At 38.2% G+C, this 115,343-nt stretch carries 119 protein-coding genes, 1 other RNA gene, 1 riboswitch and 1 other annotated feature (2 of these 122 only partly in view); of the genes, 29 read left to right on the top strand and 91 right to left on the bottom strand.

Features of this window, described 5'->3' with window-relative positions:
- The 9 genes from CEF19_RS13970 to CEF19_RS13930 all read right to left on the bottom strand — a co-directional run.
- Nucleotides 1-88 carry the 5' portion of a DUF3918 family protein gene (locus CEF19_RS13970; protein WP_100406611.1) on the bottom strand. The gene continues 38 nt to the left of window position 1, outside the view, so the window shows 88 of its 126 coding nt (coding positions 1-88); it begins with the start codon at nt 86-88; the stop codon falls past the left edge of the window.
- A gap of 25 nt (nt 89-113) precedes the next feature.
- Entirely contained in the window at nt 114-302 is a 189-nt protein-coding gene (locus CEF19_RS13965; protein ID WP_100406610.1) for a hypothetical protein, read from the bottom strand.
- Between the two features lie 15 nt (nt 303-317).
- Complete coding sequence (locus CEF19_RS13960) at nt 318-788, bottom strand: PRC-barrel domain-containing protein (protein ID WP_100406609.1); 471 nt, start codon at nt 786-788, stop codon at nt 318-320.
- 50 nt (nt 789-838) lie between these two features.
- Nucleotides 839-3,181 (bottom strand): SF1B family DNA helicase RecD2, encoded by a 2,343-nt coding sequence (gene recD2, locus CEF19_RS13955; protein WP_100406608.1) that lies wholly within the window; start codon nt 3,179-3,181, stop codon nt 839-841.
- 12 nt (nt 3,182-3,193) lie between these two features.
- Nucleotides 3,194-3,850 carry a tetratricopeptide repeat protein gene (locus CEF19_RS13950; protein WP_100406607.1) on the bottom strand — a complete coding sequence of 219 codons (657 nt, stop codon included), beginning with the start codon at nt 3,848-3,850 and terminating at the stop codon, nt 3,194-3,196.
- 97 nt (nt 3,851-3,947) lie between these two features.
- A complete protein-coding gene (gene mnmA, locus CEF19_RS13945; protein ID WP_100406606.1) occupies nt 3,948-5,054 on the bottom strand; it encodes a tRNA 2-thiouridine(34) synthase MnmA in 1,107 nt (368 codons plus the stop codon).
- 24 nt (nt 5,055-5,078) lie between these two features.
- Entirely contained in the window at nt 5,079-6,239 is a 1,161-nt protein-coding gene (locus tag CEF19_RS13940) for a cysteine desulfurase family protein (protein WP_100406605.1), read from the bottom strand.
- Nucleotides 6,240-6,385: 146 nt separating this feature from the next.
- Complete coding sequence (gene cymR / locus CEF19_RS13935; RefSeq protein ID WP_100406604.1) at nt 6,386-6,805, bottom strand: cysteine metabolism transcriptional regulator CymR; 420 nt, start codon at nt 6,803-6,805, stop codon at nt 6,386-6,388.
- Nucleotides 6,738-7,421, bottom strand: coding sequence for a YczE/YyaS/YitT family protein (locus CEF19_RS13930; protein ID WP_100406603.1), 684 nt, complete (start codon nt 7,419-7,421; stop codon nt 6,738-6,740). The genes cymR and CEF19_RS13930 overlap by 68 nt, the downstream gene beginning before the upstream one ends.
- Nucleotides 7,422-7,569: 148 nt before the next feature.
- Here CEF19_RS13930 and CEF19_RS13925 point away from each other — a divergent pair, with 148 nt between their 5' ends.
- The gene (locus CEF19_RS13925) at nt 7,570-8,841 is read left to right on the top strand and encodes a replication-associated recombination protein A (protein ID WP_100406602.1); all 1,272 of its coding nucleotides are present in this window, start codon (nt 7,570-7,572) and stop codon (nt 8,839-8,841) included.
- Between the two features lie 70 nt (nt 8,842-8,911).
- On the opposite strand, the gene CEF19_RS13920 is transcribed toward CEF19_RS13925, so the two are convergent.
- Complete coding sequence (locus CEF19_RS13920) at nt 8,912-9,616, bottom strand: SDR family NAD(P)-dependent oxidoreductase (protein WP_100406601.1); 705 nt, start codon at nt 9,614-9,616, stop codon at nt 8,912-8,914.
- Nucleotides 9,617-10,016: 400 nt separating this feature from the next.
- Here CEF19_RS13920 and CEF19_RS13915 point away from each other — a divergent pair, with 400 nt between their 5' ends.
- A complete protein-coding gene (locus CEF19_RS13915) occupies nt 10,017-10,655 on the top strand; it encodes an RsfA family transcriptional regulator (RefSeq protein WP_100406600.1) in 639 nt (212 codons plus the stop codon).
- Between the two features lie 57 nt (nt 10,656-10,712).
- Here CEF19_RS13915 and CEF19_RS13910 read toward each other — a convergent pair whose 3' ends face one another.
- The 6 genes from CEF19_RS13910 to ssrS form a co-directional block, all read right to left on the bottom strand.
- Entirely contained in the window at nt 10,713-11,429 is a 717-nt protein-coding gene (locus CEF19_RS13910; protein ID WP_100406599.1) for a LutC/YkgG family protein, read from the bottom strand.
- The gene (locus tag CEF19_RS13905; protein WP_100406598.1) at nt 11,426-12,853 is read right to left on the bottom strand and encodes a LutB/LldF family L-lactate oxidation iron-sulfur protein; all 1,428 of its coding nucleotides are present in this window, start codon (nt 12,851-12,853) and stop codon (nt 11,426-11,428) included. Before CEF19_RS13905 ends, CEF19_RS13910 begins: the two co-directional genes overlap by 4 nt.
- A 19-nt stretch (nt 12,854-12,872) precedes the next feature.
- Complete coding sequence (locus CEF19_RS13900; RefSeq protein WP_100406597.1) at nt 12,873-13,589, bottom strand: (Fe-S)-binding protein; 717 nt, start codon at nt 13,587-13,589, stop codon at nt 12,873-12,875.
- 131 nt (nt 13,590-13,720) lie between these two features.
- Nucleotides 13,721-14,482 (bottom strand): tRNA threonylcarbamoyladenosine dehydratase, encoded by a 762-nt coding sequence (locus CEF19_RS13895; RefSeq protein ID WP_100406596.1) that lies wholly within the window; start codon nt 14,480-14,482, stop codon nt 13,721-13,723.
- 153 nt (nt 14,483-14,635) lie between these two features.
- Nucleotides 14,636-16,039, bottom strand: a complete 1,404-nt coding sequence (gene gndA, locus CEF19_RS13890) for an NADP-dependent phosphogluconate dehydrogenase (protein WP_100406595.1) — start codon at nt 16,037-16,039, stop codon at nt 14,636-14,638.
- A gap of 216 nt (nt 16,040-16,255) precedes the next feature.
- Nucleotides 16,256-16,437, bottom strand: a non-coding RNA gene (ssrS, locus tag CEF19_RS13885) — 6S RNA.
- A 129-nt stretch (nt 16,438-16,566) separates the two neighbouring features.
- On the opposite strand from ssrS, the gene CEF19_RS13880 reads away from it, so the two are divergent.
- Complete coding sequence (locus CEF19_RS13880) at nt 16,567-16,872, top strand: hypothetical protein (protein ID WP_100406594.1); 306 nt, start codon at nt 16,567-16,569, stop codon at nt 16,870-16,872.
- Here CEF19_RS13880 and CEF19_RS13875 read toward each other — a convergent pair.
- The 14 genes from CEF19_RS13875 to CEF19_RS13815 form a co-directional block, all read right to left on the bottom strand.
- Entirely contained in the window at nt 16,849-18,078 is a 1,230-nt protein-coding gene (locus CEF19_RS13875) for a homoserine dehydrogenase (protein WP_100406593.1), read from the bottom strand. The two genes, CEF19_RS13880 and CEF19_RS13875, sit on opposite strands and share 24 nt — an antisense overlap.
- A gap of 165 nt (nt 18,079-18,243) precedes the next feature.
- Nucleotides 18,244-18,354, bottom strand: a riboswitch (SAM riboswitch).
- A 113-nt stretch (nt 18,355-18,467) separates the two neighbouring features.
- Nucleotides 18,468-20,255, bottom strand: coding sequence for an aspartate--tRNA ligase (gene aspS / locus CEF19_RS13870; protein ID WP_100406592.1), 1,788 nt, complete (start codon nt 20,253-20,255; stop codon nt 18,468-18,470).
- On the bottom strand, nt 20,252-21,541 hold the full coding sequence (hisS, locus tag CEF19_RS13865) for a histidine--tRNA ligase (RefSeq protein WP_100406591.1): 1,290 nt from the start codon (nt 21,539-21,541) through the stop codon (nt 20,252-20,254). The genes aspS and hisS overlap by 4 nt, the downstream gene beginning before the upstream one ends.
- Nucleotides 21,542-21,605: 64 nt before the next feature.
- Nucleotides 21,606-21,828, bottom strand: a binding site (T-box leader).
- A gap of 55 nt (nt 21,829-21,883) precedes the next feature.
- Nucleotides 21,884-22,060 carry a hypothetical protein gene (locus CEF19_RS23535; protein ID WP_198510289.1) on the bottom strand — a complete coding sequence of 59 codons (177 nt, stop codon included), beginning with the start codon at nt 22,058-22,060 and terminating at the stop codon, nt 21,884-21,886.
- Between the two features lie 116 nt (nt 22,061-22,176).
- On the bottom strand, nt 22,177-22,620 hold the full coding sequence (gene dtd, locus CEF19_RS13860; RefSeq protein WP_100406590.1) for a D-aminoacyl-tRNA deacylase: 444 nt from the start codon (nt 22,618-22,620) through the stop codon (nt 22,177-22,179).
- Between the two features lie 33 nt (nt 22,621-22,653).
- On the bottom strand, nt 22,654-24,843 hold the full coding sequence (locus CEF19_RS13855) for a RelA/SpoT family protein (protein WP_100406589.1): 2,190 nt from the start codon (nt 24,841-24,843) through the stop codon (nt 22,654-22,656).
- A 342-nt stretch (nt 24,844-25,185) separates the two neighbouring features.
- A complete protein-coding gene (locus CEF19_RS13850) occupies nt 25,186-25,701 on the bottom strand; it encodes an adenine phosphoribosyltransferase (protein ID WP_100406588.1) in 516 nt (171 codons plus the stop codon).
- A complete protein-coding gene (recJ, locus tag CEF19_RS13845; RefSeq protein WP_100406587.1) occupies nt 25,702-28,053 on the bottom strand; it encodes a single-stranded-DNA-specific exonuclease RecJ in 2,352 nt (783 codons plus the stop codon).
- A 65-nt stretch (nt 28,054-28,118) separates the two neighbouring features.
- The gene (locus tag CEF19_RS13840) at nt 28,119-28,448 is read right to left on the bottom strand and encodes a LapA family protein (protein ID WP_100406586.1); all 330 of its coding nucleotides are present in this window, start codon (nt 28,446-28,448) and stop codon (nt 28,119-28,121) included.
- A gap of 19 nt (nt 28,449-28,467) precedes the next feature.
- A complete protein-coding gene (locus CEF19_RS13835; RefSeq protein WP_100406585.1) occupies nt 28,468-29,370 on the bottom strand; it encodes a cation diffusion facilitator family transporter in 903 nt (300 codons plus the stop codon).
- Between the two features lie 126 nt (nt 29,371-29,496).
- A complete protein-coding gene (secF, locus tag CEF19_RS13830; protein ID WP_100406584.1) occupies nt 29,497-30,441 on the bottom strand; it encodes a protein translocase subunit SecF in 945 nt (314 codons plus the stop codon).
- On the bottom strand, nt 30,431-31,735 hold the full coding sequence (gene secD, locus CEF19_RS13825) for a protein translocase subunit SecD (RefSeq protein ID WP_100406583.1): 1,305 nt from the start codon (nt 31,733-31,735) through the stop codon (nt 30,431-30,433). The genes secF and secD overlap by 11 nt, the downstream gene beginning before the upstream one ends.
- Nucleotides 31,736-31,857: 122 nt before the next feature.
- Nucleotides 31,858-32,139 carry a post-transcriptional regulator gene (locus CEF19_RS13820; RefSeq protein WP_100406582.1) on the bottom strand — a complete coding sequence of 94 codons (282 nt, stop codon included), beginning with the start codon at nt 32,137-32,139 and terminating at the stop codon, nt 31,858-31,860.
- Between the two features lie 19 nt (nt 32,140-32,158).
- Nucleotides 32,159-32,644: a COG2426 family protein gene (locus CEF19_RS13815; RefSeq protein ID WP_100406581.1), complete on the bottom strand. Its 486-nt coding sequence runs from the start codon at nt 32,642-32,644 to the stop codon at nt 32,159-32,161.
- Nucleotides 32,645-32,887: 243 nt separating this feature from the next.
- Between CEF19_RS13815 and spoVB the strand changes: the two genes are divergently transcribed.
- Nucleotides 32,888-34,456, top strand: a complete 1,569-nt coding sequence (spoVB, locus tag CEF19_RS13810) for a stage V sporulation protein B (protein WP_100406580.1) — start codon at nt 32,888-32,890, stop codon at nt 34,454-34,456.
- Nucleotides 34,457-34,603: 147 nt separating this feature from the next.
- Here the strand turns inward: spoVB and CEF19_RS13805 are convergent, their stop codons facing one another.
- Together CEF19_RS13805 and CEF19_RS13800 are read right to left on the bottom strand one after the other, a co-directional pair.
- Entirely contained in the window at nt 34,604-35,260 is a 657-nt protein-coding gene (locus CEF19_RS13805; RefSeq protein WP_100406579.1) for a DUF421 domain-containing protein, read from the bottom strand.
- A gap of 90 nt (nt 35,261-35,350) precedes the next feature.
- Complete coding sequence (locus CEF19_RS13800) at nt 35,351-36,637, bottom strand: ArsB/NhaD family transporter (protein WP_100406578.1); 1,287 nt, start codon at nt 36,635-36,637, stop codon at nt 35,351-35,353.
- Between the two features lie 150 nt (nt 36,638-36,787).
- Between CEF19_RS13800 and CEF19_RS13795 the strand changes: the two genes are divergently transcribed.
- A complete protein-coding gene (locus tag CEF19_RS13795) occupies nt 36,788-37,177 on the top strand; it encodes a TIGR04086 family membrane protein (protein WP_100406577.1) in 390 nt (129 codons plus the stop codon).
- A gap of 97 nt (nt 37,178-37,274) precedes the next feature.
- Here CEF19_RS13795 and yajC read toward each other — a convergent pair whose 3' ends face one another.
- The 12 genes from yajC to nadB form a co-directional block, all read right to left on the bottom strand.
- A complete protein-coding gene (yajC, locus tag CEF19_RS13790; RefSeq protein ID WP_100406576.1) occupies nt 37,275-37,538 on the bottom strand; it encodes a preprotein translocase subunit YajC in 264 nt (87 codons plus the stop codon).
- Nucleotides 37,539-37,567: 29 nt separating this feature from the next.
- Complete coding sequence (gene tgt, locus CEF19_RS13785; RefSeq protein ID WP_100406575.1) at nt 37,568-38,707, bottom strand: tRNA guanosine(34) transglycosylase Tgt; 1,140 nt, start codon at nt 38,705-38,707, stop codon at nt 37,568-37,570.
- 23 nt (nt 38,708-38,730) lie between these two features.
- Nucleotides 38,731-39,756: a tRNA preQ1(34) S-adenosylmethionine ribosyltransferase-isomerase QueA gene (gene queA, locus CEF19_RS13780; RefSeq protein WP_100406574.1), complete on the bottom strand. Its 1,026-nt coding sequence runs from the start codon at nt 39,754-39,756 to the stop codon at nt 38,731-38,733.
- Between the two features lie 87 nt (nt 39,757-39,843).
- Nucleotides 39,844-40,062: a DUF2905 domain-containing protein gene (locus CEF19_RS13775; protein ID WP_100406573.1), complete on the bottom strand. Its 219-nt coding sequence runs from the start codon at nt 40,060-40,062 to the stop codon at nt 39,844-39,846.
- Nucleotides 40,059-41,060: a Holliday junction branch migration DNA helicase RuvB gene (gene ruvB / locus CEF19_RS13770; protein ID WP_100406572.1), complete on the bottom strand. Its 1,002-nt coding sequence runs from the start codon at nt 41,058-41,060 to the stop codon at nt 40,059-40,061. The genes CEF19_RS13775 and ruvB overlap by 4 nt, the downstream gene beginning before the upstream one ends.
- A 15-nt stretch (nt 41,061-41,075) precedes the next feature.
- Entirely contained in the window at nt 41,076-41,687 is a 612-nt protein-coding gene (gene ruvA / locus CEF19_RS13765) for a Holliday junction branch migration protein RuvA (protein WP_100406571.1), read from the bottom strand.
- Nucleotides 41,688-41,803: 116 nt separating this feature from the next.
- Nucleotides 41,804-42,352, bottom strand: a complete 549-nt coding sequence (locus CEF19_RS13760; RefSeq protein ID WP_100406570.1) for an intercompartmental signaling factor BofC — start codon at nt 42,350-42,352, stop codon at nt 41,804-41,806.
- Between the two features lie 144 nt (nt 42,353-42,496).
- Nucleotides 42,497-43,774 carry a YhcN/YlaJ family sporulation lipoprotein gene (locus CEF19_RS13755; RefSeq protein ID WP_100406569.1) on the bottom strand — a complete coding sequence of 426 codons (1,278 nt, stop codon included), beginning with the start codon at nt 43,772-43,774 and terminating at the stop codon, nt 42,497-42,499.
- 190 nt (nt 43,775-43,964) lie between these two features.
- Nucleotides 43,965-45,509: a SafA/ExsA family spore coat assembly protein gene (gene safA, locus CEF19_RS13750; protein ID WP_100406568.1), complete on the bottom strand. Its 1,545-nt coding sequence runs from the start codon at nt 45,507-45,509 to the stop codon at nt 43,965-43,967.
- A gap of 289 nt (nt 45,510-45,798) precedes the next feature.
- Nucleotides 45,799-46,902, bottom strand: coding sequence for a quinolinate synthase NadA (gene nadA, locus CEF19_RS13745; protein WP_100406567.1), 1,104 nt, complete (start codon nt 46,900-46,902; stop codon nt 45,799-45,801).
- On the bottom strand, nt 46,899-47,741 hold the full coding sequence (gene nadC, locus CEF19_RS13740; RefSeq protein ID WP_100406566.1) for a carboxylating nicotinate-nucleotide diphosphorylase: 843 nt from the start codon (nt 47,739-47,741) through the stop codon (nt 46,899-46,901). The genes nadA and nadC overlap by 4 nt, the downstream gene beginning before the upstream one ends.
- A gap of 15 nt (nt 47,742-47,756) precedes the next feature.
- Nucleotides 47,757-49,301: an L-aspartate oxidase gene (gene nadB / locus CEF19_RS13735; RefSeq protein ID WP_100406565.1), complete on the bottom strand. Its 1,545-nt coding sequence runs from the start codon at nt 49,299-49,301 to the stop codon at nt 47,757-47,759.
- Nucleotides 49,302-49,443: 142 nt separating this feature from the next.
- On the opposite strand from nadB, the gene CEF19_RS13730 reads away from it, so the two are divergent.
- Both CEF19_RS13730 and CEF19_RS13725 read left to right on the top strand, forming a co-directional pair.
- Nucleotides 49,444-50,571 (top strand): IscS subfamily cysteine desulfurase, encoded by a 1,128-nt coding sequence (locus CEF19_RS13730; RefSeq protein ID WP_100406564.1) that lies wholly within the window; start codon nt 49,444-49,446, stop codon nt 50,569-50,571.
- A 4-nt stretch (nt 50,572-50,575) separates the two neighbouring features.
- Nucleotides 50,576-51,109 carry a transcription repressor NadR gene (locus CEF19_RS13725; RefSeq protein ID WP_406565389.1) on the top strand — a complete coding sequence of 178 codons (534 nt, stop codon included), beginning with the start codon at nt 50,576-50,578 and terminating at the stop codon, nt 51,107-51,109.
- Nucleotides 51,110-51,133: 24 nt separating this feature from the next.
- On the opposite strand, the gene pheA is transcribed toward CEF19_RS13725, so the two are convergent.
- The 6 genes from pheA to hemE all read right to left on the bottom strand — a co-directional run bounded on the left by pheA (nt 51,134) and on the right by hemE (nt 56,754).
- Nucleotides 51,134-52,018 (bottom strand): prephenate dehydratase, encoded by an 885-nt coding sequence (pheA, locus tag CEF19_RS13720; RefSeq protein ID WP_100408317.1) that lies wholly within the window; start codon nt 52,016-52,018, stop codon nt 51,134-51,136.
- 20 nt (nt 52,019-52,038) lie between these two features.
- Nucleotides 52,039-52,482 carry an ACT domain-containing protein gene (locus CEF19_RS13715; protein WP_100406563.1) on the bottom strand — a complete coding sequence of 148 codons (444 nt, stop codon included), beginning with the start codon at nt 52,480-52,482 and terminating at the stop codon, nt 52,039-52,041.
- 153 nt (nt 52,483-52,635) lie between these two features.
- Nucleotides 52,636-53,919 carry a GTPase ObgE gene (gene obgE / locus CEF19_RS13710; RefSeq protein ID WP_100406562.1) on the bottom strand — a complete coding sequence of 428 codons (1,284 nt, stop codon included), beginning with the start codon at nt 53,917-53,919 and terminating at the stop codon, nt 52,636-52,638.
- A 10-nt stretch (nt 53,920-53,929) separates the two neighbouring features.
- Entirely contained in the window at nt 53,930-54,466 is a 537-nt protein-coding gene (locus CEF19_RS13705; RefSeq protein ID WP_198510288.1) for a Spo0B C-terminal domain-containing protein, read from the bottom strand.
- Between the two features lie 304 nt (nt 54,467-54,770).
- Entirely contained in the window at nt 54,771-55,703 is a 933-nt protein-coding gene (gene hemH, locus CEF19_RS13700) for a ferrochelatase (RefSeq protein WP_100406560.1), read from the bottom strand.
- Between the two features lie 22 nt (nt 55,704-55,725).
- The gene (gene hemE, locus CEF19_RS13695; protein WP_100406559.1) at nt 55,726-56,754 is read right to left on the bottom strand and encodes a uroporphyrinogen decarboxylase; all 1,029 of its coding nucleotides are present in this window, start codon (nt 56,752-56,754) and stop codon (nt 55,726-55,728) included.
- A 308-nt stretch (nt 56,755-57,062) separates the two neighbouring features.
- Here hemE and CEF19_RS13690 point away from each other — a divergent pair, with 308 nt between their 5' ends.
- Nucleotides 57,063-57,173: an EAL-associated domain-containing protein gene (locus CEF19_RS13690; protein ID WP_100406558.1), complete on the top strand. Its 111-nt coding sequence runs from the start codon at nt 57,063-57,065 to the stop codon at nt 57,171-57,173.
- A gap of 54 nt (nt 57,174-57,227) precedes the next feature.
- Here CEF19_RS13690 and CEF19_RS13685 read toward each other — a convergent pair whose 3' ends face one another.
- The 7 genes from CEF19_RS13685 to CEF19_RS13655 all read right to left on the bottom strand — a co-directional run bounded on the left by CEF19_RS13685 (nt 57,228) and on the right by CEF19_RS13655 (nt 64,139).
- Nucleotides 57,228-59,378, bottom strand: a complete 2,151-nt coding sequence (locus CEF19_RS13685; protein ID WP_227521992.1) for a transglycosylase domain-containing protein — start codon at nt 59,376-59,378, stop codon at nt 57,228-57,230.
- Nucleotides 59,379-59,553: 175 nt separating this feature from the next.
- Complete coding sequence (locus CEF19_RS13680) at nt 59,554-60,186, bottom strand: response regulator transcription factor (protein ID WP_100406557.1); 633 nt, start codon at nt 60,184-60,186, stop codon at nt 59,554-59,556.
- Entirely contained in the window at nt 60,179-61,240 is a 1,062-nt protein-coding gene (locus CEF19_RS13675; protein WP_100406556.1) for a sensor histidine kinase, read from the bottom strand. Before CEF19_RS13675 ends, CEF19_RS13680 begins: the two co-directional genes overlap by 8 nt.
- Nucleotides 61,237-62,088 carry a cell wall-active antibiotics response protein LiaF gene (gene liaF / locus CEF19_RS13670; protein ID WP_100406555.1) on the bottom strand — a complete coding sequence of 284 codons (852 nt, stop codon included), beginning with the start codon at nt 62,086-62,088 and terminating at the stop codon, nt 61,237-61,239. Before liaF ends, CEF19_RS13675 begins: the two co-directional genes overlap by 4 nt.
- A gap of 22 nt (nt 62,089-62,110) precedes the next feature.
- Complete coding sequence (locus CEF19_RS13665) at nt 62,111-62,983, bottom strand: DUF4097 family beta strand repeat-containing protein (RefSeq protein WP_100406554.1); 873 nt, start codon at nt 62,981-62,983, stop codon at nt 62,111-62,113.
- A 94-nt stretch (nt 62,984-63,077) separates the two neighbouring features.
- The gene (locus CEF19_RS13660; RefSeq protein WP_100406553.1) at nt 63,078-63,725 is read right to left on the bottom strand and encodes a PspA/IM30 family protein; all 648 of its coding nucleotides are present in this window, start codon (nt 63,723-63,725) and stop codon (nt 63,078-63,080) included.
- Between the two features lie 15 nt (nt 63,726-63,740).
- Nucleotides 63,741-64,139, bottom strand: coding sequence for a hypothetical protein (locus CEF19_RS13655; RefSeq protein ID WP_100406552.1), 399 nt, complete (start codon nt 64,137-64,139; stop codon nt 63,741-63,743).
- Between the two features lie 246 nt (nt 64,140-64,385).
- Here CEF19_RS13655 and CEF19_RS13650 point away from each other — a divergent pair, with 246 nt between their 5' ends.
- Entirely contained in the window at nt 64,386-65,102 is a 717-nt protein-coding gene (locus tag CEF19_RS13650) for a cytochrome c biogenesis CcdA family protein (protein ID WP_100406551.1), read from the top strand.
- 72 nt (nt 65,103-65,174) lie between these two features.
- On the opposite strand, the gene CEF19_RS13645 is transcribed toward CEF19_RS13650, so the two are convergent.
- From CEF19_RS13645 to CEF19_RS13635, 3 genes are read right to left on the bottom strand one after another with little or no spacing between them, the layout of a single operon-like run.
- Nucleotides 65,175-65,909, bottom strand: coding sequence for an EcsC family protein (locus tag CEF19_RS13645; RefSeq protein ID WP_100406550.1), 735 nt, complete (start codon nt 65,907-65,909; stop codon nt 65,175-65,177).
- 54 nt (nt 65,910-65,963) lie between these two features.
- Nucleotides 65,964-67,184, bottom strand: a complete 1,221-nt coding sequence (locus CEF19_RS13640; protein WP_100406549.1) for an ABC transporter permease — start codon at nt 67,182-67,184, stop codon at nt 65,964-65,966.
- Nucleotides 67,181-67,924, bottom strand: coding sequence for an ABC transporter ATP-binding protein (locus CEF19_RS13635; protein ID WP_100406548.1), 744 nt, complete (start codon nt 67,922-67,924; stop codon nt 67,181-67,183). The genes CEF19_RS13640 and CEF19_RS13635 overlap by 4 nt, the downstream gene beginning before the upstream one ends.
- Before the next feature lie 154 nt (nt 67,925-68,078).
- On the opposite strand from CEF19_RS13635, the gene CEF19_RS13630 reads away from it, so the two are divergent.
- The 3 genes from CEF19_RS13630 to serC all read left to right on the top strand — a co-directional run bounded on the left by CEF19_RS13630 (nt 68,079) and on the right by serC (nt 70,280).
- On the top strand, nt 68,079-68,438 hold the full coding sequence (locus tag CEF19_RS13630; RefSeq protein ID WP_100406547.1) for a DUF4870 domain-containing protein: 360 nt from the start codon (nt 68,079-68,081) through the stop codon (nt 68,436-68,438).
- A gap of 182 nt (nt 68,439-68,620) precedes the next feature.
- Entirely contained in the window at nt 68,621-69,061 is a 441-nt protein-coding gene (locus tag CEF19_RS13625; protein WP_100406546.1) for an HIT family protein, read from the top strand.
- A gap of 142 nt (nt 69,062-69,203) precedes the next feature.
- Nucleotides 69,204-70,280 (top strand): 3-phosphoserine/phosphohydroxythreonine transaminase, encoded by a 1,077-nt coding sequence (gene serC / locus CEF19_RS13620; protein ID WP_100406545.1) that lies wholly within the window; start codon nt 69,204-69,206, stop codon nt 70,278-70,280.
- A gap of 31 nt (nt 70,281-70,311) precedes the next feature.
- Here the strand turns inward: serC and CEF19_RS13615 are convergent, their stop codons facing one another.
- Nucleotides 70,312-70,518: a hypothetical protein gene (locus tag CEF19_RS13615; protein WP_100406544.1), complete on the bottom strand. Its 207-nt coding sequence runs from the start codon at nt 70,516-70,518 to the stop codon at nt 70,312-70,314.
- A 74-nt stretch (nt 70,519-70,592) separates the two neighbouring features.
- On the opposite strand from CEF19_RS13615, the gene CEF19_RS13610 reads away from it, so the two are divergent.
- From CEF19_RS13610 to CEF19_RS13600, 3 genes are all read left to right on the top strand, one after another.
- Entirely contained in the window at nt 70,593-70,946 is a 354-nt protein-coding gene (locus CEF19_RS13610) for a YtxH domain-containing protein (protein ID WP_157800962.1), read from the top strand.
- A 147-nt stretch (nt 70,947-71,093) separates the two neighbouring features.
- Entirely contained in the window at nt 71,094-71,678 is a 585-nt protein-coding gene (locus CEF19_RS13605) for an HTH-type transcriptional regulator Hpr (RefSeq protein ID WP_100406542.1), read from the top strand.
- A gap of 135 nt (nt 71,679-71,813) precedes the next feature.
- Complete coding sequence (locus tag CEF19_RS13600) at nt 71,814-72,362, top strand: DUF3267 domain-containing protein (protein ID WP_100406541.1); 549 nt, start codon at nt 71,814-71,816, stop codon at nt 72,360-72,362.
- A gap of 36 nt (nt 72,363-72,398) precedes the next feature.
- On the opposite strand, the gene CEF19_RS13595 is transcribed toward CEF19_RS13600, so the two are convergent.
- A complete protein-coding gene (locus CEF19_RS13595) occupies nt 72,399-72,986 on the bottom strand; it encodes a YpmS family protein (protein WP_100406540.1) in 588 nt (195 codons plus the stop codon).
- Nucleotides 72,987-73,158: 172 nt separating this feature from the next.
- Between CEF19_RS13595 and CEF19_RS13590 the strand changes: the two genes are divergently transcribed.
- The gene (locus CEF19_RS13590) at nt 73,159-73,338 is read left to right on the top strand and encodes a hypothetical protein (protein ID WP_100406539.1); all 180 of its coding nucleotides are present in this window, start codon (nt 73,159-73,161) and stop codon (nt 73,336-73,338) included.
- Nucleotides 73,339-73,556: 218 nt separating this feature from the next.
- Here the strand turns inward: CEF19_RS13590 and CEF19_RS13585 are convergent, their stop codons facing one another.
- Entirely contained in the window at nt 73,557-73,643 is an 87-nt protein-coding gene (locus CEF19_RS13585) for a YjcZ family sporulation protein (RefSeq protein WP_100406538.1), read from the bottom strand.
- Nucleotides 73,644-73,686: 43 nt separating this feature from the next.
- On the bottom strand, nt 73,687-73,770 hold the full coding sequence (locus CEF19_RS13580; RefSeq protein WP_081939220.1) for a YjcZ family sporulation protein: 84 nt from the start codon (nt 73,768-73,770) through the stop codon (nt 73,687-73,689).
- A gap of 288 nt (nt 73,771-74,058) precedes the next feature.
- On the opposite strand from CEF19_RS13580, the gene CEF19_RS13575 reads away from it, so the two are divergent.
- Both CEF19_RS13575 and CEF19_RS13570 read left to right on the top strand, forming a co-directional pair.
- Nucleotides 74,059-74,979 carry a peptidylprolyl isomerase gene (locus CEF19_RS13575; RefSeq protein ID WP_100406537.1) on the top strand — a complete coding sequence of 307 codons (921 nt, stop codon included), beginning with the start codon at nt 74,059-74,061 and terminating at the stop codon, nt 74,977-74,979.
- Nucleotides 74,980-75,119: 140 nt separating this feature from the next.
- Nucleotides 75,120-75,215: a YjcZ family sporulation protein gene (locus tag CEF19_RS13570; RefSeq protein WP_227521990.1), complete on the top strand. Its 96-nt coding sequence runs from the start codon at nt 75,120-75,122 to the stop codon at nt 75,213-75,215.
- 34 nt (nt 75,216-75,249) lie between these two features.
- Here CEF19_RS13570 and CEF19_RS13565 read toward each other — a convergent pair whose 3' ends face one another.
- From CEF19_RS13565 to CEF19_RS13530, 8 genes are all read right to left on the bottom strand, one after another.
- A complete protein-coding gene (locus tag CEF19_RS13565) occupies nt 75,250-75,534 on the bottom strand; it encodes a sporulation YhaL family protein (RefSeq protein WP_227521989.1) in 285 nt (94 codons plus the stop codon).
- A 55-nt stretch (nt 75,535-75,589) separates the two neighbouring features.
- Complete coding sequence (gene yhaM, locus CEF19_RS13560; RefSeq protein WP_100406535.1) at nt 75,590-76,549, bottom strand: 3'-5' exoribonuclease YhaM; 960 nt, start codon at nt 76,547-76,549, stop codon at nt 75,590-75,592.
- 204 nt (nt 76,550-76,753) lie between these two features.
- Nucleotides 76,754-78,145 (bottom strand): sensor histidine kinase, encoded by a 1,392-nt coding sequence (locus CEF19_RS13555; RefSeq protein WP_100406534.1) that lies wholly within the window; start codon nt 78,143-78,145, stop codon nt 76,754-76,756.
- Nucleotides 78,142-78,825 (bottom strand): response regulator transcription factor, encoded by a 684-nt coding sequence (locus CEF19_RS13550; protein WP_100406533.1) that lies wholly within the window; start codon nt 78,823-78,825, stop codon nt 78,142-78,144. Before CEF19_RS13550 ends, CEF19_RS13555 begins: the two co-directional genes overlap by 4 nt.
- Nucleotides 78,826-79,072: 247 nt before the next feature.
- On the bottom strand, nt 79,073-79,513 hold the full coding sequence (locus CEF19_RS13545; RefSeq protein WP_100406532.1) for a hypothetical protein: 441 nt from the start codon (nt 79,511-79,513) through the stop codon (nt 79,073-79,075).
- Between the two features lie 172 nt (nt 79,514-79,685).
- Nucleotides 79,686-80,453, bottom strand: a complete 768-nt coding sequence (gene yidC, locus CEF19_RS13540; RefSeq protein ID WP_100406531.1) for a membrane protein insertase YidC — start codon at nt 80,451-80,453, stop codon at nt 79,686-79,688.
- Nucleotides 80,454-80,486: 33 nt separating this feature from the next.
- The gene (locus tag CEF19_RS13535) at nt 80,487-80,756 is read right to left on the bottom strand and encodes a hypothetical protein (protein WP_100406530.1); all 270 of its coding nucleotides are present in this window, start codon (nt 80,754-80,756) and stop codon (nt 80,487-80,489) included.
- Nucleotides 80,757-80,907: 151 nt separating this feature from the next.
- Complete coding sequence (locus CEF19_RS13530; protein ID WP_100406529.1) at nt 80,908-81,750, bottom strand: Cof-type HAD-IIB family hydrolase; 843 nt, start codon at nt 81,748-81,750, stop codon at nt 80,908-80,910.
- A 170-nt stretch (nt 81,751-81,920) separates the two neighbouring features.
- On the opposite strand from CEF19_RS13530, the gene CEF19_RS13525 reads away from it, so the two are divergent.
- Nucleotides 81,921-82,109, top strand: coding sequence for a hypothetical protein (locus tag CEF19_RS13525; protein WP_100406528.1), 189 nt, complete (start codon nt 81,921-81,923; stop codon nt 82,107-82,109).
- 26 nt (nt 82,110-82,135) lie between these two features.
- Here CEF19_RS13525 and CEF19_RS13520 read toward each other — a convergent pair whose 3' ends face one another.
- Both CEF19_RS13520 and CEF19_RS13515 read right to left on the bottom strand, forming a co-directional pair.
- A complete protein-coding gene (locus CEF19_RS13520; RefSeq protein WP_100406527.1) occupies nt 82,136-82,489 on the bottom strand; it encodes a YlbF/YmcA family competence regulator in 354 nt (117 codons plus the stop codon).
- Nucleotides 82,490-82,576: 87 nt separating this feature from the next.
- The gene (locus CEF19_RS13515; RefSeq protein ID WP_227521988.1) at nt 82,577-83,719 is read right to left on the bottom strand and encodes a DUF445 domain-containing protein; all 1,143 of its coding nucleotides are present in this window, start codon (nt 83,717-83,719) and stop codon (nt 82,577-82,579) included.
- Between the two features lie 101 nt (nt 83,720-83,820).
- On the opposite strand from CEF19_RS13515, the gene CEF19_RS13510 reads away from it, so the two are divergent.
- The 4 genes from CEF19_RS13510 to CEF19_RS13500 all read left to right on the top strand — a co-directional run bounded on the left by CEF19_RS13510 (nt 83,821) and on the right by CEF19_RS13500 (nt 86,946).
- A complete protein-coding gene (locus CEF19_RS13510) occupies nt 83,821-84,285 on the top strand; it encodes a hypothetical protein (protein ID WP_100406526.1) in 465 nt (154 codons plus the stop codon).
- 179 nt (nt 84,286-84,464) lie between these two features.
- Complete coding sequence (locus tag CEF19_RS23530) at nt 84,465-84,626, top strand: hypothetical protein (protein ID WP_198510287.1); 162 nt, start codon at nt 84,465-84,467, stop codon at nt 84,624-84,626.
- Nucleotides 84,627-84,829: 203 nt separating this feature from the next.
- On the top strand, nt 84,830-85,717 hold the full coding sequence (locus CEF19_RS13505) for a PucR family transcriptional regulator (protein WP_100406525.1): 888 nt from the start codon (nt 84,830-84,832) through the stop codon (nt 85,715-85,717).
- Between the two features lie 116 nt (nt 85,718-85,833).
- Complete coding sequence (locus CEF19_RS13500; protein WP_100406524.1) at nt 85,834-86,946, top strand: ABC transporter ATP-binding protein; 1,113 nt, start codon at nt 85,834-85,836, stop codon at nt 86,944-86,946.
- A 49-nt stretch (nt 86,947-86,995) separates the two neighbouring features.
- Here the strand turns inward: CEF19_RS13500 and CEF19_RS13495 are convergent, their stop codons facing one another.
- Both CEF19_RS13495 and CEF19_RS13490 read right to left on the bottom strand, forming a co-directional pair.
- Nucleotides 86,996-87,241, bottom strand: coding sequence for a hypothetical protein (locus CEF19_RS13495; protein ID WP_100406523.1), 246 nt, complete (start codon nt 87,239-87,241; stop codon nt 86,996-86,998).
- Nucleotides 87,242-87,316: 75 nt separating this feature from the next.
- Nucleotides 87,317-87,523 carry an alpha/beta-type small acid-soluble spore protein gene (locus CEF19_RS13490; RefSeq protein ID WP_088102703.1) on the bottom strand — a complete coding sequence of 69 codons (207 nt, stop codon included), beginning with the start codon at nt 87,521-87,523 and terminating at the stop codon, nt 87,317-87,319.
- A 279-nt stretch (nt 87,524-87,802) separates the two neighbouring features.
- Between CEF19_RS13490 and CEF19_RS13485 the strand changes: the two genes are divergently transcribed.
- Nucleotides 87,803-89,167: a sodium-dependent transporter gene (locus CEF19_RS13485; protein ID WP_227521987.1), complete on the top strand. Its 1,365-nt coding sequence runs from the start codon at nt 87,803-87,805 to the stop codon at nt 89,165-89,167.
- A gap of 65 nt (nt 89,168-89,232) precedes the next feature.
- Here the strand turns inward: CEF19_RS13485 and CEF19_RS13480 are convergent, their stop codons facing one another.
- The 14 genes from CEF19_RS13480 to CEF19_RS13415 form a co-directional block, all read right to left on the bottom strand.
- The gene (locus CEF19_RS13480; RefSeq protein ID WP_100406522.1) at nt 89,233-90,435 is read right to left on the bottom strand and encodes an aminotransferase-like domain-containing protein; all 1,203 of its coding nucleotides are present in this window, start codon (nt 90,433-90,435) and stop codon (nt 89,233-89,235) included.
- A 308-nt stretch (nt 90,436-90,743) separates the two neighbouring features.
- Entirely contained in the window at nt 90,744-92,183 is a 1,440-nt protein-coding gene (locus CEF19_RS13475) for a sensor histidine kinase (protein ID WP_100406521.1), read from the bottom strand.
- Nucleotides 92,180-93,151: a sugar-binding protein gene (locus tag CEF19_RS13470; protein WP_227522098.1), complete on the bottom strand. Its 972-nt coding sequence runs from the start codon at nt 93,149-93,151 to the stop codon at nt 92,180-92,182. Before CEF19_RS13470 ends, CEF19_RS13475 begins: the two co-directional genes overlap by 4 nt.
- Before the next feature lie 196 nt (nt 93,152-93,347).
- On the bottom strand, nt 93,348-94,757 hold the full coding sequence (locus tag CEF19_RS13465) for a SpoVR family protein (protein ID WP_100406519.1): 1,410 nt from the start codon (nt 94,755-94,757) through the stop codon (nt 93,348-93,350).
- 146 nt (nt 94,758-94,903) lie between these two features.
- On the bottom strand, nt 94,904-96,439 hold the full coding sequence (gene galT / locus CEF19_RS13460) for a UDP-glucose--hexose-1-phosphate uridylyltransferase (RefSeq protein ID WP_100406518.1): 1,536 nt from the start codon (nt 96,437-96,439) through the stop codon (nt 94,904-94,906).
- Between the two features lie 173 nt (nt 96,440-96,612).
- Nucleotides 96,613-98,355 (bottom strand): phospho-sugar mutase, encoded by a 1,743-nt coding sequence (locus tag CEF19_RS13455; protein ID WP_100406517.1) that lies wholly within the window; start codon nt 98,353-98,355, stop codon nt 96,613-96,615.
- Nucleotides 98,356-98,453: 98 nt separating this feature from the next.
- Entirely contained in the window at nt 98,454-100,127 is a 1,674-nt protein-coding gene (locus CEF19_RS13450) for a glycerol-3-phosphate dehydrogenase/oxidase (protein ID WP_406565359.1), read from the bottom strand.
- A 152-nt stretch (nt 100,128-100,279) separates the two neighbouring features.
- The gene (gene galE / locus CEF19_RS13445; protein WP_100406515.1) at nt 100,280-101,269 is read right to left on the bottom strand and encodes a UDP-glucose 4-epimerase GalE; all 990 of its coding nucleotides are present in this window, start codon (nt 101,267-101,269) and stop codon (nt 100,280-100,282) included.
- Complete coding sequence (locus tag CEF19_RS13440; protein WP_100406514.1) at nt 101,269-102,453, bottom strand: galactokinase; 1,185 nt, start codon at nt 102,451-102,453, stop codon at nt 101,269-101,271. The genes galE and CEF19_RS13440 overlap by 1 nt, the downstream gene beginning before the upstream one ends.
- A gap of 97 nt (nt 102,454-102,550) precedes the next feature.
- Nucleotides 102,551-103,771 (bottom strand): ROK family transcriptional regulator, encoded by a 1,221-nt coding sequence (locus CEF19_RS13435; protein ID WP_227521986.1) that lies wholly within the window; start codon nt 103,769-103,771, stop codon nt 102,551-102,553.
- Between the two features lie 97 nt (nt 103,772-103,868).
- Nucleotides 103,869-104,357 (bottom strand): FixH family protein, encoded by a 489-nt coding sequence (locus tag CEF19_RS13430; protein ID WP_100406512.1) that lies wholly within the window; start codon nt 104,355-104,357, stop codon nt 103,869-103,871.
- Nucleotides 104,358-104,624: 267 nt separating this feature from the next.
- Nucleotides 104,625-106,169, bottom strand: a complete 1,545-nt coding sequence (locus CEF19_RS13425; protein WP_100406511.1) for a bifunctional GNAT family N-acetyltransferase/carbon-nitrogen hydrolase family protein — start codon at nt 106,167-106,169, stop codon at nt 104,625-104,627.
- A gap of 172 nt (nt 106,170-106,341) precedes the next feature.
- On the bottom strand, nt 106,342-106,800 hold the full coding sequence (locus CEF19_RS13420) for a chemotaxis protein CheX (RefSeq protein ID WP_100406510.1): 459 nt from the start codon (nt 106,798-106,800) through the stop codon (nt 106,342-106,344).
- A gap of 104 nt (nt 106,801-106,904) precedes the next feature.
- The gene (locus CEF19_RS13415; protein WP_100406509.1) at nt 106,905-107,603 is read right to left on the bottom strand and encodes a DUF2225 domain-containing protein; all 699 of its coding nucleotides are present in this window, start codon (nt 107,601-107,603) and stop codon (nt 106,905-106,907) included.
- 429 nt (nt 107,604-108,032) lie between these two features.
- Between CEF19_RS13415 and CEF19_RS13410 the strand changes: the two genes are divergently transcribed.
- From CEF19_RS13410 to CEF19_RS13395, 4 genes are all read left to right on the top strand, one after another.
- Complete coding sequence (locus CEF19_RS13410) at nt 108,033-109,151, top strand: glucose-1-phosphate adenylyltransferase (RefSeq protein ID WP_319830097.1); 1,119 nt, start codon at nt 108,033-108,035, stop codon at nt 109,149-109,151.
- Between the two features lie 25 nt (nt 109,152-109,176).
- Nucleotides 109,177-110,283: a glucose-1-phosphate adenylyltransferase subunit GlgD gene (gene glgD, locus CEF19_RS13405; RefSeq protein WP_100408312.1), complete on the top strand. Its 1,107-nt coding sequence runs from the start codon at nt 109,177-109,179 to the stop codon at nt 110,281-110,283.
- A 93-nt stretch (nt 110,284-110,376) separates the two neighbouring features.
- Nucleotides 110,377-111,795, top strand: a complete 1,419-nt coding sequence (gene glgA / locus CEF19_RS13400) for a glycogen synthase GlgA (protein WP_319830077.1) — start codon at nt 110,377-110,379, stop codon at nt 111,793-111,795.
- 36 nt (nt 111,796-111,831) lie between these two features.
- Nucleotides 111,832-114,243: a glycogen/starch/alpha-glucan phosphorylase gene (locus tag CEF19_RS13395; RefSeq protein WP_157801081.1), complete on the top strand. Its 2,412-nt coding sequence runs from the start codon at nt 111,832-111,834 to the stop codon at nt 114,241-114,243.
- Between the two features lie 90 nt (nt 114,244-114,333).
- Here the strand turns inward: CEF19_RS13395 and CEF19_RS13390 are convergent, their stop codons facing one another.
- The gene (locus tag CEF19_RS13390) at nt 114,334-115,077 is read right to left on the bottom strand and encodes a glycerophosphodiester phosphodiesterase family protein (protein ID WP_100406506.1); all 744 of its coding nucleotides are present in this window, start codon (nt 115,075-115,077) and stop codon (nt 114,334-114,336) included.
- A 125-nt stretch (nt 115,078-115,202) separates the two neighbouring features.
- On the opposite strand from CEF19_RS13390, the gene CEF19_RS13385 reads away from it, so the two are divergent.
- Nucleotides 115,203-115,343, top strand: the 5' end (the start) of a protein-coding gene (locus CEF19_RS13385; protein ID WP_100406505.1) for an alanine/glycine:cation symporter family protein. 1,233 nt of this gene lie beyond the right edge of the window; only the first 141 of its 1,374 coding nucleotides appear in the window; the start codon lies at nt 115,203-115,205; its stop codon lies beyond the right edge, outside the window.

The following is a 115,343-nucleotide window of genomic DNA, read 5'->3' as shown; positions in this document are numbered from 1 at the left end:
TCACTTTTCGTTTGGTACGCTGACTACTCATTGAATAAGCAGCTGCTCCAATACCAATTGCTACTAGTGAAGTCATAGTTTTCCTCATTGATGTCACCACCTATTAGTTTGGTTTACATCTCAACTTGAAGGTCCTGTTCCTCAAACAAATCATCTAGAGAACTTAACGAACCATCTTCCTCCACTTGGTGCAAAGAGAGTTTTCCTTGTAAAAGACTCATCTCGACAAAGCAATTCCAACAATAGTACTGATTCGTACCAATTTTTCCTATGTCTTTGTTTTGGCAATTTGGGCAACGCATGATAAAGGCCTCCTTCTATATTGACAGGATGGCTCTATCCTCTCCAACCGTCAGTTCACCTTTAGACTTTATAACTTTACGTCCTTCGACGATATCGGCGAGTAATCCATCTGTCACTTCATACCCTATAATCGTCCCCAATTCCTCAGAAAAATATACATCTTCTACCAATCCAATTTTTTCACCCTCCGTTGTTAACAACGGCTTTCCTTGTACTCGTTTCTTCCCGAGCTTTAAGGGATGAACATTTGTACTTTTTTCATACGGTTGTAGCTTTGCATTTGAATCTATCATGAGCCCATCATGACCAAAACTCGACACGGAAGATAGTGGAAGAAACAAGTGATGATTAAACCACCCTTTTTGGTCAATAACGAAACCAGTTACATATCGACCAGTAAACAGCAGATCGAGTACATGGCCGCATTCATTTCCCGACGATAGGTTGATGATAGGAAGACCTTCAATCGTTGAAAATGTCCGCAAAGTGATCGCCACCTCTCCGAACATTTATAGTTTGCATCGTCCCTGTTACTTTATGTTGGTTGACCATTTCCATTTTCATTTTGGTCATGGTTCTCGTCTGGATTTTCACTTAAAAGGGGCAATGTCATCAGCTTTTCTGTTAATTTTGAATGACGGATGATTTCCTCATTTTTAGATACAGCTGTATGGATAGCCTGAACTTCACCACATAGCAAAAGAAATTGTTTGGCGCGGGTAATTCCTGTATAAATTAAATTTCTTCTTAGCATGCGTGCGTAATTTCTAACAATCGGCATCACAACAATCGGAAATTCACTCCCTTGGGATTTATGAATAGAGCAACAATAGGCCAAAGTAATTTGATTTAAGTCTTTTTTATTATAGACCACTTCTGTGCCTTCAAACGAGATAACGACTTGATCTTGGCGTTCTTCATTTTCCTTTGCATAAAAAATAGCAACGATTTCTCCACGATCACCATTATACACATGTTCTTCTGGGTTATTCATTAACTGTAGCACCATATCACCAGTTCGATAGATGGCATCTCCAAATAGAAGCTCACGTCGTTGCTCAGAAGGTGGGTTAAATAAACGCTGAAGCATCGTATTTAACTCCGTAATACCCGCATTCCCTTTATACATTGGTGCCAATACTTGCAGCTCTCTCGCTGTATAACCTTTTTTCATTGCATTTTCACAAATTTGCCAAACAACATCCTGTACCTGCTCCGCCCCGCATGAAAAGAAGCGACGATCAGACTGGGCCTTTGTTAAATCTTCAGGAAGCTTTCCTTCTTTCATTTCATGTGCGAGTTCAATAATCGATGATCCTTCCGCTTGACGGTAAATATCGATAAGTGGCACAACAGGTACGACCTTTGAGTCTAATAAATCTCGAAGGACTTGTCCTGGACCGACGGAAGGAAGTTGATGTTGATCGCCAACAAAAACAACCTGCATTCCTTTCGGGACCGCTTTTAACAGTTGGTTAGCAAGCCAAATATCAACCATCGATACTTCATCTACAATCAACAACTCACCTTGCAACGGCTCATATTCACTTTTTTCAAAGCCACCACTTCCACCTTTCCACCCAAGGAGACGGTGAATGGTCGTTGCCGGAAGACCTGTTGCCTCACTCATACGCTTGGCCGCTCGTCCTGTAGGAGCAACAAGCAAAATTGGAAAAGGCTTGCTTCTCGTATACGCTCTCTGATCAAGGGAGAGGCCGTGTAACCGAGCATATGATTCAACGATTCCTTTAATAACGGTAGTCTTTCCCGTTCCTGGACCTCCAGTTAAAATCATAAAGGGTGATGACAGAGCTGTTTGAATGGCATCCTTTTGCGATGGTGCATATTCAATAGAGAAAGTTTCCTCAAGCTCACCAATCGTTTTTAAGAACTCAGCTTCTGGAAATTCATCCTTCACTTCATCACTTAACAGTCGACAAATGCTTGATACCAAGCCCTTTTCAGCAAAGTATAAGGACTTAATATACACACGTTCTTCCTCGATGACAATCGTCCCTTCTTCATCCATATGATGAATTTGTTCAACGACTTCTTCCCTTTCGATGACTACATCAGGTGAAGATAATAACTGCTGTACATGAGGAATCAACTCCAAATTCTCTATATAAACATGTCCATCTTGCATACATAATTCATTAATTAAAAACAAGCAACCTGCCTTTATTCTCTCTGGATGATTTCCAGTAAGCCCGATAGCTCCCCCTAATTGGTCGGCTCTCCGAAAACCAATTCCCTCTACGTCAACAATAAGCTGATAGGGGTTTGAGTTTAAAATCTCGAGCGCATGTGCCTTATACGTTTGATAAACCTTCATTGATAACTCGAGGCCAAACCCATAGTTTGACAAGACCATTAAGACTTGTTCAACTCCTTGCTGGTCAATCAGTTGCTGATAGAGCATATCTGCTTTTTCCTTAGAAAGCTTTGGCACCAACTTCAAGACTGAACGGTCCTCGACTATCCGGGTAATTGCCCGTTCTCCAAGAGTTTCTACAATGGTTTCGGCCGTCTTTTTTCCGACACCCGGAAAGCGATCACTTGCTAAATATAGAATAATCCCTTGCTTTGTTTGTGGTAAGTCCCGCCGGAATTGCTCAATCTGATATTGTTTTCCAAAGCGTGGGTGATCAATAAATTGCCCAAAGAAGACAAACGTCTCCTCCGGTTCTAACTGAGGTAATACCCCGACAATTGTTACTTTCTTTTCTTTGAAATCCTCATTTGTTTTTCGAATTCGAATAACAGCTACTGTATAATAATTTTCTTCGTTTCTAAAAACAATATGAAGAACTTCACCTTTTATATAACCACGCTCAATAGTAGGACTACCCTCATGCTCTATTTGTTCAACGCTCATTTTATATCACCCTTAGTTCAAGGCTTGTTCAATCGTTTGTTTTCCGTTAGCGGCTAGAGCATGATCAGGCTGAATATGAAGGGCTTGCTTAAATGCCGCTAGGGCTTCAGCCAATTTTTCCTGATAAGCATAGCCAACTCCTAAATTAAAAAAGGCATCTGCATGATTTTCCTCTTCAGCTACGACTCGCTCAAGCTGCAAGACAGCCTCGTCAACTTGCTCGAGCTGAGCTAGGCAAAGCGCATATTGAAATCTTGCGTCAACATCCGCTTCATTTAACTCTATCGCACGCAGGAACGTTGCTTGAGCATGTGGTAGAGCACCGAGTTGGTAATAGCTCATGCCAAGCATAAAATAAACGTCGGCTTCCACTAGGTTTTTCTCCAACGCTTGCTTAAACATTTTTGTCGCTTCCTCAAATTGGTCTTGCTTGTAATAAACCGTACCTGCACCATAATACGCCGTAGCTGCATGTTCATTTAATCCAATCGCTTTATCAAAAAAAGTAAGTGCCTTTTCAAACTCACCGACTATTCCAAGTAAAGTGCCGAAATTAATGTAACCTGTTTCATCTTTTGGATCCTTTTCAATCGCTGCATTAAAAGCCTTGGCAGCTTCTTCATACTTCCCTTCATTCATGTAGGTAATGCCTTGCTCATTATCGTTCAAGTTTCCTGCCTCCTATTAAAAGATTCTTATCTAAAATCATACCACGTTTCGCTTTCAAAGTTATCGTATGATTACAGAAAAAAAACAGGAAAATGCCTCACTCGGCATTTCCCCACTTCTTAATCACATAATCAATTGTGCCACCACCAAGACAAACATCGCCTTCGTAAAGAACAATGGCTTGTCCAGGAGTTACAGCTCTTTGTCTTTCATGAAAGAAAACTCGCATCGTTCCATCTTCTTTAGGATAAACAGTTACTTCCTGGTCAGACTGACGATATCTTAATTTTGCTAGACACCGAAATTCTTCTTCAATAGGTTTTGGCGAAATCCAATTCATTCCAATGGCATCAAGCCCTTCAGAGTAGAGACCTTCATGATGGTACCCTTGTCCAACGATAAGAACATTTCGCTCCAAATCTTTTCCTATTACAAACCAAGGCTCTCCTGCTCCACCAATTCCTAACCCTTGCCGTTGCCCTAAAGTATAATACATTAAGCCATCGTGCGTACCCTTCACTTCGCCTTCTACCGTTTCCATGTTCCCTGGTTGAGCCGGTAAAAACTCGCTCAAAAATTCTTTGAAATTCCTTTCGCCAATAAAACAAATTCCTGTGCTATCCTTTTTCGTGGCTGTGGCCAAATTAGCTTCTACAGCTCTTTCACGTACTTCCTTTTTGGGCAGGTGTCCAATTGGAAACATTGTTTTTGACAACTGCTGCTGAGTTAGAGCATTTAAGAAATACGTTTGGTCCTTATTATCATCGACACCACGCAAAAGTTTAATTTCACCTTCTATCTCTTCCACTCGCGCATAATGTCCTGTTGCTACATAATCTGCACCGAGCGTTAGTGCATGGTTTAAAAATGCTTTAAATTTAATTTCCTTATTACACATCACATCAGGGTTTGGTGTTCTTCCTGCTTTATACTCTTCTAAAAAATACGTAAACACTTTGTCCCAATACTGCTTTTCAAAATTAACTGCGTAGTAGGGAATCCCAATTTGATTGCACACCCGAATAACATCCTCGTAATCTTCTGTCGCAGTGCAAAACCCTGATTCATCGGTATCATCCCAGTTTTTCATAAATATCCCGATCACATCATAGCCTTGCTCTTTTAAAAGCAAAGCTGTAACTGACGAATCAACACCACCTGACATTCCAACGACGACACGTGTTTCTTCAGGACGTTTATTCATGCTTTTCACCATCCTTCACTCTAGCTATTCAATAAACGCTGTATTCTGCTGGAGTCTCTTTACTATCTTTGCCGTTTCTTTGGCGGCACGTTCAATTTGTTCGATTGTATTATTTATCCCAAAACTAAATCGAATTGCTGACTCAACCCGTTCATTTTCATCTCCAAACATCGCCACAAGGACATGGGACGGTTCAATCGCTCCCGCTGTACATGCAGACCCACTAGACGCAGCAATACCTGCTAAATCTAAATTCATAAGCAATGATTCAATATTCACTCCAGGAAAACTAACATTTAAAATGTGGGGAAGCCGTTTATGTTGATGACCATTCACAAAAAAAGTAAGGTTTTCCCTTGAAAATGCATCAAAAAAAAGGCACGAGTACGTTACGTACGCCTCTTCCTTCGCCCCTAGATTTCCTGCTGTAAGGTCTATAGCTTTAGCAAAACCGACTGCAGCCGCAACATTCTCAGTCCCTGCTCTTCTTTTGCGCTCTTGCTCACCACCAAATAGGGTAGGTTTTAATGTGATTCCATCACGCACATAGAGAAGTCCTATTCCTTTAGGCCCATTAATTTTATGGGCTGAAATTGATAGAAGATCGACCGCTAACTCATCCATTTTTAATGGAACCAGTCCATACGCCTGAACAGCGTCAGTGTGAAAAACAGCAGGATGGTTTTTCAAAAGCTCAGCAATTTCTTGAATTGGCTGAATTGTACCTACCTCATTGTTACCATACATAATTGTAACGAGTATGGTTTCATCACGAAGGGCTTGTTCTATGTCATTAATTGATACGCTACCTGTCTCATCTACTGGTAGGTACGTAACCTCAAATCCTTGTTCCTCAAGGTGTTGACATGTATGCAACACAGCATGATGTTCAATAGCTGTGGTAATAATATGGTTGCCCTTATCTTTATGTGCTAATGCATAACCCAAAATCGCTAGGTTGTCTGCTTCAGTCCCACCACTTGTAAAAATAAGCGATTGAGGTTTTGTATGCAGGTGCTTTGCAATTACATCTCTGGCCTGATCCAGTGCTTGCCTTGCCTGTCTTCCGACTTGGTGGATGCTCGAGGGATTCCCGTAAACTTCACCGAAATATGGCATCATTTCAGCAATAACATCAGGATGAGTTGGGGACGTAGCCGCATGATCTACATAAATTATTTCCATGCTTCTCACCTTTTCCATCAATTCATTTACTTCGTATAGCATGAAGACTATTTTAAACGGAACCATTGAAAGAGTCAAAGATAGGGTTCCCTAAATCTTTTATTTCAGCAATGGTTCCGTAAACAATCACAATGAATTACCACTTCTTAGATATAGAACATAAAGAACTCTTGATCACCTTCATCTTCAAAGTTAGCCATATCCTCTAAGGTTGTATTATCGAGTACATCTTTAACTGCGTCCCGAATCTTTATCCATAATGCACGTTTGGCTGGTTCTTCATCTTCCATTACCTCAACGGGACTTATCGGTCCTTCTAATACACGAATAATATCACCAGTTGTAATTTCACTTGCTTCTTTCGCAAGCATATAGCCACCATATGCTCCGCGAACACTTTTGACCAGCATTGCATTTCGAAGTGGTGCAATGAGCTGCTCTAAATAATGCTCAGATAATTTGTATTCTTTAGCAATAGATTTTAAAGAAACTGGTCCTTCACCTGCTCTTTTTGCTAATGCCATCATAATCGTTAACCCGTATCGACCCTTTGTTGAGATTTTCATATATTTCCCTTCTTTCCAAAATAAAATCGACCAATCGCTGACAATGCGGAATGGAAAAGCCAACCACCGTACCAATACCAAAACAGAACATAAGTGTTCCGATAAAAATTGGTCCTCCTAAATACCATCCAATCAAAAGGACAAGAACCTCCATCATACTTCGTACCCACTGCACCTTCCAGCCTGTACGTTTTGTTAGAGCAAGCATTAATATATCTCTTGGTCCTGCCCCACATTTTGGTGCAATATATAAACCGATCCCGTACCCAATGACAAGTATACCGATAATGAGAAATGTCCATCTTCCCATTAAACTATCAGGGGTTGGCATCATCCACAAAAAAATATCAATAAATACTCCTAAAAAAATCATATTTAAAAAAGCCCCGAGCTTTGGCCATTCCCTCGTTAAAAAGAATGTGAGCATAAGGACTAGAAATCCAATTAATATCGACCACGTTCCTACAGTCAATCCAAAGTGTAAGGTTAAGCCAATATGCAGCACATCCCAAGGAGCACTTCCGAGTTCTGCACGAATCATAAACGCGAAACCAAGCGCCATGACCATCAGTCCCATGGTGAAAATCATCCACCTGTATATGTTAAGCCGTTTCATATGTTTAAATTCCTTTCATAATTCCTTGCTATTATAGCATGAATTTCTACCCGAATGGTATGAATTAAACAAAAAATGGGAACCATTGGCTTTTAATCCTCAATCTATTACACTAAGCATACACACACTACGAGATGGAGTTGAGCGTATGCGAAAGCAACCATTAGCATATCGAATGCGACCTACACAAATTGAAGACGTTATCGGTCAAGAGCATTTACTTGGTGAAGGAAAGCTTCTGCGCCGGATGATTGATGTTCGGCAGCTTTCTTCGATGATTTTATACGGCCCACCTGGAATCGGGAAAACTTCAATTGCCAGAGCAATTGCGGGAAGCACGGATACGCCATTTAAAATGCTAAATGCAGTCGTCAATAATAAAAAGGATATGGAAATAGCGGTTGAGGAAGCTAAAATGTATGGACAATTAATTTTAATTCTCGATGAAGTCCATCGATTGGATAAAGGCAAACAAGATTTTCTTCTGCCATATTTAGAAAAAGGACTTTTAATCTTAATAGGAGCAACAACAGCAAACCCTTTTCATTCTATTAATCCGGCAATCCGAAGTCGCAGTCAAATTTTCGAATTAGAACGATTGAATGAAACCGACATTGAAAAAGCCTTACGTCGTGCTTTATTAGATACGAAACATGGGTACGGAAACGAAAACATTTCTATTTCCGATGAAGCTATTCAACATCTTGCATTTGCCTGCGGTGGTGATGTTAGAGCAGCATTAAATGGGTTAGAACTAGCCGTTCTCTCAACCTTTCCTACTAATGGAGTTAAAACAATTACACTAGCATCCGCAGAGTCCTGTATACAAAAGAAGAGCTTTCAGCATGATAAAGACGGGGATGCTCACTACGATGTTCTCTCCGCATTTCAAAAATCAATTCGAGGCAGTGACGTCGATGCGGCTCTTCACTATCTTGCCAGGTTAATTGAAGCCGGAGATTTAGTTAGTATTAACCGCAGACTTCTTGTAATAGCCTATGAAGATATAGGACTAGCAAGCCCTCAGGCAGGTGCTAGAACCCTAGCAGCTATTGAAGCCTCCGAGCGCCTTGGATTTCCAGAAGCACGCATTCCGCTTTCGAATGTCGTTGTAGAACTCTGCTTGTCGCCTAAATCAAACTCTGCCTATAAAGCAATTGATGCAGCTTTAACTGATATTCGAAGTGGAAAAATTGGGGAAGTACCACAGCATTTAAAAGATGCTCATTATCAAGGAGCAAAACAACTTGGCCGTGGTCTTTCATATAAATATCCGCATGATTATGAGCACGGTTGGATAAAGCAGCAATATTTACCGAACAGTTTAAAAGATAAACACTATTTCGAACCTAAGCGCACTGGGAAATTTGAACAGGCATTAGCAGAAGTCTATGAAAAACTTCAAAAAGAAATACATTAACTAATTCTTTAAAAAAAGAAGAGGTGCATTTTTTAGACACCTTCTTCTTTTTTCAAACAAATCTTTAACGTTACCATGGAAAGACATTTCCCTGATAATCAAGAAAAACAGGACCGTCGACATCACCTTGATACGTTTTAATAAGTTTGCTAATTGATTCAGCCGATTGGCTTGGAGCAAGAGGGGCCTTTTCACCTCCCATATCCGTGTGCATCCAACCTGGGTGAATAGCTAGCACTTTAATTCCTTGAGGTTTGACATAGTTTTGCAGTATCACACTTTGCATATTTAATGCAGATTTCGACATGCAATAATCAAATTCATTATCACGCTTACATGTTTCTATGCTGCCTGCTTCTGATGAAATATTTACAAACATTTTATTTTGGCCTTTTTCTACAAAAGGGATAAAATTCTTCGCTACTCTCAACGGACCCAGTGTATTGATATTATAAGATTGGATTGCTACCTCAAGACTTACATCTTCTAAATTATTATTTGTTTCTGGAAAGCGTGAAGCTGCATTATTAATAATAATGTCTAATTTACCAGAATAATTTTTTATTTCAGCAGCTGCATGAATAACAGAGTGATCATCGGAAATATCCATGATTATTGGAAGCAAACTTTCCTGATAACTGTGCTTTAATCTTTCAATATTCTCATTTATCTTTCGTATTCCCGCAAAAACGATGTATCCTTCATTTAGATACCTTTCTGTAAATGCTAAACCGAGCCCCCTGCTTGCTCCGGTAATTAATATGGTTTTATTCATCTTATCCCCTCGCTTCAGGTGGTTTCTACTTCATAACGCTACTTTCACCTAAGATTGAGATCCTTGAGATATATGTATTAATTAAATATCCACATGGAGTTTCCTGAATTTATTATATCATCAGCAGGCCCAGGTCACTAATATCTTTTCAACATTCGTTACTCAAATTTCTATCCCTAAATTAATTATAAGTATGAATGTTTACTCTAAATGCTAATCTACAAATTTCAGGTTTGAGTTTATAACTATATTAGAATTAACTAGATTAAAACATATTTTGCTTTTTAAATTAAATTAGCTTAAAAAACAAAAAATTTCTATCATACTTGTATGCAATCTCCTCATTTTGGAAAGAGTAGTTATAACACAACACTTTTAAAATATGAGGAGATGAATGAAAATGAAAATTAGACAGGATGCATGGTCTCATGAGGATGATGTATTATTAGCAGAAACGGTAATAAAACATATTTGCGAAGGTAGTACACAATTAAGAGCTTTTGATGAAGTTGGTGACGAATTAAATCGTACATCTGCGGCTTGTGGCTTTCGGTGGAATGCCGTCGTGCGTCAACGTTATACAAGACAAATTGCTGAAGCAAAAAAGGAAAGAAAAGAAAGAAAGCGAGCTGCCTCTATTAGCTATTATACGCCAAATAAACCTCTATGGACGACACCAATGATCGCACAACCAAAACGTCCAAGCCTACAGATGGAAGCAGCGTCTGAACTATCAATTGATAATGTGATTCAATATTTGCAGTCCCTTTCTCAAGACGGACAGTCACAAACACGTATCCAAAGAGAGAATGAAACTCTTCTAAAGGAAAACATGGAGCTGTTGACTAGAAATCGTGAACTAGAAAGCGAGTTACAAAAAATAAAGCAAGACAATAGCATCATTGAAGAAGATTACCAGTCTCTTATTCAAATTATGAATCGGGCTAGACGAATGGCGATTTTGGAAGATGAAGAGCCTTTATCTAATGCCGCCTTCAAAATGGACAAAAATGGAAATCTTGAAAAAATTGCAAAATAAAAGAAGGTCAGACTTCGCTAGTAATAGTAAAGTCTGACCTTCTTTCTATAATACTTTTTACTTATCCTCAACAATAATATAACAAGCACGAATCGGTCCATGAACCCCCACAACTAATTTCATTTCAATATCAGCACTATTACTCGGTCCGGAAATGAAATTAACACATGAAGGGAATTGACCCTCCTCTTGTGCAAGTTTATGGAGCATGGTAGTTGCTTGAGTCATTCTTGGAACAACTGTACTCTTGGGGATAATCGCGATATAACTAGTTGGTAAGAGACTCACTGAACGTCCTTTTTCAGATTTACTTAATAACACAACCGTTCCTGACTCTGCAAGTGTCATATCTGAGAATGTAATCCCTATATCAGCTTGTTCCGCAATGCTGATGTTCTCTTTCCCTTTTTCTTTATCCCAGAAATGAATCGACTTCCCAGCATCACCTAGCGTTTGAAAAAGTGGGGTTAAGCCAAACTCTTCGAACCTCGGATCCTCCCAATTTATAATTTTCTCACCTTCATATAAGTCAATTACATCTTGCAAGACACGAGGAAGAGTCTCTGTTGTAGCTTTTTCAAAACGTGTGTGTATTCGTTTGCACTGTTCCTCTAAACGTTTCACTAATTCGTCTTGGTTCTCACCCTTAAACACATCAAACTGAGGCTGCTTTTTCCATACTGGCTTTGTGACTCCCGTACTTCTTCGTTCACGTCCTAAACTTTCAGCAATTTTATTCAAGAAAGCGTCTTTGTTATGCGTTACCCCTGTCATGATTTACCTCCTTTGTCCCGCTTGGAGAACCACTTTCGGAATGATTCTTTACTCGGTTCTGGAAAATCTCGAATGTCTGTCCAAGGTTTCACTGGCCCTGGTCCTTTTGAAATTTTCCCGTCTTTCACTAATGGTCCCATCATTGTTGGTGCAAACTTTGAGCCAGCATTATAAATCTTGGGCGACGTGACAGCCATAGCAAAGCCCTTCATCGCTAACTTTTCACCGAAAGAACCTTTACCTTGGTCCTCAACCATATTGCGACGATGTTTCACTAACAGGTCATGCAATGGAATTTTAACTGGACATGCTTCAGTACAAGCCGCACATAAGCTTGAAGCAAAAGGTAATTCTTTATAATCATCATAGCCACCCAATAGTGGTGAAAGAACTGCTCCAATTGGACCTGGATAGATTGATCCGTACGAATGGCCTCCAATGTGTCGATAAATCGGACAAACATTAATACAGGCTGCACAGCGAATACATTGGAGAGCAGATTGGAATTCTGTTCCTAATATATTTGAGCGTCCGTTATCTACAACTACGAGATGAAATTCCTCAGGGCCATCAATATCTTCCTCTTCTTTTGGACCGGTTAATCCCGTGATATAGCTTGTTAACTTTTGGCCAACAGCACTACGACATAGCATACTTACTAAAACATCAAGCTCTTCCCATGTTGGAACAATCCGCTCCATCCCCATAACCGTAATTTGCGTTTTTGGTAGCGATGTTGCTAGACGCGCATTTCCTTCATTCGTTACAAGTGAAATACTTCCAGACTCCGCAACAGCAAAGTTACACCCTGTTATCCCAAGATCTGCACTTAAAAACTCCTGACGAAGCTGTTCTCTAGCAAAAAGAGCTAATTCTTCTGGCTTTGAAGAGTTCTTATAGCCTTTTTTCTCTTGAAACGTATCACGGATTTGGTCTTTGTTTTTATGAAGCGCCGGAGCAACAATATGCGAAGGCGGATCATGGTCATCAATCTGAAGAATGTATTCTCCTAAATCCGTTTCAATAACCTCACAGCCCATTGCTTCAAGTGCTTCATTCATACTAATCTCTTCGGTAACCATTGATTTTGATTTAATTATTTTCTTAGCCTCTTTTTCTGCTACAACCTTTTTTATATACTCATTTGCTTCCTCAGCGGTTTGCGCAAAAAAGATGTGTCCACCTTTCTTGGTTACATTATCGGCTAATTGCTCCAAATAAAAATCAAGATTTTCCAGTGTATGCTGTCTTATTTCTTCCGATAAATCACGCCAATCTTCCCAATTGCCCAATTCTTCTGCTGCATGTACCCGTCCATTTTTTAAACGTTCCTGCGCCGATACCATTGCATTTCGCATGAAATCATTTTTTATACCTTTATCGACACGTCCAAAAAATTCAATTTCCCCAATCTTCATGGCCATACTTTTTCACCTTCCTTTCTTATTTTTGATTTAATACTTGTGCGATATGCATTACTTTAATTGGCTTTCCTTGTCGGTCAATCCGTCCACCGATATTCATTAAACACCCACAGTCAGCCCCAATAAGTACATCTGAATTAGTTTCTTCGATATGTGTAATTTTTTCATTAACCATTTGCTCTGAAATCGGCACCATTTTTACTGAAAATGTTCCACCGAAACCACAGCAAATTTCTTTATTTGGTAAACTCGTAAATTCTAAACCTTCTACGTTATTTAAAAGCTTCATCGGTGCATCCTTAACACCAAGAAGACGAGTCATATGACAAGACGTATGGTACGTTGCTTTAATAGGTAATTTAGCTCCAACATCTTCAACCTTTAAGACATCGACGAGGAATTGTGTAAACTCGTATGTCTTCTCAGCTAAAGCTTGCGCCTTTGCCTTCCATTCTTTATCTTCATCAAATAGATGTGGGTACTCGCGAATCATCGCCGCACAAGATCCTGATGGCGCTACCACGTATTTTGATTCTTCGAATGCTCGAATCATACTTTTAGCTACATCTCTAGACTCACGATGGTAACCACTATTATAGGCTGGCTGGCCACAGCAGGTTTGTTGTGCCGGAAAGTCAACTTTACATCCTTCACGTTCTAAAACTTCGACTACATCTTTCCCGACACCTGGATAAAAGACATCCGCAAGACACGTGATAAATAATGAAACATTCATATCGTTTCCTCCTCGAGTGGTAAGGTCATCAGATCACTATATTCATACTAATGCCTTCATGTAAGTTAAGTATAGTAGATTTAGGGCAATTTATCTATATAAAAAGAAAAAAGCATCAAAATCTGATGCTTTTATCGAGAGATCTCTATATTTTTTAACAAGTTTGTAATAACGTGGCCAGCCATAATCAAACCCGCTACAGACGGGACAAACGCATTAGATGAAGGTGGCATTTTTGCCTTTCGAATTTTACCCTCTTCTGCTGCTTCTGGAACAATGTCCCTGCGGATATCTTCACGGATTTGAATTGGTTGCTCTTCTGAGAAGACAACCTCAATTCCTTTGTGAATTCCTTCTTTTCTTAAGCGAGTGCGAATAACTTTCGCCATTGGGTCATAGCTTGTCTTTGAAATATCGGCAATCTTCAAGCGAGTTGGGTCCATTTTATTGGCCGCACCCATACTTGAAATAATCGGCATTTTACGTTCCAAACACTGCTTCATTAAATGAATTTTATATGAAATCGTATCACTTGCATCAATGACATAATCTAAATTATAGCTAAAAAATTGTTCATATGTCTCATCAGTGTAAAACATTTTCAAGGCAATGACTTCACACTCCGGGTTAATGTCAGCAATTCGCTCTTTCATCAACTCAACTTTTTGACGCCCCACTGTTGAAAGCAAGGCATGAATTTGTCGATTAACATTCGTTATGTCAACATCGTCTTTATCAACTAATACAAGTCTGCCTACCCCGGAACGAGCAAGGGCTTCCGCAGAGAACGAACCAACCCCTCCAATGCCAAGTACGGCAACCGTACTATTTTTCAGCAAATTAAGACCTTCACGGCCTATTGCTAATTCATTTCGTGAAAATTGGTGCAACATTTGATTTATTCCTCCTTCAATTTTATTGATTTTTTGACTATATCATAGCAACAACGAAAAGTCGAAATCACACGAAAGGAGTAGACGTATCCATAATAAAAGTCCGTTCTAAAGGGTAGAAACGCTCCCTTTTTGAACGGACTGTATTAGATACTAGAACCAGTTTGTATGGAAGACGCCTTCTTTATCAACTCTTTGATACGTATGCGCTCCGAAATAATCTCTTTGAGCTTGTAAAAGGTTTGCAGGCAATGTTTCTGCACGGTAGCTATCAAAATAAGCCAGACCACTTGCAAATCCTGGTACAGGAATTCCACGCTTAACAGCTTCAGCAACCACATCACGCCACGCATCTTGATATTCTTCAACGCTCTTTTGGAAGTATGAATCTAATAAAAGATTTGTTAGACCTGGATCTTTATCATACGCATCCTTAATATTTTGAAGGAAGCGTGCACGAATGATACATCCCCCACGGAAAATCATAGCGATTTCACCGTAATTTAGATTCCAGTCATACTCATCGGAAGCTGCTCTCATTTGAGCAAAGCCTTGCGCATAAGAACAAATTTTACTTGCATAAAGAGCTTTACGAATTTTTTCAATAAATTCTGCTTTGTCGCCATCGAAAGGCTTAACTTTAGGCCCTTTAAGAATTTTACTTGCCTTCACACGCTCTTCCTTCATCGCTGAAAGGAAACGTTGGAAAACAGACTCTGTAATAATTGAGAGTGGTACACCTAAATCAAGTGAACTTTTACTTGTCCACTTTCCTGTACCCTTTTGACCAGCTGTATCTAAAATTAAATCAACAAGCGGCTTTCCAGTCTCTTCGTCAACTTTAGTAAAGATATCTGCAGTAATCTCGATTAAATAAGAATCAAGCTCACCTTTATTCCAGTCAGCAAATGTCTCATGTAGGTCTTGTGCATCAAGTCCAAGAACTTGTTTCATTAAGTAGTATGCTTCTGTAATTAATTGCATATCTCCATACTCAATGCCGTTATGAACCATCTTCACATAATGACCTGCACCGTCTGGACCGATATATGTTGAACAAGCGTCTCCGTCTACTTTTGCAGAAATATCAGTAAATATCGGCTTAACTAATTCATACGCATCCTTTTGGCCACCAGGCATAATTGAAGGTCCTTTTAGTGCGCCTTCTTCTCCGCCTGAAACACCTGTACCAACAAAACGAATACCATCTGCTTCAAGTTCTTTATTACGACGAATCGTATCCTCGAAATAAGCGTTACCTCCATCAATAATAACATCACCTTGATCAAGGAATGGTTTCAACTGACTAATTGTTGCGTCTGTTGGACCACCTGCTTTAACCATAATCATGATGCGACGAGGCTTTTCTAAAGATTGAACAAATTCTTCAATTGAATATGTACCCATGACATTCTTTCCTACTGCTTCCGATAAGAATTCTTCCGTTTTTTGAGCAGAACGGTTAAAAACAGAAACACTATAACCCCTGCTTTCAATATTAAGAGCTAGGTTTTTACCCATGACTGCTAGACCAATAACACCAATTTGTTGCGGCATATAACCTCCACCTTTCTAAACTATAATAACGGGAATCATTATACCATTAAATGACGCTTTATATGTAGCCCTTTCTGACTTTTTTTAATATTTAACGTCATTTTCTATCGAAATATCTCCTTTTGAATGTGCATTCATCACGAAAACCCCAAAAAACAAGCTAACTATAGGTTAACTTGTTTTGAAGTGAAATATACATAATGGAAATTGTGGAACAAGAATCCCGAATATGCCGTGTATCCTTTTGTTTTGAACCTGCTTTCACAGGTGGGTACTTCGTGTTTATTTTCTTACGTCCTCTACGCAATGAAGGCTTGTAATCTAACAAACAACGTAAATTCCCTATCAAAAAATGTTGGCTCAAAACGTACAGTGTGTAACGTACATCTCAGGAATCTTGTTTACTGTTTATATAATAGCATATGTATTTAAAAGTTGCAAGCGCTTTCAGATTTTTTCTTCTTTTCACTTTACTTGGTTTGAAACCTTCCTTATGATAGAGTTTTAAGAAAAGGAGTGGCTTTTTCATGGAAATTATTGCAACACAAACATGTGTGGACGTTCATCAAGAAATAGGATGGGTCGAAAAACGGATTATAGAAACTTCCTACGACATCACGTTATGCAAAGATAAGCTACTTGTCAAAGATGAAAGCTTCCCCATTACCTCTATTTTTGATATCTCGTACCGTAAGAAACCAGAAAAGAATGCAATGGGTTTTCTATATCTTCATACTTCAAGTGGTGTTCGATCGTTCTACATTAAAGAAGAACCTCTCCAATTTATTTCTGCCTACCAACAGCTAAAATTAGAACGTCCCGAGTTGCGCTGAGGAGCTTTCCTCTGCGTAACTACTAGTAATTTCACCATACACATGATAACTAGGAAATTGAGCGTTCACTTCGTATACAGAAGGTACTAACCACGCTTCGCCTTCAGGGTGAGAGTATGTTTCGTTAACTTGAATAAATTGTTCTTTTACCCACTGAAGTGCAGTGTCGCGCTCAGCTTGCTTTATAAAAACAAGCGAATAACGAAACGGTATTTCTTCTATACTTTCTACATTCGCTGAAAGTCTATTTCCTTGATAACGTCTGTGAAAAAGAAAGTCTTCAACCATGCTGTTAGCCGTAGCTTCTTTGCCTGCTCCGGGTCCAATAAACAATAATTGTTTTATGTCCTTCCCTTCAAGAGATACTCCGTTCGTTACACCCGAAACGGAGGCAAGCGCCTCTGTTTTTGTTAAAAATGCAGGAGCGACTGACCCATGTACATGTCCATTTATCGAGTGTGCTTCTCCAATTAATTTTAACTTTAGACCGATTCGTTCACCGACTTCGGCATGCCAATCCTCCAATGCTGTTAGTCCTTGGCAATGAAATAACTCAGTATTCGGCCACTGCCCGAAACATAATCTACTAAGGATTCGAATTTTATACCATGCATCGAATCCACCAACATCATCGGTTGGGTCAGCTTCGGCATAACCAAGTTCTTGTGCTTCTATTAGTACTTCTGCAAAACTACGGTGATTCTCAATCATCTCCGTTAACATATAATTAGTCGTCCCATTTAAAATTCCAGAAACTCGTGAGATTCCTGTGGTAGGTAGAAGTCCTTTTAAAACATTTATAATTGGTATTCCCCCTGCAACGGCAGCTTCATAACCATAATAGGTTTGATTACTTTCTGCTACTTCCTCTAATTTAGCTCCATGTTCAGCAACAAGCTTCTTATTAGCGGTAATAACAGGTATCCCTTTCTCAAGATAAGCTAATGTATAAGTTAATGCTGGCTCTAACCCGCCAATGGCTTCGAAAATGAGATCGAAAGGACCTGCTTGTTGAAATTCAGCCCAATCCACAGTTACTAAGCATTCCTTTTCTAGTAAACGATGCTTTTGCTCGTTTTTAATAAGAATAGCTTCGACGTGGCATTCTTCACCTAATACGGCTGATATCGAAGCTTTTGAAACCTCTAATCTTTCATAAACGCCTCTCCCAACCGTTCCGTACCCTATTAAACCTATTTTCAGCATGTTATCTCTCCCTCTATAAGAAAAGCTGTTTAGAAGCATTTCCCTGAAGTTAATATACGGAACCATTCTTCTTTAAAATTCCTAATCTCCAAGAATTCCTACAAAACTGTGTACACTTTTTAGTTTTTCAAAAAACCCTCTCCATTCGGAAAGGGTTTCATGCCTCTCATATCTCTCAGAATGTCATCATTCTGCTGAACGTAGCACCTTTGTTTACTGGCAAGCAAAACAGGTTGCCGGGCTTCATAGGGTCAGTCCCTCTGCCGCTCTTGATAGTTTCATATACGTTTCTCAACGAAGCTGATTATACGTTTGTTTTTTTCCATTGTCAAATCATAAAATGAAAAATTCCGCACAGAAAAACCCTCTAACTAGAGGGTTTTCAAGGATTAGGAATTAACTTTTTCTGATTTTTTTCCAATAACAGAAAGGTTTAAATCGATTAATTGCTCTACACTAACTTCACTAGGAGCATTTGTTAATAGGTCGCTTGCACTTGCGGTTTTCGGGAATGCAATGGTATCACGCAAATTCGAACGACCAGCTAATAACATGATCATACGGTCAAGACCAAGCGCAATTCCACCATGAGGAGGTGTTCCAAATTCGAACGCTTCCAGTAAGAAGCCAAATTGCTCCCACGCTTCCTCTTCTGAGAATCCAAGTGCCTTGAACATTTGCATTTGAATATCGCGTTGATAAATACGTTGAGAACCTCCACCTAACTCATAACCATTTAAAACAAGGTCATAGGCATCAGCACGGACACTCGCGGGATCAGTTTCGAGAAGTGCCATATCTTCCTTTTTCGGACTTGTAAACGGATGATGTAGAGCGACATAACGCTTCGCATTTTCATCATACTCAACAAGTGGGAAATCAACCACCCAAAGGAAATTAAACGTATCTTTTTTAATTAAATTAAAATCTTTACCAAATTTTAAACGTAAAGCACCTAAACTATCATAGACCACTTGCTTTTTATCTGCACCAAAGAATAATAAATCTCCAGCTTCTGCATCTAAGGCACTCATCAGGTTTTGAGCTTGCTCATCTTCAAAGAATTTAGAAATTGGTCCTTTAAGTCCATCTTCTTCAACTTTTAACCAGGCAAGACCTTTCGCGCCGTATTGTTTTACAAAGTCTGTTAGAGCATCAATTTCTTTACGAGATAATTTGTCTGCCCCACCTTTTAAGTTCAAACCTTTAACGATACCGCCACTCTTTAAAGCACCTTGGAATACTTTGAACTCTGTATCCTTAACGATATCTGATAGCTCAATCAACTCCAAGCCAAAACGTGTATCAGGCTTATCAGAACCAAAACGATTCATTGCTTCATCATACGTTAAGCGTGGTAATGGTAACGACAGTTCCACACCTTTAGTTTCTTTTAACACCTTAGCCATCATACGCTCTGTCATGTTTATTAGACTTTCTTTGTCCATGAAAGAAGTCTCTATATCGACTTGTGTAAATTCAGGCTGCCGGTCTGCACGTAAATCCTCATCACGGAAGCAACGTACAATTTGATAGTAACGCTCAAAACCAGATACCATTAACATTTGTTTAAACAACTGTGGCGACTGTGGTAAGGCATAAAATTCACCATGATGCACCCGACTTGGAACAAGATAGTCACGTGCTCCTTCTGGTGTACTCTTTGTTAACATTGGTGTTTCAATTTCAAGAAAAGTTTCTTCATCAAGGAAGTCACGAATAAGCTTTGTCGTACGATGGCGAAGCTTAAAAATCTCTTGCATATCAGGACGACGAAGGTCTAGGTAGCGATATTTTAAACGAACATCCTCAGATGCATCAGTATCCGCTTCAATAGCAAACGGAACCGGCTTAGAAGCATTTAAAATATTAATTTCATGTACATGTACTTCAATCTTACCTGTTGCTAGCTTATTGTTTACTGTTTTTGGGTCACGCAAGATAACAGTTCCTTCAATTTCAATCACATACTCATTACGAATACGTTCGGCAACTTTTAATGCCTCGTCATTAATCTCTGGACTAAAAACAACTTGGACGATACCAGAACGATCACGAACATCTAAGAAAATAACTTGTCCTAAATCCCGTCGTCTTTGCACCCAGCCCTTTAATTGTACCTTTTCCCCTACAGTCTGTTCTCCAAGTACTCCACATTGATGTGTTCTTCCAATCATAATTCTTTTCCTCCTTCAAGTTGTGTTTTCATGTAGTCGATTAATGAATCAATTGCTACTTCGACCTGCTCCCCAGTTTCCATGTGCTTGACATTAATTTTATTTACTGCAAGCTCATCGTCTCCTAAAATCACGGTATAGGAGGCCTTTAAACGGTCAGCTGCTTTAAATTGTGCTTTCATCTTCTTGTCTAAATAATCTTTGTCAGCACGTATTCCTGCAGCACGCAGCCGATAAAGTAACTCAACAGTCTTTTCCTTTGCCTGTTCTCCAAGCGAGACGAGGTAACAATCAATATTCTGCTCAAATGGCAATTCAAGTTGGTGTGCCTTAAGGGCCATAATTAAGCGTTCAATACTAAAGGCAAAACCGATGCCAGCGGTTGGTGGTCCACCAATTTCCTCAACAAGTCCATTGTAGCGCCCTCCACCACAGAGAGTCGTAATTGCTCCAAAACCTTTACCTACTGCCATCACTTCGAAGGCAGTATGATTATAATAGTCTAGTCCTCTTACGAGCGTTGGATCTACTTCGTATGCAATTCCTATTTTATCTAAATAGTTTTTCACTTTATCAAAATAAGCTTTTGATTCTTCATTTAAATAGGCAAGAATAGATGGAGCCGTCGACATCAGCTGATGCTCGCGATCTTTTTTACAGTCTAGAATCCGTAGCGGATTTTTCTCGAGACGTCCTTGGCAATCCTCACAAAACTCAGTAATGCTCGGTTTGAAATGGTTAATTAACGCTTGTCTGTGATCATCACGGCTTGTTTTATCACCAAGACTATTAATAACAAGCTTAATATCCTTTAAACCAAGTTCTCCGTAAATACTCATAACAAGGGCTAGAACTTCTGCATCGAGAGCGGGATCATCACTTCCTAATGCCTCAACCCCGAATTGAATAAATTGACGCATTCGACCTGATTGTGGACGCTCATAACGAAACATTGGACCAGTATAGTATAGCTTTGTAGGTTGATTTGCATTTCCATAAAGCTTCTTTTCAACGAATGAACGTACAACAGCCGCCGTTCCCTCTGGACGTAAAGTTAAACTTCGCTTGCCACGGTCTTCGAATGTATACATTTCTTTTTGGACAATATCTGTCGTATCGCCAACACCTCGCTGGAACAAATCAGTATGTTCAAAAATAGGTGTGCGAATTTCATGATAATTGTAGCGTCTACATACATCCTTAGCCTTTGTCTCTATGTATTGCCAAAGTTCAACATCCCCTGGCAAAATATCTTGTGTGCCTCGTGGAATCTGGATTTGACTCATACTTTCACCTTCTTTTCTTTAAAATAATTCAATATAAAAAAACTCCCATCCCTGATGAATAATCATCAGGGACGAGAGTTACCCGTGGTGCCACCCTAATTGAAGCAATCGTTGCTTCCACTTTACACAGTTAACGCCTGCTACGTTTCCCCCTACTACTTACACGTTCAGGGAAAATCCTCAAAGGTGTTCTTTCATTAAGTCAGAAATGGAGGGCTTTCAGCCATGACCTCTCCTCTCTATTAAAATCTGGTGTCTTAATTACTTTGCCTTTTCTTTGGAATGCTAAGTTTTCTTTTATCGTTTATAATCATACGGATGAAATCATGCGATGTCAATAGATCAATTACGAGATAACTTATTCTTCAGCAACTTCGCATCTCTTGATGAAATACCAAATTCAGTAGCCAATTCAATATTCGTCTGCTGATTTTCCTTTGCCATATAACTATGTACATCAACATGAAATAAAGGCTGAGAAGATTGTTGATGCGATTTTTGATTCATGCTAGTATTCATTCGTCACCGTTCCTTCCGAAATGTCCTACTACTAGCATGTCCAATTGTTTTTGATTTCTTTCAAATATATTAAAAAGGATATCCCCAAAAGTCAATCATGACTTTTGGGATATCCTTTAAGACTTACTATCAATAATGATGGTAACAGGTCCGTCGTTAACAAGAGAAACGTCCATCATTGCACCGAAAACACCTGTTTCCACACGAATTCCTTTTTGTTTTAGTCGTTCATTAAATTGATTATAACACTCGATCGCAACATCAGGTTTCGCAGCTTCCATGAAGTTAGGACGTCTCCCTTTACGACAATCGCCATAAAGTGTAAATTGTGATACAGATAAAATCTGACCACCTACATCGAGAAGGGACTCATTCATCTTACCCTCGTCATCCTCAAAAATCCGCAAATTAATAATTTTCTCCGACATATACTCAACGTCTTGAATCGTATCTTCATGGGTCACCCCGACAAGAAGAACTAGACCGTGTTCAATTTGACCTACGATCTTTTGCTGTACCGACACTGACGCATGGCTCACTCGTTGAAGAACCACTTTCACATCATTCACCTCTTGCTTACCTATCATTTTACATTAGTGCATAATCCGACGCACTGAATAAATATCTTGAAGATGTTTTATTTTTTCCACAACTTTATGGAGATGGTCGATGTTATGAATCGAAATTGTCAAATGGATTGTCGCAACCTTATTTCGATGATCGGATCGACCTGAAACTGCATTAATCATCGTTTTTGTTTCAGTAACTGTTTGAAGAACTTGGTTTAAAAGTCCATGTCTGTCGTAACCCGTTACTTCAATGTCCACGTTGTAGGATTTATTTTGTTGATGGTCACCTTCCCATTCAACCTCTAATAATCGTCCCTGTGCTTCTTCATTTTTTACATTTTGACAATCAGAGCGATGGATTGAAACACCTCTACCTTTTGTAATGTAACCAATAATATCGTCACCTGGGACCGGTGTACAGCAACGTGAAAGTCGGATAAGTAGATTATCCACACCCTTTACCTTAACACCTGAATTTGTTTTTTTCTTTGGTGCAACGGTCTGAATATCAGTTAATGCCGCAGCAAGAGATTGTTCTTCTTGCTCTTGGTCCAGTTTCTTTCGAAGCTTCTCTGTTAAACGGTTAACAATTTGCTTTGAGCTTATCCCACCGTAACCTGCTGCCGCGAACATATCCTCTTCACCAGCAAAGCTGAATTTGTGAGCGACTTCTGAAATGTTTTCCTGGGTCAAAACCTCTTTTGGATTGAAGTCTAGTAAACGAATTTCCTTTTCAACAATCTCGCGACCCTTTTCGACATTTTCTTCACGACGTTCTTTCTTAAACCATTGCTTAATTTTATTTTTAGCATGTGAAGACTGAGAGATTTTTAGCCAATCTTGACTTGGACCATATGAATGTTTCGATGTCATGACTTCGATAATATCACCAGTCTTTAACTCATGGTCGAGAGTAACCATCTTCCCGTTCACCTTCGCACCAATACAGCGATTACCGATTTCACTATGAATACGATAAGCAAAGTCCAAAGGAACCGAACCGCGAGGAAGCTCAATCACATCCCCTTTTGGTGTGAATACGAAAACCATATCCGAAAATAAATCCGTTTTTAATGACTCCATAAATTCCTGAGCATCATTTGTATCATTTTGCGATTCAATGACATCCCTAAACCAAGTTAGCTTGTCCTCAAATGAATTCTTATTAATCGAGGATACTGACTTCCCTTCTTTATAAGCCCAATGAGCAGCAACCCCGAACTCGGCAACACGATGCATGTCATCAGTACGGATTTGCACTTCCAATGGGTCACCAAGCGGACCAACTACCGTTGTATGAAGAGACTGATACATATTCGCCTTAGGCATCGCGATATAATCTTTGAATCGGCCCGGCATTGGCTTCCAACAGGTATGAATCACTCCAAGGCCTGCGTAGCAATCTTTAATATTTTTAACGATAATCCGAACGGCTAATAAATCATAAATTTCATTAAATTGCTTATTTTGGATAACCATCTTTCGGTAAATGCTATAAATATGCTTCGGTCTTCCAGAAATTTCCGCTTTCACATTGACTTCACTCAAGTGTTCACCAATCGTATTAATAACATCCGATAAGTACTTCTCTCGTTCAGCCCTCTTCCTCTTCATTAAGTTAACGATTCGGTAATATTGCTGCGGATCTAAATAACGTAATGCCGTGTCTTCTAGTTCCCACTTAATAGTCGATATCCCGAGACGATGGGCGAGTGGAGCAAATATTTCTAATGTTTCATTTGAGGTAACCCGCTGCTTTTCAGGAGGCATATACTTTAAGGTCCGCATATTATGCAAACGGTCCGCAAGCTTAATAAGGATCACTCGGATATCCTTTGCCATTGCAACCAGCATTTTCCGATGGTTCTCCGCTTGTTGCTCTTCCTTTGACTTATATTTAAACTTCTTTAGTTTCGTGACGCCATCTACTAATAAAGCGACTTGGTCATTAAATTCACGTTCAATTTCTTCGACAGTCACATCCGTATCTTCTACAACATCATGAAGAAATGCAGCCGCTATTGTGTTAGGGTCAAGATCGAGCCCCACAATAATACCAGCTACTTGGATCGGATGTAGAATATAGGGCTCACCTGATTTTCGGTATTGTCCACTATGTGCTTTCTCCGCAAATTCATATGCCTTTTGCAAAAAAGCGACGTCCTCTTCATTCAAATAGCGACTCGCTTTTTCTATTACCTGATCTATTGTCATGGAATCACCTTATTTTTACGATTCAATATTTCTTTTTATTATCGTTAAGTTTTCCCTAGATGTAAAGGGGAAATGAAGGAAATTGTTCTACTTACCTTATTCTTTGTTCAGTATAACATGATTACTCTAGAATAACTTCTCACGATAAAAGAAAAAGTGCCCATAATGTGAGCACTTACTTTTTTAAAGCTTCTGCGTAAAGGTGGCTTGGGAAGTGTGCTTTATCTTTTCCTAAGACATTGGAATCTCTCCTAAAGCAAGGCTCTCCTCTCTTCCCATTCAAAGACCCATTTCATCCCCTATGGTGTCTAACTAAACTTCCAAGTTTTTAAACATCATTTTTTAATTATATGTCATTAAAGAAAACAGCTCATAGTTATTTAAACGCTCTCGCCCATTTAAATAACCAAGCTCAATCAAAAATGCAATGCCAACCACGATACCACCAAGATCTTCAACCATCTTAATGGTTGCTTCAATCGTACCTCCCGTTGCCAAAAGGTCATCTGTAATTAAAATACGTTGTCCTTTTTTAATGGCGTCACGATGAATCGTTAGAACATCTTTTCCATATTCCAAACCGTAGTCCACAGAAATGACATCACGTGGTAATTTTCCAGCTTTACGCACAGGAACAAATCCCTTTTCGAGCGCATATGAAATCGGACAGCCGATAACAAAACCTCGCGCTTCTGGGCCAACCACTAAATCTATGTCTTTATCGCGAGCAAAAGCAGCCATTTCATCAATGGCAGCCTTGTAAACTTCACCCTCTTGCATAAGTGTTGTAATATCTTTGAAGAGAATACCGTTTTTGGGGTAATCTTCCACAATCGTAATATACTTCTTAAAATCCATTTACACCGTCTCCTTGACTTCTTGTTCTTTCCGCTTTATAAACTGGTCAAACCACATTTTCAACTCATCATAGGATGAATACACAAACTCATTTTCAAGCTGTGCTTGTTCTTTCTTTCGTCTAAATGTATGAGATTCTTCAAGACTTTTCTTTTCTGGGTTATCCAACGCAATAATCAAACCATCATTTATTGTAACAAACCCAAGCTCTAAAAACACATTGGACATAAATTCAACCGTTTGCTCAGACCACCCTTTATATTTCGCTAATTCTTTACCTCTTTTTACATCAAACGTTTTTTGTTTTAGCAAAAAAGCATAAAACCATTTAAATTGTTCACGAGTCGGATCCGTTGTAAAAAAGGAATCCTCTACTTGATGAAAAATTGTATAAACTCGTTCCGGTAAACCATTTCCACAAAAAAACTCTTTGATTTCAGTGCGTTCATATGGTAAATCAAGTAACACTACGTATTTACCAGTAAGGTTCAAATCAGGACCAGTCGCTAAATGAACCGACATCTTCTCTGGTATCGCTAATTTTCTAGCCGTATCAGAACGAAATGCAACCAATACTCTATTATCTTCCGTCAATTGTGCTAGTCTTTCTGCGATTCTTTGCTTTTGAATGCTTCTCCAATCAAAGAGCTGCCATTCCTTAACTGCCATGTCCTCAATCATCATTTGAGGCTTCACGTTTCCATTCCACTCGTTAATTGAAAGAGTTCCTACCGCTGAGATTTTTGCTGATGAAGACATCTCATCATGCAGATGCCCTAAATTAAAACCGATGCCATCTAAGTTTCCCCCATTTTGGGAAAAGCTAATTTTCAAATGGTTAGAGTCACTCCCAATTCGACGCATTTCTGCAAGATTAACACCTTCAAGCATGACTTTTGGCGTTGGGTTACTAACACCAAAAGGAGCAAGCTCTTCCAACTGCGAAATAACATTTAATGACACTTCATCAACACTTGCTACTAAATCAATCTGTGATATCGGAATAAAGTCTTGAGCGGATAACGATTCACTCGCCTGCTTGTTTAAGCGTTCGCGTAATAAATCGACATTTACTAGACTCATTGTAAGTCCTGCAGCCATTGGATGTCCTCCAAAATGTGGCAGAATATCGCGACTCTTTGAGAGTTCTTCAAACATATCAAAACCTGCAATACTTCTAGCCGACCCTTTTGCTTGTCCTTTTTCTTCATCAAAACTAAGAACAATCGTCGGCCTGTAAAACCGTTCCACTAGCCTTGAAGCCACAATTCCAATTACACCAGCATTCCATCCATAGTTACCAATGATTAAGACATTGTTTTCTTTAGCTGGGTATAAGCGCTCTACCATATCAACTGCTTCTTCTGCAATTTCATTTACGATAAATTGTCGTTCTTTATTTAGAGCATCTATCTCTGTTGCCAATTGTCTAGCCTTTTCTTGGTCGTCAGTTACTAAAAGCTCCACCGCAGGGTCAGCAGAAGCAAGTCGACCAGCCGCGTTAATTCTTGGACCAATTCCAAAACCAACATGGTCGGCTCTAATCGCTTCACTTCCAAATCCACATACTTTCTTTAAAGCTATTAATCCAGGTTTCTCAGTTTCTTGTAGAGCAATCAAACCTTCCTTTGCCAAAAGACGATTTTCATCAACTAACGGAACTAAATCTGCTATGGTCCCAATCACAGCGATATCAAATAGCTCTATCGGTATACGATTTAAAAGTGCTTGAGCAACCTTAAAAGCAACGCCAACACCCGCTAATCCCTTGAATGGGTAAGGACAATTGGGCTTTTTAGGGTTAACAATCGCATAGGCAGCCGGTAAGATAGGGGGAGCTTCGTGATGGTCAGTGACAATGAAATCTAAGCCAATTTCTTTTGCAATAGCCGCTTCATGTACGGCAGCAATACCTGTATCTACTGTGACAACAAGGCTGTAGCCATCTTCTTTTGCTTTACGTAAAGCAGGTTCATTCGGACCATAACCTTCAGTAAACCGATTAGGAATGTAATAGTCAAAGTCTGCATTTAAATAGCGAAGCGTATACACCATCACTGCCGTACTACTAACCCCATCTGCATCATAGTCTCCAAATACGAGTATACGCTCCTTTTTTTCAATAGCTTCGCGAATTCGTAGTACCGTTTCTTTCATCCCATCTAACAAATACGGATCATGAAAACTCATCTGTTCCTTATATAAAAATTTTCGTGCTCGTTCTATCGTATCAATTCCTCGATTTAGTAATAATTTTGCAACAAGTGGAGCAATCTTTAATTCCTCAGCAAGCGCATGTACTTTTTCGATTTCTTGACTTTTTATGTTCCATCTAGCCTTAGGTTTTAACATAGATAACACCCCTTGACCATCCCATTATACAGGAGCCGTCAAGAGGTGACAATGCTTAGTGGAAGCTAGTTATTTGTTGTGTTTTTTTCCAATTTTCTATCTTCAGTATGAAGAGTTTTCTCTGTAGCTTTTGTCTCATTCTTTCCTTTAAACTCTTTACTATTTGTTAGCCTCAATCGTTTTACTTCTGATTGCAACTGATAAATTCGAACCATACTTAGAGCCCCTGCTATAATTGCACCCATAAACACCGAACCTAAAATAACTAATATTAATGGCCATTCCGCAACACCGAATAAATAATTGACTCTTACCGCTTCAACATTAATCACTGCAAAGACAGCAATAATTATCGCAGCCAGTATGCCTCCGATTAGTCCCCATTGTCCTTTCATGTCATATCCTCCTCTCTCCTCATTCGGATACTTTTTCATACGGATTTATATGAACGAGGACATCTTGAACAAGCTTATCCTCGAGTAACCGCACTTTGACATTCTTTCCAATCGCATGACCTTCCCGAACCGTTATTTCGGGATTGACTGCAATTTTAATATCTACAATAACATAGTGCCCATGTTCTCTCGCCAAAAACTCGTCAACATTCAATACACCTTCTACATTTGCAGCTGCATTCTTCATCTCAACCGTATCTTCTTCATGTAAGACATGATCAAGCGCATTATGAATGGATTGCTTTCCTAACGTCCAAGCCATCTTTGCAATTAACACGGCAACAAACGCACTGGCTAACGCATCTCCATAAACGAGGAAAGGGATATTTAGGTACCCACCTAAAATAGCAGCACCGATCCCAATTAAAGCCGCAATCGAGGAATAAACATCTGAACGATGGTGCCAAGCATCTACCATTAATGCTTCACTCTTATATTTTTTACCCAAATTATACTTATATCGAAACATTAATTCTTTTACTAGTATCGAAAACAGCACTGCATAAATCGCTAGCATTTTAGGGACTACCACAGGTTCAAAGAACGACTGAAATGCATTTAAAGCGATCTCAAATCCGACAATAACTAATAAAACAGCAACGATAATTGCTGCAACAGATTCAGCTTTGCCATGACCATATGGATGATCTTCATCTGGAGGCATTTTAGCTGCCCTAACTCCAACTAAAACAACAACAGAACCAACAACATCCGAGGCAGAATGAACCGCATCCGCTATTAAAGCACGACTATTTGCCATAATACCAATTATAGCTTTTATAATGGCTAAAACAATATTACCAATAATACCAATCCAGGCTGCAAAACGTACCTTTCGATAACGAATGTCTGATTCTTCCATATAAACACCCTCTTTTTAAATATCTAACCCTCTTTATTTTACCAAGAACTAGTTGATGGTATGCAAAAAATGTTACTTCCCTCCTCAAACACAAAGACCATGGCAAATACCATGGTCTTAGCTGTTTTAAACGGTCGGTTCTTCTTCTGGGTCAGGTGAACTTTTAAATTTTTGTTTACTAAGCTGCTTCGACTTCCAGATCAGCCACAGTTGCGAGGCTAGGAACATCGAAGAATATGTTCCTGCTACAAGACCAACCAATAGTGCAAACGCGAAAGAACGAATAGCTTCTCCACCAAATATCATAATTGCTGCGGCAGCAAATACAACAGTTAGAACTGTATTGATGGACCTTGCCATAGTTTGAACCAAGCTAGTGTTAACGATATTCGCAAGATCATTAAAATCTTTTACTCTCTTAGTGAGCTTCATGTTTTCACGAATTCGGTCAAACGTAACGATGGTATCATTTATTGAGTAACCAACAATAGTCAGAACCGCTGCAATAAATGGAACGTTCACCTCAATCTGAAGTAAACTAAAAATAGCTATAATGAAAAATGCATCATGCAATAGTGCAACAATCGCCGCAATTCCATACAAAAGTTCAAAGCGAATTGTTACATATATAATAATCCCAATGGAAGCAATAAGTACGGAAATTATCGCATTTTGAGCTAATTCTTTTCCTACTGTGGGAGAAACTGTCCCTACGCTCGGCTCAGCACCATATTTTTCTTTAAAATGCGTTTGAATTTCTGAAATGTCATCTGCGTCTAGGATGTCAACAAAACGTGCGACAGCTAACTCATTTTGGTCTCCTGCTAGGGTAATATCACTCGGCTCATATCCTTCACCAATCTGAGCAAATTCATTAGACACTTGGTCCGCAGTTAAAGGTTCTTGACTAAGAACTTCTACGCGCGAACCACTTTCAAAATCAATCCCTAAATTTAAGCCCATTGTTAGTAATAAAATGATTCCAAGCAAAGCAAAGGCAGAAGAAAAAATAAAGTACTTTTTCCGGTGTTTTACGAAATCAATTTCTCTTTTTTGAAAATTAAAGCTCACTGATTTCACCTTCCTTTACTCCAAAAAAGCCTGGCTTTTTATTTAATGCGCGACTATTAATCCAAAGCCCAAGTAGAAGTCTTGATCCATAGACGGCTGTAACAAAGCTTGTTAATATACTGACAATCAACATAACCGCAAACCCTTGAACAGAGCTTGTCCCGTAAGAAAATAACACAGTAGCCGCTAAAATAGTTGTAATATTTGCATCTAATATCGTAGATAAAGAGCGGCGACTTCCCGCTTTAAAGGATGACATCATAGATTTCCCTGAACGAATTTCTTCCTTAATCCGTTCATATGTAATGATGTTGGCATCAACAGCCATTCCGACTCCTAATATGAGAGCAGCGATACCAGGCAACGTAAGAACAGCATTCATCAAATTAAAGACTAAGAGAACCAAATAAATATACGCACTTAATGTAATAACAGCAATTCCACCCATAAAACGATAATAAAAAAGCATATAGGCAAAAATTAAAATGATTCCAATAAATCCTGCGTACACTGTTTTTTGCATCGCTTGTTCTCCAAGTGACGCCCCAACAGAACTCGAGAAAATTTCCTCTAATTGAACAGGTAGTGAACCAGCGTTAAGAACTTCTGAGATAAATTTTGTTTCCTCAAGTGTGAAACTACCACTAATCATTACATCACGAGAAGGAATCGTATGTTCTACACTTGCTGCAGAAAGAAATTTAGGCTCTGGCTTTAACATCTCTTCTTTATATGAGTCAACGCCTTCCTCAAAATCTAACCAAATTACTAATAAGTTTTCACCTGGAGGCCGTTGAGAAATTTCTCGTGTAACGTCCTCGAATCGTTTTGCATCTTTCAAAGTTAGTGTCACAATCGGGTCATTTGTTTGGTCTTTAAACGAAGCACTTGCTCCATTTTCTTTCAAATCACTTCCATCTAATAATACCTTATCATCTACATCACGAAATGTTAAGTTCGCCTCTGTTGATAATAATTCACGAGCTGTTTGTTGGTCTTCAACACCAGCAAGTTGAACGCGAATCCTGTCATCCCCTTCGATTTGGATGTTAGGCTCTGAGACACCGATTACATTTACACGCTGATTAAGTGCGCTTACTGTGGCATTCAACGTGTCGTCATTAATGTCTTCACCATCATTCGCTTGATGGACTTGGTACAGAATTTCAAATCCACCTTGAAGATCTAATCCGAGCTTTATTTCTTTCGTAATCCCCATCACCGTCTGACTCATGATTCCACCGAGGATAAGTACGATGAGAAAAAAAGCATAAATCCGTCCTTTTTTCACCATGTCCCTAAAAAGCCTCCTTCAATTAACGCAATAATGCTTGTCGGAAATGACAAGCATTCATATCTACACAATAGTCCTATTATATCGGTCAATGAAAATCCCTGTCAATTGCCTAGCGATGCTTATGATTTATTCTTTAACTCAAAAAACCAATCTTCTGGTTCTTTATAAGAGTTGACCGTTAACCATGTCATATAATCCTGTGGCTTTAACGTCAACAATACGTTGACAAATTCATGAAGATGCATAAAATCTTTTCTTTTTCTAAGACGGTGAATGACACATTTCCATATATCCTCCGATGTTGCCCGGCCATAGCCAAGAAAATGAAACTCATCAAGTTTTGATTGTAAACAAGGACTTACATCTTCTCTCCAACTATCAAATTGCTGTTTCTCCTCCATAGATAAAACACCTCGCAAGTTAAAAAATAGAATAAATAGCGATAGTAACCCCTAAACCGGCAATGACCACCCCAATAGCTATCGATAGTAAAGCTGATCTAAACGGAATAAAGAAGAGTATCGCTGCAAGACTTGCAGACCAAGCACCTGTTGTTGGCAAAGGAACAGCTGTAAATAAAATAAGACCAAGTGCACCAAATTTCTCAACATTATTACTTTTCTTCATTGTTCGATTATACAGCCAATCGTAAAAACGTCTATATAACGAAAAACGGAGCATCCATTTACTAATCGGCCGAAATAAAACTAAAATCGGAATGATTGGGAGTAAATTACCAATCATTGAATAAATAAAAGCTTCCGTAGCTGATAAACCTTGGAGAAAGGCAAGCGGAATTCCTGCACGCAACTCCAAAATTGGTAAAGCGGAAACAAATACAACCAACAACTCAGGTGGCAAAAATCCAAAATTCTCTAAAATAAAATGTTCAATGGTTTCCTTCAACGACCGTTCCTCTCCTTCGAAGCTTACTAAAATGTACGCCTAATTTAATAATTAACAAAACCAAAGTTAATTCAGTTTGCGATGAAAGTTTCCTCAAAATTTGACGGAAAAAGAGATTGATAGAAAAACAAGTTCTTTTTCTTAATGTCATCATTGAAACTACTTGTCATGCTTGACCTATTACTAAGCATATAAATAATAACGGAAAATATCCATCATTTTTTAGGAAAGTAGGGCAGTTAAATGACAAAACAGACCTTCCTGAAGGGAACGTTCATCCTAATAATTGCAGGTCTAATTACGAGGCTACTTGGATTTGTAAATAGAATTGTTGTTGCAAGAATCATGGGAGCTGAAGGTGTTGGTCTATATATGATGGCAGTGCCAACTTTGTTACTAGTCATAACTTTAACACAGTTAGGACTCCCTGTAGCTATTTCTAAACTTGTAGCTGAAGCAGAGGCAAGCGGTGACCGATTACGCATTAAACGAATTCTTGTTATTGCTCTTTCTGTGACAGGTACTTTAAGCATTATTTTCACAATTGCCATGATCGCCTTTGCACCGCTCGTTTCAAATCACCTTTTGACCGATTCAAGAGCCTATTACCCCCTCATTGCGATTGCACCCATCGTACCAATCGTTGCACTTTCTTCGGTCATGCGAGGGTACTTTCAAGGGCGTCAGAATATGAAACCTACCGCTATTTCTCAAGTTATTGAACAGGTGGTTAGAATTACGTTAGTCGCAGTTATGACCACAGCGTTTCTTCCAATGGGTGTAGAGTATGCCGCTGCTGGGGCCATGCTTTCTGTTGTTATCGGTGAATTCGCTTCACTTCTATACATGATTTTCATGTTTAAACAGAATAAGCGTTTTAAGGTAAGGCGTGATTTTTTTGATTTTGTTAAAACAGGTAAGCAAACATTTGGTGACTTAATGAGAATTGCATTACCAACAACAGGTAGTCGACTAATTGGCTCCTTGTCTCTCTTTTTTGAACCGATTGTCGTTGCACAAAGCCTTGCTTTAGCAGGTGTTGCTACTGTTATTGCAACTAAACAATATGGTGAGCTTGCGGGCTTTGTCATTCCTGTTATTTTGTTACCCACATTCATTACGTATTCGTTATCGGTTTCACTTGTACCTGCTGTTAGTGAAGCTTCTGCTAATAATCAACCGAAGTTAATACACCACCGACTAAGTCAGGCTTTACGAATTGCTTTGATTTCCGGGGGAATATCAGCTGTTGTCCTCTATACGTTCGCCGAACCTATTATGACACTTATGTACGATGCGCCAACCGTTGCTTCCTATGTTAAAATCATGGCGCCATTTACCATTTTTTTGTACTTCCAGGGACCACTACAGGCTACCCTTCAGGCTCTTGATCTTGCTAAAGCTGCAATGATGAATAGTTTATTTGGAGCAGCTATAAAAACAGCAGCGATATTCGTTCTTGCTTCGAGGCCAGAATTTGGGATTATGGGGGCTGCCCTAGCTATTGTAATTGGGTTTATCCTAGTCACCATGCTTCATTTTGCATCCGTCGTAAAAATGATAAGCTTCACGATTGACGTCAAAATAATCATCAAAGCAATTCTACTCATTGGTTCAACGGCATGGCTTGGCTTTCTTTTATATACGTATGCGTTTGTTGACTCGTCACTTTTAATAAAAACTGTCCTATGTATAGCATTAATCACCACTTTTTATAGTGTGGTCATGATTTTGCTTGGGCTTGTACTTCGTGAAGAATTAATCCGGGTCCCGGTAATCGGCAAATGGCTATGTGCGTTTGCTCCTCGTTGATTTCTTAACGAAATATACAAAAAGCAGCAGTTGAGACTATCCTCAACTGCTTTTTGTGAAACGAACATGACACTATCGCCTGTCCCGAATACAAAAGCGCTAAGCGCAAACAAAAAACTCCCTTGTCACAATAAACGAAGGAGTTTGTTACTTTTCATCCATCAAATCAACATAAAATGAATGGTCACCTTTTAACGAACAATACGAAATTTTTTTAATGTCTCGGTAACCTAATTTTCTCATTTCCTGTCTTAACCACAGCGGTGTTTGGTCAATTCTCTTCAAATGATCATGCTGGACTCTTCCATCTAATATTAATGGTAGCGGCATTTTAGGTACATTCTGTTGTAAATGGTCTTTTTTCTCAATTACAGAGAGTTTTCCAGAAGGCTCTAAAATAGCAAATTCAACATCTGATAAATTACTGATGTTTTTCTGCCTCAATTGAACAAGCAAATCATCAAAATTATAGCGCTGTTTTCTCATTTCTCCTTCATCGATTTTCCCCTCATTAATAAGTACAGAAGGCTCCCCATCAACTAAATCCCGTACCTTTTCACTCTTCAAAGACACGTACGCAAAAACAATTTGAATAAGGGATAACATTAAAATGGGAACAATTGTGTTCATCATCGGTACATTTACATCCTCAATCGAAATAACCGCTAACTCGGCTATCATAATAGAGACAACAAAATCTAAAAGAGATAATTGTCCGATTTCACGTTTCCCCATAAACCGAAGAATAAATAAAATAATAAAATAAATAAAAACTGTTCGCACTATAATTGTTATGTAGTCCATACCGCTCTCCCCTTTCCCCTACATTCTCCTTAAGTGTAGTATGACCGAGTGGAGAGCACACATGAATTGTAGCTTTTGGTAACAAACCAATTAAAAATAAATTAAATAACGGAAATACAGATAAACAGTGGAGATGATAAAAGATACGAGTGCTATCGGCATCCCAACTTTTAGAAATTCCCAATAACTAAAGCCTTGCTTTTGTTTCAACGCCATCCCTGCAACAATTACATTTGCTGTTGCTCCAATAATTGTCGCATTCCCTCCTAAACAGGCTCCAAGTGCAAGTGCCCACCAAAGAGGATCTAAATTTGTCATCCCATATTGCTGAAATTCAAGAATAACAGGAATCATCGCAGCAACAAACGGGATGTTATCTACAAAACCAGATAAAATTCCTGATCCCCATAAAATAAATAAAGCCATTTTTGGCAAATCGCCATCAGTGTAATAAATAATTGATTTAGCAATTTCATCAATAATTCCCACTTCTTTTAATCCACCTACTAACATAAATAAACCGACAAAGAAGAACAAGGTTACCCATTCCACAGAACGAAATACTTCCTCCATATCTTGTTCTTGGTGAGTAATGAGCATAAGTAGCAATGCTCCAACCATTGCAATACTTGTTAAGTCAATTTCGATTAAGGGTTGAATCATAAAACCAAACGTTGTTGCAGTAAGAACCGATACCGATTTTATCAATAAAACCCGGTCTTTAATAAAGTCATTTGGATTAATCGCCAGCAACCTTGCCTGATCCTGTTTGCGCACCTTCAACTGTCTTCGGTAATAAAGAACAAGTCCGACCATTATGACAGCATAAATGAAAAAAACAACGGGACTTAAATGGATGAGAAAATCGTTGAACGTTAAATGCCCTACTGCTTGACCAATCATTAAATTAGGAGGATCTCCGATTAACGTTGCAGTTCCTCCTATATTCGATGCCATGACAATTGATAATAAAAATGGTACTGCATTTAATTTCAATAAAGAGGTTAGGGTAAAGATAATTGGAACAATAAGTAGCACTGTCGTTACATTATTAAGAAAAGCAGAACCAAAAGCAGTTAACGTTGAAATCATAATCAATAATGGAATTGGACGTCCATCAACCCTCTTGGCAAGAGTAATCGCTACATATTCAAAAAAACCGCTTTGACTCGTAATCGAGACTAAAATCATCATCGAAAGCAATAACGTAATCGTATGCCAATCAATATGATGTAAAAAAGCAGCATCAACCCCATAAATGCCCGTAACAAGCATAAGAACGCCACCAAGGCATGAGATTACAGCGCGATTAAATTTTTCAGTTATGATAAAGAAGTAACTAATGATAAAAATGATTAAGGCCAAGGTCACTCCCATTTTTGTTCTCCTCTCCTGCACATTTCTACCATCCTATGACAAGCTTCCATGAAACATGTCCAAAACCATTTACAATTAATACGTCTATTTTGAACAAGCCTGAATAAGCTGTAGTATGGTTATTTTATTATTTAGAAAGGAGAGGAGTTCTTGGCATATCGAGGCTTTCTACCAGCAGTTTTCTTTGGAGTGGCAACTATCTTAGTGGTTGCCTTATCATTTAGTTTTGTTGTTTCCATTGTTTTGAAATTTACATCATTTACTGAACAATCCTTTTATTGGGTTATTTTAGTCACTGCATTTCTTGCAATGTTCATCGGTGGACTTGTATCAGGGGCAAAAGCTCGTGAGAAAGGATGGATGGCAGGCGCGGTTACAGCCCTGTTATTTTCTGTCTTAACGTTTCTCATTCAATATTTAGGTTATAACAACGGATTTTCAATAGAGCAGTACATGTTCCATGGGGGATATTTATTCGCAGCAGCATGCGGTGGCATTATTGGGGTTAATATATCAGGTTCAAGTTCAAATAAAAAATAAAGAAAACTCGGTCTCATAACCGAGTTTTCTTTTTTATTGAAGTAAGAGAAGCAGACAATGGTGTTGCTACTTATCTTATGTACGTAAGAGTGCATAATCAGTCTGGATTTACAACTTCTCTTACTGCTGACTTATCAAATGTCAGTTTTCGATTATCATTTACAAGGATAACCATAGTATCCTCATCAATGGCATCGATTGTTCCGTGTAGACCACCAATTGTAACAATCTTGTCTCCACGCTTAAGTGACGAGTGCATATCACGAACAGCCTTTTGTTTCTTTTGCTGTGGGCGGATTAACAAAAAGTAAAAAATCGCAAACATTAAAATTAGCGGTAATAAAGTACCAAGAATCTCCATTAAATTTCCCCTCCTTTCTAATCATAACTTTAGAAGTTTTTCGCATTGGGTTTATTAAAACCATATTGCTCAAAAAACTCTTCTTTGAAGTCAAGCAAACGATCATCACGTATCGCCTGTCGCACTTGCTCCATTAATTTTAACAGGAAATATAGATTATGGTAAGATGTTAACCTAAATCCGAACGTTTCTTCACATTTTACGAGGTGACGAATGTACGCTCTTGTGTAATTTTGGCAAACATGACAATCACAATTTTCATCTAAAGGTCTAAAGTCTCGTGCATATTTTGCATTTCTTACAACAAGCCGACCTTCACTTGTCATACATGTCCCATTTCTAGCAATTCTTGTTGGAAGAACACAATCGAACATATCGATTCCACGAATCGCTCCATCTATAAGCGAGTCAGGAGATCCGACACCCATTAAGTACCTTGGCTTATTCGCAGGAAGTAACGGGGTGGTGAATTCTAATACTCGATTCATAATATCTTTAGGCTCTCCAACCGACAAACCCCCGATGGCATACCCAGGGAAATCAAGAGAAACAAGATCCTGCGCACTTTGTTTACGAAGTTCCTCGTATTCTCCTCCTTGAACAATACCAAACAAACCTTGGTCTTCTGGTCTTTGATGGGCTGAGAGGCAACGCTCCGCCCACCGACTTGTCCGTTCCACTGACTTCTTCATATAGTCAAACTCTGCTGGAAACGGCGGACACTCGTCAAATGCCATCATAATATCGGACCCAAGCGCATTCTGAATGTCCATTGCACCTTCAGGGCTTAAGAAGAGCTTTTCCCCACTCATATGATTTCGGAAATGAACACCCTCTTCTTCTATCTTGCGCAAGTCACTTAAGCTAAAGACCTGAAATCCACCAGAGTCTGTTAAAATGGGGCGTTTCCAGTTCATAAACTTGTGCAGACCGCCAGCTTCCTTCACAATCTCATGGCCTGGACGAAGCCAGAGGTGATAGGTGTTACTCAAAATAATTTGAGCATTCATATCATATAAATCTTCGGGGCTCATTGTCTTTACCGTAGCTAATGTTCCAACCGGCATGAAAATAGGTGTTTCGATGGAACCGTGAGGCGTGTGGACGCGTCCAAGTCTAGCTCCTGATTGTTTGCATGTTTTTATTAATTCATATGTGACAGCAGCCATCTTACTTCCTCCTTGTACATGCTTTAACGAATAAACATTGCATCGCCAAAGCTAAAAAAGCGATATTTCCTATCTATTGCATGCTGATAGGCTTGGAGAATATTCTCTCGACCAGCCAATGCACTAACAAGCATGACAAGTGTGGACTTTGGCAAATGGAAATTTGTTAATAATCCATCTACTCCTTTATAAGTATATCCAGGGTAAATAAAAATCGATGTCCACCCTGAAGCTTCACAAAAAGCCCCATTCTCGTTCATGATTGTCTCTAAGGTTCGTGCAGATGTGGTACCAACTGCAATAATCTTTCCACCATTACCACGAACTTCATTTAATAATCGACTGGTTCCTTCACTCATCTGATAAAATTCGGAGTGCATCTCATGTTCTTCAATTGACTCCACATTTACTGGACGAAACGTTCCAAGTCCAACATGTAAAGTAATAAAGGCAACATGAACACCTTTTTGTTGGATTTGCTCAAGTAAATCTGTCGTAAAATGAAGTCCCGCAGTTGGTGCAGCAGCAGATCCACGATTTTTTGCAAAAACAGTTTGATAACGTTCTTGATCATCTAACTGCTCTTTAATATATGGAGGTAGAGGCATTTCACCTAATTCATCCAACACTTCATGAAATATTCCTTCGTAAGTCATTTTCAGGATTCTTCCGCCGTGCTCTGCTTCTCCTACGCACGTAGCAGTTAAGAGTCCGTCTCCAAAAAAAATAGTCGTCCCAACCTTTACACGCTTTCCTGGCTTAACAAGTGTCTCCCATTTGTCGTCATCCAGCTGTTTCAGGAGGAGAACTTCAATTTTTGCTTTTGTGTCTTCCTTCACCCCGTATAACCTCGCTGGCATGACCCTTGTATCATTTAGAACAAGACAGTCACCAGACCTTAGTTCATTGATTATTTCGGTAAACGCACTATCCTGCATTGCACCTGTCTCTTTATCAAGGATTAGTAAACGAGACGCTGTTCGGTCTAGAAGTGGAGTTTGTGCAATTAACTCCTCCGGCAAATTAAAGTCAAAATCATTCACATCCATTTTCATTTCACCTTTCATGATGTCCGTACCTTTACATCTTTTAAAGCATACAGAACCTCACTTTAATAATCAAGTCTTTGCTAACTGTTAGCGGAATTTCCCGACAATAAAGAGGATGACAGAAAGAATTACACTAATTATAATCGATGTCACAATTGGAAAATAAATCGTCGTGTTTTCGCGTTTAATTAGAATATCGCCTGGCAGTTTTCCAAATGGAAGTAATCTACCACCTACTTGCCAAATTAATCCGATGACAATTAATGTAATCCCTAATCCAATTAGAAGTTTAGGAATTGAACTCATGACTTAGGAACCTCCAGTTGAAAATGCTGATAACATAATGGCGTCACCAATCGACCACGTGGTGTACGCTGCAAAAAGCCAATTTGTAACAAATAGGGTTCATATACATCCTCAATTGTGTCAGCTTCTTCACCTATAGTTGCTGAGATTGTCTCCAGTCCAACCGGGCCCCCTCGAAACTTTTCAATCATTCCTTTTAATAATTTATGGTCAATATGATCAAGTCCTAGACGGTCAACTTGCAATTTCCCTAATGCTGATTGAGCCAAATCAGGGGTTATTGTTCCATCGCCTTGCACTTGAGCGAAATCTCGAACTCTTCGTAATAAACGATTTGCTATACGAGGCGTCCCCCTTGAACGTCTAGCAATTTCTTCAGCTGCTAGCGGATGAAGTTCCACAGCAAAAATTTCTGCAGTACGTTCAACAATTACAGCTAAATCCTGTTCTGTATAATACTCTAAACGAGCAAGAACGCCAAAACGATCACGCAAAGGAGCCGATAACATCCCCGCTCTAGTCGTCGCTCCAACTAATGTAAAAGGGGGTAACTCCAGCCTTACAGAACGGGCCGTTGGACCTTTTCCAATGACAATATCTAAACAAAAATCCTCCATTGCTGGGTAAAGAACCTCTTCAACCATGCGGTTCAGGCGATGAATTTCATCAATAAACAACACATCTCCAGGCTCTAACGCAGTTAATATTGCAGCCAGATCTCCCGGACGTTCAATTGCCGGGCCAGAAGTTGTTCTCATTTGCACACCCATCTCTGTGGCAATAATTGCAGAGAGCGTAGTTTTCCCTAGTCCAGGCGGACCATAAAGTAAGACATGATCCAGGCTTTCCTCCCTTAGTTTTGCAGCCTCAATAAATACTTCAAGATTTCTTTTCACCTTTTCTTGACCTATGTATTGACTTAAATTGTGTGGGCGGATGCTTTGTTCAATTGAATGATCAATCTCTTGGATCTCTGCAGATACCATTCGTTCTTCCATCTTACTCCCTCCTATTTACCTTTTTAAAAGAAGGTGCAATGCCTTCTTTATGTAGGCATCCGTTGCAAGCTTTTCTTCCTCTAACTGTGGACGAATCTTTTTTAACTCTTTTTCAACATATCCAAGCGCCTGTAAAGCTTCTAATGCCTCTTCAAGTTCATTATTTTCGGAAATAGCTCTTTCATTTCCTAAACTTTCCTTGTGAGGCCGTAGTAAATTCGCTTGAAACTCATCCAGTTTTCCTTTTAAGTCTAAGATGATTTGTCTCGCTGTCTTTTTGCCCACTCCAGGGAATTTAACGAGATACGTTTCATCTTCAGATTCAATTGCAGCCACAACATCTTCAGGTTGGCCTGATGCTAAAATTGCTAAAGCCCCTTTTGGACCTATTCCAGAAACATTAAGTAATTTCTCAAACAAAGAACGTTCATCCTTTGTTCTAAATCCGTATAATCGGAGGACATCTTCACGGACGTATTGGTATGTATAGATTCGAACTACCTCATCAATATCTTTTTGAAAGACATAAGGATTCGAACAATATAGTTGATAGCCAATTCCCTGATTTTCGATAACAGTATACTGTGTTTCAACTTCAATAAGCTTTCCTTGTATAAAATCAATCACCTGTTTACTTCCTCTCCACATGCGAACATTTATTTCTATTTTATCACATTTACGTTTAGGTCTAACATAAGAGTAACGAAAAAGCTGATTCAATTTAGAATCAGCTTTTTTGGCTTTTACATTTCTTTAGTTTTGTATTGACTAAAGACATGGAGAACTTCGTTATAGTGTTCACGACTTTCAACAGGAATTCCATTTTTCAAATCAAGATGTTGTCTGCTTTTTAATTTAGTCGTATCTACTTGAAAAAATGATTGAATAATTTGAGCATTGTTTGGATTACCTTCATAAATATTTAAAGTACCATCTTCTGAAATCCCAAAATAACCATTTACTTTTAAAAGGGGGGAAATGTCATTTACACGTTGCCTAAAGATTATTCTTTCCTCACTTTGATCAATTAACATCCAATCTTGATAATACGCCCAAAAATCTTCCATTGACCAAATCGTCTCTTGAACGCGTTCCTCGGATAATTCACCATCCAAATATTCTCGCTCAAGTATCACTTCAATCGTTGCAGCTTCATTCGTAATTTGTTTGACTTCTTGAGCTTGCGTCTTTTGAACCATTGGATAAATTAAAGTTAACATTCCAATGATAATCACTATTGTGATGAACGGGTATTCTTTAACTCGAGAAAAACATTGTAATCCCTTCACCATTTTCACCACCATTTGTAAATTTCTTATAATCTCTAGTATGCACGCTTATTTCGTTATCCATAACCACTTTTATTTTTTTGTTTTATTAAGTGCTATCTATGTAAAAAAACAGAGGGGAAAATTCCCTCTGTCTAACATTCATTATTAACGCGAACGCTCAAAAGGACGTTGAGCCGCACGGCCTAAATCACCGAGCATTTGCTCGAATGTTGAACCAATTTCATCAAATGCAGCACCTGTTCTTAATTCGTTATCCATCGTACGAATACGGCCCACTGCATCATTATCTGTTACAACATGTACCTCTTTGTCTTTAACAAGACTTTTTACTTTTCGTTCAACTTTTTGTTTTACTTGTTCTACATCATTATCAGCTTGAATCCCAATTACAATCTCGTCATCATGCACAATGGCTCGAGCATCTTCTACGCCATTCATGTTTTGAACACGACTAACAATACGCTGTGCAGTACGACTATCGTAATCTTTATGGTAATTTAATGCACCTTGGTTAGTCTGTTGACCCGTGGTACCTTGGTTAGTCTGACCAGTTGTACCCGTATGACCAGTACGGACATTCGGACCAGCACCTTGATTTACCATGCTTTGCCCTTGGTGACGTGGACCTTGTCGTTGTAAGTTCATTTCACCATGTCCACGTCTCTGATTAAGCATGCCAGCACGATCCCGCGCAGTTCCTCTTAATAATCCATCCTCATCGACCATGCCCGGACGATTATTACCTGTTATACCGGAATGTCCGGTACCAGCTCTTTGCTGACTACCTTGTATACCCGTTGTGCCTGTACCTCGCTGATTTTGTCCAAACAACCCTGTTCCTTGATTTCCTCGTTGATTTCCCTGTACACCAAACAACCCTGTTCCTTGATTTCCTTGTTGGTTTCCTTGTCCACCAAACAACCCTGTTCCTTGATTTCCTTGTTGGTTTCCTTGTCCACCAAATAATCCTGTTCCTTGATTTCCTTGTTGGTTTCCTTGTCCACCAAATAATCCTGTTCCCGTTCGATTTGCATCAGTAATTTGCTGTTGAGTCCCTCGAGGTCTACCTTGTTCACCTGTAACGGTATCATTTGTTACGCCAGTACGGTCTAACCCAGTGTTTCCTTGATAATTACCTTGGGGTAAATAACCTGATTGGCGTCCTTCCCCTAATCCACGTGTTTGATAATTATTTAACTGAGTACGGCTTGTTCCAAATTGACCACCGCGACCTCTAGTATCAGGAGTCATCATTTCAGTAAGTGGACCTTGACCGCGATGCCCTGTGTTCGTTCCCTGCATTTGTTGTGCATTAGCACCATTGTTGTTTCCACCCATACCTGTTTGGTTGTCTGTTCCACATCCAGTTAAACCACCCATAATCATAGTTGCTGCGGCTACCGACATTGCGATTTTTTTCATTAGAAAGCCCCCTTTCAATCATTATGTTGTCTAGAGGAGACCTTCTTTACACTGTTACTTACTGGACATGATGGAAACGAAAGCGCGTCAAAGGTTTAATATTTGAATGATTATTTTAAAAAGACTTATGCTTTAGATTAATCTAAAAAGCCTCACTTCACCCCAAGTTTGAGGTGAGGTGAGGCTTTTTTTAGTCATCATAATCTGTTTCAGGATACGATTGAAGAGGGCCTTGATGAGGCGCTTCTTGATACGTTGTTAAGTGACCATTTTGCCCGTACATAATAGGTTGACTCGGTCCACACTCTTGACAATTGTTTAAACTTGTTGGCTGAGCATTAGGGTATCCCATTCCGTAGCCTCCCATTGCTGGGCCTTGGGTTCCTGCTCCGTAGCTTCCCATTGCTGGACCTGGGTTCCCTGCTCCGTAGCCTCCCATTGATGAGCCTGGGTCTCCTGCTTCGTAGCCTCCCATTGCTGGGCCTTGGGTTCCTGCTCCGTAGCTTCCCATTGCCGGAACTTGGTTTCCTGCTCCGTAGCCTCCCATTGGTGATCCTGGGCTTCCTGCTTCGTAGCCTCCCATTGCCGGAACTTGGTTTCCTGCTCCGTAGCTTCCCATTGCCGGAACTTGGTTTCCTGCTTCGTAGCCTCCCATTGCCGGAACTTGGTTTCCTGCTCCGTAGCTTCCCATTGCCGGAACTTGATTTCCTGCTCCGTAGCCTTTCATTGGTGAGCCTGGGCTTCCTGCTCCGTAGCCTCCCATTGCCGGAACTTGGTTTCCTGCTCCGTAGCCTCCCATTGCCGGAACTTGGTTTCCTGCTCCGTAGCCTCCCATTGGTGATCCTGGGCTTCCTGCTCCGTAGCCTCCCATTGCCGGAACTTGGTTTCCTACTCCGTAGCCTCCCATTGGTGATCCTGGGCTTCCTGCTCCGTAGCCTCCCATTGGTGATCCTGGGCTTCCTGCTCCGTAGCCTCCCATTGCCGGAACTTGGTTTCCTACTCCGTAGCCTCCCATTGGTGATCCTGGGCTTCCTGCTCCGTAGCCTCCCATTGGTGATCCTGGAATTTGGTTGAAATAAGGAGATCCAAATGGAGAGCAACCAGCCATGACGGGACTAACTGGTTGGATGCAATCATAAAACGGTTGTTGTGGTGGCACACAAGGCTGTTCATAATATGGGACATTTAAAGGTACTTGTTGTTGCGGTAGTTGTTTCGGTACTTGTGGTGCTTGAGAAGCTACTTGCGGCTTTGGTTGCATTTGCTTTACTGGAGCTTTGGGAACTTCTTTTTTAATATATTCCTTTTTAGTAGGCTCCTTGGCTTGAATTGGTGGCTTCGGGACTGATGGTATAGGTTTTTGTTGCTTTTCCTGTTGAGGTTTATAAAAGTAGACATTGGTATTCGATTCATACATATTCTTATTTATTTCGTATGGTGGTGGCTGTACTGGTTGTTGTGGCTGTGGCATTTTAGGTATATCCATTTTTGGCACTTGCGGTTGAATTGGTGCTTCTTTCTTGGAAACCTTTGGTTGTTCCTTGACACTTGGAGCAATTTGTTGTTCTTTTTTTACCGGTACACTGTTAGTTGGAATTTTAATTTTCATGCCGGGCATAACCATGTCTGGATTAGATAGTTGAGTGTTAGCAGCTTTTAATTGTTCAAAATCCACACCATATTTTTGTGCTAACTTCCATAATGTATCCCCTTTTTGAACGATATGAATTTTCACGTTTTAAATCCCCCTCCTCTTCCATTCTTAAACATTCTATGATGAATTAGGCGAATTGACACACTCATGATATATAAAGAAATATGAACTATAAAAAAATCCTAATTCTCACAGGTTCTCCGTATACTGTATGATTTAAAAATGGGTTTATGACTATTATGACCACGGAGCAATTAAGCTTACTTTTCAATTTCCTGGAGAAGATTTAAAAATTATCTTTTTAGACATCCTTAAATATTAAAGAGGCTACCAAAAGAAGGTAAAAATACCTTTTTTGGTAGCCTTCTATTTAGGGGCGATTCAGCATGCGTTCAAGTGCTAATCTTGCTTCTTTTGTCGTCTTTTCGTCTACACGAATCGGATGATGAAGGGTTCCTTCTTCCAACAATTCCAATGACCAAACTAAGTGATCCAAATCAATCCGGTTCATTGTTAAACAGGGACACATATTTGGATTTAATGATTTAATCGTTTGCTCCGGATATTGGGTGGCTAATCTTTTTACTAAATTCATCTCGGTTCCAACAGCCCACACTGTCCCTGGCACTGATTTTTTTATCGTTTCAATAATATAATGAGTTGAACCATTTAAATCAGCACGTTCGACAACCTCATGCGGACATTCTGGATGTACAATTACTTTTGTATCTGGTTCTTCTTCTCGTAACTGGTTAATTTGCTCAACCGTAAATTTCTCATGTACAGAACAATGACCTTTCCAAAGAATAACCTTAATATCTTCAATAGGTTTATCAGTTTCTAACTTGTGAGCAATAGGGTCCCATACAGCCATTTCCTCTAATTTGACTCCTAAATCAAACGCTGTATTTCGACCTAAATGTTGATCGGGTAAAAACAATAAACGTTCCTTTTGAGTAAATGCCCATTCAACCATTTTCATTGCATTCGATGATGTTACCGTAGCGCCTCCATACCTTCCGCAAAAAGCTTTAATTGCAGCGGTACTATTTACGTATGTTAATGGTAGAATTGAATCCCCATATAGCTCTTGAAGTACAACCCAAGCACGTTCTGTCTGCTCAATGGTTGCCATATCTGCCATTGAACACCCTGCCTTTAAATCAGGAAGAATAACATGTTGATTATCCTTTGTTAACATATCCGCTGTCTCTGCCATAAAATGGACACCGCAAAATACGATGAACTCTGCATCCGTATTATCTTGAGAAAGTTGCGCAAGCTGTAATGAATCCCCTGTTGAATCCGCAAATTGAATGACTTCGTCACGTTGATAATGATGACCAGGAATATAAAGTCGTTTTCCGAATTTCTCTTTTATCTCGAGAATCCGACTCTCTTTTTCTTCCTTAGTCATGCTTGCATACTTTTCAGGAATTCGCTCTACTTGATTTAATTGGTCTAATAATTTCATGTGTTTTTCCCCTCTCGTATCAGTAGACTCAAATCAACTGATTTAACAGAATGTGTAAGGAAGCCAAGTGAAATATAGTCTACTCCACACCCTCTAAATGTGGAAAGGGTATCCACATTGATTCCTCCAGATGCTTCCGTAATAATGGTTTCTGGTACATGCTGAATTAAAGACCTGATTTCCTCTGGTGGGCAATTATCGAACATAATAACATCTGCTTTTGCATTTACGGCTTCTATTACCTCTCGTTCATTCGTTGTTTCTACTTCGAGCTTCACCATGTGACCAATTTGAGAGCGGACTTTAAACACAGCTTCCCCAATCCCTCCACATGCGGCAATATGATTTTCTTTTAGCATGACAGCATGCTCAAGACCTTTACGATGATTAAAGCCTCCACCACATCGAACCGCGTACTTTTCAAACATCCTAAGTCCCGGAGTCGTTTTACGTGTATCGCAAATTCGAATAGAATCATCATCTAAGCTATTTACTGCTTGAGCCGTTGTTGTTGCAATTCCGCTCATTCTTTGCAAGAGATTTAACACAACTCGTTCGCCCGCTAAGATGCTTTTCACTGAGCCACGAATAACTGCAATCGTATCCCCTTTTTGAAAAATTTCTCCGTCGATAACGTTAACATCAACCAGGATGTTTGGATCAAGCAACTTATAACCAGTTTCAATTAGAGAATGGCCCGCTAATACACCTGATTCCTTTGCAATAATAACCGCTTCAGCTTCTTCATTTGTAAACACCATTTCAGATGTTACATCGCCTTCTCCAATATCTTCTATAAGAAAATGTTGAAGTTTTTCTTTAACTAATAAAGGATTCATCTCTTTTCTCCTTTGCTATGATTGGGCACCCAGCACTACATTTTTACTATTTGCCTTATTATCTAAAGATGTGGTGATATACTTTTTTAACCAATTATCATCATTTGCTACCGGATAATCCGATCGAAAATGCCCACCACGACTTTCTGTTCTAGTAAATGCCGCATCTGTCATAATAGAAGCAACAAGAAGCATATTAGCCATTTCAACGTGCTCTTTATCTTGGAATACGGATTTTTTCACAAATGACAAATATGGTTGAAGCCACTGCTTCATTTTCATTAAAGAACTGGCGTCACGCTCAATTCCAACCCACTCTGTCATTCTTTCCTGCAAAGATTCTTTTGAAGGAAGTTGTATGTGACCCACAACCTTTGATGTTTCAATTACTTCAAAAACTGGAGAGCTTTCTTGTGTAAGGAGATCCTTTGAAACAGCTTCTGCAAAAACTAGACCTTCAAGCAAAGAGTTACTAGCTAATCGGTTAGCTCCATGGACACCTGTACAAGCAACCTCCCCAATAGCATAAAGCTGTTCAACACTAGAACGACCACATTGATCTGTCCAAACCCCACCACTCATAAAATGAGCACCCGGGGCCACAGGTAACATTCGTTCATCTAAATCTATGCTCGCTTTTTCACAAATACGTGAAATCCCCGGGAATCGTGTTGGAAAATCTCGAATCATTCGACAATCTAAATAGACTTCTCTGCCTTCTAAATAAGCGTGATGGATCGCACGACTAACAATATCTCGCGAGGCAAGGTCCTTTTGTGGGTGATCCTCCATAATTTTCTTTCCGTAATTGTCTACTAGTACTGCACCCTCTCCACGTACTGCTTCACTAATTAACCCCATTGCTTTATTTTTTGTAAACAGAATGGTTGGATGAAACTGAACAAATTCCATATCTGCTAACATCGCCCCCGCGCGATATGCAAGTGCAAATCCGTCACCAGTTGCTTCTCGTACATTTGATGTTCGTTTAAAAAGTTGACCTGCACCACCTGTAGCTAGGATTGTAGCATTTGCTAAGAATTTTCCTTTATTTGTTCTTACACCAATCACTTTATTATTTTGCTTCAATAATTCTAAAGCCATTGTTTCTTCAACAAAGGTTACTCGACCTTGTAATTTATTTATTAAAGTGTCTGTAAATGCTCTTCCTGTTTGATCTCCATGTGCATGAACAATACGTCTTCTACTATGCGCACCTTCCATACCTAGTGAAAACTCGCCCTCACTAGTCGTATCAAATGGTACACCTAACTCCTTCATGGCTTTTATTAAGTCTGGAGCACGCTGTACAAGCATTGCCACATGATCTTGTACATGGTGATCTTGGCCAGCAAGTAATGTATCTTTAAAATGATATTTCCAATGATCATCGGGACCTATGGCAGCAGCAATACCTCCTTGAGCCCAACTTGAATTACTAACTTCCACTTTAGATTTTGTGATTAAAATCACATTCTTTTTGTCAGCTAAAAGATGAGCCGCCATTAACCCAGCAATCCCACTCCCAATAATAAGAACATCCGCACCCTTTGATGCCATGATTATTCCCCCAAACACTTTACAGTTGTCTTGACACCTATATTTACATAAAATAATACATGTGACAAGTGCTTTTTTATGTTATTATTCAAAACAGACTATTTTCACGTATACTCAATATTCTAGAAAGTCGGTCGATATCATGATTTATCTTGATTATAGTGCAACCACTCCGATGTCAGATGAGGCTCTCCAAGCCTATCAAAAAGCTGCCAATAATTTCTTTGGTAACAGTAATAGTCTCCACCAATTTGGACAAGAGGCTGAACAAGTTCTTTATTTAAGTCGAAAATCATTGTCTGCAAGCTTAGATATGCAGCCAAGTGAATGTTATTTTACCGGTTCAGGATCAGAAGCTAATTTCCTAGCTTTAATAAGCCTTGCGCTAGCATATCAGCACAAAGGTAAACACATTTTAACAACACGGTGCGAGCATCATTCTGTTCTTCAGGCCATTTATTATTTACAAACACAAGGTTTTTCTGTCACATACGTTCCCGTTGATAAATTTGGTCTTATTACAAAGAAGGCACTGCTTGAATCAATTCAAGAAGAGACCATTCTTGCCACTTTTGCTCATGCAAACAGTGAACTCGGAACTGTGCAAAATTTAGCTATGCTTGGTAAAATACTAGCTATGAAAAAGATTCTTTTTCATAGCGATTGCGTGCAAACATACGGGAAGCTTAAGATTCCGGTAGAATATTTATCAAGCTTAAGCATCTCAGCACATAAAATTTATGGCCCTAAGGGAATTGGGGCTGCCTTTATTCGGTCCACTTTACATTGGCAATCTTTTTTAAAGGGGACCACCCATGAATATGGATTTCGACCAGGTACAGTCGATGTCCCAAGTGTCGTGTCCTTCGCAACAGCTGCAGAAACATATCTGCAGGAGTCAGAAGCAGATATGAAACGCTTATTGAATTTACGAATTCGTACTATAGAAGCCTTATCGATGAATCCCTCTGTTGTTTTTGAAGGTCATCCTACTCAACGCCTCCCTTTTCACATTGGAATGAGGCTGAAGGGAATTGAGGGCCAACTTGTTATGCTTGAATGTAATCGGAAAGGAATTGCAATTTCTACTGGTTCAGCATGTCGAGCAGGACAAACCGCACCACCTCAATCCCTACTCGCAATAGGACGGACGACCGAGGAAGCACATGAATTCATTCGTATTACATTTGGTAAGATGACGAAAGATGAAGATGTGGAAGCCCTCACCAAATGCATATCTGAAATTACTACCAATTACGGAAATGGGTGAAATTGTGACTGAAGGTAAAAAAATATTAGGTGATGAACGCAGAAGAATGATTATAGAATGGTTAAATCAAAGCTCAAACCCCTTAACTGGTAGTGAGCTCGCAAAAAGAGCAAATGTAAGTAGACAAGTGATTGTCCAAGACATTTCAATTTTAAAAGCCAAAAATGAACCGATTTTGGCTACCGCCCAAGGATATATGTATTTTCAAAGCGCTCCCCCAAAAAGGGTACAAAGAATCATAGCCTGCAAACATGATAGCTCCAAAGCCCGTGAAGAACTAATTACCATCGTTGATCATGGAGTAACAGTAGTTAACGTAATGGTTGAGCATGCAATGTATGGTGATTTGACCGCTTCGTTAATGATTTCGACTCGAAAGGAAGTTGAGCAATTTTGTAACAATCTTTTAGAAACAAAAGCATCATTATTATCCGAATTAACAGAAGGCGTTCATTTGCATAAACTTGAGGCGAATACGCCCCACCAGCTTGACGCGGTCGAACTAGAACTAACAAAAAAAGGTATTATTTTAAGTTAAGATTGATTATAAAAAGCCAGTCTCCTATGCGGTAGGAGAGCTGGCTTTTGTGCGTAAATCCGTCAGTGAATAACAAGTATAACTTCCAAGTACATCAACACCACAGCCTAATGCCTTCAACTCCGAAATGACCCCCGGAATTAAAACATCATCCATCAACTGTTCCACATCAATGACAAAAAAGTAATTACCTAAACCTGTCTTTGTTGGCCTTGATTCAATTTTCGATAAATTTAACTTTCTCCAAGAAAATGCAGACAATACTTGATGAAGCGCTCCTGAATAATCTGAAGGCAAAGTGACCATTAATGAAGTTTTGTCTCCAATGACATGCGGGCCCTTAACTTTATAGGTGTCGCCATCACGGCTCAATACGAGAAATCGTGTCCGATTATTATCATAATCATGTACATTTTCATGCACAATTGTTAAACCGTACTCCTTTGCCGCAAGTTCGTTGGCAATAGCTGCTACCGGCTCTTCTGGATGTTCTGCCACCCACTGTGCTGCAGTACCTGTTGAATTCATATAATCAAGTTTAATCGACGGATAGGTTCTTTGTAGAAAGTCATGACACTGAGCAATCGCATGAGGATGAGAAATAACCTTTTCCGCATGAAAACCCTGTTCTATTTGCTTTGGATGAGCTAGAAAATGTTGCTCAATAGGTATGGTGACTCCACCAATAATTGGAAGCCTCTGTTTATGAATTAAATAATCTAATGTTAAATTTACCGATCCTTCAATTGCGTTTTCAATTGGAACAACAGCGATATCAACATCACCTGATGCAACACGATCCATACAAAATGGGATTGTCTGATATGGAATATGCTTCTCGTTAGGAAATAGTGCTCTTGCTGCCATTTCGGTAAACGTTCCTTTTGGTCCCAAGTAACCGACCTTAATCATTTTATCTCTTCCTTCCTTTAAAAACCCGATCCTACTAGCTCTACTTTTTCGACTGCTTCTACCTGTTCAATGCTAACTATTAAATCATCCAGTTCAATTAACATTGGTGCTGTATCAATCGATAATGTAATATGAGCTCTTCCTTGCAATGGAATTGTTTGATTAATCGTTAACACATTAGCACCTGTCTCAGCAACTTTTGTTAAAAGCTGAGATAATGTTCCTGAACGATCAACCAAATTTATTGATAAAGTAATAATTTTTTCTTTAACCATCGTATGAAAGGGAAAAATCCCGTCTTTGTATTTATAAAAAGCACTTCTACTAAGACCAACAAGGTGTGCGGCTTCATAAATCTTCTTTACTTTTCCAGAGCTTAATAATGCCTTTGCTTCTAGTGTTTTTTGCATTGCGTCCGTCAGCATATCTTCTCGTACCAAATAAAATTGTTTTCGTGACAAATTTATCACCACTTTCATTTAAGCAACGCACATAATCTTGCGAATTATATAACATACCGTCAACTTATTATAAATATCACATCCTCTTTTGACAACCTTAAATAATGTTTTTGTACGCACACACAAAAAAACTGTCCTTAGGAGAAGGACAGTTTATTCAACAAATTCAAATTCAAATTTCAGAAGGCGGACTAAATCGCCATCTTTTGCTCCACGTTCTCGCAACGCATCATCGACACCCATACCACGGAGTTGACGAGCAAAACGACGAACCGATTCATCATGAGTAAAATCTGTCATTTTAAATAGTTTTTCTACATCTGCACCAGAAATCACATAAGCCCCATCATCATCTCGTGTAACAATAAAAGGTACCTCTTCTTTTTCATGGCGATAAACCACTCGAGTTGATTGGTCTGTTTCCTCATGTAATGGAAATTCTGGTGTTTGCTCAATTTTATCAGCAATCATTAGCAACAGTTCTCTTAGTCCTTTTCTGGTAATCGCTGAAATCGGAAAGATAAGACTATCTTCAGCAATTTTATCTTTAAATGCAGCTAAGTTATCTTCTGCGCCAGGCATGTCCATTTTATTTGCTACAATGAGCTGCGGACGCTCCATCAACCTTAAATTATACTGTCTTAATTCTTCATTAATTTTTAAATAATCCTCATAGGGATCGCGACCCTCGAGTGCAGACATATCAATAACATGAACAATGACCCTTGTCCGTTCAATATGGCGAAGGAACTGATGACCAAGCCCAATACCTTGATGCGCGCCTTCAATAAGTCCTGGTAAGTCAGCCATGACAAAGCTTCGGTTGTCCTCAGCTTCCACCACTCCTAAATTCGGAGTAATTGTTGTAAAGTGGTAATCAGCTATCTTAGGCTTAGCAGCTGATACGACCGACAATAACGTTGATTTACCTACACTTGGAAAGCCAACTAATCCAACATCGGCTAAGACCTTTAATTCCAATGTCACATCTCGTTCAATACCTGGTTCGCCATTTTCAGCAATTTCTGGAGCAGGGTTTACTGGCGTAGCAAACCTTGTATTCCCTCTACCACCACGACCACCTTTTGCAATGACCGCCTTTTGCCCATGCTCTGTCAGGTCGGCAATTACTTCACCAGTTTTCTCATCAATTACCGTTGTTCCTGGTGGTACCTTTACGATCATATCATCTGCATTTTTTCCATGCTGATTTTTTGTGCGACCGTGTTCTCCGCGTGGTGCTTTGAAATGTCGGTTATAACGAAAGTCCATTAACGTGCGTAAACCTTCCTCAACCTCGAATACTACACTAGAGCCACGCCCACCATCACCACCGGCAGGGCCTCCGTCTGGAACATACTTCTCTCTGCGATAAGCGACCATTCCATTTCCTCCGTCGCCACCTTTAACATAAACCTTTACCTTATCAACAAACATGATTTTCACCTCAATTTAGTGTGAAACTAGTACATAGAACACATTCATGTTCGTCCCATTCTACAAGATTCACTTCTGTCTCCAAATTTTGCAAAATTGGAGACCAATCACTTTCCTTCATTTCTAGTTTTCCATGATAATCAAATGTTATTTCACATGTTTCTTCTTTGAACAAAAAAATTAGCAGCAAAGAATTCTCCGTATCCTTTGCACTAAACTTTGATAAGCTTTCTATAATCGCTTTACAAAGCAGCTTTAATTGTTGCTCTTTTGCGGAGAAAGAACGGACTTCTCCTCCCACCACATCAATATCCAATTTTAAAGAATGACAGTACCAATTAAACGTGAGCAAATATAAGGCTAATTCAGGTACTCCCATACTTGACATTTTACTCTCATTTACTGATTTCTGGGTGACGGTCTCGATGATGTTCTCAATTCGATCATACCGTTTAAGCGCCAAATTACCTTTTATTAATTGCATTACATTTAGCCAATCATGACGAGTATGACGAAGTGCTTGTAAGACATCTTTTTTGTTAGTCATCATGAATCTCCTCGTCTAAAATCAAAATTCCAATTTAGATTACATGGGCTTATCTTACCATAACTTGGACAAATCAGGATACTATTATTCGAGTATCACCAAAAGACATTAATATGTCATTATAACCATCTTCTTATTAAAAATCAAAAAAAGCCGAGAAATTCTCCCGGCTCCCTGCATTTCACTTAAAATTTGTTGAACGCTTCTTCGACTTTCATGAACAATTAGCTAAGTCAAATTCGTTCCACCAGGCACCTGGCAAGTTACTTGATAACAGCATCATGTATGTATAATTTACAACATATCACTCTTTCTCAGCTAACTTTTTCTTAACTACATTTCCTAAAATATCGAGAAATTCAGGTTTGGCATTGGGCATTTCAGGTCGATAGTAATCAATTCCTAACTCGTCCGTCACCGCTTTACACTCAACATCATTATCATACAAAACCTCGAGATGGTCTGCGACAAAACCAACTGGACAATAAACCATTGCTGTATATCCAGCTTCCTTAAAAAGGTCTCTCGTTAAATCTTGAACATCTGGCCCAATCCAAGGATCTGGTGTATTCCCTTCACTTTGCCAGCCAATTGTATAGTTTGTAATACCTGCCTCTTTTGCAATTAAATCTGCCGTTTCTTGAAGCTGTTCGGGATAAGGATCTCCAGCTGCAATAATACGCTCTGGCAAGCTATGTGCTGAAAATATCACACACGCTTTCTCTTTATCCTCGATCTTCTCTATTGTTTGTTTAACTTGTTTCGCCCAATATTGAATAAATGAAGGCTCATCATACCAACTATCGATGCTGTGTATAGTTGGCCCATCAATTTTCTCAGACTCTTCATGTGCTCGTCCGTTATAAGACTTAACACTAAATGTAGAATAATGTGGGGCAAGGACGATGCTAATCGCATCTTCAATACCGTCATTTTTCATTTGCAAAACGGCCTCTTCGACAAACGGGTCAATATGTTTTAATCCTAGATAGGATTTAAATTCATATTCCTCAAATTGTTCATTTAAATGTTTTTCAAGACCGAATGCTTGCTCTTCCGTAATTCTCGCTAAAGGGCTTATTCCTCCAATCGCTTCATAACGCTCCGTTAGCTCCGCTAATGCTTCAAAAGAAGGTTTTCTTCCTCTCCGTATATGAGTATAGTAAGGCTCTATTTCTTCTTTACTTCTTGGAGTACCGTAAGCCATTACTAATAAGCCGTAACGTTTTTTAGTCATTCATACACATCCTCTAAAGGTATTATTTTTTACTTGAATATTCATGAACAAATGCGGTTAAACGTTTTAATGTATCGGGATTCACTTCAGGGAAAACACCGTGTCCTAAGTTAAAAATAAAATTAGGTGTTTTCATTCCTTGATCCAAAATAGCTTTAGCTCGTTCTTCAATAACATGCCAAGGTGAGAGCAAAATAGCAGGATCTAAATTTCCTTGCACTGTTTTACGGATACCTAAATCACGGGCCTCATTTACGGATAAACGCCAATCTAATCCGACAACATCGAGTGGTAAGTCATTCCACTCCTTTGCTAAGTGACTTGCACCTACACCAAACATAATTAATGGTACATTTTCTTGTTTTAATGCAATAAAAATCTTATTCATAACCGGTTTTACGTAAGTGCGATAGTCTGCAACATTCAATGCACCGACCCAGGAATCAAATATTTGTATTGCTTGAGCTCCTGCACGTATTTGTGATTTTACATATGTAATTGTCATCTCGCCAAGCTTCTCCATTAGTAAATGCCATGCTGCTGGCTCAGCGTACATAAACGCTTTCGTTTGGTTATAATTCTTCGAAGGCCCACCTTCAATCATATAGCTTGCTAAGGTAAACGGTGCACCACCAAAACTTATGAGGGGAACAGTTAATTGTTCACGGAGTAACTTAATCGTATCCAAAACATAAGGCACATCTTCTTCAGGCGATATTGTTCCAAGCTTTTCGACATCCACTAAGGACCGAATAGGATTATCAATAACAGGCCCAATACCTGATTTAATCTCTACATCTACTCCGATAGCTGGAAGTGGAGTCATAATATCCTTATATAAAATCGCTGCATCGTTGTTATACTGATCAACAGGGAGCTTTGTTACATAGGCACATAGCTCAGGTTGATGAGTAATTTCAAACAACGAATATTTTTCTTTTATCTTTCTATATTCAGGCTGTGACCGACCCGCCTGACGCATATACCAAACAGGAACATGAGAATGCTCCTCTCCTCTACATGCTTTTAAAAATTGATCATTAAATAACATAACGCCACACCTTTCTATACGACTCTTTTCCTATTTTAATCCAAGCTGAACAAAAAATCATTTTTTCATATTATTTTATGTCTCTCTATCTTACCTTAACTATAAAGACCAACCAAATAACTGTATAGCTTTCAGCTTAAACTGTCATAAATTCTATGAAATTTTTGGTCAAATTCGTTTCAAACTTTGTGAAGATTATCACACAAACCGATAGAATTTTAAATTTCCCAATGTTAGCATAGGTAACATCTAATGATATCCCTACGTACAACAAGATAACACTTCCTCTGCGCCCATATGGTAGAAAAATGGAGGCAACCCAAAGGGGCTACCTCTCTGACGGATACTTTGATATTGAGACAAACGAACTTATACAGACGTTCTCTTTTCCATTTAAAAAAACTTATTTATTGATTTAACCATAAACGAACAACAAACTAATATAATAGGTTCCATCATTAGTTAAAGCTTAATTAATGAAAACCGAATTCAAAAGTAATCCCTGTCCGATTAGAGGGTTCACCTAACCTTTTTGTAGTAGAGTCATACGGGACGATTTCATACTCTTTAGAGGAAAATGGATTATACCGTGTGACAAGATATTCCTCACTCCCAACAACCGTAGCAAGTTTTGTACGCTCTCCCTTTGATATCTCATATATTTGATAATGAACTCTCTCATCAGGAACGCCAGTCCAATTCAATTTCACACTCATAAAACCACTCCCTCCCATCGCCAAGGTTGCCGATAAATCATTAATCTGCGTTAAACGAACAGGCGGTGCAAGGTCATCAACACCCTCTGGCTTCTCAAATGCCAGCCTTTTTAAATGATGTGGACCCTTATTTATCAGCTCTTTAAAGAGAGCGGTCGGATAAGAGCTTCCTCCTTGTAGGTACGTTTCAGACGTCGTCGTATCATACCCCATCCAAATTGCTCCGACGACAGAAGGAGTATAACCAACAAACCAAGCATCTTTTGCTCCGCCATCTACCCCGGTAAATGACGTGGTTCCTGTTTTACCTGCCAATGGGAGACTTGTTTGTCCATTTTTTCCGGTTCCGACCTTTACAACAGATTCCAACATTCTTGTCATATACCAAGCAGTTTGCGGAGAAATTACTTCTTTTTCTATTTGTTCAGCCCCACCTATCCAGTCTCCGTTCTGGTCATAAATGTCTTTGATAAAATAGGGCTCGATGATTTGACCTTGATGGGCGAGCACTCGGTACGCTTTTGTCATTTGCAGAGGGGTGACTCCTTGTTCAAGACCGCCAAGAGCAAGAGCAAGTCCTCTATCAGGAATAGATAAATCAAATCGCTCCAACATTTCAAGCGATGTTTCAATTCCTATTTCATTTAATAACCAAACAGCAGGTGCATTGATAGAATGAGTAATCGAATCATACATCGTTACCTCACCCGAGTACTGATGGTTATAATTCCTTGGACTATACCCATTATAATCTACTAATTCATCACGTAATAAGGAGTAAGGATGATAATCGCCTTGTTCTAGGGCTGGAGCGAATACCGCTAGTGGCTTGAATGATGAACCAGGTTGCCGCTGTACCTCTACTCGGTTTAAGCCACGTCTCACATAGTCTCTTCCACCCTGGACCGCAAGCATACCCCCTGACTTTACATCCATCAAAGAAACCGTTGCTTCGGCATCTTGGTTTTGTTTCGGATAATACTGTCCGTCCTTTATTAAAGAATAGGCTGTTTCTTGTAATTGCCTATTCATAGGGACGACAATCGTATATCCTCCCCTTAACACCTCATCACTTGATAAAGAATAACGTTCCTCAGCCTCTTTTAAAACCATATCAATGTATGTTAAATATGCCTCATTTTCAGAAAGACGGTTCACATTAAGATTCACAGTCTTCCCTTTGTATCTTACCGACTCACTAGCGTGTAAAAATCCATTCCTCTCCATCACAGTGAGCACAAGATCACGTCTTTGTTTACTTCTTTCAGGATTTGAAATGGGTGAGTAACTATTAGGTGCCTTTGCCAAACCTGCAAGTAAGGCACCCTGGTCGATGGTTAGTTCGCTAACATCCACGTTGAAATATAATTTCGAAGCAGCTTGAATTCCATATGCACCATGGCCAAAATAAATTCGGTTTAAATAAAGCTCAAGAAGCTCGCGTTTGCTGTAGCGTCGCTCTAAATTCATTGCAATCAATACTTCTTTTGTTTTCCGGAACCAAGACTTTTCGTTAGTCAAAAATACATTTTTTGCGAGCTGTTGCGTAATCGTACTTCCACCTTCAACTTTCGCCCCTGCTATAATATCCCGATATAATGCTCTGGTAATCGCCCGTGGATCTACTCCGTGATGATTATAGAACCGGTTGTCCTCAATCGCAATAAAAGCATCTTGTACATGCCGAGGAACATCCTGAATAGAAACAGTCTCGCGGTTTTCACTATATAGCTTTGTGACAAGCTCTCCTTCTTCATCTAGCAAGGTAGTCGCCACATCCGATATCAGTTTCTCATTATCTATCACATAATTACCAGCAAGGATGATAGCCACATAAATTAACGTGCTAAACAAAATAACACTTAAACATGCACCAGAAATAATCAGTATTTTAACTTTTGTTTTCAAGAATTTGCCCCCTTTTAGGTGACTCTTGTCATTATACCCTGACAAACTACGAAAAAAACAATGTTTAGCTGAGCCCTCACTTTTCTCTACGTACTATTCAAAATAATGGTTTCAGACGTTATCTATAAAAAAAGCTGCCTACATAATGAATAAGCAAGCAGCTACTAATTAGATACTATTTAGCCAAACCATGTCGATGAGCATAAATGGCAATTTGTGTTCTATCCTCTAAATCAAGTTTGTTTAAAATGTTACTAACATGTGTTTTAACCGTCTTTATACCTATAAAAAGAACCTCAGCAATTTCCAAGTTGCTCCTTCCATCACCAATAAGCTGAAGAACATCCAGTTCGCGTGGCGTTAATTCTTCATGAAGCGCCTTTTCTTTAGATGTCCTCATTCGCTGCATCATCTTATTGGTAACCTTTGCTTCAACAACTGGTTCACCTACAGCTGCTGACCGTATAGCTGTTGCAATCTCGGAAGCCGGTGAGGTTTTTAATAAATAGCTAAATGCGCCAGCCTCGATAACGGGGTAGACTTTTTCATCATCAATAAAGCTAGTAAGAACAATGATTTTCACATTGGACATTTGACGTGTAATCTCAGAAGTGGCTGCAATCCCATCCATCTTCTCCATAACCAAATCCATTAAAATAATTTCTGGCTTTAACTCAAGCGCTAGCTTTACCCCTTCTTCTCCATTTGATGCCTGACCAACTACATGCATATCGGCCTGGGTAGCTAAAAAAGCACTGAGACCCATCCTTACCATTTCATGATCATCAACGAGCAACACTTTAATCACGCGAATCCTCCCCATGCCAGGCAATCGGAACTTTTGCCTCTATTTGCGTACCTTTACTTGGTACAGACACCACTTGCAACACACCCCCAATTTCGTTCATTCTCTCACGCATCGTTTGCATCCCATACGAACCCTGTTTTACTTTCTCCGCATGAAAACCGACCCCATTATCAATAATTTTAACTTTTAACTCATAGCTCGTTTGCTTTAATTGAAATTCAACATGGGTTGCTTTCGCATGCCTTAGAATATTCGAAATGGCTTCTTGAATTAAACGAAAGATTTGGTCCTCAATTCCTTTTGGTATAGACGTATCTGTATCCATTTCACAAATAATCTCCATATCTTGCTTTTGTTCAAGATCCTCAAACAGGCCTCTAATCCCTTCTCTTAGACTTTTTCCCTCTAAATGAGCAGGACGTAAATGTAGGAGGAGTGCTCTCATTTCAGCTTGAGCTGTATTAGCCATTTGTTCAACGAGTTCCATTTGTTGCCTTGTCGTTTCTCCTGCATTCTGAAAGCCTTGTTTAATGGCAGCGGTCATCATTGAAATGGCAAATAGCTGCTGACTTACTGCGTCATGCAACTCTCGTGCTAAACGCTGTCTCTCTTCAGTCACAGCCGCTTTTTTTACCGTTTCCTGCATTTGGGCACGTTCCGATGATAGCCTTTGTAAAGAAGCCACTTGTTCCTCGATATGAACAGCCATTTGATTCAGCCTTTCAGCTAACTCTGCTAATTCATCTTCTCCCTCTAAGTCCATGCGGTGCGAAAAAGTCCCACGCCCATAACGGGCAGCCCCGTGCAGCAGAAGGTCAATTCGTTTTTTTATTGGGTCGGCTTGAATGTAACCACTTGAAAACCCTGTAATAATAATCATTAAAACAACCCACATCAAGACAGGTATACCTACTAGTTGCCTGTCGAAAACTAGTAACAGTCCTCTTGGATCTTCGTACGTAATCATAAATAATAATAGCAGCGAAGTTATAAAAGTGACTAGAACGCTTTGGCGAATAAATTGCCATTGTAACCGGGCCATTCTTTTTCTCATACAGCCCTCACCTTCACTTCCCCGATGACAGTCGAAAGAATAAACTTTACCCGTCTAGGAGCTTGCTTATAGGATTGGGTTGAGACATACAGTTGCTGATTTACTCCTCCATGCTTCTCATGAAAAAGAGAGACATCACCAATAATCGCACTTGCTTGTACGGTTATCGCTAAATCATCAGGAACATACACATCGATTTGACCAATTAACCCTTGAATAATAACAACAGATTCACCTTCTGGAATAATCGCCTTTGAAAGGTCAAGCCTCACATCCCCAAACCCATTCCAAATTGTCATATCACGAAGTTCAAACTGCTCTTTCGTATAATGAATATCCCCGATGAGACTTTTTCTAATAGTAGGAGTTGAATAGAATCTTTGATCAAATCGGTTAGTAGCTTGCTCTTTCTTAGAACTAACTGTCTCATTTTGAGCCATTACTTCCGACTTTTTGTCTTCCTCTATTACATTGTTAGCTGCCACATGTGCCTTATAATCCTTCGTCTGTTCTTCTTGTTTCACTATCGATTTCTCTAGCTGTTTAGACTTTCTCTCTTCTTTATCTTCCTTTTTCTCTCGAACCATTTTTAGTCCATAATAAAGAAAAGCCACAGCAATTAATAAAGAAATCAAATTAATACTAAACAACTGATCGAAAAAAATACTCGCACTTAATATATAAAAAATAGTTGCTACTACCTTTCTATCTCTTTTATAAAAGAAGAGACCAAGAACGAAAAAGATGATTGGGGCAAGTAATGAACCAGAATGAGAAAAAATTGAATTCCAGAAAATATTCACACCAATAATAACAATGATGATACCAAGCAATGATTTTTTGGACATCCTCCCCGTTCTCCTTTCTATCTTATTCTTCGAGAATGATATCCCCTGAAACAGTTGACATATTTACAGGAAATTCACCTTCACCTATTTTACCAAAAATTTCACGGCTTTGGACTGTTTGTTCAGTAAGAGGCAAATTAACTAAAAGATCCCCTGAAGTACTTTTTAATGAGATGTTGGCATTTCCATTTGGAATACTTACCAGAATATAACCAGAAATCGTTTTAAGATTTGCTGTTCGATTTTCGTCAGTATAACTTATTATCACATCTCCAGAGGTCGTTTTCCCTTCAAGTTTTCCTAGAAGAGACGTAATCCTAACATCACCAGAAACTGTGTGAAATTTTGTCTTTTCACTTTGGACTTCTTCAACAAGCAAATCTCCCGAGGTTGAATTTAATTGTAAATCAGTTACATTTAAATTCTTTCCTGCAACATCACCTGACACTGTATTGACATATAATAAATCTGCATCCATATCATCATAAAATACCACGTCACCTGACACTGTACTTAGCTCTACACTCCCTTTAAAATGGTAAGGTATCTGTAATTTAACACTTGAAGATTTTGATGTGAAGGTAAATGCAAATAAATTAAAGCCTTTTTGCTCCTTCACTTGTACATCTAGTGCACGACCCTTCCTCTTTAACGAAAGATCACGTTTTCCACTTGAATCATAAAGAACAGCAATCACATCGCTTCCTTCGTATCTTTCAACTTCCCAGTCTACAGCGGTACTTGATAATAATAGCGCATTTACACCCTCAATTTCTTCAGCAACTTCATTTGTCACTACTGCTTGTTTTGAAGTTCCTTGAAACAATGATGGGACAGTCGCTAATAAGAGCATACTGCCGACTACAATTAATATGATCCCAGCAAGTTTTTTCACTATTCTCTCTCCTTCATCCCGTCTCCCTTACTATATAGAAAAATCTTCCTATCGCCAAAAAGCTCTTTCTATATAGTAAGAGGAAAGCGAGGCATTATGCCTCGCTCTTATCTTTCATTAATTTTTCTTTCATTTCTTGCAATTCTTCCTCAATTGTGGCGTCTGCCTCTGGAGATAGATAGTTTTCGATTGGTTGCTTTGTTCGTATCTCCATATCGAAGACTCGATCCTCTATTCGTTCAAAGCCTTCTTCAATTGCCCGTGTACTGTCCTTCTTCTTAAATTGTTTTAACTGTTCCTCAGCCTTTACAGCCTGAACACGTAGTGTTAATTCTATTTTTTTGTCACGAAATGCCAAATACTTCTTTCTAACTTGCTCTAGTTGTATATTTCGTTCTTCTAGTTGCTTCTCACTTGTTTTGAGGAGGCCCTCATACTTCTGTATTTGTTCAAAAGCCTGCTTCTTGCTAAGTAATGCACGTCTAGCCAAATCTTCCTCCCCTGCTTCAATAGCTAATGTTGCTTGCGCATCTCGACGATTCATTAGCTCCCTCGCTACCTGCAAATCATGTGTTAACAGATGGTGAAGTCGTTTCTGCTTCTCAATTGCTTCCTCTACTTTGGACATTTCTGCCTTCAAATCACGCATATATTGCTTCACCATCATCACAGGCTCTTCTAAATGGTCAAGCCCTTCATGAATTGTTGCTTCTACTAATCGTCTAATTCTTGTTAATGGCATCTTACTAACCTCCAGTTATTTATTATTTTTCATCAAACGTGCAAATTCTTCATCAATTGAATCATAGGTTGAAACGGGTTTAGCCCATTCTGTATCATCACTTAAATCCAACTCTTCCTCCTGTCTTGGCTTAATTAATCGATACCCCCCATAAACAAGCCCTGCTCCAATCACTAGACTAATGATGCCTCCTAAACCTCCGAAGAGTATCATTGCTCCAATGACAATTAACACAATACTAGAAAATGACCATCTCCCCCTTTCCCGGTAAATGGAGAACCCCCAGTATAAGCCCCCAACTCCAAGTGCTATCCCAATGAGTCCACCGAGATGTACCCCAATCAGACTAAAAATAAGACTGATTCCAATTAAAATGAGAATAAAACCACCCACTGCTTTTCCTGAACGTTTCATGTTTGCTGCCTCCTTGTTTATTTAACTACTCTTATTGTAGGAGAAACATGAAGGTTTGCCTTCTCACTCTAGAATGGTTTTATCTCAGTCCTAAGGCTGAGATTTCTGTAAGACCTATGTCCTTTCGATGACTTTTTGGATTGATTCCTTTATTTGTCGTAACAATTCGTTATAATAAAATCAACATGCTAGAATAAAATAAACTATTTAATACAATTTATGATAGAAGCATTGGGGGGAATCAAATTGACAGAAGTCACTATATGGCTTGCGTTCCTAGCTGGCGTCGTTTCTTTTTTATCACCGTGTATCTTTCCACTTGTTCCAGCTTACTTAGCGCAGCTAACAGGTTCGTCGATAGAAAATAATAGGGTTGCAGCCCAAAGAAGAATTATCCTGTCTAGAAGCATAGGATTCATTTCTGGGTTTACAATCATATTTCTTTTACTCGGGGCATCATCCACCTTTATTGGTCAAGCTTTTTGGAATAACCGTCAACTTTTTGAACAAATAGGTGGAATTTTCATTACAGTTTTTGGTCTCCAAATGATGGGAGTTATCTCAATTCGTATGCTGCTTAGAGAAAAAAAGATACCAGCCAAACCGAAAAAAACAGCAAGCTTTGTGAATTCTGTATTATTAGGATTTTTATTTGGAACAGGTTGGTCCCCGTGTATCGGTTTAGTTCTAACTTCGATTCTTATTCTTGCAGGGCAGTCCGAAACGATGTGGACTGGTATGTTTATGCTACTAATCTACTCATTCGGGCTTGGTCTTCCTTTTATTGGCGTTGCCTTGTTATGGTCGCGTTCATTAGATAAGATGCGCCGACTAAATAAATGGCTTCCTAAAATACAACAAGTAAGTGGAGGAGTAATGGTTGCCCTGGGCATCTTATTGTTCACGGGAAAATTCAGCGTATTGTCAGCGTATTTAGCTCGATTTATTCCATTTAACTTATAAAAAAACGCGCAATCCTAATTAGGACTGCGCGTTTTTTATAAGTTAATGCTAATTTTTCAAAAACTAAAACCTTTAATGGTAGTTCCTACCTTCTAACCAACGGGTACGGTAGCCATTCTTTGCTGTGTTTCCTAATATATCAAGAAAATGATAATTTGCTGTCGCCCCAATTATCGCACCAAATCCAGGAATTAATTGAAGCATTTTTGGTAAATCGATGTAATCGCGGTATTCGATCTGAAAACTCCTCCAATCTACGTCCTCTAAATACTCGTCTTTTTCAGGAAGCGTGTTTCGTTCACTCTCCCATTTTTCCAAGCGTGCGAGCAAACTCCTACGCTTTTCTTCACTTGAAAAGGCTAGTTGGAACAGGAGTAGCACAAATAAACGCTCTCGATAATCACGAACATCATACCCATAGATTGAGGCCGTATCAAAAAGAAATTTCATTTTAATTCCGAGTAAGAGAGGGAAATCGGCCATACCAAGTAATAAACCTCCTGCTCCTGTCCCTGCCCCTTCAATAGCCGCTGTGCGCTTGTATCGTTTTAAAAGAATGTCTACCTGGTTCTCACGTTCTTCAAAAGAGAACCCGGTAAGTGGTTCCTTCTTTGACGTATATTCAGAACCTATTAATGTTGCTTGCACCATGTTTTTTATACTTGTGGAAACGACTGTATGGATTTTCTCGGGAACAAAATTGTTCATTTTCATCTGTAAACTTTTGGCATAACGCCCCGTCATAGATTGTCTCTTCCTCATCTTTCTCTTCCATCGCTCAAGCTCTTCAATTACATCTGAGTCCATCCCATAGTCCCTCCATTTAACGCCTCTTCAATCATTACATGTGTGCAAGAGACCTTACATGACACCTTTTTTCCGTTTATGAAGAAGTCGTGTACTCCCATAGTAGCTAAAGACCGATCCGAAAACGAGAACCATCAAAGCAATTATTACATCGGAAGTAATGAGTAACATAATCACATGAGCCGTTGTCATTAAGAGAAGTAACCTTAAAGACAATGAGGTTAACGCGTCTTTTTTTGACTCTGGTTTAACAGGGTATAAATCGACCCATATAACTGTATCGTAATGATACCAAAGTGTAGAGAGTTGCATAATCACCATATGTAAAAATAATAAACCGACAATTAATTGTAACCAACCATTCGGTAGAAACATAACCAAGATGACCGAAACGATAACTAAGCGAACATAAATGCCAAAGTAATCATTTGCTCTAATAAACGAACGAGCAAACAAATAATGATAAATCGATTGACGACTTGCTGATAACGATGACAATACCCAGTTCAAATATCTACGCTCTCTTATTTGTTTTCGCAATTGTGGTACATCAGTAAACAGATTAGCAATTCGATAGAAAAACATCAACATTTGCTGTTCTACATTGATAAGATGATCCCATTTAAGGGAACGTTTATTAGAAACAGGCTGGTAATACAACACCAGCAAGCCCACCATAATCACGAGAAGAGTCCCAACCAAGGCAATATGAGCCCCCGAGAAGAGCAAGTAAGCAAAAAACCCATTTAGAACTCCTCTTAATACAAAATGTAACGAGAGCTCCTGTTGACTAGAAAATCGCATTTCGCTCCAATTCGCCGAGATATTCCAAGCCTTTACGAGCAATAACCCCAACATTGAAAACCAAAAGGCACTTGGATCTTCCCCAATTCTCAAGAAAAATAATGGCCCTAAAATAATCATAACAAAGAAGAGTACAAAGCTTTGAAGAACATAAGAGTAAATTCGTGATGCTCTAAAATAGTTATCAAGCCTTGATTCAAGTGGTAAAAGAAAAACAATATCTGCAGGCTTCACAAACGTCCTCACCCGGCTTCTAGTCAATAACCAAGTAAATATGACTGTAAAAAGCCCAACTGCTGGAAATGTTTCTGGAAGCCATTCAAGCAACTGACTGTAGTAATAACTTCCTAAAATAAATAAGATGTACACCGTAAATAAAAATCCACTGTTGAAAATGAGTTTCAGGTAACGACTTGCCTCATTCCAGTAGGTTGATAGTCGCTCCCTCCAAAGCATCATGCCCTCTTTCATAAAACATCTTCCTTTGTCATCTCAATGTAAATCTCATCAAGAGTTGCATGTGGTAATTGAAGTGTCTTCCTCATTTCCTCAAGCGTCCCCATTAAGACTACCTGCCCTTGATGCAAAATCACAAACCTATCACAATAGCGCTCCGCAGTCGCTAATATATGTGTAGACATCAGGACCGCTGATCCTTTTTCCTTCATGTTCGAAATAAACGTTAAAAATGATTGTATTCCTAAAGGATCGAGACCAACAATTGGTTCATCTACGATATAAACAGGAGGCTCTACGAGAAAAGCACTCATGATCATGACCTTTTGGCGCATTCCCTTAGAAAAATGACTAGGGAACCATTTTTTCATTTTCTGCATTTTAAATTCCTTCATTAGATTTTCAGCCCGTTCCTCAAATACTCGCTGATCAAGTCCATACGCAAGTGCCGTCAGTTCCAAGTGCTCCCATAATGTTAGTTCATCGTATAAAATTGGGGTTTCAGGGATGTATGTATAAGATTGACGATATGTAATCGCGTCATCTTTAAAGGTCTTCCCGTTTATCGTAATTTCTCCTTTCTGTGGATCAAGGAGACCAAGTATATGCTTAATTGTCGTACTTTTCCCGGCACCATTCAATCCAATTAATGCAACAATTTCAGCTCGATTCACAGTGAAATTCACGCCATGTAATATTGGTTTTTGGGGATGGTACCCACCTGTGACATTTTTTATTTTTAAAATTTCAGTCATGAAAGCTCTCCCTTTTCTATACTATTTACATAGGTATTCAATCAGCCTTATCCTTATATATTAGAAAGACCACATTACTAAGCTTCGACACGGACTCTTTTTTTCCTAGTGTTATTAAATAGGATCATGTAAAATCTATATCAATTACATTTACATGATACAGGAAAAACAATCACAAGGGGGTGAGTTTTTGGAACAAAAAGACGAGAGAATGTTCGCCATGCTTATCTATTTACTTAGCTTCTTTACAGCAATTATTGGACCATTGATTATTTGGTTACTAAAGAAAGATGAATCAGAACTTGTTGATTTCCACGGCAAAGAGTATATTAATTTCTTCATCTCTTATTCAGTATATAGTATTATCTCAGGCATTCTAGTCATTATCTTGATAGGGTTTATTCTTCTTCCAATCATTGGTATAGCAGCTTTAGTCTTCACAATCCTTGCAGCAATTAAAGCTTATGAAGGGGAGCATTATAAAATTCCGTTTATTTTTCGGGTTTTAAAGTAGGATAGAGTGAAAAGGTCAGTAGTAGGGTCTCCTATTACTGACCTTTTCACTCTAGCTCCTCATGTATACTTCTCAAGTACCAATTCAATTTGAACACCTTCTGTCGCCATATAATCCTTGTCGACTTGCATCCGCTTGCCCCACTCGTTTATAGTTAAGAAAAGTTGAGAAAGGGTGTTTTTATGTCACATGAATCCAGTTGTATCTTTTGTAAAATCATAGATGGAGAAATTCCATCATCAAAGGTATATGAAGATGAACACGTTATCGCCTTTTTAGATATTACCCAAGTAACAAAAGGTCATACCCTTGTCATTCCTAAAGAGCATAAAGCTGACCTTTTTGAATTAAGCCCCACTATCGCCGGGCACATCTTCTCCGCACTCCCAAAAATTGCTAATGGTTTAAAAGCAGCATACAAACCTATTGGGCTAAACTTGGTTAATAATAACGGGGAAGCAGCAGGACAATCGGTCTTTCACTTCCATGCTCACCTAATTCCACGTTATGGAAAAGGAGATGGCTATGGGGCTGTTTGGAAAGAACATGGCTCCGAATATTCAAGCGATGACCTAAACCAAATAGCAGAGGCTATCTCAACATTTATACCAACTGAACGATAAGTCACTCTTTTAACAAATTAATTAGTTATACAAGGAACAGAAATTTACTGAAATAGCTGATCTTTTTGTTCCTGAATTATGATACGATAATCGTATTCTGAACATTCAATATGTATTGAAGAGATAAAGGAGTGTAGGAGAAATGGAACGTGTGTACAATTTTAATGCTGGCCCCTCTGCTTTACCGAAAGAGGTTCTAGAGAGAGCTCAAAAAGAATTAGTCAATTTTCAAAATACCGGAATGTCTATAATGGAATTAAGTCATCGTAGTCAAGCCTATGAAGACGTACATAATGAAGCAATTCAACTTTTAAAAGAATTACTTTCCATTCCTGAAAACTATGAGGTTCTTTTCTTGCAAGGCGGAGCAAGTCTCCAGTTTTCGATGCTTGCGATGAATTTTTTACAAGAAGGTAAAATTGGAAATTATGTATTGACAGGATCTTGGTCAGAAAAAGCAATAAAAGAAGGAAAATTAATTGGTCAAACTGCAATCGCGGCATCAACAAAAGAAACAAAGTATACAAGCATACCGAGTCTAGATAAACTAACATACCAAGAAAACGATGCGTATGTTCATATCACTTCAAACAATACGATTTACGGAACACAGTGGCAGTCATTCCCAACAGTAAATCATGCCCCGTTAATTGCTGACATGTCCAGTGATATCTTATCACGTCCTCTTGACGTTGAGAAGTTTGGATTGATTTACGCAGGAGCACAGAAAAACCTTGGACCATCTGGAGTAACTGTGGCGATTATTCGTAAAGACTTATTAGAATCCAACGTTGACCATGTTCCAACAATGTTGCAGTATAAAACACATTCAGAAACAAATTCTCTCTACCACACCCCCCCTACATTTGCGATATATATGCTTAGAAATGTATTAAACTGGGTAAAGGAACAAGGTGGCACAAATACTATCGCAGCAAAAAATGCAGAAAAGGCAAAGATTATCTATGATGCAATTGATGAAAGCAATGGATTTTACTCGGGCCATGCAGAAAAAGGTAGTCGCTCTCTGATGAATATAACCTTCAATCTTCCAACAGAAGAGGACAGTAAACGTTTTTTAGCTAATGCGAAGGATTTAGGTTTTGTTGGACTAAATGGACATCGCTCCGTTGGAGGATGCCGCGCTTCTATTTATAATGCAGTACCACTTGAGGCTTGTGTAGCACTCAGAGATTATATGATTTCTTTCAAAAAATAATTGTTAATACAGAATAGGAGCCACTTAACTCCTATTCTGTAAAACAACCAATCCCTATAGTTAAATATGCAGTACCAACCCCACTTATAATCACAATTACTAGCATTATAAGAAATTTATGTTTCCAATATTTTTTTTCTACACTGCCTGTCCCTTTGCACATTCTGAATGTAATATACACCAAACCATAAGTAGTGAGTGAGAAAATTGCAATTAGCAAAAGAATCAATGCATCCATGTGACTCCTCCTTTTCATAACAATATGAAGGATTTACCCATGTCATGACAATATTTTATAAAGGTGGTTTTGCAATGAACTCAAAATCTATTCTCTTAGGTATTACTGTAGGGACAACACTTGCAAGTATTGCAACACTATTAACAACACCGAAGTCAGGAAAAGAAGTGCAAATCAGGTGTAAAAACACATTAAAATCGATGAGTGACTCGGTAGGACAGATTTCAAATAATAGTATTGAATTGAAGCAACAGGTGAAAGAGACCGCAAAAGTAAGCTTAGACAGTGCAAAATTCATTAGTCTCGAAATGAAGGATTCTATTAATGATTGGAAAAAAGATATTGAACCATCCATCCAGCTACTTAAACAAGATATTGATGGGCTAAGAAAAAATCTTGAAAATGTTAAGAAGCTAACCAGCAACTAGCTGGTTGGTTTTTTTCTGATGAAATTATTCAAAAAGTTTTAAAATTTATTTTTTTCTTCCTTTTTTTGAAATTTATTGTCATAATATAAGAAGAATTGATATCGAGGTATACTTTTGCTACTAATTCTTTCCACTAGGAGGAGAACAATGAACCAAGACGCACCTTATTCTTTAAAACAATCGGTTATTTTCAGTCATAAGGTCGCACAGTTAAGTAAAGCTCTGTGGAAAACCGTCGAAAAGGATTGGCAAACATGGATAAAACCTTTTGATTTAAATATTAATGAACACCACATTCTATGGATTGCTTATCATTTAGACGGGGCTTCTATTTCAGATATTGCTAAATTTGGAGTTATGCATGTTTCAACAGCCTTTAATTTCTCAAAGAAACTTGAGGATCGAGGATATCTCACGTTCTCAAAGAAAGAGGAAGATAAACGGAACACGTATGTTTGCTTAACTTTAGAAGGGCAAGAACTATTATTAAAAACACTAGAAACGTATGAACCTATGACACACAGCGTGCATGGGGGGGCCTTACCTATTAAAGACTTGTATGGAAAATTCCCTGAATTCTCAGAAATCATTAGCATCTTACGACATATTTATGGCCCTGACTTTATTGATATCTTTGAGCAATCCTTATTAAAGTTTGATGAAGATTTCATTGAACTTGATGGTCGAATTCAACTAAAACAAGCAGTAGCTCTCGACACACCTTCTAAATAAATAAAGCCTAGCGCTGCTAGGTTTTTTTTATTTTGGAGAACATTGTTTTTTTTGAATCATTCGACTATTTAAATACCTATTGATTTATATAAGAAAAGGGAGTAGATTATTCAAGTAGATTGAGGAGGTGCAACAATGAATTGCTGGAAAACAATTAATATTGCTCGTGATTATGGGACGTTGCGCCTAATCATGTTTTCCGCTTGTAACATGCTCGTTTCTTTTTTACTTTATTATTTACTAATTAGTTCATTTATACAATCAGACCATACAGTACAATTAGACTTTGGTTTATTTATTATAGGGCTGATTGCCGTTATCGTGTTTCATAAATTATTACATTGCCTACCAATTTGGATTTGCCGAAAAAAGTCCATTATCTCATGGAGATGGGTTTTAGGGTTTCCTATTATGACTTTGAAATTATGTACACCGATCTCAAAAAAAGTTTATCTCATTTCCTTATTAATGCCCGTCTTTGTCTTAACACTAGCATCCGGAATAGCGTCTATTGTTTACCCTTCTTACTTACCTTTGTTTTCTGTTTTAGCTTCAATTAACTTCGGCCTTTGCTTTTATGATTTCATCTATGTCTCCTACGTGCTAAAGGCACCAAAGCAATGCTTTGTTGAAGATTACTCAGAAGGCGTTCATATTTTAGTTAAACAACAAATAATTCATTAAGAAAAGGCTGTCCAGACTGAAACTGGCAGCCTTTATCTAATGGATCGTCATATCTAGCTCAATCTTATCTCTCCTTAAATCAAATGAGGAAAAATGAAATGAGATTCTCTCATCGATTCTCAATTGAGTAACCTTTACAAAAACCATTTTTTCTTTTGGATAGATTTCTATCCAAGAAGGCGCGTCGACGAATTCTTTTACTAACTGCATCACTCTGTCTGCTGGCAACGACAGTCCCCCTATTGAAAACATCCGTACATGTAGAAGTAAATCTCCTTGTGCAGAAACTTCTGGATGAAAGTTAATTGTGACAGGCACATCTCGTCTAAGTATTGTAAACATAGTTCTAAAATGAACATAATCTTCTTGTAATTCAACCATATAACGAAACTCACTATTTTGCTCTTCAATTTGCTGTTTTATAAAGTAATTTAATCGTTTTCTGTCTGTATGAATCGTGAATGTTGACTCCTTCTCCCCTACAACTTGATTATCAATCCAATGGTTTGAGTTAACTTCAGGTAAGTAACGTTGAACGAAAATAAATAAGCATATTAAGATAAGTATACAAAGACTGACTAAAAAGAAAAAGCCATTTTTCCAAGTGAATATTTGTCTATTCATTATGTTCACTCCATTGTCATTCTTCTTTAATTGTAAATCTTCCCTTAGTAGAAAACAAATGATTGACAGTTATTAGTTATAATTCCTTTAGAAAATCATGCATTTTTCTATCTTTTTGTGATAACTTTTGATAAAGTTTAGAGTAAGACATCGTAAGACTGGAGGCAATTAGATGGTCTTCTTTATTGTATTATTTGCTGTTTTTATTTTATTCGTCATTAATTCCATGACAGATGCACTTTGTGATCGCCGAGAAATCCCGTCTGAAAAACAGCCTAAGCTCTTTCGGACAATTAATATCTTAATGACGATTTTATTAACGTCAACTTATGTAAAAATTCTCTTTACATAATACAATGATTTTCTCTCACTACTATAAGAAGCTGCGTAGCAGACTTTTCTTATAAGCAATGGGGAGAACACTGTCAGACTTTACGTCCTCTACAAGTGCTCTTCGTGTAGAGGCGTGCAGTGTGTGAGCCACTGCTCTTCTTTGACTCACTAAAAAGCACTTTCTTATTTTCAAAAAAGAGTGAAGCATATCATGCCTCACTCTTTTTTTTGTTAATTTTAGTACATCCAAGATGCACCAATGATTACTAATAGAATAAACAACACAACAATTAACGCGAAGCTGCTTCCGTATGCGTGACTCATTAATAAAAGCCTCCTTTTTTTAGTCAGAGATGTTTGTGCGGTTTTACAACCAAGCTGCACCTACAATTACTAATAAGATGAACAACACAACAATTAACGCAAATCCACCTTGGTATGCGTGAGACATAATAACACCTCCTCTGTACTTTGTTAATGTATCCTATGCAATACGACATTCTTCGTACTGGGCATTTTCACTAATTTCAGAATTTTTATTTGCTAATGTTTGAAAAGCTTTCTCTTCAAATGTCATTTATGGTATAGTAAACTTTGTGAAAAGTTTTTGGTTTGCTCTGATGGATAGTAATTCAGTCACTTGTCTGATTTAAGACAAGTTATACAATTGTTACTTTTACAAATCAGCAGGATGATTTTTTTCACACATATATTAAGCTAAGATTAAGGAGTGTTCGTCATGAAAAAACGTTCGTTTATTGCTGTAGGTCTTGCTTGTGTACTTGCCCTATCAGCCTGTAACAATGAAGAAACCGCTTCCGATAATTCTCCAGTTGTAGTTATCGATGGCACGGAAATCACAGAATCAGAGTTTGTCGAACTACTGAAAGAACGCTACGGGGAGCCCACGTTAAAAGAGCTTATTCAGCGCCAATTAGTATTGGAAGCTAAAGAATCTGTTGAATTACCTCAAGAAGAAATTGACAAAGAGCTTGAGGCATTACGAACTCAGTTTAGTCTGGAAACTGACGAGGAGCTTCTTAATATATTGGAAACCGAGTATAATATTCAGGTTGACTCTATTGAACAATTTGCAAACGAGTATATTATCCCTCCAATGATTATTGAAAAGCTTACTATGCAAGGTATTGAAGTAACAGAGGAAGATAAACAAGCTCATTTTAAAGAAAATGAAGAGGTTTATAGTACGCAGGTTGAAGCAAGTCACATTTTAGTTGAAGATGAGGAAACTGCACGTGATATTCTTGAACAAATAAATGCAGGTGAAGATTTTGCAAAACTTGCTGAGGAACACTCAACCGATCCTGGTTCAGCAATGAATGGTGGAAGCCTAGGATTTTTCGGTAAAGGGAAAATGCTTCCTGAGTTTGAGGAAGTAGCCTTCTCACTTGAAGTTGGGAAAGTAAGTGATCTAGTTGAAACATCGTATGGCTACCATATTATTAAAGTAACAGACACACGCGTGCAAACATATGAAGATGTAGAAGCAGAAATTGAAGAAACGTTAATTCAAGAAAAGAAGAAGACACAAGAGACCGTGCTTAATGAATTGATTGAGAATGCTGATATCGAGTTCAAAGACTCACGTTTCGAATCAATTCTTGACAGTCCTGACGCTACATTACCTATTGAACAATAATATTACAAAAGAAACGGAAAAGGCTTAGACCTTTTCCGTTTCTTTGTTTCTATAATAATCAGCAAATACTTATCGCAACATCTAGACAATTGCATAACGTAAGTAAGAGGATTTAACTTAAGTATGAAAGGATGATTTACATGTTAGAACCTGTACCGAGTACACCACTAAATAATTTCATATTAATCGTCGTACTTTTCATATTACTCATTATCGTAGGTTCTGCTTACTGTTAACATTTCAATTCATAGTCAAAAAACCTAAGTGTACTTAGGTTTTTTGACTTGCCCTTTTTTCTTTCTCTTCCATAAGTCTTTCCATGAAAACATGCCCTTCTTTTTCTATCCATTTTTCCTCAAGTTCTCTCTCTTCTCGCGAATATTTATAACATAGATATCCACTTCCTACAATCCCCATGAGTACAAGATAAACCCACCAAGGACTCCCAAAAAGAATTACACCTAGTGGAGTTTGGGTCATTAGGAAAACAGCAGCAATAACCAGCAATAGAACCAGTGCAAATCGTTTATTCGTCTTTTGATTATTCAATTTCATTCCTCCTTAACCGCTTCTTACTAGACTATATGTACAAGCAGTTAAGATTAGAACTTTATATATCCAGTGGGGCCTCATGAAACGTTGGTTTATAGAAACTCCTATTCTCCAAAGCCATTACCCGTTCTGAAAATTCTCCAGGTTGAACACGATCTAATGCTCTATCCATCATATTGATTTTTGCATCAATATTATCAATCATATGTAGTACTTCTGCTTCCCTGACCACAGGAGCCTTTGGGCTTCCCCATTCTCCTTTACTATGATGACTCAGTACTAAATGTTGCAATATCAATACTTCTTCTTCGTCAATACCTAATTCTTTAGCCGCTTCAGCAATTTCATTAACCATAATTGAAATATGTCCAAGTAGTTTACCTTCAAGTGTATAGGCTGTATCAATCGGACCTGAAAGCTCTCTTACTTTACCTAAATCATGGAGAATGACACCTGCATACAGCAAATCAGCATCCAAAGATGGGTAAAGAGTAGCTAAACTTTTTGCAATGTTCAACATTGATACAACATGATATGCTAATCCAGAAACAAACTCATGATGATTTTTGGTAGCAGCTGGTGATTCTAGAAATGCTTGCTGATGCTTTTTAATGAGATGTCTAGTAATCCTTTGTATATTAGGATTGTTCATCTCAAAAATAAACTGAGTGACCTGATCAAGCATGTCTTCTGGTGAAAGTGGAGCCGAACGTACAAAGTCAGCAACCCTAACATTATCCATAGCAGTTGTTGGTCGAATGCTACCAATCTTTAATTGATTTCGACCACGATATTCAATAAAGTCTCCTTGAATAAAAACGATTTCTTTGCTTACAAAAGCTGCCTCATCTTCGGGAGAACACCCCCATAATTTGGCTTCAATTTCTCCAGTTTGATCACCCAAAACAAGCGTTAAAAAAGGCTTTCCATTACTAGCTATTGCTTTAGTTGATGTTTTCACTAGAAAATAACTTTGCACCGCGTCACCAACCTGATGGTATCGAATACCCTTACTCATTTTCACACCCCATTTTACAAAATAGCCTCATTCTTTAATTATAGCATAATTTTAATAGGTAAATAGTCAAGGAGAAAGAGAAGTACTCCTTGCTTTCTTTAAAGCCAACTATGAGTGGGTTTCTCATAGTTGGCCGCAACGCACCGGAAAATTGCAGCTTTTAAGTGTCTTTTAAGGGTTGATTTTTTACCTTTTTAAGTGGACTCATTGTTTCTTCTCTCTTTTTTTTCCTTTAGTAGTTTGCGTGGGAATAATGGGGAATATAATGGTGAATTTAACTCCTTTTTCAGTATTTTCAACTTTGGGACATGCTTGGTGAAGTTCAGCAATTCGTTTCACTATCGCTAATCCTAGGCCAAACTTACCTTTGTTCCCTTTATAAAAAGGATTAAAAAGTTGTGGAAGGTCGTATTCCGGAATGTGCTCACCGTTATTTTCTACGGTGACTTCTACTTTATCCTCATAGGTAGTAGCCTGAACCCAAATCGTACTCTCTGCATAACGAAGCGCATTCTCAACAAGGTTCTCTAACAATACTTCAAGTTGTTCATGATCAGCTTGCATACGGACCTCAGCACCAAGGATGACAATCTTCACATCCTCCCGTTGTACACGGAATCGTTCTTCAATTTGAAACGCAATCGACCCAAAAATAACCTCATCATGCTTAGGACTCTCTTCTTTAAGAGAATCGAGCTTTGTATAATAAATCATATCAATGACTCGACGTTCCATTCGATTTGCTTCTTCTACAATAACATCCATCGTTTGTTCAATATTTCCCTTTGGAAGAATGCCATCTTTTACAGATTGAGCATAGCTTTTTATGACCATTATTGGTGTTTTTAGTTCATGTGAGGCATGTTGAATAAATGTTTTTTGCGCACGGTCATAACTATGTAAATTTTGCCGCATCTTCTCAAATTGGTCTGATAACCGTTGGAAATCCTCATCCCCCTGCCATTTCAATGGTTCTTTCCAATCTCGATTGGCTATTTGATCTAGATGATTTCCTAAAACAATCAACGGCTGTCTCAAGTAATGTTTCAACCAAATTGCAGGCAATAAGCTAAGCCCACTAGTTAATAACAACAAATACATGAGACGTTCCCAAAGACGATTAACCATTTGGTCACGATATGTATCCCACATGTATGATATATGAAACGCTGAGGAACCAGAAATTTGTGCTTTTGTAATTACATAAAATACAGTTGCCCCCCGATATTGAATTTCATAACGCCCTCGATCCATTTCTTGGCGATACGCATTTTGAGCCATTTCTTGCAACACTTCTACCGGTGGCAGGGCAGATCCTTCCGGTGTTTGTCCTAATGTCGCATATATAAAAAAGTGTCCAACAGACCGTTCTGCTTCTCGCCGTTCAATAAAATCCAATTCATTTCTTGGTGGGTTTATTAAATCAAGAAGTGGATATGCTAACCTCGTCTGTTCAAGCTCGATAATTCGATAGGTTTCTTCTGTCAATGTCCCTTTAATCGAAATAGGATAAATAATTATCATAGACAATCCAACTAGAACAATTAATGAAATAAACGCAAGCCAAATCCTTTGCGTTAAATTTACTTTAATCATGAAGATAAAACCCTATACCCATAGCCGTACAATGTTTCCAAGTGAATTCTTGGCATTTTTTTTCTTACTCGTCTAACGACATCGTCCACTGCTCGTTCAGATCCAAAGTAGTTTTCACCCCAAACATGCTCTATAATTTTTTCTCGTGATAGGGCTTTTCCGACTTCCGCTGTTAGCAGTAAAATTAAATCCATTTCCTTTGTCGTCAAATCAATACCATCTTTATCATCTAACTCAGAATCAATGACCGTTCGTCCTATTGGATCGATAATGTAACTATTTAATTCAATTTTTTTCTGTTCTTGGTTACTTGTCCCATAAATACGATTTAAAAGTTTTTTTGCACGGATTATTAGTTCTTGGGGTAGAAATGGCTTTGCTAAATAATCATCGCTTCCCATTTCAAGTCCGAGCACCCGATCTAAATCTTGATCTCTAGCTGAGATGAAAATAACTGGGGTATCTTCATTTTCTTTTATCGCTTTTAATAATTGATAACCATCGGTACCAGGAAGCATAATATCTAAAATCCATAAATGGGGTTTTTCTTCAATTACTTCTTTCGCTTCATCCCCATCATGGAATACCCTGACAACCCAACCCTCTTTTTCAAGGTACGCTTTTAAAACCTCCGAAAGGTTCTTTTCATCTTCTACTAGATAAACGAGATACTCACTCATCTTATGCCCTCCTGCATCTTCTACTTCTTACTATTTAAAATACACTTATTTTATTAGGTTTTCCACCAATTACTCTAAATGAAACATAACTTTCAAAATGGTCATCTAATTGTTACATTATAATGCTTGTCCTTAACAAATAACCTACCTTTTTCGACTTAATTATTTCCCGGGGAACAAACTTCTCTTAAAACCGTTAATAATCTTACAAGTGGAGGTTGCCTTATCGACAACCTCTACTAATTCATCAATATAATGCTGCGATAGCGGTTAGAGCAGCTAGTGGTAAAATTACTCTTCCCCAACCTCTAAATCTCGGTCTGGGATAAGGATAAAATGGTCCGTAGCCTGGATAGCCATAGCCCGGATAAAAACCGTAACCTGGATAACCGTAGCCTCCATAGCCCCCAGGAAAGAACCTCGCATCTTCGTTCCCACGCATCTGCTGCTCAGAGAATTCTCCAGGTATATGCTCAGACTCAGTCGTATCAAATGCTCCAGGTGTAGCTATTAATTCTTTTAAATCCATGTGTTGACCCTGATCATCAATTGGTACCATTACATAGACGTTTTCATCGTCAACGTATTCAACAACTCCATTATATAAGTGTTGCCCATGCACTTGCATATTAACAGGTTGGTTTAAGTATTGCTGACAAAGTGATTTCATTTGTTGATATTGATTCATGGTGTCACCCTCCTCCTTTACCTACGTAGCCTATGCAGGAAGGTGTGGATAGGTGAATGCGGAGATTAAAAAGGAGATTATAGTCCTACCTAACTAACATTAAATAAAGGCCCTTGAAAAAAGTGAAAATTGTACCTTTTTCAGTGACCTTCCTTAAATCCCCTTTTTGTTACTATTTTGAGATGTCAGTTACATTACTCGGAATACTACGAACTACTGTAAAATACGTCTGGATGATCATAAAAACATTTCCTACTACCCAGTACAATGATAAGGCAGAAGGTAAGGTAACTCCAGCTACGATAATCATAATTGGCATAATATACATAATGATTTTCATTTGTCCTTGAAGCTGAAATGCCGTCATTCTTACTTGTAAGAATGTCGTTAATCCTGCTATGAGCGGCAGAATAAACATCGGATCTGGATTGCCCAAATCAACCCATAGGAATGAGTGGAGTGCAATTTCTTCTGTTCTCATAATCGCGAAGTAAAACGCCATCATAACCGGCATTTGAACAAAAATAGGTAAGCAACCTGCCATAGGGTTGACACCATTTTCCTGATATAGCGCCATAAGCTCTTTCTGCATGTTTTGAACGTTTTTTGGGTCCTTCTTCTTTTCTTCGGTTTTGTACTTATTCTGCAGTTCCTCCATTTGCGGTTTGAGTGCCTGCATTGAACGAGAACTTTTTTGTTGCTTCAACATTAAAGGTAGCAATACAAAACGAATAAGAACCGTTACGATAACAATCGACAAACCGAAACTCCCATTAAAAAGTCCAGCAAAAAATATTAGTAACCAAGACATTGGATACACAAAAAAGTGATTCCAAATCCCTTGAGTTTCAGCAGTAATAGGTTGTTGATTAACTCCACATCCTGACAGAAAAACTATACATAAAAATAGTACGACAATGAACCAGTATGTTCTTTTCATTTAACTTCCTCCTAGTTGGTTGGTTTTGCTAAGTTAAACAACTAGAGGTTGTTCCTCTTCATCATCGGGATTAACTTTATCAGAAATCGCTGGGATTTTTGGTCGATAAACAACTGATGAAGGACGAGTATGCGTTGTTTCCAAACATTTTTGTACATCGAACTGGTTAAAGTGGTTTTTTCTAATCGTTCTAATCTTCCATTCAAATCCAGACAGACTTGACCTTGCAAAAGCAGCTATGAGAAGCACTGTTATGACAACACTAAACCAAAGCATAGTCATGTCTGTAATCACTTCCAACATCCGTTTCGACCCCCCTTCTCTATATTTACTTCATCATATCACACCCACTTCTTGAAATAAAACGGATTTAATTGGTTGAAGGACTAGCTGGTGTTCCTTCTAATCAAAAATAGATTCTACTACCAGAAAAAAACAGCCTCATTTGAGACTGTTAGTGTTGAACGCGAAGCTGCTTTCTAAATACCTCACGAACCATATAGGAAACCCCATGTTGATTGTTTGATCGAGTTACCCAATCAGCTGCTTCTTTCACTTCAGCAGATGAATTACCCATTGCCACTCCTAAACCAGCTTGTGAAATCATCTCGATATCGTTTTTGTACGATCCAATCGCAACCATCTCGTCTAATGAAATCCCTAAATGTTGTCCGACTGCCTGAAGACCTCTTACTTTTGAGACGCCTGTTGAAACAATTTCCAAACGACCCGAGGAGGATTCAAATATTCTTATCCCATTCACCAACTCTTCTATTTCAGAACGGGCAGTTTGCTGTTCCTTTATGTCTAAAAATTGTACTTGTAGCTTTTGTGGAGACATTGGTTCATTTAATAAATAATCATAAACCGAATCAACAAATGTAATTGGATAAAAGAACGGTTCGCCAACATTAATCGTCATCTTTGCAATGAGATGATTAATTTGTCTAACCTTATTTCCAATAGAAAATTTGTTATTTAGTAATCGAATATGACAATCATACTGTTCAAGAACTTCAACAACCTGTAAAGCCGTTTCTTCATGTATTTGACGATTTAATAAAGGATCTTGGATTGTTTCTGCCACAAATGCGCCGTCACTTGTAACTAACACACCCTCTATCTTTAAAGATTTTGCAATTTTTTTTGCGGAAGGAAATGGCCTTGCTGTTGCCAGTGTTACATAGACTCCTTTGCTTTTCACATACTCGATTGCATCTTTCGTCTGTCTAGTAATACGCGAATTCGATCGTAAAATGGTTCCATCAATGTTTAGGGCTAATAATCGATAAGTCACTATACATACATCCCCCTCTTCTCGTTGTCAGCCACGGCTTCTGTTCAAAAGCAGCCTGTTATATAAAGGCTATGTGAATCTGTTCTTAATTAGAACACGCTGCTAAATAGACGAATTATTGGGGAACGATTATACTGAGCATAAACGTTCATACGTTCAAGGAGATAAACATGAAAACATTCATTAATTTTTACCTCTTACCTTCTTTATTCTTTCTATTATTAACCCTTTCTCAATTAACAGACCACTCTGTTAAAATTACAAGTTTAGCTGCAGGTGGTAGCATATCACTTGGCTTATTTGCAGGGTTTATCCTTCACCTAGGAACCTTAGTTGCTAAAAAAGTAAAGAACCGCTAATTTCTTAGCGGTTCTTTACTTTTTTGTTATTCACTATCTGATTGTCCATAAATCTCTTCAAGCGGTTCTGTAATAATTTTGTTAATATCACCTATGATGACACTTAGACGCTGTTCAGCTTCCATTAACTTTGAAACAAGCTCATGTTGTTGAACCAATTCAAATTGTTGTTGTGCTTTTGTTGCTTCTTCTTCTGTAATTTGTTGTCCTTGCATTTGCTTTTGTTGTAATTCAAGTTGAAGCTGACGGAAGTTGTCCAACATTTTCTTTGCAATTTCATCAGCTTCAATTTGCTCATGCAACGATTTCAGATCTGAAAATTCATTACTTTCTCCTATTGCTGCCTTTAATTCATGTGCCTTATCATATACATTTGCCATTTTAAACCCTCTCCTTAAAACATAGTCTTTTCGACTATAACACGTCTTTGCCAACAATTCATCTCATACACATCGTCATAGTCATCCTTACCCTATCAGAAGCACTATAAACCCCTGAATCAATCCAATCACTCCACCAAGAACAGCACCTAGATATGTAATCATTTTAAATTCTTTTTTCGATATTGATAAGACCAGCTCCTCTAGTCTTTCAACAGAAAACGCTTGAACTTGATCACGAACAATTTCTTCAAGGTGCAGACGTTGCAATAAAGATTCTAAATGAAGTAATAACAAATCACTCACTAACTGCACACCTGTTGGTACCCACTTTTCAATAATCATTTCTTCAAAATCCGGTGTCCATTCTTTCAAAGATTGCTCTAACCATTGAAAAGGTGGAAGATGTTTATCAATAATTTGTACAAAACCCGCAACCAATTCTTCTTTATTCACATGCTTTTCGAAATCCGCTACTTGCTTTTCTTTTAGCTTCTTCCACTCAGTGGTTAACATTTGTTCTAATATAACTTTTGTTCCCTTATCTCTCAAAAACTTTTGCAATTCTGGTTGAACCTTATCTACAAGGCGTTCATTACCTAGGAACATCGAAATCATCTGCACTAGTGCCCCTTTATCAATAAAAAAACGATCAATCATTTGACTAAGCTGACGTTTACCTTCTGGACCTGCTATAAAGGCTTGTCCCCGCTGCAAAATAAACTCAGTCAGTTTGGGAATAGTCTGTTCAATTTGTGACTGAAATGCTGTGGGTAAGGTTGTCGCTATAGTTTGTTCACGATTGTACTCAAAGAAGCGATCAATTCCTGTATTAATTATGTTTTCAGTTTTACTCAGTAACTCTTTTTTAGGTTCAGGAATAGATAACTTCTCTTTCATAAAATCTGCAACGCTCTTCTCACTATGAAGCATCGTCTTAACTTCTGCTTGGAGCCAATTCGTTAGTCCTTCCACAAAACCTGAACTCTTCATTTTCTTTTCAAGTCCTTCGGCTGTTAATAGATATTGGACTACCATACGACCAAGCTGTTTTGATAACTCATCATGTCGTTTTGGAATTAAGCCAGGTGTAAAAGGAACTCTCCAATTACCAATTTTCATTTCTTTATAAGGACGAAAGAGCATTTTTATTGCTAAAGAATTGGTCATGCCACCAATCGCGGATCCAATTGCGACCATGAAACCAATAAACAAAACATTGTTCACCATTTTCACCTCTCTTGTCATTCACCTATTAGGCATTTAACACATAGTATACGATAGAATACATTTTCATAGCTAGTTGAAGAAACGAAAAAGGAGGTTTCATTATGAAAATTGTTACGATTTCATACGAAAATTGGGAAAAATATCGTCGACCCATCCTAAATTTTGTCAAACGCTATGATAAGTCAGCTAGTCAATATGTATACAAAAAGTTATTCAAGATGAAGAAACATCACTTACATGAGCCTGGAACATGTATTAAACTGACCTTTTGGGAAGGAAAAATTATTGCATTCGCAGCAGTCATTAACTATGGGACAACATTTTCCTCTGTTCTATTATCCCCTCGATTCAAAAATACCCACTTAAAAACAACTTTATTTGCTTCTCTAATTGATGAACTTGGAGTTTGCTATCAAAAAATAAGCTATAACGATAAGGAAACAATAAAAATGGCCTTACAAGCCCACCTCGTTTGCTTTTCATATACTAAAACTCAAGATGACCAGATTTACCTATGGTTTGGAGGAGGTCACTGGCACTCAGACGACATTACTCAAGAAGCCTAGACCTATATTTATGAATAAGTTTATGCCTAGAGTGTTACACTAAGAAACAGTTAAATTGTCCGTTTAAATGGACACGAAGCAACAGGGAAGTCGTAGCAATTGGTAGGAGTACCCCTAAAATCTTTCTATGAGCAGCGACGAAGCCTTTGCACAACGATTAAAAAATAGGAGGGACCTTCATGACAAAAAAAGATGAACAATATGAGGGACGTGAAGATTATTTCGTTGATGTTGACCGAATGATTAGTGAGGGCCTTGGCCGTGGAACGGTTAATGGAACACAGGCAGGCAAAATTGAAGAAGCACGTCCTTTTGAAAAGGAAACACCACCCAATAAGTAATAATAGAAGCTGAATTATACCTTTACCTTCATTGCTATCCAACAGCCTCACCCGAAATCATTCTTGCTACAGATTAATTATTACAAAGTAATGTACTTTTTAACCTACAAAAAATAGAACCTTCTCTTGCTTTTGTCGAGAGGTGGTTCTATTTCTGCTATAATTCTAAGAAAGAGTGGAAAGTGAAGAAGGAGTGCAAGCTTATGATACAACAAACGTTAAAACAACATTTTTCCGATGCGTTAGTAACAAATCATCCTCCGCACCCACATCCAGATATCCTTTGGCTTCAAGATGATAAAAAACAACCAATTGGGTTTTGGAAAGACAAGATAACTGTAAAAGAACGCACACTTTTATCAATGTTACTTGATGATTATCAACATGTACCTCAACCACAGTCAAAATCAGAAAAACTTTGGATGAAGTGGTTGTTTGATGAAGAATCAACAATACCCCAAACAGACCTTATCCGCTTTATTCATTTTCATTTGGATCGAGAAATTGAAGATTATGACTCATTCCAAGAAGTATGGACAAACGTAGCACTCAACGAAACTACTTTACTTTGGTTAGATAAACTGCATGGTATTATTGTGACTGAAGAACAAGTTCATGCTGAGACGCCTGATTATCTTGGCTTTGTAGAAGCGATCGCTTCTGACTTTTACGTTGACTTAACTCTATTAATTGGATCGACTGTTAAAACAGCATTCAGTCGTGAGCAATTTTCTTGGGAGAATGATTGCTTCCGTGCAGTGCTCAAAGCAAATCCAAATAAACAAGTGTTTCTAGAGCATGAAGCAATAGTCTATTACATATTAAGTACGCTCGAAACGAAAAAAAAACATTACATTTTAGAACATATTTTATCGAAAGATCTTGCTGAAGATCATGAACTCTTGAAAACAGTTAGTGTTTATTTTCAACATAACTTAAATGCTTCTGCAGCTGCAAAGTCTCTTTTTATGCATCGAAATAGTCTCCAATACCGTATTGATAAGTTTGTTGAACGAACGAATATTGATATTAAACAGTTTCCTCAAGCTGCCCTCATGCATTTTCTTCTTCTATTAAATGAACGTGGATGATAGCCCCTTCCGACAGCTTGCACAAAAAGTCGCCTAGAGTTTTGTGCAGGCTACCCATAGATTGATAGAATGAAAAGGGTTACAATTTGTTTAATAACTCGAGGAGGTAACAAAACATGGCTAATATTGAATTGAAAAATATTTATAAAATTTATGATGGTGACGTTACAGCGGTTACAGATTTTAATCTTCATATCGAAGACAAAGAGTTTATCGTATTCGTAGGTCCATCTGGTTGTGGTAAATCAACAACTCTACGTATGATTGCAGGTCTTGAAGATATTTCAAAGGGTGACCTTGTTATTGGGAACACGCGTATGAACGATGTTGCTCCTAAAGACCGTGATATCGCGATGGTTTTCCAAAACTATGCATTATATCCCCATATGAATGTATATGATAACATGGCATTTGGTCTTAAGCTTCGTAAATTTCCAAAAGCTGAAATTGATGAGCGTGTACGTGATGCAGCAAAAATCTTGGGATTAACTGAAATGCTTGACCGTAAGCCTAAAGCAATGTCAGGTGGTCAGCGTCAGCGTGTGGCTCTTGGACGTGCAATCGTTCGTGACCCTCAAGTATTCTTAATGGATGAGCCATTATCAAACCTTGATGCAAAGCTCCGTGTACAAATGCGTGCAGAAATCACAAAGCTTCATAAGCGTCTTCAAACGACAACAATTTATGTAACTCATGACCAAACTGAAGCGATGACAATGGCAACACGTATCGTCATTATGAAGGATGGTTTCATTCAACAAGTAGGTTCACCTAAAGATGTATACGATAACCCAGAAAACGTATTCGTTGGTGGATTTATTGGTTCACCTTCTATGAACTTCCTTGCCGGGAAATTAGAAGGAGATACATTCAAAATTGGCGGCGCTGACTCACCAGCGGTTTCTGTTAATGTTCCTGCTGGTAAAGTTAAGCTTCTTAAAGAAAATGGATATGACGGCAAAGAATTAATCCTTGGTATTCGTCCTGAAGATATCCATGATGAGCTAGTATTTATTGAATCTTCACCTGGTTCAAAAATTAAGGCAGATATCGATGTAGCAGAATTATTAGGTGCTGAAACTATTCTTTACTCAACGGTGTTGGGTCAAGATTTCGTAGCACGTGTTGATTCTAGAACAGATATTACTAGTGGACAGTCAATTGATCTTGCATTTGACATGAATAAGTGTCACTTCTTTGATAAAGACTCTGAACTACGTATCCGTTAATAAACAAATAATAAAAAGCGCTTTTATCATAACTGATGAAAAGCGCTTTTTACTGTTCTTGAACTAAAAAAATAGATGATTGCTGACAACCGACACAAGTTAGGTAATGAGCACATTGACTTTCTTTTGCATCATTCGGAATTTCATCACATTCTTTTTTTATCTCAATTTCTTCATAAGCACTATATTTACCCTCATAGTCTAAAATTCGACCATAATCAATAAGTTCATTTTCACAATAACTACATGTTTGTTTAATTTTCTCAAACCCATTACAAATTGGACACATAGACATAAAGCACCTCATATTCACTTTAAGAAAGAGGTGAGGAACGACCTCACCTCTTTTTAAAGCCATCATATATAATAATTATTGTTGTTGGAAACCACCCATTTGTTGCTCAGCCATCTGAACTAGACGCTTTGTGATTTCTCCACCTACAGATCCGTTTGCACGAGATGTTGCATCTGCGCCTAATTGAACACCAAATTCTTGAGCAATTTCAATTTTCATTTGGTCAAGAGCTTGTTGGACACCAGGTACGAGAAGTTGGTTTGAACTATTGTTGTTTGCCATGTATCTCACCTCCTTGTGTACTTATAGTGTGGTTAAAATGTAAGATGATATGTATTTTTTATTTTGAGAATTTATGGAATTCCCCAGTAGTCTATAAAGCTTTATAAAATAAAACCAAATCCTGAAGAAAGAATTTCACGTTTAAAAATGGTGGAAAAAGCCAATATATAAGTAATTGACTTTTTTATGTGAAATTGCGGAATTTCTTACTCAACTTTTTTTATTTTTATGGTATAGTATATCAGAATTATTATTTTAACTTCTAAAGGGGGAATACTTGTGCCAGAACAAGGACGCGAACAATGGACTTCTAGATTAGGTTTTATTTTAGCAGCAATGGGTTCGGCAGTTGGTTTAGGAAATGTATGGCGCTTTTCCTATGTCACAGGAGAAAATGGGGGAGCAGCATTTCTACTAATTTATCTCATTTGCATTCTTTTAATCGGAATTCCTATTATTATGGCGGAGTTTACAATTGGGCGAAAAGCACAAAGTGATGCTGTAGGCTCATTCGAAAAACTTGCACCAGGTAAGCCGTGGAAAGTCGCAGGGATTATGGGTGTAGCGGCAGCGTTTATGATTTTATCATTTTATGGTGTGATTGCTGGATGGATTTCGTACTACTTCGTTAATTATCTAACAGGTAATTTATGGACAATGCCAGCTGAAGGATACGATGGATTCTTCGTTAACTTCATCACGAACACATGGCATCCGTTAATATGGCAGTTTATCTTTATGGTGTTAACAATTGGAATCGTTTTCGTAGGTGTTAAAAAAGGGATTGAAAGAGCGAATAAAATTTTAATGCCACTACTCGGTATCCTGCTCATTGTTCTTTCTATCTACAGTTTAACGCTTGGTGGAGCCTCTGAAGGCCTTGCCTTTTTATTTACTCCTGATTGGAGTGCTCTTGCAGACCCCAAAATTTATATTGCTGCGCTTGGTCAAGCGTTTTTCTCATTAAGCCTAGGAATGGGCGCGTTAATTACCTATGGTGGATATTTATCTCAAAAGGAAAATCTACCAGGAGCAGCTTATAGCGTAGCCGGATTAGACACGCTATTTGCAATTATTTCCGGTATTATGATTTTCCCAGCAGTTTTTGCATTTGGAATTGCCCCAGACTCTGGTCCTGGACTCGTGTTTATGATTATGCCAGATGTATTTGATAGTATTGGTTTTGGGGGTGGAATCTTCGGTTTAGCTTTCTTCTTCCTACTAGCAGCGGCTGCATTAACATCTGCCGTTTCGTTACTTGAAGTTGCCGTCGCTTATTTCATTCGTAAATTTTCTTGGACTCGCCAAAAGGGAGTTCTAATTATTGGGGGAATTATTTTCTTAATAGGAATTCCGTCATCATTAGGTCAAGGTGTATTATCGAATATTTCCATTATTGGAGATAGAGATATCCTTGATTCTTTTGACTTTATTGCTTCAAATATCTTCTTACCTCTTGGTGGTTTAATTATTGCTCTATTTATGGGCTGGGGTTGGAAGAAAGCCGATGCATTACGTGATTCAGATTATGGCGATTCTGCTATCGGTCAACTTTGGCTTTTCCTTCTACGCTATTTAGCACCAATTGCAATTTTCCTCATTTTCTTAAGTTCAATTGGTTTTTTTAGTACTGGTGTAGAGTAAAAGTTAGTAAAAGGGTGTCAACATGGTTACATAACCTTGTTGACACCCTTTTTTTCTATATCATTTTACGTATAGAGATGTTGCTGTTCAGCTGTATCAGCAAGTAGATTCACTAATAACTCCATTCCCTTTTCAATCTTCTCTGGAGTTGAATGAGTGAAATTTAATCGCATCGTGTTCTTTTTCGGTATGCCTGCGTAGAATGGTTCTCCTGGTACAAACGCAACACCACGTTTTACTGCCTCATTTAATAGTTCAGCTGTATTAATTCTTTCATCTAATTCAATCCAAAGAAACATGCCACCTTTCGGCTTTACAAAATGCATATTCGAGAGATTTGCTTCCTCTAGACACCGCACCATTACTTCCATTCTTTTTTGATAGACATTAATTAAATTCTGAATATGACCATCTAAATCAAAGTGGCAGCAAAGTTGGTAAAGAGCTTGCTGAGCCAATGAATTTGAATGTAAGTCATTTGCTTGCTTTGCTTGTGACATCATTCGGATAACTTGATATGGCCCAGCAATCCATCCTGTCCGCAAAGCAGGTACAGCAGTCTTTGAGAACGTACTTGTGTAAAGAACATGCGTACCATCATCAAGTGCAGCCAGTGGCGTATACGTTTCATTTTTCAGAAATTGTATTTCCCCATAAGGGTCATCTTCAAAAATAACGATATGATGCTTGTGCGCAAGATTAACTAATTGTTTTCTACGTTCGAGTGACCATACTCTGCCAGCGGGATTTGAAAACGTTGGTACCACATAAACACATTTTGGTTTATGTTCCTTTATTTTCGCTTCTAAATCTTCTGGTAACATCCCATCATTATCGGAATCAACAGCGATAACTGTAGCTTCGTAGGACTTAAACACCTGCAGAGCAGCTAAATATGTTGGGTCCTCAGTTAAGATAATATCTCCCGGTGTAATCATTATTCGTGAGAACAAATCTATTGCTTGTTGTGAACCTGTGGTTAGAAGTACTTCGTCAGGAGAATAACTATCAATCCCTTTACGTGCCATTCTATCTAAGATAACTTCTCTTAACGGGCGATATCCAGCTGTTTCTGCATATTGCAATGAACTTTTTCCGGTTGCAAAAACACGTTGAAATGCATCCTCTAACCCTTCCATTGGGAATAACTCATCATCTGGTAATCCGCCAGCAAATGAGATGACGTTTCCTTGACCGACTACTTTTAAAATATCGCGAACGGCCGAAGATTGAAGATGACGAACGCGCTCTGCAAACCCATATTTCATGATAGACACCTCTATTTGTAAGTTTTTAAACAACTTCTCATTTCTATCTCTATATTATAGTAGAAATATTCGAACAAGTGAACACCCGCTCAACGATTTTTTGAATTTTGTATCGGTTTAAACTTAAATACGCTCTTTTTGCCAAATAAATTATTCACATTGATGACTCCAGACTTTACGTTTACCAAAAAAAGAAAAGTGCATACCGAGGTAATCCCTTTCTTTAGGTTCTCTATTAAGTGATCGCAAAATATAAAACCAACGACAATATAGTTAGAACTATTATTAAAGAAGGCATGCGATTAAATTCAAAAAGTAAACGGAAGTCTTAAGGTAATCTTTGTTCCTAGATTAATCTCAGACTCAATCGAAACCGAACATTTTTTCTTGTAAAAGATTTCAAGTCGACTTATGACATTTTTCATCCCTATTCCTGTGGAGTGTCCCTGCCCACTCTTCTTTAGGTCCTCCTCATCGCCACCATCTCCTGTAGCAAGAAGCTTTCTTTGTGTTTCTTTATCCATACCAACTCCATTATCAGACACTTCAATAATAACTTCCTCATTGTCACGGTAAATATTTAACCCGATTTTAGCGCCTGCTGTAAGCTCTTCTATTCCATGAATAAATGAGTTTTCAACAATTGGTTGTAAGGTTAAACACGGAATGGAAAGAGATAAACAGGTCTCTTCGACATTTAAATCAAATTCTACTCGATCACCAAAACGTGTTTTTTGAATAAAAAAATAATCCTGAACCGTTTTCACTTCATCTTTTAGGACAATTGGTTTATCGAGGTTTCCAAGATTATACCTAAGCAATGAGGACGTTGAATAAATCAACTTATTTGTTCGTTCAGCACCTTCTAAGTAAGCCGTTTTTGAAATCGTATTTAACGTATTGAAAAGAAAGTGTGGATTAATTTGATTTTGTAGGCTACGTAGCTCCATTTCCTTTAATAGTTGGGCAAGTCGTGACTTTTCTTCCATTTCTTGAATAAGGTGATGAATATTCTGACGCATATAGTTAAATGTTTTTGTTAAAAACCAAAGTTCGTCCTTTGTTGACACATTTACATCCTTACCTGTAAAAACCCCTTTAGAGATTTCTCTTGCAGCTTCTGTTAAACTATTAATCGTTTTCGTTATACCATTTGAAAACCAAAATGCAAACAATGCGCTAAATATAATAATCACAGAAAAAATGACTAACCCAATTTGTTGGATACTATCTATGCTTTCATTTACTTCAGGAAACACATCCTGATAATGATTTAGTTCCCCATTGATTAATGAAAGTGTCGTTTCATGGATATAATTGGCAATGGTTTCCGCCTCACTAATATGGTAAGAGTAACGTTCGATTTGACCTAACTGAACTCCTTCTATGGCCCGGTCGGACTGTCTTATAAAACTAGAAATCATTTTTTCGTAATTTTCAATCGAAATACGTTGATTTTCACGTTGAACAAGATTATCAACTTGACCTTGTAAACTGGTAAGACTTGACTTATTTCTCTCAAATTCTTCAAGGTTGTTAGGCACTGGTTCAAGTGCATAAATAGACAATGATTGAACCACCAAATTAGTTGACTGAGTTACTTCATTTAAAAGTAAGAACCTTTCTAAGCTCTCGTCATATAAATCAAAAACCTTTTGATTACCTTCGAATAGTAATAATGATATCGTAATAATTAAACAAATTATAACCGAAAAATAAATCAGTAATTTTGAGCGTATTTTTGTCATGGTCGTTGACTCTTCACCTCAATCGTATTACGGAGTATGTTCGTACTTGTATAGTTTAAGTCTTCTACAAATTCTCCCTCTAAGACAGATATTAATAGCTCAACTCCCTTAATTCCCATTTCATAAGGTTCTTGAGCAACGACTGCATGTATCTTATTTTCCTTAAGTAATTTCATGGTTTCCGGCAATGCATCAAAAGCAATAACATACACCTGATCTTCTTTGCCTAAACGCTTAATTGCAGCATGTATCCCTAGACCATCAAGAGCACTCGTTCCCAAAAAAGCTGTAATATTCTCAAACTCAGTAAGAATTTTATTTGCCTTTTCTTCTGCTTCTATTCTCATAATATTTGATTCTTCAATCGCTATAATCTCTATCCCCTTTAAGTGACTCACTGCATCTTTAAAGCCCTGAACTCGTTGCTGCATATGTGAAGAAGTAAGACTTCCAGTGATAATACCAACAACTGCTTGTCCCTTCATATCCTCAGCAAGAGCTTTACCAGCTTTCCAGCCTGATAGGTAATTATCAGTTCCTACATATGCAAAACGCTTACTATTTGGCGCATCGGCATCAATAGTAATAACTGGTATTCCATTTTCCACTGCTTTATTAATTATAGGTGTGAATAATTCCTCATTTGAGGCTTGAACAATAATCCCATCAGCCTTAGAGGCTATCGCCATATCCATAACTTTCATCTGTTCCTCAACATTAGATCGATTTGGACCTTTGTACTCAAGTATAATATTTCTTTCCTCTTCAACTTCTCTTGCTCCCTTTTCTAAAAGCCTCCAATAATTATTGTCCACTTCCTCTGCTATTAAAACGACATGATACTCATTTTCATTATTTAATCCCTCTGAAAAAGAGGTAGGTAAATAAAGCGTTTTCACCAATAACTGAACTAATAAAACGATGACAATTAAGCATATGACACTAGTTAAAAAATAATAAAAAGTCATTCGGTTCAATTTGCTACCTCCTTACAGTTGCAAGACCACTTTGTTAACTTACATTTATATATTGTATTATACTGTGGAACGTATATCCAGAAGAACTCTACTGACCAGAAGGTTTATCCCCCTTCATCATTAAGAGGGCACTGAAAAAGGGTGCTTTTCCTTTTTCAGTGCCCTCATTTTGAATGTGGTTTTTTCTTTATATATACTTTCGGTGTACTTTACTTCCATCATAAATGAAATCAACCAGCTTTTCATTTATTGTTGTTTCAATATGAACTGTCCTCCCCCATAGCTGATGAAGGTACGGAAGAACTTTCTCTAAATAGCTAATATCCAGTTCGGTGTCCTCAAATGAATGTGTAATGTATAGCTCTCCATTTTTCAAATAATCGCCATCTGTTACTACAAGATAAGGAAAACCACCGTTCACCCTCGATTGGGCTAGTTGATCACGAATGCTTTGCCATTCCTTATCAATAACTTTATAATCAGGACCTTGTTTCTGAAATAAATACATATCTTCACGCATAACGAGGTCCTTCGTCAAATAATTTCGAATAAAGGATATATCTGATTCAATTTCTCGAACTTCAAACATTTTTTCTCTACCACTTCCAGGCTTTACACCTTGTCTTTCCATCATATCCTCCGTCGGATTATTGTATCTCTCTTCAATGTCCTCAAATATTTTTATCCCAAGGTAATACGGGTTTATTGACGTTTTTGATGGTTGAACAACACCAGCATTTAATTTCGCATATTCGATTGTTTCTTCTCCTGTTAAATCCATTTCACGTAAAATACGCGCGTGCCAAAACGATGCCCAGCCTTCATTCATAATTTTTGTTTCTAATTGCGGCCAAAAGTATAGCATTTCCTCACGCATCATTGTTAAAATATCCCGTTGCCATGGTTCCAATTCTCGACTATATTCTTCAATAAACAGCAAAAGATCTTTCTCTGGACTTGGTGGAAATTTACGCTTTTTTTGTTTTGGCTCAATACTTTTCTTCTCACCATCTAATGACCATAAATCCTCATATTCACTTGCACGCTTACGAGTTTCCTCAACCTCATCATCCATGCTCCAAGCCAATTTTGGTCTAACCATACTTGGATCGATATGTTCCTGTAGCGCTAGAACCGCATCTAGAAATTTCTCGACTTCTTCCTTTCCATAAACATGCTCGTAATTAGCAATACGTTCAGCTGTTGCGCTCATGCTCTCAACCATGTCTCGTCGCGTATTTGAGAAGCGAACATTATTTTTAAAGAAATCACAATGCGCCAATACGTGTGCGACAATTAACTTATTTTGTATTAAAGAGTTACTATCTAATAGGAAGGCATAACAGGGATCTGAGTTAATAACAAGTTCATAGATTTTACTTAATCCTAAATCATATTGTAATTTCATCTTATGGAATTGTTTTCCGAACGACCAATGGCTATATCTTGTCGGCATTCCATATGCCCCAAATGTATAAATAATTTCTGCTGGGCATATTTCGTATCGCATTTCATAAAAATCAAGACCAAACCCTTCAGCTATCTCTGTTATCTCAGCAATTGACCGCTCCAATTGCCTCCATTGTTCAGTTGTCATCATTACCCCTCCTTCATCCTGCTTATAACACTTTATGTGTCTACCAGCAATATCATGAAAAAGAAAAAAGATGTACAAAAAGTTTTCCTCTTTTTTGTACATCCTTGTATAATGACGGGATATTCTTTTTCTAACCTTATCGATACTTATTTTTCACTGTTTAAAGAGTGCATAAATTTCTCGAAAGCAGCTTGACCTTCTAAATCCCGCTTGAAAACACCTGCATGTTCAAGAATTTTAGCAAAGACTTGACCAACTTCATCATGTAATATGTTTAGAACATTTGATCCAGATAACTCTGGATGGCTTTCTCGTACTCGTAAAGCCCAACCGGCATGCTTGGATATAATCTCATTCTGTTCAATTTTTTGCTTAGCCTTCTCATCAAGGAGTACATCCGCAAGTTCACTTAGTTCTTCCTGTAAGCGCCCAGGTAAGACAGCTAAGCCCATCACTTCAATAAGCCCGATGTTTTCCTTTTTAATATGATGAACCTCTGCATGAGGATGGAATAAACCATCCGGATGTTCTTCTGTCGTACGGTTATTTCGTAAAACCAAATCAATCTCAAAAAGCTCTACACGACGTCTTGCAATTGGAGTAATTGTATTATGAGGTATCTCACCAGTAAATGCATATATATCAACAGAGCGGTCTTCATATTGCTTCCAACTCTCTAGAATATACTCTGCTGCATGAATAAGTTGTTCCTGTGAATCTCCTTGTAAACGAACAACGGACATTGGCCATTTTACAATACCTGCACTAACACCAGGATAAGCATTCACGGTAAAGCTTTTCTCAATGGGTGCCTTTGCCATTGGGAAATCATGACTACCACCCTGGAAATGATCATGACTTAAAATTGAACCGCCCACAATCGGTAAGTCTGCATTTGAACCAAGGAAATAATGTGGAAACTGTTCAATAAATTCGAGCAATCTTGCAAATGTTTTCTTAGAGATTTTCATTGGCTCATGCTCACCTAAGAAGACAATTGCATGCTCATTGTAATATACGTAAGGCGAGAACTGTAAATACCATTGTTCCTTTGTTAAAGTGAGTGGAATAATTCGTAAGTTTTGACGAGCAGGATGATTCACTCTGCCTTCAAACCCTACATTTTCCTTACATAACAAGCACTTAGGATAAGAGCTTGATTTTAAATTCTTTGCTGCAGCAATTGCTTTTGGGTCTTTTTCTGGTTTTGATAAATTAATAGTAATTTCTAAATCCCCGTACTCAGTCGGTGCGTACCAATGTTCATTTTTTGCAATTCGATCCGTACGAATATAATGAACATTTTTCGAAAAATCATAAAATAACTTTGTTGCTTCTTCAGGACTTTCATGATATTTCTTGTAAAAGTCCTTAATTACTTCAGATGGTCTCGCCGTTAGGCAGCCCATAATTTGTGTATCTAAAAGGTCGTGATAAGTAACTGTATTTTCTTCAAGACGATGATGTTCTACTGCCCATTTTAAAATTTCTCCTAATATATCTACAGGCGTTTCTAAATTCTCATTTTGTATAGTTACTGGTTCAGCTTCATCAAGATCGAGAATTTTAAGTAGTTGATTTCGACTATATTCGATATCCCAATTCGTTATGAGGTCTTTTTTTAACCCATACTGTAGGAGTCGTTCTATTTGTTTATGAATGTTTACACTCACCGTTGACATCCTCTCTTACTTATCTCCTCCACTTTTAAAGAGGAAAGCTTTTTCTTAGTTTTATCTTACATCAATCATTTTAGTTAGTAAATTAATTTAACAAAGATTTTATAAGAATGGGTATCCAAAAGGTTCTGTTGAACCCTTAGGATACCCTCCCTCATCACACTACTCTTTAAACATCATTTCACCAAACTATTAGAGATGTCATAAACCTGGTCCATCACTGACTGCTTTAATGATTCAAGTGCAGCCTGACTTGCTTCGTATGTATCTTTGTTAACACCGAAATAAAACTTAACCTTGGGCTCAGTTCCTGATGGACGTATACAGAACCAAGATCCATCTTCTAATTTATACTTTAGGACATTTGACTTAGGTAAGTGAATCGTAGCGGTTTCACCAGATATAACAGCTGTTTCTTTACTTTCTAGATAATCTTCAATATATGCAATACGTGTACCATTTAATTCAGTAGGAGGCGTTTCACGGAATGATGTTAATATTTGATTGATTTTTTCAATTCCTGCTTTCCCTTTTAGCGTTAACGACTCTAATCCTTCAAGATAATAACCATACTTTTCAAAAACCTCGAGTAACCCATCATACAAATTCATGTTTCTAGATTTATAGTAGGCTGCCATTTCAGCAGCTAGCAAGCACGCTTGAACAGCATCCTTATCTCGAACAAAATCTCCAATTAAATAGCCATAGCTTTCTTCATAGCCAAATAGAAATGTTTGGTCACCACTGCGTTCATATTGTCCCATTTTTTCACCAATAAACTTAAATCCTGTTAAGGTATCTTCTGCCTTTAAATTAAATTGCTCAGCGATAGCCCGCCCAATCTCTGAAGTAACAATTGTCTTTAAAACAATTCCATTTTCAGGGATTAATTGTTTATGGGTTAGTAAATAATTAAGCATTAATGCACCTGTTTGATTACCTGTCAGCACCGTATATTGATTATCATGATTTTTAACAGCGAGACCTACTCTATCAGCATCAGGATCTGTAGCGAGCAGTATATCGGCGTTTTCTTTCTCCCCATACTCTATCGCAAGTTTAAAGGCAGCGTGTTCCTCAGGATTTGGGGAAGAAACAGTTGAAAAATTTGGGTCCGGTAATTCCTGTTCCGCAACTATCGTAACGTCTTTAAAGCCCGCCGTCTCTAAAGCCCGTCTTACAGGTATATTTGCAGTCCCATGTAAAGGGGTAAATACAATCTTTACTTCCTCGCTTTGTTCTTTTATAAGTTCAGGCCTTACTAGAATCGTTTGTAGCTTTTCATTATAAGCATTGTCAATTTCTTCAGAAACAATTTCAAGTAATCGTTGTCCTTTTAAATCCAACTCGTCCCCAACTTCAATAAGTAGCTCGTCTTCAATGCTGTCAACATAGCTAACGAGTTCTTCTGCAGGTCCAGGAGGAAGCTGGCCGCCATCAGGACCATATACTTTAAACCCGTTATATTCTGGAGGATTATGACTTGCTGTAATAACAATTCCGGAATAAGCATTTAAATGTCTTACAGCATAAGAAAGCACTGGAGTTGGTCGTAAATCATGAAAAACATAGGTCTTAATTCCATGTTTCCCAAGTGTAAGAGCTGACTGTAAAGCAAACTCCGGTGATTTATGGCGCGAGTCGAAAGCAATAACTACCCCTCTATCCTTCGCTTCTTGACCCCGTGCCTCTATATAGCGAGCCAACCCCTCAGCAGCCCTACGAATAGTATAGGTATTCATACGATTAACACCTGGGCCTATTTCGCCACGCATCCCACCCGTACCAAATTCTAAGTTTTTGTAAAAGCAATCCTCTAATTGTACCTCTTGTCCACTTAGTAACTCTAACTCATTCATTAATTCAGCCTCTAACGCACTAAATGATGACCATTTTTTGTAAAGTTCTTTCCAACCCATCCAATCTCCTCCTAACAGCCTAGTAACAACCTATACGTTTAACAATTCCACGTATTCTAATAAAATCCTTTATAAAACGTAGAATAAAGTCAAGACTATTAATGTTTATGTTCAACTTCGTCAGGTATAGCTGTTTTTGCAAAAAAGATTTCTTTTGCAAGTTCAGCTTCATTTTTTGCTAATTCTTCCTCGTTCCACTCAAATAAATCCCTAAAATAACGGAGGATCGAGACTTTCCATTTTTCAACCCAGTCTAATTGAAAAAAAACAGCACCTGTTCGTCGCAGAAAAAAGTCTAAAGGAGTAATAACCATTTCTTCCTCAATTCCATACCTTAGTTCAGCTAAAAGCGATGATGGAAGGTGAAATGCTTCCGACTGTTTCTTGTTTGTTTTCATTCTTGCATATATTTTTGAGACATTAGATCCATATCTCTGAACTAACTCTTCTGCTCTTCCTGTCTCTAAGCCTAGCATCTGCCCCTCAGCTATTTTAGTCTTCCTAAAACTCTCAAATCCTGTAGCTCCACCAACATGACCACCAGAAAGCGTAATTGAATCCGTTTCACAGACAAAGTTTCCTCTTAAATCCTTTACAATCAAATCTACAACTCGCTCAGCCATTTTCCGATAGCCTGTTAACTTTCCTGCTACAATCGAGACAAGCCCTGACTCAGAAACAAAGAGTTCATCCTTTTTTGAGAGTTCAGATTCTTTTTTCCCCGGTTCAAAGATGAGTGGGCGTAAACCTGCCCAACTCGATACAATATCCTGTGAGCATAGTTTCACCATTGGAAACATTTCGTTAATAGATGATAGTACATAATCTCGATCCGATTCAGTCATCCGCGGTTCTGCAATATGATTTTCATACAACGTCTCGGTGGTCCCAACATATGTTTTCCCGTCTCTAGGGATAGCAAACATCATCTGGCCTTCTTTATCCGCATCAAAGTAAATTGCTTGTTGGATTGGAAATCTAGTGTGATTAAAGACAAGATGAACACCCTTTGATAGCTTTAATTGTTTCTTTTCTTTTGAACGATCTTGCTCTCGCAACGTATCTACCCATGGTCCAGAAGCATTTACTATCTTTTTGGCATAAACTTTAAAAGCTTCCCCAGAGCGTTGATCAACGATAACGACTCCAACCGCTCGACCTTCCTTATACAAGAACGATTCAACCTTTGCATAATTCACGGCTTTTACGCCATGCCGAACTGCTTCCTTAAGGACTTCGATTGTTAGTCGCGCGTCATCTGTACGGTACTCAACATATAGACCAGATCCTTTTAACTTTTCTTGTTTTAAAAGAGGTTCTTTTTCGGTCGTTTTTTTCTTATTTAGTATAAATCTTCGTTCTTCTTTTCGAACCTCAACTAAATTATCATACATTTTCAACCCTAGCGAAGTTGATAACTTGCCAAAATTACCATTTTTATAAAATGGTAAAAGCACCCACATGGGTGTTGTGACATGAGGCGCATTTTCGTGAATAATTGCACGTTCTTTCCCTACCTCTGAGATCAGCTTTACATCAAACTGCTTCAAGTAGTGTAATCCACTGTGATTAAGTTTCGTTGTTCGGCTTGATGTACCCGCTGCAAAATCCTGCATTTCGATGAGAACTGTTTTCAAGCCACGAGCTTGTGCATCTAATGCCACTCCCGCCCCCGTAATCCCTCCACCTATAATGAGTACGTCAAATTCATTATCTTTTAATTCATATATGTAATGATTTCTCATTTCCCCAGAAAATGTATGGGCCATCATAATCCCCCTAACTTTAGACAAAGAAAGACTACAACAGCTCAACAGGACTAGAAGTATAATCTGTTGGCTACTGCAGTCTTTTTTTTCGAACGAATTAACTACATAGTCATTATAATCGAGTCAGAGGATATTGGAAAGGAGTCACCAACAAGTTAGAAATTTCCATACCCAAGCGGCCTAGATTTATGCCAATTCCAAGCATGCTCCACGATGGCATCTAATTTATTATACCTCGGAGTCCATCCAAGCTCATCTTGAGCTAAATCAGCTGAGGCAATTAAGGTTGCAGGATCTCCTGGTCTACGCTCAGAAACAACTGCTGGAATTGAATGACCGGTCACGCTTCGGCATGTTTCAATCACCTCTTTAACGGAAAAGCCGGTTCCATTTCCTAGGTTATAAACCGCCGTTTTTTTATCCCGACGTAGTTTTTGTAGTGCTAAATAATGTGCTTCTGCTAAGTCCATTACATGGATATAATCCCTTACACAGCTGCCATCTTCTGTTTGATAGTCTTCGCCAAAGATATGGACACTATCTCTTTGACCAAGTGCCACTTGAAGAACAATCGGAATCAAATGTGACTCTGGAGTATGGTCCTCCCCGATTCGTCCTTTAGGATCTGCTCCTGCTGCATTAAAGTATCGTAAGCTAACAGATTTTAATCCGTAGGCCCCGTCGCACCAACGGAAAAGCTTTTCAATAGCGAGCTTAGTTTCACCATAAGGACTTGTTGGATTAGTAGGGTCACTTTCCTTAATTGGGATAGAGGTTGGCTCTCCATATGTCGCTGCTGTTGATGAAAAGACAATATTTTTTACTTGATGCTTCACCATTTGCTTAACAAGTGAGTGCGTAGCAATGACATTATTTTCATAATACTCAAGCGGTTTCACGACGCTCTCACCAACTAAAGAGGACGCAGCAAAGTGAACGACTGCTTCAATATCATGCTTAGAAAATAAATTGTCTAACAAGGCTTCATCTTGAAGAGATCCCTGATAAAACGTTGCTCCTAGAATGGCTTGCTGATGTCCTTTATCTAGATTATCAAGAACGATAACATCCTCTCCTTGATCGAGAAAATAAAGGACGGTATGACTTCCAATATAGCCTGCTCCACCAGTTATTAATATTGCCATTAGCCTTGCACCTCCATCTGAATCTCATGAACACCATTTCCAGCTTCACAAATATAAAAAGTCGGTACGAGCCCAGTTTCGACTTCATACTTGTGCTTTACCTCATCCTGAAAAGCTAAAACAGCTTCCTCTTTAACCAAACTTACTGTACAACCACCAAAACCCGCTCCCGTCATTCTGGTTCCTACACAGCCATTTACTTGACGTTGCGCATCAAATAATGAATCTAATTCCTTACCTGTTACTTCGTAATCATCTCTTAAAGAAACATGAGATCCAATCATTTGTTGACCAAATAATTGAAGGTCTCCAGCTTCAAGTGCCTCTTTTGCATCATTTGTACGCTTATTTTCAGTTATAACATGCTTTGCACGGCGAAATAAACATTCATCAGCTATTAAATTTTCGATGGTAGGGAGCTCTAATTCCGTTAAATCACTGAGGGTTTGAACAGAAGGCATTTCTTTTTGAATTCTTGCTAATGCTTCTTCACATTCCGCTCTACGCTCATTATATTTTGAATCCGCTAAACCTCTACGTTTATTTGTGTTCGTAATAACGATTTTATGACCGTGCAACTCTAATGGTACATCTTCCGCATGCATTGTCATTGTGTTTAGATAAATCGCATGCTTTTCTTTACAAAGTCCTACTGCATACTGGTCCATAATCCCACTATTGACTCCGATAAAATGATTTTCCATTCGTTGGCACAGCTTTGCCAGTTCAACTCGAGAAATTGATGCATTAGCTAACGCTGCTAATCCAAAAGCTGTTACCATTCCAATTGAAGCTGATGATGAAAGACCTGCTCCGTTCGGAATTGTCCCTTCAAATAAAATATCTGCTCCTTTTATAGATACATGCGCATCCACTAATTCCCGAATAATTCCCTTCGGATAATTACCCCAATCATCCTCTGTTTTATAGGAGAGTTCTTCTATTGAAAACGAAATTTTTTGTTCGAAATTTGTACTTGCTAAATGGAACATCCCATCTTCACGCTCGCGAATCACCATATACGTACCAATTGTTAAAGCTGCTGGAAATACATAACCACCATTATAATCAGTATGCTCGCCAATAAGATTCACTCGACCGGGAGCAAAGAATAGTCTAGTTTTCTTATCATTTGGAGAGAAAGTCACCTGAAATTGTTCTAGTAATGCCTGTTGATTTGACATCTCTAACACCTCGCCCTTAACTTAATTAAATTAATTTATTAAGATTATAACATAAAAAAACCACTTATGCGCAGTGGTTTTTCTATAGCCTCCGTTTTCATGAAACATGCGGAGAAAAAATATTTTTAAGGACAAGCGTTATTGCCCCTATTACAGTTCCGTACTCACCTAGCTTAGATATAACGATCTCAGTTTCTCTTGCTTTTGGAGTAAGAGCACGATGTTTGACTACTTCTCGAATCGGTTCAAGAATAAAGTCCCCTGCTTTTGAAACACCTCCACCAATAATAATTCTATTAGGGTTCATAAGATTAATTAAGTTCGTCACTCCTACCCCCAAATACCTGCCTGTTTCTTCCAAAACTTGGATTGAGAGATTATCCCCTTCTAACGCACATTGATGGATGAGTGAGCCAGTAATTAAATCCGTTTGTGCCCCAACCTTTTCAATAATTTTCGTTTTTCTCCCTAAAGCAATTTCCTTTAACGCATGCTCTCGTAACATCCCACCACTTGCGATCGTTTGTAAGCAACCATAGCTCCCGCATGTACACTTTTTCCCATTTAAATCAACAATCATATGTCCAAACTCACCAGCGATTCCATTTTCCCCGTGAAAAAGCTCATGATTTAAGATAATCCCAGCTCCAATTCCGGTCCCCACGTTAATACAAATTACATTATCTATATCACGTCCATTTCCAAACCAAGCTTCACCTAATGCTAATGCTCTTGCATCGTTTTCAACATAGGTCGGTAAAGAAAAATGGTCTTCTAAGTGCTCTTTTATCGGGATATCTGTTAAATTAAAATTAGGTGCAAATACAGAGACCCCTTTTTGATAATTAACAATCCCATGCATGCCAACACCAATTCCAAGTAGCTTTTCTTTTGGAATTGATGTTTCAGCCAGCAACTTTCCAATAATAGATACTAAATTTTGAAGTAATATTTCTTTATCCAAACGAGATGGTAGCTCAACTGTTTGCTGTATTTCAATCTCTGCATTTAAATCTGTTAAAATTGCACGTACATGATGACCCCCAACATCTAGGCCGATGATAAAAGAGTGCTTTGAAGCTATGGTTAGTAATATGGGCTTTCTACCACCTTTTGATTCCCCGACTTCACTCTCTCTCACAAGACCTGCTTCTAATAATTCCCCGACAATATTAGTTACAGTTGGAGGGGTTAGTTTCGTCTTTTTAGCAATATCAGCCCTTGAAATCTGTCCATATTGACGAATTGTATTTAAGATGACCGAACGATTTAAAGATTTCATAAGTTGAAAGCTTCCTGTTACGTGCGAGCTTGACAATTGACTTCTCTCCCTTTTTAAATCACTACTATATATCATATCGCAATTTAAACGGAGAATGAAGAAAAAGCTAGGTAAGTCTACCTTCTCCTCTCTATCATTTGAAGAATTTCTCTGCTTCTGGTTGGTTTGAATTAAAATTATCCGCTGGATCTCGTTTCTCTTCCGAAATAATTGGTCCCTCCACTTTAAGTAGAAATTGATTTAAGTAAATCTTTCTTCCTCTATTCACTTCAACCATTCCTATCCAGAGTCCCGGTAGAGAGAAAATTACTTCTCTCTCATACAGGCCCCCCTCGACGTGGTGCATTACTTTATCTAGGTTATGTACAGTATCAGGTCTGTCGAGCGTAAGATGAACCGTTGCATCTTCAATAGGCATTCCTACTTCATCCTCAAGAAACATTTGAAGGTTAACTACCTCGCCCGTGCCGTAAGTCTCGTCAGATCCAACAAGCTCAATACGCCACATCGTCACTTCTTCTTTTATAAAAAAACTCTGATATATCAATATTATCGTTAAACAAAGCAGCAGCGCACCAGCTAAATATAAAGGAGGTACTGTTTTTTCTTTTTCCATTCTCATGACATATCTCTCCTTCTAGAGGCTGTTCAAAAAGGATGGACTCCCTCTTACATTAAACTAATCTGTAGGTAAGAGAAAATTGTTTAACACCACTAAACAAGGTACATACCATTTTTCATTTATCGTGATGTTAGACTAAGACATAGTAGTTTTGAACAGCCTGTTCTATTCTAGATGTATTATCATCGTTTCCATCCAAGAAGAGAGGTAAACCTCGTAAACGCAAAAGGCTGTAACCTTTTAATCCTTAAGGTTACAGCCTTTTTGCTAGTCTTGCTTATAAAGAATACTGTAAATATCATGTCGGCGATCCCGTAATTGATTGACACTGCCTGCACGACGATGACGTCTTAAACTTTCTAAATCAACATCTCCTACGACAACCGTTTCGATATTAGGATTACACTCACCAACAATACCATCTCTTGCAAACGTAAAATCAGATGGGCTAAATATCCCTGATTGGGCGTATTGGATATCCATGTTTTCAACTTCAGATAAATTCCCTACAGTTCCCGAAAGAACTGTGAATACTTGATTTTCAATAGCTCTAGCCTGTGAACAATAACGAACACGTAAATAACCTTGGCGATCATCTGTACAGAAAGGGGTAAAGATTATATTTGCTCCTTTATCAACAGCTATACGCGCAAGTTCTGGAAATTCAATATCGTAGCAGATTTGAATAGCGATTTTTCCGCAATCCGTATCAAAGACATTGACATTATCTCCACCTGTAATCCCCCAAAATTTACGTTCATTTGGTGTTATATGAAGCTTATATTGCTTCTCAATTGTTCCATTTCGACGGAATAGATAAGCAATGTTATAAATCTTCCCTTCTTCTTCAACGAAATGAGACCCACCGATAATATTGACATTATATTTAACTGCTAGAGTCGTAAATAATTCAATATAATCCTCTGTAAATTCTGTTAAACGACGAATCGCTTGGCTTGGGCTTTTTTCCGGTAAAAATGATAATAGCTGCAAAGTAAAGATTTCCGGAAAAACAGCGAAATCAGAATTATAACTTGCAGCAACATCCGTATAATACTCACATTGCCCAGCAAAGTCTTCAAATGAGTAAATCTTTTTCATTTCATATTGAATCGTCGTAATTCTAACTGGAAATGCTGTTTTAAATTGGCGCTTTGGCGTCGTTGGACGGTAATCAATGTTATTCCATTCCATTAAGGTGGCATAACGCATTGATGCTTTGTCATCCTCCAAATAATTTTGATTAATCCGCTTTAACGTAAAACCGTTCATCACTTGAAACGTCAAAACAGGGTCAAAAATATTATGAAAGGAAACTTCTTCTACATATTGACGTGGGGTTAATTTATCAGCATGCTTATAATAATTCGGAATTCTTCCTCCGATAATTATACTTTTTAAATTGAGTTCCCGCGCAAGATCCTTTCTTGCTTCATATAACCGGCGACCAATTTTCATACGGCGATACTTTGGATGAACCATTACTTCAATTCCGTAGAGATTGAATCCTTCTGGGTCATGGTTTGTAATATAACCATTGTCTGTTATCTCATCCCATGTATGCTGATCGTCATACTCATCAAAATTAATTATTAAACTTGAGCATGAACCAATAATCTCCCCATCATATTCAACACAAAATTGACCTTCTTTAAATATATTTATATGGCTTTGTAAGTGCTCTCGCTCCCATGGATCCATATTTGGAAAACATAGTTTTTGCATCTCTAAAAGCGCATCAAAATCTTTTTCCTCAGTGTTTCGAATAATCATCTTTTTTTCAAATCTAGAAACATCTACAATATCAGACATGTTCTCATCTCCCTTGCCTGCTAAACTTTAACCAAAATTCCTAAAAGACTATTTTACACGTTGATGAAGTCTTTGTATAGAAATGTTTACTACTAATTGTTATATACCTAACCAGCCTTTTTTTAGAATAATAAAAAGCGAATCGATGATTAGCACCACCGAATTCGCTTTTTTATTGCTCTTTTACTGAAATATGAACATCAATTCCACCAATTGAACTATCTAATGGTACTGTAACAAATGGACTTCCAGCATGAAATTTCGATTCACCCTCGTTCACAATTGGAGTCGTGACATCAATAATACATTCTTCCTTGGAGAGCTCTGTAGCTGTCGTACCTGCCACCCAGTTTCCGAATTCCTGTACAGCACTCCAGCCCATTTCGTCCAAATTCTCTATTATCATTCCACCCATCATTGCTCCTACAATCTTTTTCGCTGTATCTTCTGAGAAGGAACAAATGATTTGACCTGTTAATTGACCTTTCACACCAAGTATAACGGATATGTCATTTGACGGTACACTCCCAGTACCCGCCTTAGGCGCAAGCAGGGTTACATCTATACCAAAATGACTTGATAGTATTCCTCTCGTAGCTTGGCAAATAGCGTTCACATGTTTCACATTCACTTCTATTCCTCCAAAGCTTCTCGCTCAGTAAAAACCTGTCGAAATGCATAGTTGTTTTGTTGTTTATTTTATCATAGCTCTATTATTCAATGTGATTTTTCTCTCTAAATTGTCGCTCGCTGCTCACTTTGATGACGAATGCTATACCACTGTTCTCTCGCCATATCGACAATTTTCGTTTCAAATGCTTTGTTTTTATGTTGGATGACTTTAGAAAAATAATTAATTGCATCAGCATCCCTTCCAAGACGCCGACTCAACTCTCCTATTAAATATATCAACTTTATATCTGACATTTGAGTCTCAAGATAATCTGATTTTTGATACGACTCTTTATAATGATCAAGAGCTTTCTTTAAAAACCGGATTTCTTGGTCTTCGTCTTCTGAAGACCGGTAAAGCCAAGCCAAACGTAGGCAGAGTCCACCGACAACGACTTCTTTTTCTTTTTTTAAAATGCCTGATAAGACACCCAATTTCAAGGCCCGAATCGCCACTTCTAATTCTCTTTCTTGTCCAAAATCCTGTACTTTCCAGTTTTTAAACTGTTCTGCTATTACTTGAGTTGTACCAGATGGAAAATGCGAGGAAAACATCTCCGAAGAAGCAAACCCACACTGCGGACAAACATCAACTTCGTAATAAACGGGATTAAATTTAGGGTCTTTATATTCAGTATGGAAATCACTATCAATTTTCTCAATTCTTATAAATCTTGTACGTAAACGTTTAGTACTAAAGGTTTTTTTACAATATAAACAGGTTTTTTCTTTGTCATAAAACGGCTTTATCTGAACGGACACAAGCCTCACCCTAGTCTTATAGATTTGTATCTATCTTATTATAAATACCATCATTTTAGCTATACTTTTTTGTTATTCTCGCTATTTTCCCGATTATTTAGGTAAAAACAAGGAATAAACAGAGACTTTACTACTAATTGCAATAACCAACTTGAAATATTTACAAAATAATATCCGTTTCTAGCGAAAATTTAAAATAATTATTTGAACAGGTAAAAAGTCTTACTTTAGTTCTGATAAAAGGTTAAGTGATTTTAGAGAAAATAAAAATAAAAAATAAAGAACAAACTGGTATTGTGAGCGCTCTCCAAAACATATACATAGATAGATTCGTTTGACTATGCTTGTTTGCATAACTGTCGAATTATCCGTTGTTCATTTTAGCTTTTAGGAGGAGTCTGTGTGAATAAAAAGAAAGAATGCGTTGCGATGCTACTTGCGGGAGGCGAAGGAAAGCGTTTAGGAAGTCTTACAAGCAAAATTGCAAAACCTGCCGTACACTTTGGGGGAAAATACCGCATTATTGATTTCCCATTAAGCAATTGTACTAATTCAGGAATTGATACCGTCGGGGTACTTACTCAGTACGAGCATCTCATTTTGCATCGACATTTGGGGAATGGAGCGCCTTGGGATCTGGATTTAGGTCAAGGCGGCTTAACCTGCCTTCCACCATTTATCGAGAAAAAAGGTGCTTCTTGGTATAAAGGGACCGCTGATGCTATTTATCAAAATTGTAGTTTCATTGAACAATTCCAACCAGAATATATTATCATTTTATCAGGTGACCATATTTATAAAATGGATTACAGTTTAATGATAGATTTCCATAAAAGCCGTAATGCTGACGCAACAATCTCAGTGATTGAAGTTCCTTGGGAGGAGGCATCTCGGTTTGGAATTATGAACACTGATGTGAACATGGAGATTACTGAATTTGAAGAAAAACCTCCCTACCCTAAAAGTAACCTTGCATCAATGGGTGTGTATATTTTTAACTGGGAAACACTAAAGTCATATTTAAATGTTGATGCTCTACTTGAATATTCAAGTCATGATTTCGGCAAGGACATCATCCCTGCTATGCTAGCGGATCAACGAAATTTAGTTGCATATCCTTTTAACGGATATTGGAAAGATGTCGGTACCGTTCAAAGCTTTTGGGAAGCTAATATGGATTTATTAAACTCTACTTCTCTTCAACTTCTTGATGAAAAGTGGCGAATTTATTCCGTTAATCCTAATCTCCCCCCTCAATTCATATCTCAAGAAGCAAGTATAACCAATTCATTAGTCCATGAAGGTTGTATGATTGATGGCACAATAAACCACTCCATTCTTTTCCACAATGTTGAAGTCTCTATTAATAGTACAATTGAGGATTCAATCATTATGCCAGGCGTTAAAATAGGAGAAAATGTTAACTTAAAAAAAGTAATTGTAACTGAGGACACTATAATCCCCGACGGAACCACTCTACTGAGTGAGGATGTTGTAGTAATTGACAAAGGAACATCTTTTGAAAAAATCTCAGTCATGCAAAGATAAATCAGGAGAGGATGGCGTTTATTTAATGAAACAATTAATGGGGGTTATTAATTTAGATGGAGAACAAGATTTACTACGTGAACTCACTTATTTTCGATGCGGAGCCTCCGTCCCTTTTGCCGGGAGATACCGCCTCATTGATTTTGTCCTTTCAAATATGGTAAATGAACGAATTCACGATGTAGCCGTTTTCACACGTCAAAAATACCGTTCCCTTATGGATCATTTAGGAACAGGAAAACCGTGGGAACTTGACCGCAAAAGAGGAGGACTCTTCATTTTGCCTCCAGATTGGCACGATCCTACCGATTTATCCCAGGGAGAACTACAACATTTTCATAATAATCGTGATTTCTTTTTACGGGGTTCTGCAGAACATGTACTTATTACCGGAAGTCAATTTATTTGTAATATCAACTATAAAGAAGTCTTTAATCAGCACCTCTCTACTAATTCAGATGTTACAATCATTTACCACAATACCCGTAAAATGGAACCTGAGTTTCATTCTGAACAAAAACTGGAATTTAACAAGGGCGGAAGGTTAGAACGGATAACAACAGATGTAAGTAATCCTAATCTTTATATGAAGATGTATATTATTCGAAAAGACGTTCTATTAAAACTGGTTGACTATTGCATTGCAAGAAACAACCAACATCTTTTACTAGATGGTGTCCTTGCCAATCTCTCAAAGTTGAAAGTAAGTTGTTATGCATATGAAGGTTACCTTGCTGTTATAAACTCTATCGATAGCTACTACAAGCATAGTATGTCGATTTTAGATAAAAGTGTTTACAAAAAGCTATTTTTAAACAGAAATCCGATTTATACTAAAATTAAAGATGAACCCCCGACTCATTTCTCGAAAGAGGCCATAGTTCATCAATCAATAATAGCAAATGGTTGCTTAATTGAAGGCACAGTTGAAAATAGTATTCTGTTTAGAGGCGTTCATGTTCATAAGGATGCAGTTATTCGAAATTCAATCGTGATGCAACGATGTGATATTCATCAAGGAACGATTTTAGAAAACATGATTCTAGATAAAGATATTCTCCTCTCACCAAAAAGAACATTTATAGGTGCAAAGGAACAGCCTTATATTATCGCCAAACGGAAAGTCATTTAGAACAATAAAACGCAAGGTCTTACATCAAGATTCTCTTCTAATTGACTTAGTTAAATTCATTTTTCTAACTCTATTTAAGGAAGGAGCAAATATATGTTGAATATTGTGATGGTTGCATCAGAATGTACGCCATTTTTTAAAACCGGAGGCCTTGCTGACGTAATTGGATCTCTTCCTCAAGAGTTAGCTAGAAATAAAAAAATTGAAACAACTGTTATTCTTCCCAAACATTCAAAGCTACCCGAAGAATATGAGAAAGAGCTTGAATTCGTTGGCTCTTTCTCAGTCAATGTTACCTGGAGAAATCAACATTGTGGACTCTTTAAAATAAAACAAAGTGATGTTACGTATTATTTTATTGATAACGAGTACTATTTCAAACGTGATTCCCTTTATGGACATTTTGATGACGCCGAGCGCTATGTGTTTTTTACTCATGCTGTTTTAGCGAGTATTGACTATTTGAATTTAGACCCCTCCATTCTTCATTGCCATGATTGGCAAACAGGTCTTATTCCAGCTTATATTAAAGCGGGTCGTCATTCTAAGCTTGTCAAAACTCTTTTCACCATTCATAACCTACGTTACCAAGGGATATTTTCTTTTTCTATTTTTCATGAATTGCTACATCTTGATGAGACCCATATTGGTGGTCTCATGATGGGCGATTCTGTTAACTTCTTGAAGGCTGCTCTTATCCACGCTGATTGGGTATCAACAGTTAGCCCGACGTATGCAATGGAAATTAAAACTCCTCATTTCGGTGAAGGGTTACATACTATTTTAAATGAACGTTCCTCTACATTAACCGGTATCATCAACGGAATTGATACTAATGACTTTAATCCAGCAACCGATAAAGCTCTTCCTTTCAACTATTCTCATGACTTAGATAAAAAACGAAAAAACAAGAGATATATCCAAGAGAAATACAATCTCAACATCTCAGATTCAACACCGATGGTAACAATTATTTCTCGTCTAGTTTCTGAAAAAGGCTTACCACTTATCCTTCATATCCTCGAAGAATTACTTCAAACTGAAGATGTTCAATTAACGATTCTTGGCACGGGGGATCTTGAATTTGAACAGGCCTTTAAATATTTCAAAAATAAATTTCCCGATAAAATGCATGTAGAATTAGCCTTTGATGAGAGCTTAGCTCGTACATTCTATGCCGCTTCTGATATGTTTTTAATGCCATCACAATTTGAGCCATGCGGCTTAAGCCAACTTATTGCCCTTCGTTACGAAAGTGTCCCAATTGTTCGTGAAACGGGTGGGTTAAACGATACAATTCTTTCATACAATGAAGAAACAGGGGAAGGAAATGGTTTTAGTTTCACAAATTTTAATGCAGATGACCTCCTTTATACTATCCGACGTGCATTATCACTTTACCAAGATAAAAAGATGTGGGTTGAAATTTGTCATAATGTGTATCAATCTGATTTTAGCTGGACCGAGTCAGCAAAAACTTACATGAATCTCTATGAAAAGCTAATTGAATGAAAAGGAGCGTGAAGAACGTTGACCGTAACTAAGGAAATGTTCCTAACTGAATTTCGCGAGAAGCTAACAACCTCATTCGGTAAAAGTATGAAGGATGCAACAGATAAAGAAGTGTTTCAAGCAATTAGCTTAATGATTAAAGATGAAATTTACCGAAAATGGCAGCACACGCAAAAATCCTATCAAGAAGGTCAATATAAACAAGTTTACTATTTATCGATGGAATTCTTATTAGGTCGCCTCATTGAAAATAACTTGTTAAACGTAGGCTGGTTTGATGTTTGTAAGGAAGTTCTAATGGAGAGTGGGTTAAATACAGATAAAGTCTTCTCACAAGAGCATGATGCTGGACTTGGAAATGGTGGACTCGGAAGACTAGCTGCTTGCTTTCTCGATTCATTAGCCTCCTTAAAACTCCCAGGGCATGGGGTTGGCATTCGCTACAAATATGGACTATTTCAACAAAAGATGGTGAATGGATACCAGGTTGAGCTTCCCGATTACTGGTTAAAAGATGAGTATATGTGGGAAACAAAAAGAGAAGAAGAAGCGGTTGAAGTTCGTTTTGGAGGAACAGTAGAGGTTTATTATGAGGAAGACAATCTTCGTTTTAAGCATGTCGATTATGAACGTGTAAGAGCAGTTCCGTATGATGTGCCTATCGTTGGTTATCAGAATGAGGTTGTTAATACTCTTCGATTATGGAGTGCAGAATCAATGAACAATCATTTCCACTTCCAATCCCCTAACGGACATGACTATTATCATTATTTAGATTACAAACGTTCAGTCGAGCAAATCTCTGAATTCCTATATCCTGATGATTCTTTTTATGAAGGAAAAATACTTCGTTTAAAACAACAATATTTTCTTGTTTCAGCAGGACTACAAAATATTATAAAAAAACATAAACAAACTCATCATCACATTAAAAATCTTCCTAATAAAATAGCAATCCAAATAAATGATACACACCCAAGCTTAGTCGTACCAGAGCTTATGCGTTTACTGTTGGATGATGAAGGTTTGGGATGGGACGAGGCTTGGGCTATTACAACCTCCACAGTAGCATACACAAACCATACAACCTTAAATGAAGCACTTGAAAAGTGGCCAGAGAACATGATTCGCGACCTCTTTCCACGTATTTATATGATCATCGAAGAAATCAACGAGCGCTTTTGTAAACAAATTTGGTACGAACATCCAAGCCTTCGTGATTCAATTGCGCAGATGGCCATCATATCATACGGTACTGTTCATATGGCCCATTTAGCAATGGTCGGTAGCTTTAGTATTAATGGCGTTGCAAAGCTCCATACAACGATATTAAAAAAACAAGTGATGAAACCTTTTTATCAGATTTTCCCTGAACGCTTCAATAATAAAACAAATGGAATTACTCATCGACGTTGGCTCCTTAATGTCAATCCAGAATTAGCTTCACTTATCTCTTCAACGATAGGAAATGGTTGGATTCAAGAACCTAAAAAACTGATACAGCTTCTTCCTTTTGCAAATGATTCCTCTTTTCAAAATGCTATCGCTAACGTAAAACAAAAGAAAAAAGAGGACTTTGCTGCTTACATCCATGGGAAATACGGAATCGTGATTGATACAACTTCCATCTTTGATGTACATATCAAGCGACTACATGGATATAAAAGACAATTATTAAACATTTTTCATATTTTACATCTTTACCAATTATGCCGTGAAAATCCAAATTTACCAATGACCCCGCGAACGTTTATTTTTGGTGCAAAAGCAGCACCAGGGTATCATTTCGCCAAAAATGTTATTAAATTAATTACTGCTGCAGCTGAGAAAATTAACTCAGACCCTGCGTCTAGAGATAAAATAAAAATTGTTTTCCTTGAAAATTATAATGTTTCCCTTGCTGAGCGTATCATACCGGCAGCTGATGTAAGCGAACAGATTTCAACAGCTAGTAAAGAAGCTTCAGGTACAGGTAATATGAAATTAATGATGAACGGGGCTCTTACACTCGGAACACATGATGGTGCAAATGTAGAAATTAAAGAAATGGTAGGCCCAGAAAATATTTTCACTTTTGGTTTAACCTCTGAGGAAGTTTTCGACTATCAAGAAAAGGGGACCTATCGCGCTCGAGATGTCTACAACAGTGACCAACGAATTCGAACGGTGATGGATCAACTTGTTACTCGCTTTTTCTCAAAAGACGACGTCGAGTTTAAACATATCTACTATTCTCTTCTAAAACGAAATGATGAATTTTTCGTATTAAAGGATTTTGATGGATATGTAGAAGCTCAGCAACTTGTTGACCAAACATATCGCCAACAATCGATATGGTTAAAGAAAAGCATTACGAATATTGCTCATTCAGGAAAGTTTTCAAGTGACCGTACAGTATCTCAGTATGCAAATGAGATTTGGGGTATTCACCCTGTGACAATGAGCTAGAAACTTTTTGAATTACATTCTTTTGCTTTCAATATTAGTGTATTGGAGCAACCAGAGTCGTCCCTCCTCTAAGTTAAGACAGCCGCTTTCTTAAAAGTCGGCTGCTTTTCTTTTGAACTCATTTCTTACCTCAAGAGCAAGTTTAGGATCATCAGTAATAAAAGCATGACAACCAAGTTTCATGTATTGTTTCATAACTAGTTTATCGTTAATAGTATAAGGCCTAAGTTTAATTTTTTTCGTGAGAAGATATTTGATTTCCTCTTCATCCAGTGATAAATAATGAAAATGGTAACCCTCTGCTCCAGCGAAAGCTATATCTTCTTCAGGATGCTTCAGTGTAGCTAGCGTAATAATAGCTACTTCTAAATGAGATGCTTTTTCTTTGACTCGACGAATAAGTCTATGATCAAATGAAGAAATAATCACTCTTTGTTCCATTTTGTACTTTTCTATCAGCTTTAAAATTCGTTTCCATAACGTTCTCTTTTTTGCTACGTTTGATTTTATCTCGATATTCACCTTAAGTGTGTTACCCTCTGCCCAAATAAAGACATCCTCTAGGGTAGGAATTTTCTCATTCTTCCACTTCCCAGTTCCTGCCTCAAATTGTTTTAGTTTTTCAACGGTATAAGAGCTTACACGTCCGCTTCCATTCGTAGTTCTCTCGAGCATATGGTCATGAATAACAATAGGAACACGGTCTTTACTTAATTGTACATCGAGCTCAATTCCATCAGCACCAACCTCGGTAGCCGCTTGAAAGGCGGCTATTGTATTCTCCGGATATTGACTAGAAAACCCTCGATGCGCAAAAATAGCTGTTTGAATCATCACTCACTCCTTCTCTCTAATAATAAAAATCTTTAGAGTTCTTTTTTGGAAAAAACTATACATTGACAAAGTAGGTATTTTTCCAGAGTATAGTTTATATTATTAGAAAAAGGAGGATGAGTGCTATGGAAGAAAAAAGTACACTCATGCAGACCATCGATTCGATTAATAGCTTTATTTGGGGGCCACCTCTGCTTATCCTATTAGTCGGTACCGGTATTTATTTAACGCTACGTCTATCATTCTTACAATTTTCTACTCTGCCA

The organism is Bacillus solitudinis (assembly GCF_002797395.1).
In the GTDB taxonomy this organism is placed as follows: Bacteria; Bacillota; Bacilli; order Bacillales; family Bacillaceae_D; genus Halalkalibacter_A; species Halalkalibacter_A solitudinis.
The sequence above is the reverse complement of the archived record's forward strand: the minus strand, read 5'-3'. Positions and strand labels throughout refer to the sequence as shown.

Excerpts from the sequence above, each read along its gene's own strand:
- CEF19_RS13835 (WP_100406585.1), bottom strand. The coding sequence starts at position 29,370 with ATGGAAGAATCAGACATTCGTTATCGAAAGGTACGTTTTGCAGCCTGG.
- CEF19_RS13775 (WP_100406573.1), bottom strand. The coding sequence starts at position 40,062 with ATGAGTTCAATTCCTAAACTTCTAATTGGATTAGGGATTACATTAATT.
- CEF19_RS13675 (WP_100406556.1), bottom strand. The coding sequence starts at position 61,240 with ATGAGAAAAAGAATGGCCCGGTTACAATGGCAATTTATTCGCCAAAGC.
- mnmA (WP_100406606.1), bottom strand. The coding sequence starts at position 5,054 with ATGAATAAACGTCCTGAAGAAACACGTGTCGTCGTTGGAATGTCAGGT.
- CEF19_RS13925 (WP_100406602.1), top strand. The coding sequence starts at position 7,570 with ATGCGAAAGCAACCATTAGCATATCGAATGCGACCTACACAAATTGAA.
- yidC (WP_100406531.1), bottom strand. The coding sequence starts at position 80,453 with ATGAAAAGAACATACTGGTTCATTGTCGTACTATTTTTATGTATAGTT.
- CEF19_RS13875 (WP_100406593.1), bottom strand. The coding sequence starts at position 18,078 with ATGCTGAAAATAGGTTTAATAGGGTACGGAACGGTTGGGAGAGGCGTT.
- CEF19_RS13480 (WP_100406522.1), bottom strand. The coding sequence starts at position 90,435 with ATGAAATATGGGTTTGCAGAGCGCGTTCGTCATCTTCAATCTTCGGCC.
- tgt (WP_100406575.1), bottom strand. The coding sequence starts at position 38,707 with ATGGCTGCTGTCACATATGAATTAATAAAAACATGCAAACAATCAGGA.
- CEF19_RS13495 (WP_100406523.1), bottom strand. The coding sequence starts at position 87,241 with ATGTCTATGTGTCCAATTTGTAATGGGTTTGAGAAAATTAAACAAACA.
- hemH (WP_100406560.1), bottom strand. The coding sequence starts at position 55,703 with ATGACTAAAAAACGTTACGGCTTATTAGTAATGGCTTACGGTACTCCA.
- CEF19_RS23530 (WP_198510287.1), top strand. The coding sequence starts at position 84,465 with ATGACAAAAAAAGATGAACAATATGAGGGACGTGAAGATTATTTCGTT.
- CEF19_RS23535 (WP_198510289.1), bottom strand. The coding sequence starts at position 22,060 with ATGAATACTAGCATGAATCAAAAATCGCATCAACAATCTTCTCAGCCT.
- cymR (WP_100406604.1), bottom strand. The coding sequence starts at position 6,805 with ATGAAAATCTCAACAAAGGGTCGATACGGGTTAACGATTATGATGGCA.
- CEF19_RS13585 (WP_100406538.1), bottom strand. The coding sequence starts at position 73,643 with ATGAGTCACGCATACGGAAGCAGCTTCGCGTTAATTGTTGTGTTGTTT.
- CEF19_RS13390 (WP_100406506.1), bottom strand. The coding sequence starts at position 115,077 with ATGATTCAAACAGCTATTTTTGCGCATCGAGGGTTTTCTAGTCAATAT.
- CEF19_RS13965 (WP_100406610.1), bottom strand. The coding sequence starts at position 302 with ATGCGTTGCCCAAATTGCCAAAACAAAGACATAGGAAAAATTGGTACG.
- nadC (WP_100406566.1), bottom strand. The coding sequence starts at position 47,741 with ATGAATCCTTTATTAGTTAAAGAAAAACTTCAACATTTTCTTATAGAA.
- CEF19_RS13425 (WP_100406511.1), bottom strand. The coding sequence starts at position 106,169 with ATGTCTGATATTGTAGATGTTTCTAGATTTGAAAAAAAGATGATTATT.
- CEF19_RS13475 (WP_100406521.1), bottom strand. The coding sequence starts at position 92,183 with ATGACAAAAATACGCTCAAAATTACTGATTTATTTTTCGGTTATAATT.
- CEF19_RS13940 (WP_100406605.1), bottom strand. The coding sequence starts at position 6,239 with ATGGAAATAATTTATGTAGATCATGCGGCTACGTCCCCAACTCATCCT.
- CEF19_RS13455 (WP_100406517.1), bottom strand. The coding sequence starts at position 98,355 with ATGGGTTGGAAAGAACTTTACAAAAAATGGTCATCATTTAGTGCGTTA.
- CEF19_RS13820 (WP_100406582.1), bottom strand. The coding sequence starts at position 32,139 with ATGGAGGAGAAACAGCAATTTGATAGTTGGAGAGAAGATGTAAGTCCT.
- CEF19_RS13705 (WP_198510288.1), bottom strand. The coding sequence starts at position 54,466 with ATGACTAACAAAAAAGATGTCTTACAAGCACTTCGTCATACTCGTCAT.
- nadB (WP_100406565.1), bottom strand. The coding sequence starts at position 49,301 with ATGGCATCAAAGGGTGCGGATGTTCTTATTATTGGGAGTGGGATTGCT.
- CEF19_RS13600 (WP_100406541.1), top strand. The coding sequence starts at position 71,814 with ATGAATTGCTGGAAAACAATTAATATTGCTCGTGATTATGGGACGTTG.
- CEF19_RS13930 (WP_100406603.1), bottom strand. The coding sequence starts at position 7,421 with ATGAAACGGCTTAACATATACAGGTGGATGATTTTCACCATGGGACTG.
- CEF19_RS13595 (WP_100406540.1), bottom strand. The coding sequence starts at position 72,986 with ATGAATAGACAAATATTCACTTGGAAAAATGGCTTTTTCTTTTTAGTC.
- obgE (WP_100406562.1), bottom strand. The coding sequence starts at position 53,919 with ATGTTTGTTGATAAGGTAAAGGTTTATGTTAAAGGTGGCGACGGAGGA.
- CEF19_RS13575 (WP_100406537.1), top strand. The coding sequence starts at position 74,059 with ATGAAAAAACGTTCGTTTATTGCTGTAGGTCTTGCTTGTGTACTTGCC.
- yhaM (WP_100406535.1), bottom strand. The coding sequence starts at position 76,549 with ATGAGTAAGGGTATTCGATACCATCAGGTTGGTGACGCGGTGCAAAGT.
- galE (WP_100406515.1), bottom strand. The coding sequence starts at position 101,269 with ATGGCAATATTAATAACTGGTGGAGCAGGCTATATTGGAAGTCATACC.
- CEF19_RS13635 (WP_100406548.1), bottom strand. The coding sequence starts at position 67,924 with ATGACTGAAATTTTAAAAATAAAAAATGTCACAGGTGGGTACCATCCC.
- glgA (WP_319830077.1), top strand. The coding sequence starts at position 110,377 with ATGTTGAATATTGTGATGGTTGCATCAGAATGTACGCCATTTTTTAAA.
- CEF19_RS13880 (WP_100406594.1), top strand. The coding sequence starts at position 16,567 with ATGGAAATTATTGCAACACAAACATGTGTGGACGTTCATCAAGAAATA.
- CEF19_RS13915 (WP_100406600.1), top strand. The coding sequence starts at position 10,017 with ATGAAAATTAGACAGGATGCATGGTCTCATGAGGATGATGTATTATTA.
- CEF19_RS13450 (WP_406565359.1), bottom strand. The coding sequence starts at position 100,127 with ATGATGGCCCATACATTTTCTGGGGAAATGAGAAATCATTACATATAT.
- CEF19_RS13410 (WP_319830097.1), top strand. The coding sequence starts at position 108,033 with ATGCTACTTGCGGGAGGCGAAGGAAAGCGTTTAGGAAGTCTTACAAGC.
- CEF19_RS13900 (WP_100406597.1), bottom strand. The coding sequence starts at position 13,589 with ATGAATGTTTCATTATTTATCACGTGTCTTGCGGATGTCTTTTATCCA.
- CEF19_RS13645 (WP_100406550.1), bottom strand. The coding sequence starts at position 65,909 with ATGGACTCAGATGTAATTGAAGAGCTTGAGCGATGGAAGAGAAAGATG.
- CEF19_RS13840 (WP_100406586.1), bottom strand. The coding sequence starts at position 28,448 with ATGAAAGGACAATGGGGACTAATCGGAGGCATACTGGCTGCGATAATT.
- CEF19_RS13570 (WP_227521990.1), top strand. The coding sequence starts at position 75,120 with ATGTTAGAACCTGTACCGAGTACACCACTAAATAATTTCATATTAATC.
- CEF19_RS13590 (WP_100406539.1), top strand. The coding sequence starts at position 73,159 with ATGGTCTTCTTTATTGTATTATTTGCTGTTTTTATTTTATTCGTCATT.
- CEF19_RS13535 (WP_100406530.1), bottom strand. The coding sequence starts at position 80,756 with ATGTTGGAAGTGATTACAGACATGACTATGCTTTGGTTTAGTGTTGTC.
- recD2 (WP_100406608.1), bottom strand. The coding sequence starts at position 3,181 with ATGAGCGTTGAACAAATAGAGCATGAGGGTAGTCCTACTATTGAGCGT.
- liaF (WP_100406555.1), bottom strand. The coding sequence starts at position 62,088 with ATGTCCAAAAAATCATTGCTTGGTATCATCATTGTTATTATTGGTGTG.
- CEF19_RS13755 (WP_100406569.1), bottom strand. The coding sequence starts at position 43,774 with ATGAAAAAAATCGCAATGTCGGTAGCCGCAGCAACTATGATTATGGGT.
- CEF19_RS13515 (WP_227521988.1), bottom strand. The coding sequence starts at position 83,719 with ATGGTGAACAATGTTTTGTTTATTGGTTTCATGGTCGCAATTGGATCC.
- CEF19_RS13690 (WP_100406558.1), top strand. The coding sequence starts at position 57,063 with ATGGAGGCAACCCAAAGGGGCTACCTCTCTGACGGATACTTTGATATT.
- CEF19_RS13500 (WP_100406524.1), top strand. The coding sequence starts at position 85,834 with ATGGCTAATATTGAATTGAAAAATATTTATAAAATTTATGATGGTGAC.
- CEF19_RS13655 (WP_100406552.1), bottom strand. The coding sequence starts at position 64,139 with ATGAAACGTTCAGGAAAAGCAGTGGGTGGTTTTATTCTCATTTTAATT.
- CEF19_RS13525 (WP_100406528.1), top strand. The coding sequence starts at position 81,921 with ATGAAAACATTCATTAATTTTTACCTCTTACCTTCTTTATTCTTTCTA.
- CEF19_RS13510 (WP_100406526.1), top strand. The coding sequence starts at position 83,821 with ATGAAAATTGTTACGATTTCATACGAAAATTGGGAAAAATATCGTCGA.
- CEF19_RS13910 (WP_100406599.1), bottom strand. The coding sequence starts at position 11,429 with ATGACAGGGGTAACGCATAACAAAGACGCTTTCTTGAATAAAATTGCT.
- CEF19_RS13610 (WP_157800962.1), top strand. The coding sequence starts at position 70,593 with ATGAACTCAAAATCTATTCTCTTAGGTATTACTGTAGGGACAACACTT.
- CEF19_RS13550 (WP_100406533.1), bottom strand. The coding sequence starts at position 78,825 with ATGAGTGAGTATCTCGTTTATCTAGTAGAAGATGAAAAGAACCTTTCG.
- recJ (WP_100406587.1), bottom strand. The coding sequence starts at position 28,053 with ATGTTAAAACCTAAGGCTAGATGGAACATAAAAAGTCAAGAAATCGAA.
- CEF19_RS13565 (WP_227521989.1), bottom strand. The coding sequence starts at position 75,534 with ATGAAATTGAATAATCAAAAGACGAATAAACGATTTGCACTGGTTCTA.
- CEF19_RS13760 (WP_100406570.1), bottom strand. The coding sequence starts at position 42,352 with ATGGTGAAGGGATTACAATGTTTTTCTCGAGTTAAAGAATACCCGTTC.
- CEF19_RS13855 (WP_100406589.1), bottom strand. The coding sequence starts at position 24,843 with ATGACAATAGATCAGGTAATAGAAAAAGCGAGTCGCTATTTGAATGAA.
- CEF19_RS13580 (WP_081939220.1), bottom strand. The coding sequence starts at position 73,770 with ATGTCTCACGCATACCAAGGTGGATTTGCGTTAATTGTTGTGTTGTTC.
- CEF19_RS13555 (WP_100406534.1), bottom strand. The coding sequence starts at position 78,145 with ATGATTAAAGTAAATTTAACGCAAAGGATTTGGCTTGCGTTTATTTCA.
- secD (WP_100406583.1), bottom strand. The coding sequence starts at position 31,735 with ATGGTGAAAAAAGGACGGATTTATGCTTTTTTTCTCATCGTACTTATC.
- CEF19_RS13805 (WP_100406579.1), bottom strand. The coding sequence starts at position 35,260 with ATGGACTACATAACAATTATAGTGCGAACAGTTTTTATTTATTTTATT.
- glgD (WP_100408312.1), top strand. The coding sequence starts at position 109,177 with ATGAAACAATTAATGGGGGTTATTAATTTAGATGGAGAACAAGATTTA.
- serC (WP_100406545.1), top strand. The coding sequence starts at position 69,204 with ATGGAACGTGTGTACAATTTTAATGCTGGCCCCTCTGCTTTACCGAAA.
- CEF19_RS13545 (WP_100406532.1), bottom strand. The coding sequence starts at position 79,513 with ATGAATCAATATCAACAAATGAAATCACTTTGTCAGCAATACTTAAAC.
- yajC (WP_100406576.1), bottom strand. The coding sequence starts at position 37,538 with ATGGAGATTCTTGGTACTTTATTACCGCTAATTTTAATGTTTGCGATT.
- CEF19_RS13850 (WP_100406588.1), bottom strand. The coding sequence starts at position 25,701 with ATGGATTTTAAGAAGTATATTACGATTGTGGAAGATTACCCCAAAAAC.
- CEF19_RS13430 (WP_100406512.1), bottom strand. The coding sequence starts at position 104,357 with ATGAGAATGGAAAAAGAAAAAACAGTACCTCCTTTATATTTAGCTGGT.
- CEF19_RS13465 (WP_100406519.1), bottom strand. The coding sequence starts at position 94,757 with ATGACAACTGAACAATGGAGGCAATTGGAGCGGTCAATTGCTGAGATA.
- CEF19_RS13605 (WP_100406542.1), top strand. The coding sequence starts at position 71,094 with ATGAACCAAGACGCACCTTATTCTTTAAAACAATCGGTTATTTTCAGT.
- CEF19_RS13800 (WP_100406578.1), bottom strand. The coding sequence starts at position 36,637 with ATGGGAGTGACCTTGGCCTTAATCATTTTTATCATTAGTTACTTCTTT.
- nadA (WP_100406567.1), bottom strand. The coding sequence starts at position 46,902 with ATGAAATTATTAGACCAATTAAATCAAGTAGAGCGAATTCCTGAAAAG.
- CEF19_RS13490 (WP_088102703.1), bottom strand. The coding sequence starts at position 87,523 with ATGGCAAACAACAATAGTTCAAACCAACTTCTCGTACCTGGTGTCCAA.
- CEF19_RS13895 (WP_100406596.1), bottom strand. The coding sequence starts at position 14,482 with ATGTTGCACCAATTTTCACGAAATGAATTAGCAATAGGCCGTGAAGGT.
- CEF19_RS13470 (WP_227522098.1), bottom strand. The coding sequence starts at position 93,151 with ATGACTTTTTATTATTTTTTAACTAGTGTCATATGCTTAATTGTCATC.
- CEF19_RS13660 (WP_100406553.1), bottom strand. The coding sequence starts at position 63,725 with ATGCCATTAACAAGAATTAGACGATTAGTAGAAGCAACAATTCATGAA.
- CEF19_RS13730 (WP_100406564.1), top strand. The coding sequence starts at position 49,444 with ATGATTTATCTTGATTATAGTGCAACCACTCCGATGTCAGATGAGGCT.
- CEF19_RS13630 (WP_100406547.1), top strand. The coding sequence starts at position 68,079 with ATGATACAGGAAAAACAATCACAAGGGGGTGAGTTTTTGGAACAAAAA.
- queA (WP_100406574.1), bottom strand. The coding sequence starts at position 39,756 with ATGGATGTGAATGATTTTGACTTTAATTTGCCGGAGGAGTTAATTGCA.
- ruvB (WP_100406572.1), bottom strand. The coding sequence starts at position 41,060 with ATGGAAGAACGAATGGTATCTGCAGAGATCCAAGAGATTGATCATTCA.
- CEF19_RS13440 (WP_100406514.1), bottom strand. The coding sequence starts at position 102,453 with ATGTCAAATCAACAGGCATTACTAGAACAATTTCAGGTGACTTTCTCT.
- CEF19_RS13625 (WP_100406546.1), top strand. The coding sequence starts at position 68,621 with ATGTCACATGAATCCAGTTGTATCTTTTGTAAAATCATAGATGGAGAA.
- hemE (WP_100406559.1), bottom strand. The coding sequence starts at position 56,754 with ATGTTATTTAATGATCAATTTTTAAAAGCATGTAGAGGAGAGGAGCAT.
- CEF19_RS13505 (WP_100406525.1), top strand. The coding sequence starts at position 84,830 with ATGATACAACAAACGTTAAAACAACATTTTTCCGATGCGTTAGTAACA.
- CEF19_RS13615 (WP_100406544.1), bottom strand. The coding sequence starts at position 70,518 with ATGGATGCATTGATTCTTTTGCTAATTGCAATTTTCTCACTCACTACT.
- CEF19_RS13640 (WP_100406549.1), bottom strand. The coding sequence starts at position 67,184 with ATGAAAGAGGGCATGATGCTTTGGAGGGAGCGACTATCAACCTACTGG.
- CEF19_RS13920 (WP_100406601.1), bottom strand. The coding sequence starts at position 9,616 with ATGAATAAAACCATATTAATTACCGGAGCAAGCAGGGGGCTCGGTTTA.
- spoVB (WP_100406580.1), top strand. The coding sequence starts at position 32,888 with ATGACAAAACAGACCTTCCTGAAGGGAACGTTCATCCTAATAATTGCA.
- gndA (WP_100406595.1), bottom strand. The coding sequence starts at position 16,039 with ATGCCGCAACAAATTGGTGTTATTGGTCTAGCAGTCATGGGTAAAAAC.
- aspS (WP_100406592.1), bottom strand. The coding sequence starts at position 20,255 with ATGATTGGAAGAACACATCAATGTGGAGTACTTGGAGAACAGACTGTA.
- galT (WP_100406518.1), bottom strand. The coding sequence starts at position 96,439 with ATGTCAACGGTGAGTGTAAACATTCATAAACAAATAGAACGACTCCTA.
- hisS (WP_100406591.1), bottom strand. The coding sequence starts at position 21,541 with ATGAGTCAAATCCAGATTCCACGAGGCACACAAGATATTTTGCCAGGG.
- CEF19_RS13395 (WP_157801081.1), top strand. The coding sequence starts at position 111,832 with ATGTTCCTAACTGAATTTCGCGAGAAGCTAACAACCTCATTCGGTAAA.
- CEF19_RS13905 (WP_100406598.1), bottom strand. The coding sequence starts at position 12,853 with ATGGCCATGAAGATTGGGGAAATTGAATTTTTTGGACGTGTCGATAAA.
- CEF19_RS13520 (WP_100406527.1), bottom strand. The coding sequence starts at position 82,489 with ATGGCAAATGTATATGATAAGGCACATGAATTAAAGGCAGCAATAGGA.